This is a genomic window from Balneola sp. (assembly GCA_002694685.1).
Taxonomy (GTDB): Bacteria; Bacteroidota; Rhodothermia; order Balneolales; family Balneolaceae; genus Gracilimonas.
This window is the reverse complement of sequence record NZMW01000001.1, coordinates 115,344-230,686: the sequence shown is the minus strand read 5'-3', so window position 1 is coordinate 230,686 and position 115,343 is coordinate 115,344. Positions and strand designations below refer to the sequence as shown.

Here is a 115,343-nt window from a genome sequence, read left to right as displayed (position 1 = left end):
GTTAAAGGAAGTATTGCATTGACCGGAGAAATCACACTTAGGGGACTCGTTCTTCCGGTTGGTGGAATTAAAGAAAAAGTTCTTGCTGCAAAACGAGCAGGCATCAAAAAAGTACTGCTTCCTAAGAAAAACGAAAAAGATGTAGCCGAAATCGAAGAAGATGTACTCGGCGATCTTGAAGTTGAATATTTGGAGCGTATGGATCCACTGCTGGATATCATCCTTGAAAAAGAGCCGGTGCAAAATGCATCAGACTTCTTTAAAGTGAGCGATGCTCATAAGGAATCTGTATCTGGCAAGAATGGTAAAATGCCGGCCGAAGGTGTAGAAATTGTTAGTCGAGATAATGACTAACAACATCATTTTATATGCATGATTTAAGAGCGGGCTAAATGTCCGCTCTTTTTATTTTATAGCAGGTTTTAATCAATCCAGAAAAACGCTTGTTAATCCCCTATCCTTCCGTATTTTTGGATATGCAAAAAGGAAGAGTCATACAGTCTACCGGAAGCTGGTATCTAGTTGATAACGGAGAAGAAATCATTGAATCCCGTTTACCCGGCCGGTTTCGGTTAAATGGAAAAGAAGTTACCAATCCCATTGCTGTAGGTGATTGGGTTGATTTCAATCTGAATGATGATGGAACCGGTAATATTGAAAAGATACATGACCGGGAGAACTACATTACCCGTCAAGCTACGCATGGAAAAAAAGGCGAACAAATCCTTGTTTCAAATCTTGATCAGGCTTGTGTGGTACAGTCAATCAAGCAACCAATGGTTAAGGAAGGGTTTATAGATCGTTTCTTAGTTACCTGTGAAGCATATGAGGTCAAGCCAGTAATCATTCTTAATAAAATCGATTTAGCTAAAAGCGGTGGTTTAGAGTTTGCGCAAGAACTTTCCGAATTGTATTCAGATTTAGGCTATACTTTTTTAATCACAAGTATTGAAGAGGAAGAATCCCTTCAAAAGCTAAAAGACCAACTCACAGATTGTACTTCAGCTTTCATAGGACCATCAGGAGTTGGAAAAACAAGCCTGGTTAATGCCATTGATCCCTCCTACAACCTTAAGGTGAATGAAGTATCTGACTTTTCAAATAAAGGAAAACACACCACCACTTTTGCCCGGCTTATTCCCTTAAGCTTTGGTGGATATATTGCAGACACTCCGGGTATTCGAGAGTTTGGGCTTGTAAATATTGAACCTTGGGAATTATCCCTATTTTTTCCAGAGATGATAGAACCCAGACAAAATTGCCAATTCAGCAACTGTACGCACGCCCACGAACCAAAATGCGGTGTAGCAGATGCTTTTGAAAAAGGAGAAATAGCCGTCAGTCGTTATAATTCATATATAAACATGCTGGATTCGCTTTAAAGCAGCTATGATTTTACCCTAATATGGGTATTCCCTATCTCCAAAATTATTTAGATATTGATACATAACATAAAACAAACATCATGGAGTACAAATGGTTATGAATTTTAAGAAAATAATAAAAGGATTATGTGCTATTGCATTAGTCGGTCTTTCTACGGCTGGCAATGTACAAGCTCAACTCGGGGATGCGGGGGCTATCTTGAGAGGTGGTGCTGCAGATGCAAATATTTTAATGGAGAGTTTTCTCGCTCCATATACAAAGGGTTTTGGCGCAGATTTAAACACCGGATGGTTTAACACTGCCAAAGCGCACCCTACTCTTGGTTTCGATATCAGTTTAAATGTAGCTGCTGCAACCATTCCATCCAGCGAAAAGGTTTTTGATGTAACAGCCCTCAACTTAAGTCAGCTTGAGCTTACTTCTGGAAGTGCTGAAACGTCCACTATAGCCGGAGACAAAAGCACCAATACTACAATGGGTGTTTATTTGGAGAATCCCCAAACAGGACAAGATGAGCTAGTTACTGAATTTGGCCTTCCAGGTGGAACCGGTTTTGCTTATGCCCCTGCACCAATGATTCAGGCTAGTGTTGGTATTATTAAAGACACTGACATTACCGTACGATATGTACCTGAATTCACTGCTCCAGTTGTGGATGCCGGTGTTGGTATGTTTGGTGTTGGTGTGAAACATGGGATCAACCAATGGCTTCCGGGTGGCAAACTACTTCCTGTCGATATCTCCGTTCAGGTTGGCTATACCAAATTCAGTGCAAATGCTAACTTTAATGTAAATCCTGAAGTACCTCAGGGTGGAAATGCTGAAATTGAGAACACATTCCCTGCTACTACCTGGGATGACCAAAGCATTGACCTTGAAACTACAGCAACTACATTCAACGCGATTGTTGGTAAAACACTCCCGTTCATTTCTGTATATGGAGGATTAGGTTATGAGACTTCAAAAACAACCTTGGCTACACCAGGAATGTATCCAATAACCTCATTTAACCCGGATTACGCTAACGATCCTATGAATGAAAAAGAAAAACGAATTGAAGCTATCGAATCTCCTATTGACTTGGAGATTGAAGGTGATAATAAAATTCGTGCTTTTGCAGGTTTCCGATTCAGCCTGGCTATCTTTAGAATTTCTGCTAGCTATACCCAATCTACTTATTCTGCTTTTAATGTAGGTGTTGGGTTCGGCTTACGATAAACCAGTGAAGACATATTCTTTAAAACAAAAAAGGCGCTCAATGAGCGCCTTTTTTATTACTTATACTTTTAAGCTTACCTAATTAAAGTCTATTCGATGTAAGGATACGTGCTTTTATACGTTGAGTCGTCATTTCGCGGCGAATGCCCGAAATCTTATTGCTTTTACAGGAATCAATAGCTGATTCTATGGCTATATTTAGAGATTCCTGCCTTCACGGGAATGACCTTAATCGCGATTCTTTAGTCTGTTAAACTCATTTGTTGTCTCGAACTCACCTTAATTAAGCAATCTGGTAATCAGCCAAAATAGGCTTCTCAACTTTCTCATCGAGTTCGATAACCCCATCTCTTAAACGCACAATTCGGCGGGCGTGATCTGCAATTTCTTGTTCGTGAGTAACCACAATAATGGTATTTCCCTGACGATAAAGCTCTTCAAAAAGCATCATAATCTCATCTCCCGTTTTGGTATCAAGGTTACCCGTTGGCTCATCGGCAAGAAGAATAGACGGGTTATTAACTAAAGCTCTGGCAATAGCAACACGCTGACGCTGCCCACCTGATAATTCATTAGGCTTGTGATCAACCCTATCCCCTAAGCCTACTTTGGTAAGTACCTCTTTTGCCCGCTCTTTACGTTCAGCTGATTTCATACCTGCATAAATAAGTGGGAGTTCAGCATTAGCCAGGCAAGAAGTTCTTGGGAGTAGATTAAAAGTCTGGAAAACGAACCCAATTTCACGATTCCGAACTTCAGCAAGTTCAGCATCATCCATCGTGCTTACATTATTATTATTCAGAATATACTCTCCGGTTGAGGGCGTATCGAGGCAACCAATCATATTCATTAATGTTGACTTACCAGACCCCGAAGGCCCCATAATGGCTATATATTCATTCTCTAGAATGTCAAAAGTTACACCAGCCAGGGCATGTACTTCCGTACTACCCATTTGATAAACTTTTGTTAGATCTGTGATTTGAATGACTGGCTTTTTAGACATATGAATTGAATAAAATTAGATTAATTGAACGAAACAGTCTTATTGTTGACAGTAACCTTATCACCATCTTTCAAGCTATTAGAAAGAGTACGGTAACTACCAATTACAATTTCTTCCCCTGCACTAATACCTGAGAGAATTTGAATATGTGTGTTATCACTGATCCCTGTCTCAACTTCTTTACGGATTGCATTTCCATTTTCTACAACAAATACCACCTTACGAATATCCTCATCCTTGATAACTAAGTCTTCATCCTGAGAGCTTGCAAGAATCATTTCAGCTGAATCTTGTTCCGCTTTCTGAGTCTTGCTGTCTTTAGCAAAATCGCGAACCGTTACTGCCTGAATAGGAACTGATACAACATTTACCGCAGTTTGAGTTTCTATATCAACTGTAGCAGACATTCCTGGACGGAATTTTGGAACAAACATTTGTTCAGGATCTTCTGAACTCTCCGTTCTAACCAACTTATCAGGACTGCTGTCAAGGTTGTGAGGTGTAACAATTCGAACTTTTACCTGGTAATTCGTAACCTGCTCATTAGTCCCGGAACCTGTTACCCTTGCTGAGTTTGCAATTTCAGTTACAACCCCGTTGAATCTTCTTTCCGGATAAGCGTCTACTTCAATTCGGGTGGTATCCGCAAAGTCTACGTTTACAATGTCGTTCTCATTCACTTCAACTAATACTTCCATACGGTCTAAGAGAGAAACCCGCATCATTTCCGTACCTGCCATTTGCGAATTACCAAGCACTCTCTCGCCTTCCTCTACACCCAGACCAGTTACGGTACCATTCTGAGGAGCTCTTATCACGGTTTGCTCTAGTTCTTCTTGAGCCTGACGCAGTTGAGCTTCAGCACTTTGAATTTGATACTCGGATGCTTTTAAACTTGCTTTCTGAGCATCGAGCTCTGATTTCGTTTGAATGTATTCCATCTCAGAAATCAGTTCTTTGTCGTATAGTTGCTTGTCACGTTTGTATGCCGCTTCAGCTTGTATAAGAGATGCTCTGGTTTGCTCGAGGCGAGCTTTTTGAGTCAACAAAGCTGCATTTAAGTTATCAATCTGAGCTTGATAGATGTCGGGCTTGATTCGGACAAGCAAATCCCCTTCACGAACAAAATCACCCTCTTTAACGGCCAGTTCTATAATTTCACCCGAAACATCCGGACGAATAATAACTTCGATCTCAGGCTGTACCTTACCGGAAGCTGAGACTAACTGTGTTATGGTCTTAAGCTTCGCAGTAGCTGTTTCTACCTGTTTTCCCGAATCTGACTGCCCAATGACCCCGGTCATCCTTAGAGTTAAACCCAGAGCAATTACAACACCCAGAACTCCACCTATCCATATCAACAGTTTTTTTGTTGATGATTTCTTATTCGCCATTTCCCTTACCTATCCCTTTAAATTAATTATGTTTTTAGAATTCTACGCTGTCGCCACTGAGTTTACCTAAGTAGTAGTCAAGCAACTTCTCTTGAAATATCAAATTATACATTGCTTGTGTGTAGTTAGATTGTGCTTCAACATAACTTGCTTGTGCCTGGCTCAATTCGATTAATGTGCTTGAACCAACATTGTATCTTTCCTGCTGAGTCTCAAATGCACGTTCACTTGCTCGTCTTGATTTTTCAGAAGCTTGCAGCTGTTTGATGTATGAAGTGTAGTCGTTGTATGCCTGTGTAACTTCCTGAATAACCTGAAGCTTAGAATTATCAAAAGACAATTCTGCATTCTTAAGCTGAATTTTTGAAGACTGAATGTTGAACATTCGATTCCAATTTTGGAAGATTGGAATGTTAACGGACAACCCTAAAGATCGGTTAACCTGTTGGTCAAAAAACTGATCATTGAAACCTACATTCCCTTCACCTGGCAAAGAATACTGATCACTATATCTTGAAGAAACCGAAGCACTAGCTGAAACAGAAGGATATAAACTTCCTTTAGCTATATCTAGCTGATACTCTAAAACTCTGATATCGGCAATTTCACTCTTAAGGTCTGACCGATTTAGAATTGCCTGATCAATCAGCTCACTTAAACTATAATTCATGTTCTCAGCTTCGCGCACCTCAGTCTGAGTTTCAGGTACTACAAACTCGTAATTACCCAATGGATCGATTTGTAGTTGCCTTACAAGCACCAATTTGCTGAATTTGAGACTGTTTTCCTGTTGAGTTACACTCAATTCATCAGCAGCTACCTGTGCTTCCTGGTTGTATAGATCCACAGAAGGGCGAGATCCTACCTCAACCTGTGCTGTTACCTGCTCAAGTTGTTGTTGTGAATTTTCAAGATTCTCTTGAGCTATTTCTAACAGCTGTCCATCCAGTAAAACCTGTAAATAACGAGACGCAGCATTGAAAATAACCTGCTCTCTAGCTCGCTGTAAACTTTCTTCTGATGAAAGCTTGGATTGCTCACTGGCTCGAAGTGAATTTATATTATTAAAACCATCAAATATGGTAAGGTTTGCGCTTAATCGACCACTAAAAGATTGAGAAGTCACATCAACAAAAGGGTTAAGACCCGGCTCGCTCAAACGGTCAGCAATAAACTGTTGACCTGTAGATCTCGAACCACTTAGACTACTGGTTATTGAAGGAGCAAAATCCGCATACTCGCTTTTAATATTTTCGTTAGAAAGCGCAAGATTATTCTCAGCCTGCTTTAGCTGGTAGTTATTCTCAAGTGCTATATCGATAGCTTCCTGAAGTGAAATTGTTCGGACGTCCTGAGCTGAAAGCGTTGACGTTACTAAAAATAGAAGTGCAAATAGCGTAGATGAAAGAAGTCTTTTCATGATTGAAATTCGTTTTTGTTAACAGGTTGTACACGAAGAGTGACGAAAATAGTTACAGATTAGTTGCTAAATTTTCGACTTTTATATCCTTTTACAGCGTGTAGCTAAATAGTTGTAAAATTAGTCGGCTGACTCTCTATTCTTTTCTTTTAGTTCAGCCACTTTACCATCAAGAAAATCTAAAAACAGACTCAAACCTTTTTTGGCGAGCATACGTTTAATCTCTTTAGAAATTGCTGAATCGGTACCAGAAGAATATTTTCTTGGGGAAGAAATGTTGTTAGTATCTTTATTCCGACCTATCAAAAACCCAACAACAATAGAAGCACCAACAATGGGTAACGGATATTTCTTAATAAGGTTTTTAGGGTCCATATTATCAGAAACCCCCTCCTTCACACTGTCAATAGATTTATCCAATCCGTTTTGTATACTAGCTAACTCATTTTCAAGCTGCTGCTTTTTCTTTTCAAGGTTTGATAATTTTTCTTCAGACATTTTCATCAGAATCTTTAGTGTGAATTTCTCGCGTAGGAAGCTCTATTGTCTCTTTCTCTTTGACAGGCTTAGTATCTAACAACTCGGCAAGTAGTTGAGCCTGAATTCTCTTTGCTATGGATTTAGGTTTCACAGTTACAAATATAAGACCTAAGATAAAGAATGGAGCACCTACTATTGCATAGCCAGCCCATTCTGCATCAAACACATCTCCAAGGTAAATGGCCAAAGCGACCAGTCCAAATACTAAACCCAAAGCCAAAATAGTATAGCCAAAAAGCTGTTGAATGGACTGACCTATAATATAAGTGACCTTATCACTTACATTTAGGACCGTCAATTCTAAACGAGTTTCAACATATTGTTTAAGCTCGCGGGTAATTTGTTTTATTCTGCTACCTAAATCTTCCATTCGGATTTAGTCCTTTGATGTGAAAATTTTGGCTGCAATAAATCCAACAGCTAATCCTACAGCAACAGATTTAAGCGGATTTTTGCGAATGGTTGATTCCGACTTATCCTTTAGTTCTTCTAGTCGAACCTGAAGATCTTCGTCTTCCAGGATTTCTCGGCCCTTATCAATTGCTCGATCAAGGCGTTCATTTATATTTTGGATGATTTCTTCGTTCATAATGCCCTATTTTTTTCTTTAATATAAGAAATTGCATTGGATGCTTAAATCATTCCATTGCAAAAAGTTATTCGTAGCGTAAACTTTCTATAGGATCTAGCTTAGCAGCTTTAAAAGCAGGATATACTCCAAAAACCAACCCAACAATCAACATTCCGAAAAACCCACCTGCTACCGACCATAAAGGTATTACCGGTTCCGTTTCTATCCATACCGCCATCAGGTTTCCGACACCAATGCCAAAGATCATCCCTATTACACCACCTATTTGGCATATGAATATGGCCTCCATCAAAAACTGACTTACAATAGCTTTTCGTGTTGCTCCTACCGCTTTTCGAATCCCAATCTCTCTGGTCCGTTCAGAAACTGAAACTAACATGATGTTCATAACACCAATACCGGCTCCTAACAGAGTAATAAAACCTATTGCGAATCCCCCCATATACAAGGCACTTGTAAAAGCATCGAATGTCCCTGAGAGCGATTCATTTGTTTCAATTTCAAAATCATTTACATCACCCGGTGCTACTTTCCTGATAACTCGCATTATGCCGGTGAGTTCTTCTACGGTACGGTCAATGAAGGAAATCCCAGGAGCCCGAACCTGGACTGAAATATTTCTATCTCTGCCTCCATATACATTTAAGGCCGTTGTGTAAGGGATTAAAACAAAGTTATCAAAGGACTGACCGAAAACCTGTCCCTTAGCTTCAAGAATTCCAATCACCTGATACTGACGCCCATCAAAGCGGATGGTTTTACCTAACGGATATTCATTTTTGAACAAAGCATCTTGCACATCCTTGCCAATAATTGCAAAACTTCTGCCGTACTGAACATCATCGCCGGTAAAATTTCGCCCATCTTCGAGATCGTACGCGTTGTTTTCCAGGAAATTTGAATTACTTCCTCTTACCATTACGTTGGGTTCCGTTTCTTCATCCTGGAATACTATTTTAGAAGCGGAAAAAGTTTCATAAGGACTCATTCCCTCTGCTATGTTCATTTGCTCTTCAAGAGTGAGAGCTTCTTCAAATCCAATATTCTTTCGATTTCGAATGTTTTTATCCAGTTCCCCCATTTGCACTGCAGGTGTTTTCTGGATGGTGATTACGTCACTTCCCATTATACTAAGCGTATTTTTGAAGTAGTTATCTAAAACAGCAACCGCTGTAGTAGAAACAATGACAGAAAAAACACCAATTACTAAGGCTAACAGCGTAAGGAAAGAACGAAGCTTATTCGCCCTGATAGAATCTATAGCTTGTGCAGTTGTTTCTTTGATATGCATTTTTATTCGAACCTCAGTGATTCAATTGGATCTGATTTTGCGGCACGGTAAGCAGGAATAAAACCAAAAGTAACCCCAACAAACGTACATATACTAAATGCTACTATTACTACGCTTACATTCATTACAGCCACAAAAACCTGATTAATTAGAATGGTTAATCCGCCAGCCAGTGCAACCCCAATAATTCCACCTAACAAACAAATAGCGATTGCTTCCAGCAGAAATTGAGTCAGTATTTCCCATGACTTCGCACCCACAGCTTTTCTTATTCCAATTTCTTTTGTTCGCTCTCTTACAGAAACAAACATAATATTCATCACACCAATACCCCCAATCAGTAAAGATAAGCCACTTAGTATAAAGCCTACCGCATAAATACCGGCTTTCATACCTTCAAGTTGTTCCTTAAATGCTTCGGGTTTATTCAGTGCAAAATCATTATCGGCTGTAGCATCTAATTGCCGAATTCGTCTCATGATTCCTTCGAGTTCGTACTCACCTTCTTTCATGACTTCTTGAGAAGGAAACTGGACGCCAATTTGTAAGCCATACCTTAAACCATATATCTGTTTATATGCTGAAATTGGAATGATGATCCGGTTGTCAGTATCCTCTAATCCTAGAAATTTTCCCTGTTTTTCCAGAATTCCAACTACTGTGAATTTTTGCCCTCCGACCCGAATTTGTTTACCTAGTGCAGATTCCAATTCAAACAGAGATTCCATCAATGTATTTCCAATTACCGCAACTTTTGAACCGGAACGCACTTCCTGCTCCACATACATTCTTCCCTCAGCAATGTTGAGACCCTGTATTTCCAAATAATTTGCCGTGGCACCACTTAACCCCACTCCTTCAGCACTCTTATCTTTATAACGAACGGAAGTACCTCTATTTGCAGCTGCTGTTACATTATTTGCATATCTGCTGTAATCTCTTATTTGCTCAACATACTCCAGCTCAATCTCTTTCCTATTTCTATACTCCCACCACTTATATTCTCCGCCCATGCCCCATGGCCATTTTTGAACGTACACCACATTCTGCCCCATCATTGCCATGCTTTTTTCAAAAGTAACATCCATACCGGTAGTAACTGAGTCAACAATAGTTACCATGGTAATCCCGATGATTATACAAAGGGCAGTAAGTGTAGATCTGATTTTGTTGACTTTAAGCGCCTGAAGAGCGATCCGAAATCCTTCAATAAAACTGTTAGCTATTCTCATGCTAGTATTTGGGGTGAGTTGATGTACCTGCTACGAAAATTATTTTATTTCGTTACGCCAAATTTAGAAAAAAATACTTTTGTGTTATTTTTAATGAATACCTTAAATAATTCTCTTTTAGCGATAAAATTTACTTTATGAAATTAGATGTACTTGTATTTGCTTCCCATCCTGATGATGCTGAATTAAACTGTGGCGGAACCATTGCAGCCTTAACTTCACAAGGTAAAAAAGTGGGCATTATAGATCTCACAAAAGGTGAAATGGGCACACGCGGTACCCAAGAAACCAGAGCTGAAGAAGTTAAGAAAGCTTCTGAAGTTTTGGGAATTTCATTTCGAAAGAATCTAGATCTGGGTGACTCACTTATCCCAAATACCAGAGAAAATCAGTTAAAAATTATTGAGCAGGTTCGGGTGACTAAACCACATATATGTATAGTCGGGGCCCCCTTTGACCGACACCCTGATCATGCTAAAGGCACAAACCTTTGTATTGATGCCTTGTTTTATTCTGGTTTAAAGAAGATTCATACTTCAGATAATGAAGGGAAAAAACAAGAAGCTTTCCGCCCCTCCCATATTTTGCACTACATGCAAGACCGGCCATTTGAACCTGACTTTGTATTTGATATTTCAAATCATTGGGAGACAAAAAAGAAGAGTATGCTCGCCTTTAATACTCAATTTAATGTGTCAGACCCGGGTGATGAACCAGAGACCTATATTTCGTCAGAAAACTATTTTAAGCAGCTTGAAGCAAGAGCTCGATACTTTGGTCATTTGGCAGGCTTTGAATATGGGGAACCGTTTAAATATCACCTGAATCCTGCACCTCTAAAAAGCATGGATTTGTTTTTTGAAAGTTCTATAAACCGGTAAGGGTTTTAAAGCTCATAAATTTCGTCAAATAGCGTTGTATCGATGACCACATCTGAAGCAGATCGCATGCTATCTATTTTTGTGTCTAGGAAGTTTAATACGCGATACATTTTCTCAACCTCTTTACCTGGGTCATCCACAGAAATTTGAATAAACTCTTTGTCGTTTACATTTAATACCACCCATCCTTGTGTTTCAGAACTTGCTGTAACTGGTGAGCCAACAGTAGCTTTCGACACTAATCTGTAATCAGCATCTATTGGCGACAAACTTGCCTGCTCTATCGAGGTATAGTTAGGAAATGTTTGCGGAGGAGTCCCTGACAAAATATCCCGTCTGATTACTTTTGCTTCTTCCAGAGATGTAGCAGGAATTTTCCAGTAGCTGGTCTCAATATTATAACTTCGATTCCGAATTACCTGGTTGCGGAAGTTCTCCGGGATTTCTGTTTCTGAGGTGTCCTGTAATGCTATTTGAATAAGTTCCTGTTGATATAGATCGGAAAGAACTTCCATTCCTCGGTCTTTTACTTTCTTATTGACTCTATCGTCATTTTCATAACCTTCTTCTTTAGCTAAACGCATTAAGACCTCGTTACGCAACGCTCTTCCTACTGATGCTCCAGTTCGGTTCCTTGATTCGTTTAAAGGCAAATATGGGAGCCAGTTCAAATAATCTTCTATGGTGAAATCAATTCTTTCACCAAGCAATACATAGGTCCCTAGTACTGACTGCTCATCAACTTCTAATGCCAATTCATCGAGTTTACCATCATTCCATGTGGCTCCCTCCATGTCTCCATCTTCTTGCTCACGATCTATTTCTTGTATTGATGGTAAATTTCTGATTTCCTCCATCAAACTGACAAGGGGTTCGCGATTCATTTCTATATTCACCTTACTCATCAAATCACGGATGTAAGCATTAGCCTCGAGAGCTTGATTTCGTTGCTTAACTTTATTCTGAATTCCTTCTTTCCGAATCTGATATTCGCTTTCGGTTAACATAGCCTCAAACAATACTTTCTCCACATAAATAATATGATAGCCAAAGCTTGTTCTTATTGGTTCTGAATATCCCCCTTCATTTATCGAAAAAGCTGTTTCCGCAAAATTATCATCAATTCCATAATATGAAATGGGACCTAGATAGCCAGCCGTGGAGTCATACTCTGCAGTACCATAAAACTCATTGGCCAAGTCTACAAAATTCTCGCCGGCCTCAAGCCTATTGTAATACCTGTAGAGTTTGTCTTCGTCTTTAGAAAACAGATGCCTTACATATACTTTACGTTTTGACTTGGCGAAAGCTAATCGAACGTCCTCTTCTGATGGGTTTTCAATTCGCTCATTCATTTGATCCACAAAGTAGATATCAGCGAGGGATTTTCTCTTCTGATACCAAATAGCATCCTGATAAGTTTGGTTGCCTAGATAATTCTTTTGAATAGCCGCATCGGCTACAGCTAGATTATCAATTAGCTCACTTAAATATCGATAACGTTCGTTCTTAATATCATTTCGTCCTGTTTTGATCAGGTAACCAACATATTTTTGTTCAAAATCGGATACCGTAATTTCCGAATCATTAACAGTAGCAATTACTTGTTCGGATTCTTTCTCTTGAGAACAGTTTGCTAAAAACAAAGATGAGCCTATAACACAAAAAAAGAATAGCCACTTAAAATGTAGGTGGCTATTCTTTTTCAATAAACTGGGTTGAAACATTTAGAAGTATAATTTTATATCAATTAACGTCGTGTTGCCTAAATACTCAAATGGAACTTGGGCAAAATCAAAGCCAAGAGCAACGCCGCTGGCTGTTTTTAGTGTGAAGCCTGCTCCATATGTAAAGTGCGAATCAACCTGATCACCTAAAAGTAGATCTTTATAACCTGCTCTGGCATGAAACTTAATTGTATTGGTGATATAGCTGAGTTGAGAACCCGTGTCTAAATTAAGATCATTATCGTTGGTTTGTTGAGCATCAGTCAGTAGCAGTAGCTCTAAATTGTCTTGCTTAATAACCGGAAGCGCTACACCAAACCTGAATGATAACGGCAGATCCCATTCGTCCATGAAGATACGACCTGGAACGGATTCATTATTACCTTCACTTGTTTCATCAACATCAATCAGGTACTCAGCGTTAATACCCCCCATCTGCATACTTCCACCAAAGTTACTTATGGTTGCACCAAGCTTCATACCATTTAGATAGTCTGTTAAAAGAGTAAATCCAAAGTCGAATGCAAAGGTTTCAGCGCTCATATCATAGATTTTCTGCTGAATTAACTTAGCCGTTCCACCAAAGTAAAAGGATTCGGTAAGGTTTTGAGCATAAGATAATCCAATGCTTAGATCATGAGCACCAAATGAAGCACCTGTTCCCTCCTGAAGTTCTACCGTTCGTATATCCATTCTACCATAGTCAAGGTAGTTCAGGCCTATACCAAAGCTTTTGCCTTCTGAAATATTAAACACTAATCCGGAGGCATAGGCGCTGACATCAACAAAAAGTTGATTATAGGAAAGATATCCCGAGCTGTAAGTACCACCCTCATTCTTTAGAGCAATAGTTGCGGGGTTCCAAAAAAGCCCCTCCGCACCTGAAGTAATCACGGTATTCGCGTGTCCTAAGGCTGAGCCTTTAGCTCCAACTCCCAGTGTGAGAAATGGAGCGGCTGTAGTACCTACCCTGCTTTGAGCATGTAGTGACACCGAGCTAACTAAAAAGAGTAATACAATTAATGTAGAAAGAGGCTTCATAATCTGATGTGTTAGAATCTTACTTTTTATATTCTTCATGACTACTTGACGATTGCAAATTTGTCTACATATTCGCCTATCCCTTCTGCTGATACGTGATAGAAATAGACCCCGTATGCTATATCTTCATTATTAGCAGTCCTTAAATCCCAGGAAATAGCACCGTCATCAATTGCACCGTCATGGTTAAGAGTGTTAATCAATTCACCTCTAACGTTGAAAATTCTGATTGTACATTTTCGGGGTAGATTGTAGAAGTATATCTTCCTTTCTCCACGCCCAACTTGTCCTGAACTTCGCTCCCATTCAGCAGCACCTATGTATGGATTCGGGGCAACATAAATATCATCCATTTGAGACGAAGCAAGCTCGTTATCAATAGAGGCTTTAGTAACTCCAAACTGGAATGTATCTCCGTTACCAAATGAACGAGTACTTGATATACGGATCTTATCACCAGCAGAAGGAGGAGTTCCACTACCTTGTGCATTGAATTGAAGGTTATACCTATATCTATACTGGCCGTTTGGCTGTCGCTCAGTAACTACTAAGTTGTCACCTGAATTGAATTCACCATTTTCATCTTGGTCAATTACTAAAAGTACTACATCCGTATCAGTACTAATATTTCTGGCAAAGACCGGTATATCGATTCTAGTAAATTGCCCACCCAATATAAAAGGAGGCGAGTACTGCGTATCATTGGGTCCTACCCATGTGAGTTCGAAGTCAGAATCGCTTCTTACAAATCCCCCTGTTGAGATTCCTGTTGGTGTAAGAATATTTTTGGTTAGTGTAATTACCCAGTCTGTTTCCAGTCCATCCAGTTCATTTGGATTAAGACTGAATAATTCATTCTCTGATCCTGAATTAGAGATATATCCGGTTCTACTATCAATAACCTCAGTAGGTGGATTATTCTCCATTTCAAAGGTAAATCCATCAATTACACTGGTTGAAGGTGTAAACTCAGTACGTGCTATAATTGTATCTGAAGTTGTTAACTCAACCATTTCAAAGCCTGAAGTATTTCTAAAATCTCCTGAAGTTGACATCGTGTCAAAGAAGTTAACTTGGTATTGCTTTGATTCATCAATTAGATTTTCAGATACAATGTTCACATTAGCCCTTCCTGTACCATCACCAGTTGTTAAAGTGCTAAGATCAGTAGTTGACCCACCTAAAGTATACCCAAGTGGATTTGTCTTAGGAACAACTACAGCTGCGTTTACTGAAGTCCCTGTTACATTACCAGCTAAATCTACAGAAATGTTGAAGGTATTTTCCTGAGGATCAATACCTAAAGCGGTTGAGCCATCTTCAGGTTGAAAGCCTCTGTCGTAAGCTACGATAGCGTAATAGTAAGTTTTACCATTTGTGACGGTAGTATCAACATAGTTGAATTGTAGACCTGTGTTGCTTCCAAGATCAAAAATTGCATCGCCTTCCAATACCGGAACAGTGCCACTGATATCGTTATCCAAGTCAAATTGTGCAATTGGATCATAATAAGTAGGAGCACCATTTACATCCGTAATAGTTCTGGCGTCCGTAAATACATTATTTGTACTGCGGAATAACTTGAAGCCCTCAAAATCAAAATCCTGAAGAAAACGGTCATAACTCTCAACTGCTGCCTCATCCCATGATAGTACTACTCTTCTATCTCCTGCATCTGCAGTAAGTATAGGTGTAGTTGGGGGTTGAGCAAACGTATAATCAGCATTATAAATGTTTTGAACAGTTCTTCTATTTTTGAAGAAATCTTCCTCATTATCACCAAAAATCCATGCTGTAGAGAAGAAGTCTGTTGACTTGCCATTTGGAGTATTCTCGCTGGAAAGTTGTACTTCTCCTGACATAAAAAGCGCAAATGGCTCATCATCTGCAACAGATTGTACCGGCTCTTGGCCAAGTGGAAACTCACTCAAAACAATACGCTCGAATAGCCAGGTATCATCTCTAAGGTTATTACCACTTTCGTAAAATGGACGGGTGTTCAAGTCAAAACCTGTTAAGCCAATCTGATCTGATTCATCAACATCCAATTCATTAAAGTTAGGCTCTCCTTGAGTAGGCATTCCATCAGCTTCTCCTTCGTCAGGACCTACATAATCTAAGTCAAAAGGTCCAAGACCATCTCGGCCATAATCATCGTTTATTAATTCGCCTTGATCATAAACACCATTATTATTTTCATCAGAATAACCTACCCAGTCTAATTCTTCATCTTCAGGGTACCAAATACCTGCAATGTAAGCCGGGCGATCTTCTAAAGGACCATAGTAATTTTCAAACGCTGCACGGTCGTATCGTGCCTCAACCTCTGCCTCGATTGCGGCTTGTCCAACGATAGGCGTCATAATATTATTATCAAATCGAGATTCATCTGTAATACCGTCCTGATCAGCATCAACTAAATCATCGCTATCAGCCGGAGATTCAAGAAAGGCAAAACCCGTATATCCCAATTCATAGTTACCGCCTCCGGTTGTCGGCGTACCTATTCCATTACTATCCCAACCATATACAACATCAAGTAAGGGATCATAAGCGGCGTTATCATCATCTTCCTCATTACCTAATCCGTAATCTACAATCTGAACAAAATAAAGGCGCTCTTGATCGAAGTCTCCTTTGTTTGTAATTCTGTAGATCAAAAACATAGTATCCTCAGCAAGTATGTTTGCCCATTGGAAAACACGGACCTGCATTTGTAAGCCTAAACCACCCATAGTAGAATCTGACTGAGGACTTGGATAATACACTCCAAATGGACTGTATGGTTCGCCCGTTTCAGGATCTACTGCATATTCGTCATCAGAAAAGTCATCCATCACATAAAAAGACTCCTGATCAGCATTTGCTAAACGACCATCACGACCATTCCAGGTTCCTGGCCATCCAGCGTCAGATTCATTCAGCCTGTCAGGCCAAAATTCTGGCCAAGAGCTAGGATCCGTACTTAAGGCCGGAGTTGGAGTGAGAACGGATGTAACCGGATCTACTCTTTCTGGGTTATTAAATCCCGGAAGCGGAAGCCATCCCCATGCCTCTCCTGTAAAAGGGCTTTGTCGTAATCCAGCTTGTCTATAGTTGATGATGACCGGATTCAAAAGGGTATCAGCGGCTCCATTATAGAAATCAGGATAATCTGAACGATTACCGTTTACAAAACCGGCAATAATAACACCTACTCCATCAATATGGCGACCACCGATATCTCGAGGCCAAACTCCCCACGGAATGTCATTCCATCTGGAAAACTCACCATGATTTCGGAAGTTAGTTTGGATAAGGTTTCCATCCAGCACTCCCCTAGCTATCGACTCAGATTCACCACGATAAATTACTCCATTATACTCATCAGGAATTCCTTGCGCCATTAGGCTTCCTGAAAATAAGAGCATGCATATGATCAGGAATAAATTTCTACTCTTCTTCATACTTGTCTGTCTGATATTCTTTGTTTCTCTGATTTCTAATTTTTTTAACATCAAAATGTATATCTAAGTCCTGCTTTAACAGTTCTTGGAGGACCTTCCATTGACTGATTGTAGATGAATTCTTCGAAGCTATTCAAACCACCGGGAATAGAATTACCTCTTTGGATATCAGCCAGTCTTTCGGATTCGTATGAAACTCCGGTGTCATTGAATACCGACCACTGAGCTCTGGTATCGAAAACGTTATCAATTTGGAGGAAGAACTGAACGTCTTGACTTAATTTTACCGGTTTGTAGTAAAGTCTCATGTCAGTGTTAAACCAAACAGGCTTATCTTCATTATTATCTATGAAGGAAGTTCTGTCTCTTCTGAGTGTTGTATATGGTGTTCCTGTCTGTAAGCTACTTATAGCAGAGATGGTAAGCCCAATATTTGTTCGGTAAGTTAGAGTGTTGTTCAATACATTTCTTCTGTCCCAATCAAGTCTTCTAAGCTTAATTGTAGGCTCTAAACCAGCCTGGAAGCGGTTAAATGCGTCTGTTGGGTTTGAGGCTGATCCTTTAGCAAACTGGAGAGTGTAATCAATAGTCCATGAAATTGGGCCATCTCCTCTTTGGTAAAGTGATAGTGTTGTTCCCTTAATGGTACCGTAGTCAAGATTTATAAATCTTGAGATATTCTGTCCGTCGAAAGCTCGTCCAAACTCAACACCTGTAAGGTTTCTGATATCCTTAGAGAAAATGGTGAAATCGAGTCCCAACGTTTCAGTAATACCTTGTTGTAGTCCAACCTCAAATGAAAGTGTTCTCTCAGGATCTAAATTTGCATTACCAAACTGTGCTGGAGAAGCAGCTGGATTTTTCTCGTACTCAGAGTTGGTATAAAGAATAGACAACTGAGGTGTTTGAAAGAATAATCCCGCTGAAAAGCGCATTACTCCTGTTTCAGAAATTGGGAATGCGATTCCTAAGCGAGGACTCAATTGAAAAGTGTCATCAGCCTCAACCCTGTTAGAAATTGTTTCTGTCGGATTCTCTGGGTCAGAAATCGTTGCTCTTGAAGCCTGTGTCCAATCTCTTGGCACTGTAAAATTTGGATTAAAATAGTCAGCTCGAAGACCTGCATTAACAATCAGGTTTGGATACTCAATTTTTGTTTGAGCATATGCTGCAGCTTCATAAGGGCTGACGTCAAGAGCATAGGTGTCATACGGGCTGTCGTTAACTCTTGGCTCGTCATTCAACACTGTGATACCAAAAGTATTAACGTCTAGATTATGAAATCTTCCCGAAAAGCCAGTCTTAATAGACACTACACTGTTTAGCTGTGAAGTAAAACTTCCAACAACACCGGAAGTCTGAACTATATCACGTGTAGAAAATAGTTGGTTCCCTCCAACAGCAAAAGCTTCTCTACCCTGCTGAGTGTTTTGCTCTACAGGTACATAAGCACTGGAAAGGTTTAAAGAATCTTCCGGTGGAGTATGCAACCAAGAACCACCTGTATCATTTAGGTAACTAAACGAAAGGTTGGCGAAAGATTTCTGACCAAATACATACTTCATTCCCAAAATATGATTCTGAGAAAGGTTATGGTATTCGTTTACTCCATTAGGGTTGTATTTAAAAGCGTGGTTATAACCTTGACCGTCCGATTTTTGAAGAAACAAGTTGTAATCAATTTTAAAGCGGCTGTTTACTTCATAAACAAGTGACGAGTTTAGAGAATACCGATCTTGGTAGTTCATGGATACATAATCACCGGTTCCGGTAGATTCAATAAGCCAATTATTCCTCGCACTGTTACTTAGCCCAAAGGACTGATCAGAAGGTCGGAATAAGTCTTTTCCAATAAGATGACCAGGGTCTTTAAGGTATCTGAGGGATACACGAACACCCAGTTTTTCATCTATAATAGGGCCTCCAATTGAGACCTGAACATCTCTGTTCTCTAAAAAGGGAGCAGCTTCAGTATATGAAACTGTTTCACTGACAAAATCATCACTTGCGAGAAATGGTCCCGGACCTGTTTCTCGACTTATAAATTCAAGTTCTCTATTACTTACAATATTACCTGTATACGCTAGGAAATTACCTGACCAATCTTCTGGAACACCCTTAGTTACAATATCTACAACACCACTTAAGGCCTGTCCATACTCTGCATTAAAAACACCACTAATAACCTGGAGACTAGAAACCATGTTCTGCTCAACTGTAAATGCAGCAGAATTGTTATATGCATTATTAATAGGTACGCCATTTACCAAATAGGCAACTTCACCTGTCCTCCCTCCTCGGAAGTGACCATCTACAACACCGGCCTGATTATTAATAGCATCTGATAAGTTAACAACCGGTAAATCTTCTAATTGTTCTGAACTGATGTAGGCTGTAGTTGTAGTTCTATCTTTTTCTACAATTGGCCTTTCAGCTGTTACAACAACTTCTTCACCTTCTATTACTGATTCTTTAAGTGTAGCATCAATTCTTGTTGTTTGATCAACAAATACCTCTACGTTTTCAACTCTATATGTAGCGTATCCCAAGTATTGAAAAATTACTACATACGTTCCTGCATCAACATTATTAATGTTATATCTGCCATCAACGTCAGAGTTTATCCCTTTAGTAGTTCCTTCAATATAAACGGAAACACCAATTAAGGGATCGCCGGATTCATCTTTAACTTCGCCAGCAATTTTCCCGGTTTGAAATGCAGATACGGAATTTGTGGCAAGCAGGAAGACAAAAAGATAAAGTAGTCCTTTAAAAACTGTGAATACCTTCATAAGAATATTATTTGAAATAGGCATAGCCTTTAGAAGCTATGCCTATTGAATTTTAGTATGATTAAATAAATATACCTGTGACCATTACTTGATCAACATCATTTTTTTCGATTGAACAAATGATGATCCTGCACTAATTCTATAAATATATAGACCGGATGACAGGTTAGATGCATCAAAGTTTTGTGTATGACTTCCTACTGCCATAGACTCGTTTTTGATGAGAGTTGCAACTTTTTGACCCAACATATTGAATACTTCTAAAGTAACCTGTGTAGCACTTGGTAACGTGAAGCTAATGTTTGTAGTTGGGTTAAAAGGGTTAGGATAATTTTGCTCTAAACTAAAAGTAAGTGGTTGTGCAGTATTTGTTTCATCGTTAGATACCGTAGCATCTTTACCAACAAACGCAATTACTTGCCATTTAGAAGGTGTATTCCACCATCCGTCACCACCAGCTTTGTTAGACCATGACACCTGACGTTCACGAGCACCGTTAGTCTCATCACTATCATTAATAGCAATATTAAACGGATATGTTTTCACTTCAGTACCACCTGGGAAATCAAATGCTTCATCAGGTGTTGCATCAGGATTTACAGATCCAGTACCACTTAGGTTAACAGTATTAATCAAAGTAAGAGTACGGTAACCGTAGTCTGTTTCTTCAACAACAGTCTCTGAGTTAGGTATTAAAGCATTAATAAACCAACTTTCATGAATGTATCCAGTGCCATCAGCAAATGATCCGCCACGGAATTGGTAATCAGGGTTTTCACCTCTCAACATATCGTCATGAGTAGAACCTATAATGAATGATTCTGGTGAATAGTTACCTAGCCCCATTTCAAAACTGTCATAAGCCCAAGCTGCGCCTGCGCCTGTTTCAGTTGCAGGGAATTGGTATGCTTCATCTGAAATCTCATTATATATGATAAACTCTTGATTTGTAGAACCAAAGGCTAACCATGTTTTGCTTGAAAGATCTTCATTATTATCCGGAGCAGTACCGTTTTCTAAATAAAAACGATCTTGGTCGATTGTAAATGGAACATATCCGTCTGGAAAAAGACCGGCTAAAGTTGCGGCATCTGGAATAGTGCCTCCACCAATAGCTTCTAAAACAGTGGAAATTTCATCATCGCTGAACTCATAAGCATAACTGTTAAGAGTCGATACATTTCCTTCAATACTAGAACTTGTAACGTCACTTTCAGCTCCAAGACCAGACACGGCCGTTACAGCATAGTATGAAGTAATGTCACCAGCTAGACTAGCATGAGGAACCTGAATAGAATTTGTGAAAGTTAATTCACCATCAGCGGAAACGGTTCCAATTTGAGATACACCGGAAGCAGGAACATCTGTAATTGCTGATTCGCTAAAGTAGATGTTATAAGCAGCAGCTCCGGGAACAGCAGTCCAAGAAATGCTGTGTGTATTTTCAACACCCTCAACTGTAACAGATGTTGTTGCTGCTGGAGGTGTAGTTTCAAGATCGGTGCTTGAAGAGCCAATATAAAAATCATCATAGTAAATTGGGCCACCACCACCTACGGTAGCATCATCATAATCCCAATGTACACCAACATATTTAACAGACTCCCAGTCAAAATCCATGTAACCTTCAACTCCTTTACCTATAAAGTCACCGGCTGAGTTTCCACCAATACCAGGGTTAGACCAGGCACCTGGGTAATCCCAATTTGAAAAGAGCGTGTCAACTTCAACTTGTAAAGAATCACCGGTAAGCGTTACACCTGCATTTGCTGAGTCTAAAGCCGCAGTTGTACGAGGAGGTAATGGAATTGCAAATTCATGCCATTGGCCATCATGAGCCCAGGCAGGAATAGTCCATCTCATTCTAAATGGTAGATTATCTGTCTCGTAGTTGATACCGGTATCGGTGTCAAAAAACGCTACAAATACATTACCTCTACCAGCAACTCCATTTGCTGTATCTGAGAGTAGCTTGAAAAATAGAGTGTCGGTTTCACCGTAATTGTCTGCTGTAAAGTCAGACATATCCGCTCCATTTTCCGCCGGATCACCGTTTGTAAACCTAAAACCTGCTTCACGGTATGTTCCGTAATCGATTCTGTAAACGTTGTTATCACCATCCGGATTTAAAGGGTCAACTACATTAACCCCTTCGTTAGCTGGTATTTCCACATTTGCACCGTCAATAAAAAAGATAAACTCTTCTTCAAGAGTAATTTTTTGTGCATTAGTTAAACTAGAAAAACCAGAAATTAATACTACACCCACAAGAAGGGCTGCTGATCTAAAAATAGTAGCTTTAGTCATAATATTTCTGTTTTGTTGGTTATGATTTTACAGGATTTTGTACCTGAAATAGCAACTTATTATTTAAAAGCGCTACCAGATCAGGTATTAGCCCGCCCCCTATTTTATAGAATCCCTTCCAAAGATACAACTTTTTAAAAGCTATTTTTTTCTCTGAAGTGAGAATTTATTTCATATGAGTGCTAATTTATCCCAACAGGTAGAATGTAAGCGCTTTTTGATCATCTAATTAATTCTATTTAGACAAATACTATGCAAAGCGCTACCAATGTGACTGATAATTATTTATATTCTTGAGAATATTTTTCATGTTTTTGAATAATTTTCTACTATTAGCTAATAATTACAGTTTCTAGAATACCTTATGAAGACAACTTTAAAAGATATTGCAGACCAAACCGGACTCTCTATATCAACTGTTTCCAGAATTTTAAGAGGCGATTCAAAAACCAGTTCAGATAACGTAGAGCAAACTATTCGTACTGCCCAAGAATTAAATTACCCTATCAATTCCCGGCTTCTAAACCAACAGTATGATTATAAATCTACGCTTCAAGTTGCGCTCATAAGTTCTTTCTATCCTGACGAGTTTTATTCCACCTTTTTCTATGGATTAAATAACGCGGCTCAGTCCGAGAACATCTCGTTATCCTTTTACATTTTTGATTCGGATAAAAACAATCTGCCTGAATTCATAAAGAACCTGAGTAATAACTCTATAGATGCTGCTATCCTTTTCCTCCCCGCTTTACAGGAAAAAGACTACAAAGAAGTTATTAAGAAAGTACCGAAGAGTTTTTCTTTGATTTCTATGGCTCCTCTCTTTAATCCAATTTTAGATACCATCACTTTTGACTCGTACCGGGGTGGTTATTTAGTAGCCAAACATTTTTACGAAAGAGACTATAAGGATGTAGGAATCATTACCGGACCTCACAACAAGAATGAGGCCTTACTTAGAAAAAATGGTTTTACTGACTTTATAGGGCAAAAAGACGATATCAATCTAACCTGGCAATTTGAAGGAGATTACACTTTTGAATCTGGCAGGGATGCTTTTGAAACTTATTCAAAACTAGAGAATAAGCCCCGGGCAATTTTTGCCAGTAATGACTACATGTGCCTTGGCTTCCTCGAACATGCCACTAAAAATGGTTTAGACATCCCCAATGATATAGCAATAGCAGGATACGATGATCTTCCAATTTGTGAATACGTTCACCCTTCTATTACCTCTGTCCATACCGATTACAATATTTTGGGGAACAAGACATTCAATCTACTTAAAGAAAAAATTAATGCGCCTTACGATCATAGCGGAATACTAAGCATCATTCCTGTTTCACTTTCAGTTCGACATTCATCCTAAACAATCACACATCATGAATAAAAGAATAATCCCGTTACTTACACTATTACTGACGCTGGTTGCCAATTATACGTTGGCTCAAGATGCCTCAATTGATCAAAAGATAGACCAACTTATTGATCAGATGACCGTTGAGGAAAAAGCTGGTCAAATGACCCAACTTAACATCACCACTATTGTAAATGGTGAGCAAAATGATGTAAACCTTGTTAGGGAAAAAGCGATTAACCTGATTAAGAATCACCACATTGGTTCTTTTTTAAATGGTGAAGCCGTTCCTGCTGACCAATGGTTCACTTACATGTCGGAGCTCATGGAAATTTCTATGGATAACTCCAGATTAGAGATTCCCATTATTTATGGTATTGATCACATGCACGGAGCTAGTTACATAGCTAACAGTACCATCTTCCCTCATAACTTAAACATTGGCGCCACGTTTGAGCCAGAACATGCCAGACAAAATGCTCGTGTTACAGGTATTGAATCAGCAGATTTAGGTCACCACTGGATATTTGCTCCTGTTTTAGATTTGGGTAAAAATCCGCTTTGGCCACGTATTTATGAGACCTACGGTGAAGATCCGTATGTAGCTGAAGTAATGGGAGCTGAATATGTAAAATCACTTCAGAATAATCCTGAGACAGCACCTTACAAACAAGCTGCTACGGCGAAACACTTTATTGGATATTCTGATCCAATTGAAGGCTGGGACCGAACGCCTGCTCTTATCCCCGATCAGCACCTTCACGAATTCTTTGTTCCTGCATTTAAATCTGCAATAGAGGCTGGTATTAGTACAGTCATGATTAATAGTGCAGAGATTAATGGAGTTCCTGTTCATGCATCAAAAGAACTACTTACCGGACTTCTGCGCGACCACCTTGGTTTTGAAGGCGTAGCTGTAACTGACTGGGCTGATATTGATCAACTGGTTACCAAGCACCGCGTTGCTCCAAACCTCAAAGAAGCTACTTTCCTTGCTGTTGAGGCCGGTATTGATATGAGTATGACGCCTTACGACCTTTCATTCACAAATGCACTGATTGAGTTGGTTCAGGAAGGCCGTATTACTGAAGAACGATTAGACCTTTCTGTTCGACGAATTCTAAAGCTCAAGTTTGAACTTGGTCTATTTGAAAACCCATATCCAAGTGATGATAGATTAGACTTGATTGGAAAAGACGAACATAAAGAATTGGCTTACAAAGCAGCTGTTGAATCTATTGTTTTGCTTAAGAATGAGAATAATGTACTTCCGCTTTCAAGTGATGTCCAAAATATTCTAGTGGTTGGGCCATCGGCTAATTCTAAGAGAAATCTAAACGGTGGCTGGACATTAGCGTGGCAAGGTGGCGATGAAGAACGATATCCTGATGATGTAGAAACAATCTTCACCGCAACACAAAAAGCATTCCCTAATGCTTCTGTAGAATATATTGATGACATCAGCAGCCAGAATATGGAAACTATTATGGCAAAAGCTAATTCTGCAGATGCTGTGTTTTATGCAATGGGTGAAACTCCGTACACAGAAGGTGTTGGTAACATTAACACCCTCCTCCTTCCCAACGAACAACAAAACCTGATTGATGCTACATCCGGTGTGGATGCTGCCAAAATCTTCGTTTATGTGGGTGGCCGACCTAGAATCATAACCGATATGGTTGATAATGTAGATGCAGTACTTTTTGCTGGCTTACCAGGCAATGAAGGCGGAAAAGCTATTGCCAATATTATTTCGGGAATGGAAGTTCCAAGTGCAAAACTACCAATCACCTACCCTAAATTCCCGGGTGTATTCTATCCGTATAATCATAAAGTCGCCGTTTTCACTCCAAGTACTCAAGCTAATGAAGAGTTTGTAGGTACTACTTTGTATGAATTTGGTGCTGGATTGAGCTATACCTCTTTTGAGTATTCTGACCTTAAACTATCCTCAACTGAAGTATCTAAGGATGGAACTATTGAGGCAACCGTTACGGTAAAAAATACTGGTGATATCACTGGTAAAGAAGCAGTACTCTGGTTTTTAAGCGATGCATATGCGTCCATTACCCGACCGGTTAAAGAGCTTCAGCATTTCGAAAAGATTGAGTTGGAAGCCGGTGAAGAAAAAACCCTGAGCTTTACCATTAATCCAATGGAGAACCTTTCCTTCCCTGATAAAAATGGAAATTTATTATTGGAAGCTGGTGCTTTCACACTTACTGTTGGCGATCATTCTCAAGAATTTACCCTTACAGATTAAGACTGTTATACCTTACATTTTCCGGAACTGCCTACTGGGCGTTCCGGATATTTATATACTTCTCAAATGCACTCCTCGCATTTGTTGTATCTCCTCTTAAGGCATAAAGCCTGGCATAGTTATACCACAGTAACTGCGACTGTTCATCTAATGCTTTTGACTCTTCTAGCCATTCCTCTGCCCTATCCAAATCTTTATGTATTAGATATAGAGCAGCTAATGAATTTGAAAAGTAAGGGTCATCCCGTTCTATACTTAATATGATGTGAAGCAATTGTGCCGAATAGGTATCAAATTTTCGACTATTAATAGCGTAAGCGACACCTTTCTTAAGGAGATTCTCATTATAGATCTGCCAGTAAGCAAGTTGTTGATAATGCTTAACCACTGAAAGTGAATCCCGTTGGTTTGAGCTATAATTGATAACGTCAGTCAGAGCTAGTGAAACCGGGCGCTGCATCCTCCATGAAGTTGCTGCTATAGAATCCACGTACGATCTGGCCTGATGGGCATCATACAATCGTTGGAAGCCAGCATATTCCGCTTCTTCACTTAACCCTTTTTGAAATGGATAACCTGATGTCAACCGATCAACGGGAACCGTTGAATATATTTTTTCAAATTGTGTAGTTGATGTCCTTTCAAACAATATGTTGGGTGAATAAGCCGCTTTGATATTTTCCAGCTTGTTAACCATCACTTCAAAGAAAAGATCTGCAATAGCTTGATGTCCTTCCCAATCTGGATGAAGATGATCAACAAAGAAACTCGAATCAGGAATTGTACTTCGAGACTTATTTTCTGCCAAAGAGTTAACATCGACAACTTCAGCTCCATACTCATAAGCTTCGGTACTAATAACCTCATTTATTTTTTCAGGAGCTCTGAAGCGAATTGCATCTAATTCTTTGGCTTGAAAGAAAGCATCGCTTGCCGAATTTACTTCCCCTTCTTCAAATAGCCTCACTCCTTTCGTAAAACTGGAAATTGCTTCATCGTTATCTCCTAATGGAGCCTGATCTTTCAGATTAGAGGCTACGGTCCCTATAAATACAGGCACTGATTGATTCTCAAACCGATCCAGAACGTCAGATATGTTTTCCTGAAATTGACTTATTCCTGCTTCAAATAGCTCACTTTCAATACCTATTTCAGCATCTTTTACTACTTTCGCCATCATAGTCCGATTGTCAGAATCAGCAGTATCTTCAGGTCGCATAATGTCTTCTATGAACTGGTACAATCTCCAATTCTTTAGGTTCAACATAAGACGCTTAAGGCCTACTCCCTCACCAAAACCAAACTGTGTACTGCCAACCCCAAAAGAACCATAGTACTCATTATGGCCAGCATAGATAATGACAGCATCGGGCTTATACTCCACCAGCCGGCTACTTAAATCCCAAATCACAAAGCTGTTTACGGCAGTCATCCCAAGGTTAACTAACTCAATATTGAGTCCCTTTGTTTCCATAAGCAGTCTTTGTTCTAACTGTGTAGAAAAGCTGCTATAGAAATTATAAGGAAAGCCCTGTGTAGAAGAACCGCCCATCACAAAAACACGAAAAGTATCTTCTTCTTTCTCTTTTAGGAAGGGAGATATTGCAACCTGAGGCCTGAAGGACGGAAAATACCTGGATACAAAAGCTGGATTTGTAGCTACATATTCAGGTTGAGTAGGAACTTCAACAAAAAGACTTTGGGCATCCTCATTGTAGCCACTTATTCTAAGTAAAATTTCAACCAGACCTAATAGCAGAAATGGGAAAAGCAGCGTTATAACCCAGTAAAGTGTTTTCTTCATATCAAAGATGTAAGTGTGCGGAACTCCTGAAGTTCATTCAGTAAATTTGTTTGCAATATTAGCGGCTCAGGGGATTGGAGTTTATATATTATTATTCAGTTTTGTCAACTTTAATTAGGCAAAGTAGAGTTCGGAAAAAACTGGACTAGCTAAGCATCTTACTCTGTTAAGATTACTACCTCATTCTTAGATCAAAAACTAAGAATTTAAGCTTCATACATTCTCAATCGCTGAATAGGTATAAAGGGGAAAGGTGAATTCAGTTCACCTTAATCCCAGACAACAGTCCCCACTGAACCCGAGAATAACGTGAGAGATTTCACTTCTCCGTCAACAGAGATATCAAAATCAATTCCTGAATCTGTGTCGTTTAAAACAACCAATACAATCTGTCCATCAGGGTTCTTGAAAGCAACGTTTGGCAATCCTTCGATCTCATTAGATTGAATACGTACAGACCCCGGTCTTACAAACTTCGAAGCATGAGCAATGATATAATAGGCAGGATTTCGAGTAACTTCATTTCCATCAATTGTTAAAGCCCCCAGGCATTGTGTACACCCTCCATCCGTATGTGGATCTTGGTTAGGGTCGGCCGCTAAATTCCACTCCAATACATTACGGCTCCAGTTTCTGGTGGCGCCAACAATCAACTCACGGATATGCCATGATAAGTCAGATGAAAAGTTACCGGGGGCTCCAATCCATTGCTCAGTGAAATACAGGTTCTTATCCGGGTGTGCATTATGGACAGTGCTTAAAGCTGAGATATCTCCCCCATACAAATGAAAAGCAGAACCGTCCACATACTGTTTTGCTTCGGGGTCGTTCATAATACTAATCGGATACTGTGGATTATCAGCATTGTGATCCCAAATAATAATCTTGGTATCAATTCCGGCCTCATCGAAAGCAGGTCCTAAGTGATTTTTCACGAAATCAGCCTGTTCACTTGCTTCCATGTACATACTTGGATTATTGCTGTCGTGCAAAGGTTCGTTCTGTACCGTGATTGCATCTATAGGAATACCTTCATCAGCCATTCCTTGAATATATTTAACGAAATACAACGCATATGCGTCATAATACTCCGGCATTAGCCTTCCACCTATTGTAGATTTACTGGTTTTCATCCAGGTAGGCGCCGACCAAGGTGAACCCAGAATCTTTAAGTCTGGATAGATATCTAATATTTCTTTTAGTACCGGAATCAAATACTCCCTATCTGGGTCAAGGCTGAAATTTTCCATACTTTCATCCGTCTGACCAGCGGGTAATTCGTTGTATGAAAATGGAGCTGGATCAAGATCAGAAGCTCCTATACTAACCCTTAAATAGCTAACTCCTATTTTGCCTTCTCCTTCCCCAAATAATTCGTTTAGAATGCTTTCTCTGGCCGAAGCATCCATATTATTTAAGTGAAGGGCGCTACCTCCTGTTAAAGAATATCCAAAACCATCTATAGTCTGATAGGTAGTATTCGAGTTAATATTTATTACTGGATTGCCGGAATTTGAGTCTGCTTTTCTTAATCTGTCTTCAAGTTTTTGAAACAGAGCCTGACCGTCGGCCGTTGTCAACCAAAGCTCGGGAGAATTATTCCCATCATCGTTTACGGTCTTGCATCCTTTCCAAACAAAGATTAGAAGCATAAAACCAATACTACTCAGTATGATTCTTGAGCTAATAGTTTTTAAAAAATTACGGTTCATGAGAAAATTTTTCATATCTAATAGTATTTCATGAGCTTAGGTGATCAATATATACTATTGCGAGTTTTTAGAAAATAGCTTTTCCGATTGCCTACATGTTTTTTGATGTAAGCAATCAATTTGGCTCAACACTCACAAATCGTTCTATGTTCCTGGACATTTCAATACGAGTAACGAGAGATTTGATCACCTTCTTGTAGAGATCAATACCAGAGGCTTTGTCTTCAACACCGGAGTCAATATTTGGGTTGTCATTAACCTCGATTACATACGCCTTATCACCAACCATTTTTAGATCCACACCATATAAACCATTCCCCATTAAAGCTGCTGCTTTAGTAGCTAATTTCAGTACCTGTTTAGGTACTTCTTCAATCAGTACAGTAGTTGCTGCCCCCTCCTGATTTTTCTTGGCTCCTTTCCAATTATAGATCTGCCAATGATCTTTTGCCATGAAATATTTACAAGCAAACACTGGTTCATTATCAAGCACACCGATTCGCCAATCATAGTCGGATGGAAGGAATTCTTGGGCAAGAACCAGATCGGATTTTTTAAATAATAGGTTCAGCGATTCCTTTAGCTCACTCTCATCATTCACTTTGATTACTCCAAGAGAAAAGGCACTATCCGGCTGCTTTAGGATTAACGGATAGCTCAAATTCTTAAGACTATTTTGCTTAATGGAGTTTTTAAAAAAGACCTGCGTTTCCGGTGTTCGTATGTTGTTCATTTTTAAGCGCTCATGCAGATAGATTTTGTTTGAACATCTCAAAATAGACCAGGGATCGTCGATTACAGCTAAACCCTCAGCATAAGCTTTCCTCGAAAATTGATAGGTGTACTCATTTACGTTTGTAGTTTCCCGAATAAATAGGGCATCAAATTCCGACAGTCGGTTATAGTCTTCTTTTGTGATGAATTCTGTGTAGATATCCAGCTCATCAGCTGCTTTTTCAAAATTCTTAAGCGCTTTTTTGTTTGATGGTGGATTCGCTTCTTCAGGATTAACCAGAATGGCCAAATAGTATTTATAACTCTTGAGTTTCGTCCGTTTAAATCTTCTGGACTTGAAATAAATAGCTGCAAATTCCTGAACAGAAAGCAAGTCTTCCGGTTTCACTTTATTTAAACTTAGGGGGACTATTTTCTTTACTTCCCAGAATTGCCCTTTGCTGAATTGCACCTGAAACATCGGGGCCTCAAACAGGTGATACAGCTTTTGCCCTAATACTTTAAAAGCCGGATCAATTGTATGCCCGAAGTACACATTTAAACTCAGCTTATTTTCTCCTCTTTTTTGCAAAGCCTTCTGTATAACTTCTTCAATATCATCTGCTATTGAACTGATTGCTCCTGTATCTTTAAAATCCCTGATTGTAGTTACATTAGGAATTGCTCTATGTTCTCTTGCGGATGCTAAAAGGGACACATAATAGCCTATACTTTGATACTTATAGGAATTACATAAGTTAAAAACGCGCAAAGATCGCTCTGAAAACATCCCTTTGTTGGAGGTATAGTCAGCCGAAGAAACGACTTCGACATTTTCAATGTCAAGCTTCCAATTTTTAGGATCATCTACTACAATAATGTTCGATATACGGTTTTTAAACTCCGCCTTGGGCAACTCTTTAACCATCCGCAGACCATCCCGTCCCAATTCGTAATAATCACTGAGCAATTCAGTAGAACTGAAACCCGCTTTTTTGTACCAGTTGATAAGCTTCCTGTTCTCTGCATAGACTTCGAGTGAAATACGTTCAGCACCTTTCTCCAAAGCAATGCTGTGCACTTTTTCCAAGAGTGTGCTTCCAATGCCTTTTCCTTGAAGATCAGGATCCACTACAACAGAAAAAATTCGGATCGTCTTCTTGTACATGTAGAGCACTAAGCTCCCAATAGCTTCAACGCCCGTTTCTTGTTGAGCTTCCGCAATCCATACCTGCTGAAAGTTGCTCTTTAGGCTTAGGTCGAGGGTTCTTCGGGAACTCTGTTGAAAATAAGGAAACGATTTACGTTCAAGATGAAGCAAAAGATCGAGGTCGCTTAACCGGGATCTCCTGATTGAAATATCCATGTGAAAGGCAGTTAATTATATTCCAAAATTACATCTTTATTTAGCTATGTCATATATGCAGATGAAATAATTTTAGACCTCTTTTCAATTTAAACTGCCTTTAAGAAAGCTATCCCGTGAACTTCCCTTTCATTTGAGAAGCATCAAAACACTCCTCGATTTCTTTTTGAAGGAATGCCTGGAGTGATCGATTACCGGCAATAATGCGCTGACCAAAGAGCCAGTCATCTTCGCCGGCCCAATCGGTAACAATTCCCCCGGCCTCCTGAATTATCAGCACTCCTGCAGCTACATCCCAGGGACTCAACCCATATTCATAAAACCCTTCGAACCTACCACACGCAACATTGCATAAGTCCCAGGCAGCAGAACCCGGACGCCGTACACCATGCGTTTTCTCCATCATCCTTTTAAACAGAACCAGGTAATTATCTACCAGATCCAGGTTGTTATAGGGAAAGCCGGTGCCAATCAAAGAAGATGAAGGGTCATTATTTTGGGATATTTGAATCGACTCCCCGTTTAAAAATGCACCCTGCCCCTCAACCGCTGTGAATAGTTCGTCATTGGCTACTTCTAAAACCAGTCCAACTTTGGGTTCCTTGTCTTCCCATAAAGCAATAGAGACGCAATAAACCGGGAAACCGTGAGCAAAGTTTGTGGTTCCGTCAATCGGATCAATGATCCAAACACGTCCATCCGGCAAGGAGGTTTTCTTCTGAGATTCTTCAGCCAAAATTTCATCCTCAGGAAAAGATGCCTGGATAATTTCGATGATTTTTTTCTCTGAGTTTACGTCAGCATCAGTGACTAAATCATTCTTTCCTTTAAGTTTTACATCGAAGGATGCTCGGCTGACATAATCACGAATTATTACGGATGCTTCTTCTGCGGCTTTCTTTGCTACTTCTAACTCGTTGGAGTAATTCAAATTCTACTGATTGTTTAATTAGAGTGTGTGATTTAACAAAGATAGATATTAAAAAGCGGTATTTCCTTAATTGTTGGCTTTAATATCAGGCAAAAAATGAGGATATTCTTTTTTCAATTTCTTACCCAAAATACAGATTGATGATCATCCCTATAGCAAGCGACCACGCTGGATATCCCGCTAAGGAAATTGCTAAAAAGTTACTCGAAGAAATGGGCCATACCCCTGTTGACTATGGCACTCACTCCGAAGATTCCGTCGACTATCCGGACTTTGCCATTAAAGTATCAGAGCTGATAAATGAAGGCGAACACGAACTGGGAGTTTTGGTTTGCGGAAGTGGACAAGGCGTATGTATGACTGCTAATAAATACCCAAAAGTAAGAGCAGGACTCACATACTCTACCAAAGCTGCTGAACTTACACGCCAGCATAATAATGCCAACATTATGTGTTTACCCGGTCGGGAATTGGATGAGTCACAAATCAAAGAAATTCTTGAAGTCTGGTTTACTACCAAATTTGAAGGTGGCCGCCACGAAAGACGCGTTAACAAAATTGAATCCCTAACACAAAAGTAACAGCCGCTAATGAAATCCCTGCAAGAGCAAGATTCAGAAATTTTTAGCCTGCTTGAAAAAGAAGCCGATCGTCAGAATTATAACTTAGAATTAATTGCTTCCGAGAACTTTGCTTCTAAAGCCACTATAGCGGCCATGGGAAGTACCTTAACCAACAAGTATGCTGAAGGCTATCCTGGGAAGAGATACTATGGAGGTTGTGAGTTTGTTGATGTGGTTGAGAATCACGCAATTGAACGAGCTAAAAAGCTTTTCGGAGCAGATTGGGTAAACGTTCAGCCACATTCCGGTGCTACGGCAAATGCAGCTGTTTATCTCGCCTGTATGAAACCGGGTGATACGCTTTTGGGATTTGACCTTTCACACGGCGGGCACCTTACACATGGATCTCCAGTAAACTTTTCAGGCATCAACTATAATGCTGAGTTTTATGGAGTAAACAAGGAAACCGGTCGCCTCGATATGAATGTAATCCGTGACCGGGCACTGGAAGTTAAGCCAACCATGATTTCAATCGGAGCTTCAGCTTACACCAGAGACTATGACTACGAAGCTTTCCGGAGTATCGCAGATGAAGTTGGTGCCCTGCTCTGGATGGATATGGCACATACTGCAGGACTTATAGCCACCGGCAATCTTAACGATCCCCTGCCTCATTCTCACGTAATCACTACAACTACACACAAAACATTACGCGGACCACGTGGCGGAATGATTTTAGTAGGGAAAGATGGAGAAAACACGATTGGAGTAACCGCACGCAAATCCGGGAGAACCAAGAACTGGGGTGAAATTTTTGACTCAGCAGTTTTTCCAGGAACCCAAGGCGGTCCGCTGATGCACGTTATTGCCGCTAAAGCCGTAGCCTTTGGAGAAGCACTTCAGGATGACTTTAAAGAGTACCAGACACAAACCCAGAAAAATGCCAAGGCTATGGGCGATAAGTTCATGGAAATGGGATACGATTTGGTAAGTGGCGGTACTGACAATCACCTTATACTGATTGACCTTAGGAGTAAAGGATTGAATGGTAAGATTGCTGAAGAGGCTCTGGAAAATGCAGCCATCACAGTAAATAAGAATATGGTACCATTCGATACAGAAAGCCCATTTGTAACTTCCGGTATCCGAATCGGCTCCCCTGCTATGACAACTCGCGGACTAAAAGAAGCAGAATTTGAACAAATCGCGGTGTTGATCGACAAAGTATTACAGAACCCGGAAAACGAAGAAATTCACAAATCAGTAGAGCAGGAAGTACGTGATTTGTGCGATCGTTTCCCTCTCTATGATTTTGTAACTGCATAAGCAATACAGGACCCCACTTTGGAACAACGTCAAATAATGGAAGGTGAGCCGCCTAAGGCCAAGAAACCCGCTAACCGTACCGATACCATGTCTTTCCTCGATCATCTTGAAGAACTAAGATGGCGATTGGTTAAAGGACTGGTTGGAGTTATGGTCGGTGTAGTTATAGCCTTCATTTTCTCCGATTTTATTGTTGAAAAAGTAATGCTGGGACCAACACGGTCTGATTTTTTCATGTACGACTTACTTCGGGTTGATGCCGTTAATTTTGAACTCCAAAGCCGAAGATTACCCGGACAGTTTTTCACCTTTTGGGGAACCTTGTTTGTAACCGGGTTCATTATCGGGTCTCCGATATTCATCTATCAGATCTGGGCATTTATTGAGCCGGCTCTTGAATCATCAGAAAAAAAGAAAACCTTCTTTAGCACCTTCTTTATCACCTTTTTCTTTTTGTTGGGTGTAAGTTTTGGGTATATGATTTTAGTTCCCTTTGCTTTGCAGTTTTTTGCTCAGTTCCAGATATCAGACATCATACGTAATGATTTTGACATCAATGAATACTTCAGCTCAATATCTATGTGGGTGGTAGCCTGTGGGGTTATTTTTCAGATTCCGGTGGTCAGTTATTCCCTTTCTAGAATTGGGATATTAACCCCGGAACTCCTCAAAAAATATCGCCGGCACTCCATTATATTTGCCCTAGTCGTCTCTGCGATGCTAACTCCCCCCGACCCTATTTCACAGATCCTTATAGCATTACCGTTAACTGTGCTGTATGAACTTTCCATTTGGATAAGCCGCTACGCTGGCCGTAAACGGAAGAAGGAACTTGATAAAGCAATTTCGGGCACCGACTAATAAGTTGTGGATAGAATAATCCCTAATCATCTATGGTTTTAAGCCTTTGAAGCTTTATCTTTAGTGAAATAAAAATCAATCCGAATAGTTTAGCATTTATACTTTTGAATAAGAATTTCTTTATCAGCCAAATGAAATCAATACCTACTCAACGATTTTTTCTAGCTACTTTTTTAGCCGCCTTTCTTTTTCTATCCATTTCTTGTGATACTAACGATAGATTCAGAACTGACTATTCAACTGTTCCTGCTCCATTATCTATTACAAATCCTATCAGTGTTGATACCACTGATTCAGGCTTGATCATATATGTTTTGGAAGAAGGATCTGGTGAGATTGAAGTTACTCCAAGAGATCAGGTAAATTTTTACTACACGAAAAGGTACAGGGATGATCTGAGTGATGTGATTACAAGTACATATGTTAATGGATCAACAAGCCCATCCATCGATTATGTGAAATTTATTACTTCATCTATTGGCAGAAGAAATCCATCCATCATAACAGAAGCTCAGTTCCAAGAGGGTGTTTTAGGAATGAAAGAGGGTGAAAAAAGAGTGCTTATTCTTGATCCTCCAATTATAAGCGGCCAAGGTGGTACTTATACCTATTCTGACGAAGAAATCTGGATTGAAGTAGAGGTCGAAGAGATTGTATTTTAGTCTCTGTAGACTCTTTTCACTTTAGGTGAGATTGCAGTGGTTATTTCGTAAGGAATTGTATTTAGCTCTTTGGCCCATTCCTTAGCAGAAAGCTCTCCATTTTTCAATAACGTAACTTCAGTTCCAACTTCGTGGATGTCATTTTCTAAGTAAACGGCTACGTAATCCATACTAATGGTCCCCACCTGTTGGTAGGTTTTGCCTTCTATTTCAACCCTGAATTTACCGCTCAATCCACGGAAAATCCCATCGGAGTATCCTACAGAGATAATGCCTAACCAGCCGTTTTCAGGAGCTTGCCAGCGACTTCCATAACCCACCAAATCCCCCTTCTTTATTTTCTTTATCTGAACCAGGTCTGACTTCCACTCCACAACCGGTTTCAACTCAGGAATTTCAACCGATCCCGGTGCATATCCATACAAACAAACTCCGGGACGTACAGCATCAAAAAAAACATCTTTATCATCATAATAAAAAATAGCGCCGCTGTTACAAGTATGGGTCAATAGATTTTGAGGAAATTGAGATTGGATCTCTTTAAAACTCTCAAGCTGTACTTCTACCCTGGGCTGATTTGCTTCATCAGAGTTTGCAAAGTGTGTGTAGATACCGGTGTAATTTAGGTGGCTATATGTATGCATTTTCTCAAGAGTAGACTCGGCATCTTCAGGCAATATTCCTAACCTAAACATGCCCGTATCAAAATGAAGATGGCAATCTGTTCCTGCTTCAAGCCTCTCAAAAACGGATAGGTCAGAAATGCTGGCTGTAATATTATGTTCTTTAAATAGCTTTTCTTTTCCAGGTGGGGGAATTTCAAAAACCAAAATCGGAAGCTTTATTCCGGCTTCTCTCAGCTTTACTGCTTCATCAATTCGAGCTACACAAAACCATTCAACCTTATCTTGGAGGTATTCAGCAACCGGTATCATTCCATGCCCATAAGCTTCATCTTTCACCACAGCCATGCGCTGCACTCCCGGACCAATCTTTGCATTCACTGCCTCAAGGTTATGACCAATTTTGGAAAAGTTGACGTACAGTGTTGAACTCAATGATTTACCTCAGCTAAATGAAAATAATTTCTTTCTGTTATTCTTAAGGATGACTTGAGCAGCGTTATGTCCGGCCGCCCCAAACACTCCTCCTCCCGGATGGCAGGACGCACTTGCCAAATATAAATTTTTGATCGGAGTTTCATACTGACTCATTTCAGGAATTGGACGGAACATAAACATCTGGTCGAAGCTCATTTCAACATGCATTACATTTCCTTTTAAAAGACCGTGCTTTTTCTCTATATCAGCCGGTGACTGTATGTACCAATCGATAAGTTTATCCTTCATATTTGGAGCGTATTCTGTCACTACATCGTAGATCTTCTGCGCCTCTCTTTCCCGGATGTCATCCCATTTAAGTCCGTTAGCCAGTTCGTAGGGATGCCATTGTGCCCAAGCAAACAGGGTGTGTTTTCCGTCTTTAGCTACATCAGGATCAATTTTTGAGAATGTCATAGCCAAGACCGCGGGCTTTTCAGGGGGTAATTTTTTAGTGTAGTCACCTATCGCATTATTCATGTACTGAACGGATGGAGCAAGCAACTGAATTCCGTTGTGAATATCGGGATCGCCCGGTGCCGCTGTGTAATCAGGAAGTTCTTCAACGGCACACCGAATCACCATCCCAAAACCATTTCCGACATTAATATCCTCCACTTTCTTAAACATGGAATCGTCCAAATGTTCCCGGCCAACCATTTTCATCATTGTGGTTTGAACGTGCGCATTTGAAACAATGGTATCGGCTCTGAATTCTTCTCCACTTTCGGTTTTTACTCCAATTGCTTTGTTATTTTCAATCAGAATTTTTTCTATGGGGTGATCTGCTCTTACTTCTCCACCGTGAGCTTCAATCATGTTTTTCATGGCCTGGGTGAGCATCCCGCTACCACCTCTTGGATGCTTGGCTCCACTCTCATGCAACATCGACTGCCAGCCTGCAAAATCGCCCGTAGCGGAGTGATCGGGCAGCGGGCCGGACTGTGCAGCAAACCAGAGTATTGCAGCCTTCATATGCGGACTATCGAAGGCATCATCTACAACCTTGCCATAGCTTGATAGTATTTTCTGAAGTCCGGAAGCCTGTTCTCCTTTTCGGAACATGGCTCCGTCTTTGATCTGCGCTTTAGCCATGGTCCCTATGATGTTGCCAGCCGCAGGTTTGGTCATAAAGGCCTTCAAAACACCTTTGTTTATCTTGCCCCAGAACTTGATAAACTCTTTGTAGTTCTCAACATCTTCGGGTGCTACTTTTGATATGGATTCCAGCGTACGTTCTACATCCTTCCAAAAGTGAATAACCCCCTTCCCGGTAGCAACCGGATACGACATAATGGGATCCATGTCGATATACTCGAGTCCATATTTCTCAAGTTCCAAATGCTCGATAATTCCTGTTTGGTGAATCATTATATGAACTGAAGAACCCACATCCATGCGGAAACCATTGGGGTTTTCTTTAGACTCAAACATAGTCTCTGTGCGAACGGCACCACCAATAGTGGTGTCGCGCTCAAGCACTAAAACTTCATATCCATTTTTTGCCAGATAACAAGCGGTAACCAAGCCGTTGTGTCCCGATCCGATAATAATAGCGTCGTATTTTTTCATAAGTACTAAAGATAAAATGAATTGCGCTAAAGCAAAGATTTATTAGTTTATACAAACCTGTTAAATTTTTGATTAATTCGATTTTTTATGAAAGTAGGTCGGTTTGAAATTGAGCAATTAAGCGAAGGGATTTTTGAAGCCTATAACGATGGCATCTTCCAAAAAATAGATTCAGCTGACATCACCGCTAAGCAGGTTAAACAAGGCCTTAATAAAAGCTCTTCCACAATCGGCATTAACCCTATTCTAATTCGAAATGGAAAACAGAATATCCTTCTGGATACCGGCCTCGGATGGGGTTTAGATCATAAAAGTAAATACAACGACACCTCTAACCTCCTTACCAATCTGGATATCTTCGGCTTATCTCCAGCTGATATTACGCATGTGGTCTTAAGTCACTTACACTTTGATCATGCAGCAGGATCTACTTTTGTGGATGAATCTACTTCAACTCAGGCAACTATGCCTTACGCTAACTATTTCATTCAGAAGAAAGAATGGTATTACGCACTCGAGCAGGTTGATCAAAAAAAGAATACCCTTGGAGCAGGATATGAATTAGATGAATTCTATAAGCTCGCCGCTGAAGATAAACTGGTGATGATTACCGATACTTATTTTGAATTAGTACCCGGCATCGAACTTATCCGAACGGGCGGTCATACGCCGGGACATCAAATTGTGAAAATTCAAGACTCCGGAGAAACAGCCTACTTTCTTGGAGATTTAGTTCCTTCAGAACACCACCTGAATCACTATGCTATGCGGCAAATGGATATTGATCCCATTCAATCCAAAAAGGCTAAAACACTGTTACTTCGTCAAGCCCTCAAAGAAAATTCACTCATGCTTTTCTACCATTCAGTTCATGCCAAAGCCGGTAAATTAGAGCAGGATGAGGATAAAAAATTTGTATTGAGAGACGTTGAGAAGTGATCTCTAATTCTTTCAGCTCAGCTAAAGATTGAAAACCCATCTCCAAAAATCATGCTTGACTGGAATCAGGTAAAAGGTAAATACAGAAATGTGGTAGAGAACCAACATTCCCATAACTTTCAGAAATACGTCTTTTCGATTGTTTGATTTCTAGTACCAAATATATAGTCCTCCAACAGTAATAGAAGCAAATTCTACAAGTGGGCGAAAATAGTATTAGATAGTGCGGCTAGAAAAAGGGAGAAAAGCGCAAATTTGACCCTACTCCGTTGGAATAGAAAGTTGTTCATTTTACTTAATTGCGGTCAGTTAATAAACAAGAAAATCAACGAGTCCTGGTATTTTCGTTCCCATAATCATCCCAGAAACTTGATTGCACCTAAAACGTAACACAATATTTCTATAATTAATTACCTGCAAATTATTATTTTCTTGGAAAAAAGCGGTAGCATGAAAAAGAAATCAGTCTATAAATTACTTTTAGAATTTGTACTCATCTTCTCAGCAGTTACTCTTTCATTTATAGCGGAGGATTATCGGCAGAACAGTCAACTTCGAGATCTTGAACGAGCCACTTTAAAAGGAATACTCACGGATTTGGAATATGACCAAGATCAGCTGAAAACAATCCTCTACTTTGATTCACTTAAATTAGCCACAACTGAGGAATTGAACGGAGTTTTATCATCTGATGATCCTGATAAAGAGAATGTGGAGTATGTAGTTTCTGAGTTTTTTGGTGGTACTACCTTTAATTTAACCAATAGCCATTACGAATCACTTTCTTCTTCAGGAATGCTAAAAGAGATTACGAGTGAAGATTTAAGAAATCAACTCATTAATTATTACGATTCCTTTGGATCACATTTGAAAAGCGTATCTGAACTGTATCAGTCAGAATATTTTAACTTCATGCATTCACTTGACAAGTTAGGTGTATTTCGTGGAGTAGAATTCAATGTCAGGGACCATCAGGTATTAGTAAACGACATTGAATGGAAAGGAAAACTGAGTAGGGTATATACATTTACTCAAATGTTTAATCCACAATATGAACGCATGCTTGAATTCAACAGATCTCTTTATGAAAAAATATCTAAAGAGTTAGAGTCTTAAGCTTACTTATTCATAGAAATCAAAAACTCTTCGTTATTCCTCGTACCCTTAATTTTTTCGAGCAGGAAGTCCATGGCTTCGAACGGACTCATATTCGTCAGATATCGGCGAAGCAGAACCACTTTTTCTCGTTCTGCATCAGAAACCAGCAGCTCTTCGCGGCGTGTTCCGGAACGGAAAATATCGATAGCCGGGTAAAGTCTGCGATCAGAAATTCGTCGGTCAAGATAGATTTCCATGTTACCCGTACCCTTGAATTCCTCAAAGATTACGTCATCCATTCGGGAACCGGTGTCGATCAACGCAGTTGCCAAAATAGTAAGTGAACCACCGTTTTCGATGTTACGGGCAGAACTGAATAACTGACGTGGTGCTTTCAATGCTTCTGAGTCAACACCACCGGTCATTGTACGGCCTTTATTGGATGCTGTAATGTTATAGGCACGTGCCAATCTTGTGATAGAATCCATGAGCAACAACACATCATGACCACTTTCTACCAATCGTTTTGCTTTTTCAAAAACGATTTCAGCAAGACCAACGTGATTTTCAGGCTTTTCATCAAAGGTTGAAGCAGCTACTTCTGCACCTTTAACAGAACGCTCCATCTCGGTAACCTCTTCAGGGCGCTCATCAATCAATACAATTAAAATCTTGGTCTCAGGATGATTGGCGGCTACTGCGTTTGCAATATTTCTAAGAATAGTAGTTTTACCTGTTTTGGGCTGTGCTACAATCAACCCACGCTGCCCTTTCCCTACGGGAGCGAACATATCAATGAATCGTGTAGAGTAATTATTGGACTCAAACTCTAAGCGGTAGCGGTCATCCGGGTGAATGGGGAGTAGTTCTTCAAAGTCCTGGCGGTTATCCATGTCGTGTGGAATACGGCCATTTACGCCTTCAATTCTGAGCAGTGCAAAATAGCGCTCTCCTACTTTAGGCGGACGGATTACCCCAATTACACAATCCCCCTGCTTCAGTCGAAATCTCTTTATCTGAGATGGAGATACATAAATATCGTCCGGACTGGCTTTATAATTATAATTCACAGAGCGAAGGAAGCCATACCCGTCAGGCAGAATTTCCAGAGTCCCCTCATTGAATAAATAAGGTCCTAAATCAGGCTCAAGTTCTTTGATTCGCTTTTCAAGAGAAGTAGCATCCGACTCAGGCAGTTTATTATGCTCATGTCCTTTTCGGCGCGTGTTGCTGTGAGTATGCTTCTTCTTTTTCTTGGAGTCGTCTTTCTTTTCCTCCTCCTTCTTGTACGAAACAATATGGTTCTGTCCGCCATAGCTTTTCATTTCAGAATCTTTCTCAGCTGAATCATTCGTCTGGCGATCATCTTTTTCACTGGATGATTTGTCATCAGAAGAAGATTTTTGATTCTTGGCAGCTTCCCTGATGTTTTCGATCAACTGAACTTTACGTACTCCGGTAACCCGTTTAATACCAACAGATTTCGCTATTGTTTGTAATTCGTGAAGCTTTTTCCCCTCTAAGGATTCTAACTCCCCGGCCGAGATTCCGGCGGTTTCATTATCTGACATAAAATGTGGCTGTTATATATATGATTCTTACTGAACTTTGGGGCGAATATCGTGTTGCTTTATTGTAACAACGAAACTGGATATTCAATCAGGTAAGGATAAAAAGGCGATGTGTGTTTATGATACGTTTGTAGTCCATCGCTTAACGATGGGATAAAAGTAAAAACTTCCCATAAAAATTACTAACTCTGTCTTCAATTCCTTCAAAATAATTTCTTTCCGCTCTTCAGTTAACAATCTAGCATCAATTAGTTCCTTAATATCCACCCATTTTGCAGCTCGTTCGCCCTCCTGTTCTATAAAATAGGTTTGCCTGAAGCCCTCAAAGAATTTCATTAACTCCGGACTCAACTTATCCTTCATTGCAGAAAACACCAGAACTGTTTCCGCACGGGGTTTCATAGCCTCCACAGCGCTCAGCGATGATTCCAAAGCCTGCGTATTATGAGAACCACTGAAGTACCACTCATATGTGGGGTGAATCTTTTCAAACCTACCGGGAGCTCCTTCAAAGCTTTCAATAGAAAATACTACGGACTTCTCTTCAACAGGAAAGCGTTCCTGTAGTTCGTGTACCACTTTCCAAACTATGGCTACATTCCACTTGTTTACCGCTTCCCTGAATTTTGTTTTGAATGCTATTTCTTCCTTTTTGAGCGTGATAACTGATAAGTCCCATTCAGGCTTTAACTCTTTGGAAAGTAAAACTTCGGATTTCTTCTGCTGAGCTATTTTCCGGATTTCAGATAAAGCTGTCCCTGAAACATCGCCAATAACTACCGGCTTTGTCTCTTTAATAATACCTGCTTTTTCGCGAGCTATCTCTTCCAACGTATCTCCCAGAACATTCTGATGATCTAAGCCAATACTGGTAATTACTGATATTTCGGGATTGATGATATTTGTGGAATCCAGCCTTCCGCCAAGACCGGTTTCTATAATGGCGATATCAACTTCCTGATAAGCAAAAAACCAAAAGGCCAACACCGTGCTAATTTCAAAGTAGCTTAGTTTTATTTCATTGAACAGATCTTCGGCAACTTGGAAGAATTCCAGCAATTCGGCATCAGAAATTTCTTTTTGGCCAACTCTAACACGTTCATTGTACCGGGTAAGATGCGGGGAAGTAAAAAGACCTGTTTTGAATCCGGCATCAGCATATATCTTTTCAAGGAGGTAGCAGGTTGTGCCTTTTCCATTGGTGCCGGCTACGTGAATACTTGGAAAGTTATTCTGTGGATTCCCTAATTTTTCACAAAAAGACCGAATGGCATCTAAAGAAAAGTTGGCAGCCGAAGTCCCTGATTTCTGAAACATGGGAATAGCATCAAGAAAAGCCCAAACATCATCGATTGACTTAAACCGGCTCATGCCTCTAGTTCCTGTTCCTTAAATCGGTTAAAGCCTGTTTTAATTTTTTGCACCAATGGATGGCTAACTTCAAATCTATGTTCATCCAAACTTTGCACCTCTGAAATCTCCTTCAAAGAATTAGTACAGAACACAGCCTCAGCTTCTTCGATAGCTCCTAAATCAAATACTCCTTCTTCAATCTGAATTCCTAACGACTGTATGACATTAATAACAATAGATCGGGTTACTCCCGGAAGCAGATCACATTCAACAGACGGAGTAAAAACCTTATCCCCTTTTACCCAAAAAATATTGGCTGAAGTTGTTTCACTGATCTTCCCATTCACGGTTAGCATTAGTGAATCATCTCCAGACTTCTCCTTAGCCTCCTGAGCAGCCTTAATGTAGTTCAAGCCATTACTTAGCTTATATTTACGTTCGAGGGCTACAGAGGGAATACAGCGCGTTTCTGCAAGTATCAGGTTAATCGCGTTGTGATGCTTAGATAGTGCTGAAGCCTGAATCATCCAGTTAGCTTCAGATGATGAAGGAGTATAGCCTCGCCCTCCTTTTCTCCAGCATTGAAGGCGAATCATGGCGTCCGCTTTTGAAAGACTATTCTTGCTAAGCAGACTTAAAACCTGCTCTTTTAATTCTTGGGAAGTGAATGGGGCGTCAATATTTAGATAATCTAGCCCTCCCTTTAATCTCTCGAAGCGCATATCCCAGCCGAGAAACTTTCCTGAATAGCTTCTAATAGTTTCAAAGCATCCATCTCCATACATCATTCCTCTGTTGAACGGAGATATTAGTGCCTGATTTTCTTGAACCACTTCCCCATTCAGAATAACAGCGTCCGTGTTTTTCATTGCAGATATACTTTAAGGGAATCAAAGCCTACGCCTTCTTCGTAGCCAATTTGCGTATTCAGAACTTGGCCTTCTTCATCGAATAAAATATAGCTTGGGAATCCCGGCACCTTCAGGTAGTTGAAGTAATGAGTGCCATCAACATATTTAAAACCGGGGTATTGAGGAACATTAGGAAGCGACTCGGTGGCATCTTTAACCAGTGCTGCCAAAACAACCAGAGAATCATTCTGAACCGTGTAGTTCTGAATTTCATCCATCATAGATGTTGACTTATCTGACCAGCTAGCCCAAAAAACGACTATTGTTTCACTTCCTTTCTGATCGGCAACAGACTGAGATCCATTCTCAAAAATAGAAAGAAGAGGCATTGTTAAAAGTGAGTCGGAAGTAGCTACATTTTCCTGGAATCTGGTCTGCTGCTTTCTTTGAAAATTAAAGGAAGAGTAAATAATAACCAGCATCGTAATGATTGCGATGCCTACCATGAAAGGGACAAACTGTTTCTGCTCTAAGCGCATTCTTTTTGACTAAAGATAGAGAAGATTTTAATGCAAATTTATGTCTTGTATGGGGAAATTAAATTCAATGGTTTTCCTTGTAAATCACGATAGACAAGGAAATCAGAATCCGTAGTTAGTAAAGAAGCTTCATCAGTATTGTTATACAGAGCAAGTAAGCTTATATCTGCCAGGGAAGTATTTTGATCGTGATATTTTTGCATAAGTTGGAACACTTCCTTTTTAAATAGAGAAAGGGCAGATTCAATTTCCAAGAGGTTCTCATCCATCATTCCCGAAATAGCATTAACAACCGCCGGATTGTTGTTGGTAAGAAATAGAGTTTCTTTCAGTACAGGTTCGCACGTTATGAATTTAAATTGATCTTCGCTTAGCACCGTCTTCACCCATTGGTGAAATTGATCTCTTCTCCGAAATAGAGCGACCAAAGGCCCCGTATCAATTAAGACTGTCCTTGCCAAAGTCTTCCATATATTTTGGATTGGTGGAAACGTCCGATGGGCCACCATCAATTATGCCAATGTAAGGTTGGAGTTTATCCAACATTGAACCGGGAACTGGTTCTATTTCATATTCAAGAACTTCCTCATTAACTAATGCCATAACTGCATCTTTTTGGGTAAGCCCTTTTCGTTTGGCTAGCAGTTTAATCTTCGCCTTTTCTTCAGGAGTCAATTTCATCCCAAACCAGACAATATCTTTTTTGTCTTTCTTTTTCATGACATTACTATTGTTTTTTGTTGCAACGAATTTAATTATTGGTTGCAACAAAAGCCAATCATGGATTCATGTGTATCCTCAAGTAATACTAAGCCGCTTTCTTTTCGTCTACATCATCCACAAAATACATGGTTCCAGCTGCGATAATCATCACAATTCCTCCTAAAACCAAAGCATAAACAGCTTCGCCTCCAAAATAGGTACGGGTTACAAAGCCAAGAATGGTTGCAGCAAGCAGCTGAGGCAATACTATGAAGAAATTAAATATCCCCATATATAGTCCCATCTTCTGAGCAGGCAATGAACCAGCAAGAATGGCATACGGCATCGAAAGAATGGAAGCCCAAGCTACTCCAACTCCAATCATAGAAACGATTAGCATCATAGGATCGCTGATGAAGTAAATGAAGATAAGTCCCAATCCTCCTAAGATTAGTGATAAAGCATGAACCCACTTACGGCTGAGCATTTTAGCCACCGGAGCAAGCCCAAATGCAACTAAGGCCGCTACTCCATTATACACTCCGAACATCACCCCTACCCAATCAGCACCTTCGTTATAAAGTATTGAGGTGGTGTCACTGGTTCCATATACATGAGCGGTCACACCGGAAGTCGTGTAAATCCACATTGCAAATAAGGCAAACCAGGAAAAGAATTGCACTACAGCCAGTTGCTTCATGGTTTTGGGCATGTGAATGAAGTCATGCATTACAACCACTAAGCCATTATCTGTTTTTCCGCTTTTTTGGAAAAGTCCGGCAATCAAAGCCACTAATCCTGCTACCGACAAACTACCGGTTGCTACATAAACTTCTTTCTCGAGAGAAAAAGTGAAGGTCAAATAAGTGGTAATGATTCCAATAACTGCGAATATGATTCCAAGCGTAATCTTCTTCTGTCCTTCCCCTGCTTCAATAGGAACTTCACGCAGAACCGATGGATCAACAATGTCTTCTTTTTCAGCTTCTTCGAAACGCTCCAGTTCTTCGGGACTATATTCTTTAGTTCTGAAAACAGTCCACGCTACAGCAGTGATAAAAGCGATGGCGCCAAGATAAAATGACCATCTAACGGACGGAGGTATGATCCCTTCAGGTGCGGTATTGGCAACCCCAAACCAATTCGTCAACATCCATGGTAAAGCTGAAGCTACTACCGCTCCCGTGCCGATGAAAAAACTCTGCATCGCAAAGCCTTTCGTTCTTTGTTCAGATGGAAGCATATCTCCTACGAAAGCTCTGAAGGGCTCCATAGAGACATTAATTGCCGCATCCATAATCCAGAGCATACCCGCTGCTACCCACAGTACCGGCGAGTTTGGCATAATGACCAATGCTATTGAAGCTGCAATGGCTCCAAATAAGAAATATGGGCGCCTGCGACCTAAACTTGTCCATGTACGGTCACTGAAATATCCAATAATGGGCTGAATGACTAAGCCAGTGAGCGGAGCTGCAATCCATAAAATGGGAATATCATCTACACTGGCACCCAGCGTTTCAAAAATTCGGCTTACGTTTGCATTCTGAAGAGCAAAGCCAAATTGAATCCCCAAAAAGCCAAAGCTCATATTCCATATTTCCCAAAAACTCAGGCGTGGACGGGAGGTTAAGTTTGAATCAGACATAAGCCGCAATTATTAAAATGAATGTTATGTTCGGTTAGATTACTCGTTGGCAATTAGAAGCCAGCTGTTTGGCAGCACTTCATAATAGTTTGTTGCTTCAGGTGGAAGCTGATCTGAATAGATCTGATATCCGGAAGCATCAGCTGGGATGTCATACTCATCAAGGGGTACGTTAATGGATTCATCTCCATTATTCAGATACACAAACACCCAATCGTCACCTTTATCCCGACGGTAAGCAAAGGTTTCTTCCGGTGAATTGTAGATAGATAAGTCGCCTCCGTACTGCCCATTCCAGAGCGCCTCATTTTCTTCATTCAATTGCAGAAGCATGGTATAGAATTGTGTCAGCTCATACTCTTTCCACTCGATTTCGTCTTTCTCGAAAAACTCTAACTGCTTATCCAGTACTGACTCTTGACCGTTATAAATTAGCGGCATTCCGTCGATAGTTGCAGAAAGTACCGCAAAGTTTTCAAAATTCTCACCATACATGCCCGGATCTGTACCATTCCAGGAATTTTCATCATGATTACTTGTGAAGTACATGCGATAGGCACTTTCAGGAAATTTAGTTGCTTCCACTTCCATAAGGCTGTCCAATGCCTCAAAGCCTTCGTTACCTGCAGCAATTTCACGAATTAAGTGAGCATAGGTCCACGCATAAGTCATATCAAATGCTTCATGCATTTGTGGGCCTTCATCTTCTGCCAGCATAAACACAGGTTTGATTTCATCAAGACTTGCACGGGCATCTTTCCAGAAATCAAGTGGAACCATTCCTGCCACATCACAGCGATAGCCATCGATATCGAAATCTCTCACCCAATATTCCATGGCATCAACCATGGCAGCACGCATTTCTTGGTTTTCAAAATTGAGTTGAATGACATCCGTCCAATCCGTTCCTCTGGGAGGCATGAAATTCCCTTCTTCATTGAGTTCATACCACTCAGGGTTTTCAGTCCAGGGACTATCCCAAGCGGTGTGATTAGCTACCCAGTCTATAATGACCTTCATTCCCAATGCATGAGCTTCATCAACAAGGGCTCTAAAGTCTTCTTCAGTACCGAAGTTTGGATTTACTGCTTTGTAATCCTGCACGGAATAATAGCTTCCAAGAGGCCCCTTTCGGTTTTCCTCTCCAATGGGATGAATGGGCATCAGCCATAAAATTTTTACACCCATTGCTTCCAGTCTCGGTAGATCTTCACGGAAAGCATTGAAAGTACCTTCCTCAGAATATTGGCGAATATTCACTTCATAGATATTCGCATTTTGACTCCATTCTACATGCTGAATACCCTCTACACTTTGCGCCTTTTTCTCCGGCTGATTACAGGCCGAGAAAAACAATCCGGCTGTAAGTGTTAGTATTAATAAAGATCGTGAATAGAATTTCATGGATTTATTTTAAAGTGTTAGTATTTCAAAGCTGTTGGATGGCAAGGTCACTATTAAGACTCCCTGTTCAATAGTGAAATCATGACCAAATTGTTCTGATAACTGATTATAGTCAAAGCCTTCCCGCAGAATAACTTCTACATCTTCAGGTTGATCTGATTTATTGAAAACCACGATCACTTGATTCCCGAAATAAGCTCTTGAGTAAGCCAGTGTATTTTCGGTTGTAGTGTGAAATTGAAAGTCCCCGTAGGTTAATGCCATTTCGGAATTTCTGAGCCCGGTGAGCTTGGTGTAAATACTTCGATTTTTAAGTTCGAGCGCATTCAGCTCACCTTCATCAAACTCCATCCATCTGCGGTTATCGGGATCATTGGCTCCGGGCTGCCCATATTCATCTCCCTGATAAGTCACAGGGATACCTGGAATGGTTTGATTAAAAGCATGAAACATGCTGAGGCGGTCGTAAGCAAAAGCCTGAGGGTCTTCAATTTCTCGAGTCCACCCTGCCAGTTTTCCGTCTTCACTCCAACTTACTTCCCCACTGGTTAGTGTGATAAAACGTGATTTATCGTGATTTCCCGAAATGTAGCCCATCAAATTGTGATAACCGTAATAGTTAAAACTTTCCTGAAGCTGAGTTTCAAGTCCTTCGAATGAATTTCCTTGACCAAAAGTATTCAAGCCTGAGTCGTACATATTGAAATCAAATTGCGCGTCCAACATCCCGGAGTTAATGTAACTGGCAATCAGCTCCCGGCTTCCATAGGTTTCTCCGATTTGAAAAATTTGTTTACCTGTTGGGACCGTTACCGAGTCCTTAATCTTTCGCGTTAGCGTTCTCCAAAACTCAAGCTGAATGTGCTTGGTCGCATCATGCCGAAAACCATCAAGTTCAAACTCTTTGACCCAATATAATGCAGAGTCTGTCATTGTTTCGATTACTTCAGGGCGAGAGAAATCCAGCGAAGGCATGAAGGTATCAAACCAAGTGGTGAGCCGCTGTTCATCCCAAAGCTCGGTATTCATTCTGCCATCTGGTAAATACAAGTTGGTAGCCCAATCTTTGTTTTTTTGATACACCGGATGGAGTTCATGCACATGATTGGCTACGTAATCTAAAATAACATTCATCCCGTTTTGATGAGCTACATCCAAAAGCTCTCTAAATTCATCTTCTGTACCAAAACGATAATCTACTTTCGATGAAGAAACAGGCCAATAACCGTGATAGCCTGAGAAAGTGGTGGTCACACCGCCTTTATCCCAGAGGCCATATGCACCTTCAGGATTCTGAGTGATAGGTGAAAGCCACAGAGTATTCACACCTATATCATCAAAATATCCGCTTTCGATAGTTTGAGTTATACCCGCAAAGTCTCCGCCGTAATAATTGGCTTTGGGGTGAATGTTAGGGTCGTTTACTTTCTCTGTATTTACCGGATTTCCATCTTTAAATCTGTCAATCAAAACGAAATACATATTCCAGTTGTGATTGTCTTGTCGAGTAAGCTCTTCCGTATCTGTAATCACTTTTCCATTAGCTAAAGGAATAAGCACATCGTTAGAAAGTTGCCCATCTTTAAATGTCCATGCCCTTAAATGGGAGCGATCAAAATCTTTAGCGTTTGCAGGAATTTCAAATCTCAGGACATTGTCTTTAAACTCGGTATCAAGCTGATAATTCTCCCAAAACACAATGGTGTTTTCAGTAGCGTCTGTAGTGAGGTAAACCATGGGATCTGAGTGATCCATAGTTTCAAGGAAGGGTTTATTGGCATCAACATTTCCCACCTCAAGTATAGAATTAGTGCCTCCCATCCCGTTTGAAACCGTATTTGGGTTAGCGGGATCTGGAGTTTCTTTCCCATCCAGCACCAAGATATACTGATACACTCCTTCGTTAACCAACATAGTGGTGGTCCATACTTCACCTTCTTTTGCAAGTGGTGCAGCAGCCGGATTCCAGTTGTTCATCTCTCCTTTCAGCTGAACAGAAGAATACGTTTTTCCTTCAGGATCAAAGGTAATGGTCACTTCCTGCTTATTAGATTTTTTTAGAAGTATATCATACCTAAAACCATCCATCCAAACTTCCATCACACCCAGTGGACTTGAAAGTGAGCCTGTTAAAGATATTCCCTCTTTATCTGATGAGAGCGTGGCGTCTAGTCCCACAGGTACTGAAACGGAATCAATAAGTTTTGGCGAAATAAAGTAATCTGCCGTGATGATGTTGGTTTCTCCATATTCCAGACTAACTGGAGAAGCAAGACCGATAATCTGAGATTCTTTAGGCGCTTCAATGTAAGACGAACATCCCGTTGCCCATAAGGCCAGGACTACAACAATAAACTTGAGCGTTCTGTTAACCACTTTGGTAGGGTTTAGTTTATTTGATCAGTGTCATTTTCTGTGTAAAGACATTACCACCAGCTTGTAACCGATAGATATAAAGTCCGCTGCTTAAGTTGCCCGCATCAAATCTTACCGTATATGATCCCGGTGACTTCCGTCCATTCACTAATTCGGCAACTTTACGTCCCAATACATCAAATACTTCCAGCTTAACCACACTTGCTTTAGCAATGTCATAACTGAAATTGGTAGTTGGGTTGAAGGGGTTTGGATAGTTTATCCCAAGTTTAAATGAGCTTGGCACATCAGAGTTTCCATCGTTTTCTTTTGATGTCAGCAGATCCTCTTCCGGAGTTTCAAATTCACGGGTAGTAAATATTTTAAATTCGCCGGGCGCTAAAACTATTTCACGATCAGGGTTAGAAATTGATTGTGAAGTACCTTTATAGAAATCATACCATGTTCCAGAACTAGGATAAACAACTTCAGCTGTTGCTTCAGTGACACCAAAATTACCTACAACTAATACATCGGTGTCTTCATGCTCAAGGGTGTACGATTTTATAGCTTCATCAAGGCTGTAAACAGCTTCATCCGGCTCAGTAAAAGCAGGACTGCTTCTACGCAGCTCCAATAATGAACTCCACGTCTTATAAACTTTTAGTCGCTCATTGTCATCATAATACTCCCATCTAACCGGTTTTTCGCTTACACGGCCCGGGTCACTAGCCAAGCAATCGCCATTTCCTGAACCGCCGGGTTTGAGGCATTCGTTGGTACCCCAACCATAGCCCAATTCACCAAACTGCCAAATCATTTTTGGCCCCGGAAGTGGCAAAAAGAAAGCTGCCGCTAACTTTTGCCTACCTAAGGCTGTTCCTAAATCTTTGACGTCATAGCTGCCAGAAGAATTTCCAAATTTTCTCTTTTTGAGCATCAGCCACTGTTCATCGTGACTTTCCATATAACCAACGATATGTCTTCTTTGGAAGGAATTTCTGGATTCTGACTGAACTCCAAATAAGTTGGACTTTCCATTTTCATGATAGCCCATAGAAGCCTCACTATAGGCTCCGTTCATGTTGCCCCAAAGCATGATTCCTTTTCCTTCCCCTACTCTGTAGTTCGCCCATTGAGCTTCTTCATTCTCAGAACCCAAATGCTCAAAAATGATAATAAAATCCTCATCAGCTGCCCACTGGTAATCCGCATACATTCTAAGTATATCTACACGATCCTGCTGATATTGGCTTGTGCATCCATCATAAACTGGGTTTCCACTTGCATCAAATCGAACAGGTGGACAATTCTGGGTGAATCCCTTCGTCAAATCCCATCGAAAACCGTCAATGTTATATTCTTCAATCCAGTGCTCTATCATTCGTTTGGTATAATACTGAGTACCGGCATATTGGTGATTGAAATCATTAAATACGTTGAAATCATGCCTTGGTGTAGCATTGAAGTAAGGATTATTCTCACTGTACAAACGATACAAGGGATTATCACCGGTCGCATGATTCATCACCACATCAATGATTACTGCAATGCCTCTTTTATGAGCCTCATCCACAAACTTTTTAAAAGCATCGGGGCTACCGTAAAACTTGTCCAAAGCTAAATGATGACTTGGGTTATATCCCCAGCTTAAATTACCGTCAAACTCGTTTACCGGCATTAACTCAATCGCATTTACACCCAACTTCTCGAAATAGTCAAGAGTATCGGTCAACGTCTGGAAGTTTTTTGTATCCAGAAAATCGCGAATCAATAGTTCATAGATAACCAATTCAATTTTTTCGGGGCGTTGGTAATCCGTTGCCTCCCATTGGTACTCTGCCTTTCCCGGTTCAATAACCGTCACCCAGCCGTCTGTTTTTCCTTCAGGATAAGCGAGCATATTTGGGAAGGTAGATTCGGGAATAAATTCATCATTAAACGGATCAAGAATCAGACTAGAATATGGATCTGAAATTCGAATTTCTCCATCAACAAGGTACTGAAAACCGTATTGCTCGCCAGCTGTTAGTCCATCAATTTCAATCCAATGCCAAACACTGTCTGCATTTAAAAATTCTTTTTTAAGTAAATAGTCTTCATCTACTTTCCAGTCGTTAAAATCCCCAATAACAAAAACATAGTCTTTGTTGGGTGCGAAAAGAGATAAGGTTACCGAAGTGCCATTCTCACTGTAGTTGATACCATCTTCAATGCCCGCTGGACGATCTGCCAGTTCAGGCTGAATATCCGGGAGGTAAGCAAATGAGATCGAATCTGATTTAGTGGCGCCTGATTCTGTTACGGCATCAATCCGAACAGAATTTTCTCCTACTTGTAATGATAAAACCGAAAGGTCTTTTATGGAGAGCAGCTGTCTCTCATTGTCATAATTTGCACCGAAGGAACCTGCAGGTATGCCATTCACAAATATTTCGGAAGCATTAACATCTATAGGATCAGAGTCGGCAGAAGCTACGGTTGCCCATAATGCATCATCTTCACCTACTACATCGCCGCTTGTCGGACTAAATTGGAATATTAAAGGACTTGTAACTTCTAAGAATGAGTCATTATTCATCCCAATTGCAATTGGATTCAAGGGATCCGTAAACCATTGCCATTCGCTGCCGCTTGCATTGTATTGTTCATGAAATTTGTATGCATATCCGGTAGCTCCGTTATTTGTTGCAGTTCCTCCACCCACAGTTAGGTTTACTGACTTATACCAGAATCCATTTTCTTCATCCTCGGTCATGAGAGAACCATCGCTATTAGCAATGCGGCCGTCGGTGTTATTGCCCCAGTTATTGAACTCTCCTGGAACATAAGCTCTCACAGCATTTTCTCCAGAATAGTATCTAAAGGTTACATCTACAGTATTCTGTGCCGTAGCAGTACTAACTAACAGAAATGAAAACGCGATAAGAAATACTAAATAGTTCAAATACTTCATTGAGCTTGGATGGATTAAGCGTCTATTTTTTTACCGTTCAGTTCAGTTGAGGCTCGCTTGATAAGTTCAGGAGTATAAATTGTTTGCGAGATAGCTTTGTCAGGATTATTCATCCTTTCAATGAGATTTTGAGTAGCAAAAAAGCCCATATCTCGCATAGGCTGTCGAATAGTTGAAAGGCCCATATATTCAGCCAATTCGATATCATCATATCCAATAATGGGTATGCTTTTGCCAGTGTCCTGCATAGCCTTTAATGCTCCTACTGCCTGAATATCAGATGCGCAAAAACATGCCTCAGGTTTTGGCTCCATTGTTAAAATTTTGATCATGGCTTCATAGCCGGCTCTTTCGGTAAAGCCATCGCGGTACATACTATCACCCGTGATAATCAATTTCTTATCGAAAGGAATTTCAAACTCATCTAAAGCTCTCTTATACCCTTTAATACGATCACGAATTGGTTTTGAGGATTCCAGAGCTGAAAGCATAGCTACTCTCTTATATCCGTGCTTAAATAAGCTTTTGGCAGCACGGTAAGCACCCTGGGCATTATCAACACTTACCGAGTCAAAACCTTCATAGTGCTCATCAACCAAAGTAATTGGCACATTATATTTTTGAAGTTTACTCCAGTTATTTTCATTTAAGTGAATAGAAATAAAAAGGTATCCCTCTGCCCACCTTCTCTTCAAAACGTGCTCAACCTGCTCTTGAATATCTTTATTCGGTGAGATATTAAAGATGCTCAGTTCATAATTCATTTCGCTCAGTTTATCCTGAACACCACCGAGTACCTCCATGAAGAAGTAGTTGGAAATTACAGGCACAACAATCATCACCGTATTACTTTTTCGGCTGGCTAACCCCTGTGCAAAAGCCTGAGGATGGTAGCCCATTTCATCAGCTACAGCAAGTACCTTATTGCGAGCCTTATCAGAGACGTTGGCACTGTTATTGAACACACGGGAAACCGTGGCAATGCTAACCCCTGCTTTTTTGGCGATATCATATATTGTTGCTGGCAAATCGAATCAGTTTATTTGAAAAACACAGGTACCGATCAAAGTACCTGTGAATAAAGACTTATTATTTGGATCAATTTATTTGATCAACATCATTTTCTTGTTCTGTGTAAATGTACCCGCTTCAATTCGGTATAGGTACATTCCAGATGCAAGGTTAGACGCATCGAACTGAACGGTATGTTGACCGGCAGTTAAGCGTCCATTAACTAATTGAGCTACTTGTTGCCCAAGAATATTATAAACCGTCAACGTCACCTGATTTGCCGCAGGTAATGTGAAGTTAATATTCGTTGTTGGGTTAAATGGATTCGGGTAGTTTTGGCTTAATGAGAATTCTTCAGGTGTTGTAACTGTTTCATCTTTCTCATTAGATACAACTACGTCGTTATCACCTTTACCACCACGTCGAACCACAACTGGCCCTTCTTCAGTAGCAAGAATGTATTCGTCATAGAGGTCGTCATAAACTGAGTCACCACGTACGAACGCACCGAATACAAACTCAACCTTAGTGCCCTGGATTCTAGTGTTATGGTCAGCACCAAAGCCAGCCTCATTGTCATAACCATTAATACCTAATTTAAAGGCACCTTGACGAGCCTGACCCGCTACATATGACTTCGTTAATGTCCAGAGAGAGTCTCCGGCAACTTCGTCACCATTTTCTCCACTGTCATTAAATTTGAGGTCTTCAGCTCCACCAAGAACAGGGCCCCAGTCTTCCCAGCCACCGGCCAATAATGGTCCGTTACCAGATAAGAATGTAATTGTTGAATCTTCTCCACCACCGGCTTGAACGTCCGCAGGAAGTGCTGAACTATCTGCAAGGTGGTAATAAGCAGCACGTAAGTCTACTTCAAAGATAACGTCTGTGTCTTCAGCGAATACGTCATTTGGAGTAATTCCGTCGAAGTATGGAATGTTACCATCAGGAGCATTTTGAGCCAGGTATCGGCCTTCAAATAGTCCATCTTCAGTAACAGTAATCATTTTGTTGTCACCACTTTCCCAGGTAACTGATTCGTCTGCATTAGTGATAGTGAATTTGTACGCATAAGTACTTGGTACAGCTTTTTCACTTCCAAAAGTTACAGATCCTTCATAGATACCTTCTGTTTGTGACTCAGTTAGGTTATAAGTACCTGCACTCCAATCAGCATCAAATGCACCGGTAACCGATACAGATTCAGTTTCTGGATCAAAGTTGCCATTAAGTTCCTGAATGGACATATCTACTTGGAAGAATAACTCAACTTCACCAAAAACGGCATCGCTCAAGTCAGCAAAATCTGCGTTAAAAGGAGCTGCTGCAATTGTTGAATCTTTAGAAACGGTAATAGTTTTATCATCACCAGCTTCCCAAGCAATATCACGACTTGATTCAGCGTAATACTTGTAAGTATAATCACCAGCAGATAGGCTTATCGTTTTAGAATAAATACCATCATCATTTCCATCAGTTAAAGTATCAGCATTAGTTGAGAAACCATTAAAGCTTCCTGCTGCGAATACGTAATGATCTTCAGGAACGAATTGAGCAGAGTCAATTGCTTCATTCATATTAACCTGGAAGGTAATATCATAGTACCCAACGATATCACTCTCGAAACGAGGAGAAATTTGTGAACCGTTAAAAGTACCTACAACACCAATAATGTCAAATCTCGCAGGTGGAGTAACTCCAATTGCTTCAGTTTGAGCTAATAATCGGATTGGTACTTCGCTACTATCAGAATTAAAAAACGCGTCAACGTTTGTTGATCCTGATGTTCCGTCAGCAGGCCAATCAGCTGGGGTTGTAATCAAATCATTAATTCTTACCAAAGTACCTTGAATACCAGCTGTATCTGTTTCTGGTGAAGCGGCTTCCACAAATTCTTCATAAGAAATTACTCGTGGTGCAGGCAGTTCGTTTCCTGAATTAATAAGGGTGATATCTGTAGTTACATCACTAACTACGATTTCACGTAATCCGTTAAAAGTATCAAGTTCACCTGTTACTTCGACACTATCACCAGCTGTAATTACTTTAGCCGGGGTTCCGAAATCAAAGATATTAAGTCCTACTCCTCCATCCTGAATATAAAAGGACGTTCTGGAATCAGATTCCAGAGAAGGCGTAATTGCGATACCTTTAACAGTTACTACTGTTCCATCAGTGCTATCTTTAGCAGCTTCAATGGAAATAGTCTGTGCAAACAAAGATGATGTTCCTATTAGGATCATCATCAATGCAGTACTGAATAAGGTTGTAACCTTTTTCATAGTTGCTCCTATTTTTATTGTTATTGTTTCTGCGTGTGCAGTTTCTTGTTAAAAATTAATTTGAAGGGTCCATAGAATCGGATCTTCCAAATATTCGTGAGTCATGTAGGTGGCTCCAAAATTTGCACCTACTCCATTAAAGTCATATTTCAGCCCAAAACCAGCTGTAACTCCCTGGTCTTCAATTTGGCTCGAGAATAAACTTCGATACCCGCCTCTAAAAAACACTAAATCATTGAATCCATACTCAAGGCCAAGGTCCACACTTTCTGAGTTGTCGTTTGGATGCTTAGCATCAACAGCTAATTCTATTTTATGGTTTTCTATGTCCAGCGCGTCAATTGCCAATCCTACTTTAAAGAGCAAAGGCATTGGCCAGGAATCGACACCAAGATATCCTTCTAGTCTGTCGTTATTACCGTTTATGGCTTCATCGATATCAATGGCTTGTCTTAAATCGTCACCCGCCATTTTCATCTCATTTCCAAAATTTGTCATAGACATACCAATTCTAAGATTCTTGAAATTGGTTCTGTAGAAAACTCCTAAATCCACCGCAAAGCCTGTAGCCGATTCATTCCAAATTTTTTCTTGAACAAACTTTGTGTTAGCTCCGATTGAAAAGTTATCTGTAATAAAACGGGAATAAGAAACGGCGACAGAAAGGTTTGTTGGGCTAAATACTTCTCCAGTTCCTTCTGGCAAATCAATGGTTGTTACTTCAATTTCGCCGTGATTTATAGATCGGACTGAAAGAGCAAAATTACCAAGATTACCACCGTTAATTACTACTGAAGCATCCTGAATCTGTGAATCAAGAAACCAGTTCATATTGGAAAAAGTAACCGTATTACTTTCTAGTTGTGCCATCCCTGCCGGATTCCAAAACATCGCGCTTCCATCATCTGCAACCGCAACATAGGCACCGCCCATTGCTGTTGCCTTAGCTCCTGAGGTGATACTCAAAAATGCTGCTGCTGTAGTTCCAACTTTGTCTTGCGCATGCACATTTGCTGTTAAAACCAAGCTTGTTGCTAACAACAAACAGTACTTGACTGCCTTAATGGTGTTCATTGTTTGACCTTTCATTATTTAATAAGTGCAATTTTTCCTGTTTTAGTACCTACTCCGGGAGCCTTTAAGTGGTAATAGTACACACCATAAGCCACGTCAAGATTTTCTCTTGTTCTTAAGTCCCAGTTGACATAACCGCGATCTATGGAATCGTCGTGATTTAACTCACGCACCAATTCGCCACGGACTGTAAAAATCCTAATCGTTGAGCCATCAGGTACATTTTGAAACTGAATTTTCCGTTCACCCCGGCCACTTGTAATAGTTGGAGGCAATTTCCCTTCCCAACTAGCTGCGCTTACATATGGGTTAGGAACTACTCTGACCTGATCCAGTAAATCTTTCGCAGTTTCTTCATCTACGTTTGATGATTCTGTAGTAAACGAATAGGTATCACTGCTACCAAAAGACTTATAGGTTTTGATCTGATAGATATCACCCGCTTCCGGTAGTTCTCCGGTTGGCACACGTCCTTGTCCAAGCACCGTTTCATAGACAATACGAAATTCGAATACCGGACTTAATGAATCTCCAAAACTGTCATAGATATAGATAAACTCACGGTCGCCTAATCTCCCGTCTTGCGTTCCCTGTGTCTCATCAAATGCAAAGGGTACTTCTTCTCCGGTAATGGTGTTTGTTACGTTGAAATTAACTTGAGTAGCAGGAGTGTTTCTGGCGCTCGGTCCTGTACCATTCACCGTATCAAGAGAGGTTGCGACATTCGAATCGAAGAACTCGATCTCATAATCGTAAGGAGCATCAAGAGCCGTAAATTGCCAAAAAGGACTGTTACTCAGCTGACCATCTCTGACAAGGGCGTCAATTTTAAGCGTATCACCGTCGGCCCAGCCCGATTGGTCTCTATCAATTCGGGTTTCATCGTTTTGAAATGCTAGCCTCATTCCATCAAAAATGTTTGATTCAGCGTCAGCTATTGGCACGTCAGAAAGAATGATGTCTCCATTATTGATAACCGAATAGGTAGATGATGGGAAAGTATCACCAAGAAAGCGTACTTCGTACTCCGAGTTTTCTTTAAGGAAAATAGGATCCAATACCTCTACAAAAACATCACCTGTAGCATTACCTTGTGGATGATCAACATCTCCTATCACTGAACCTGCCCGATAACCAAGCACCGGCGTGTTAGGTTCAACTTCTACTACATTAATGTCAGTTATGGTTGACCCATCATCCCGAACAGTTACAGAGAAATTATTCTCAGCAGGATAGAAATCAATGCTTCCACGGTCATAGGCAGCTAAAGCATAGTAGTATTTTTGACCGTTCACTACGTTAGTGTCAACAAAAGAGTGCCGGAGACCGGTATCATCGCCTAAGTAGAATGGCACGCCTCGCACCCTGTCAGCAAGGTCGGGATTGAATACATAGGTTGGAGTACCCTGACCTGTTGAGGTATCTTCGGCGGCCTGCCACAAACCATTGATACCATTGTCTAAGTCAAATTGTGCAATGGGTTCTAAAAGAGCATCGTTGCCGAAGGCATCTGTGATTCTATCAGGGTCAAGGAAATTAGGATCGGTACTTTTGAAAATTTTGTATCCTTCAAAATCCTGTCCCAATATAGGGTCTATACTCTCTTCTGCTATACTATTCCAGTAAAGAGTGACTTGCTCATCACCTACTGCTGCTTTTAGAGTCGGCTTTTCAGGAGGTCTTGCAAAATTATAGTTACGGTTATAAATTTCCTGAATAGTCTGAACATTATTCGTGATGTTCGCAAGATCTTCACCAAAAACCAGTGCAAGTGAGAAACGAATGGTCTCCCCTGGCTCAAGCCTGAAATATCCTGAACTAAAGATGAAGTCACCGTCTACACCACCGGCCTGTCTATCTTCATTAAGTTGATTATTCGGTGTGAAGAAACCTGGGGACATCGCATCCCAAACCTGAGAATCTTCATTTAAACGCACGGCTCCCGGAGGAGTAAAGTAGTAGAAACTTGAGAGTCCTACCTGATCCGTTTCATCAACATCCAGATTTTCAAAGTTCGGCTCACCAACGGTTGGCACTCCATCTCCTTCACCACTGTCTCCGGTTCCGGAAACTCCGTCAGCTCCCACATCATCAGTTAAAGGGTTCCAGTCAGAGTCGTTATCAATTCCGTCGTTAGCAGACTCATCAATCATTGGATTCAACAACCCGTTATTAAGAGAATCTTGTTCTGTTGGTGTTCCATTTCCAGCGTCTTCAGCAAACCCAATGTAGTTTTTGTAGTAAAGAGGCGGCAAAAGTTCGATACCACCGGTAATTCTTTCCTGACGTCGTTCAAAGTGCAGGTTTTCATCTTCATCAATCAGACCATCTAAATCTTCATCAATCAGATTTTTCTCAGTCACGATGATAGTCTCATTTCGATTCTGAACTTCTTTGGTGGTTTCCTGAATTGTCATTCCGGGTGAAAGCTGATACTCAATTCCTTGAGAAGTAACTGTAGTTGTACCACTGCCTAGAAATACATAAGACCGCTCCCCTGTTTCTTCATCAATCAGAATAATGGGATCACCTTCACTCAGAGTTCTCGGCAGGAAGTCCTGAGTTTGAAAAACATTGCCTTGCCCTGCAAGACCTGCATCTACATAAGGGAATCCATCAACATTAAGCTGATTTGGATCACCATCACCATCATTATCGATGCCATCGTCAGGATCTCCGGGACTTTCCATAAATGCATAGCCAACATAGCCTACATCATTACCATCTTGATTAGTACCGTCAGCATCCCATGAGTACACAATTCTGTTAGCCTGATCAAAGAAAGCCAAATCATCCTGAGTGTCACCACTTCCGGTATTTGCACTCTCGCCAGCAGCAGTTCCTACCACCAAACCAACAGAGACCCGTGGATAAGTGGTTGTACTGGTGTTTGTTAACTCATAAATATAAAACATCGCATCCTGAGCAAGAAACTGAGACCACTGAAGACCTCTCACGCTCATTGCAAGACCAAGTCCATCTCGGGTAGGATCTGTACTATCCGGAGCAAAAGATGAAATTTCACCCTGATTTACCAAGTCATTCATAAACTTGTCGTTGTGATCATCTGTCCAGAAATAGGTTTCAAAATCAGCATTTTGAATACCCCGTCCAAAAAAGCCGTTCCACTCAGGACTACCATCTGGAGCAATCCATGTTGGCTGATCCGGCCATCGGTTTGGCCACGTTGACTCATCCACACTGATAGCCGGTCTGTCATTTTCGCCATCATCATTAGCAAAGCCTCTCATAGGCTCAAATCCCCAAAACTGGGTTTGCCCCGGACGTACACCCTGCCCTGCTCTAGGACCAAAATTTGTAACTGAGTGCTGAACTAATGAGTCTGCCTGTCCGTCGTTATTAGTGTCCACCGGTATCTCAAGAGATATTACAGGAGATACATCCCCGATATAATTGACATCAGAACCTCGGGGCCATTGCCCACGAATTTCACCAACACCACCAAGCAAGCCGGTATTATGGAAAGTAATCCACACACGGTTACCGTCAGATTCTGCACTCTTACGTACTTCTCTACTGGATCGGTAGGCTGGGTCTTTAAGGAAATCGGGTATAGTTTGAGCTTTCGCAAAATCCTGTAGAAAGATCAGGCTCAATATAATTATTACAAAGCTGGATATTAATCTTCTCATGCTTTTTTGAGTATCAGTCTGATGCATATTAGTGTTCAATTAAAAATTATATCGTACTCCAAGCACCATTCGGCGAGGTTCATTATAAAAATCAGGTCGATTGTAATTCTCATTCAGGTATCTGATATCGCCCCTGAATGTCTTCAAGTCTTCGTTTCTGTAAAGTGAATACTCCGCAGTTCCTGTATCAGAGAAAACGCCCTGTTCATTTCCGGTATCAAGTACATTATCAATCTTAGCATATACTTGTAACCTCTGGTTTTCACCCATTTGAATATTCTTGGTGATATTGAGATCCAGATTATACTTTGGCGGTCTTCTTTGGCTGTTAAGCGGATTTACTGAAGGTGGTGTAGTCCCTGTTCTTAAAGTGTAATCCGGGGTGTAAGGAAATCCAGATCCTGCAGTAAATATGGCACCGAATCCCCAGCCACTTCGAGAAGTATAATTTGAAGTCAGGTTGACCGTGTGTAACTGATCCCAGTCTAAAGGTACAATTCTCTTCTCGAGCTCAGTTTTTGCTGCAGCTGCGTTATATGCCTGGGATGGATCAGAAGCATTACCCTTGGCAATCTGGAAGGTATAATCGGCAGTGAAGAACAGGCCATTTGAGAACCCTTGGTCAAAAGTCAGTACAACCCCTTTAATGAATCCAAAGTCTGAGTTTTTAACGATTCCATACCGTACAGAGGTACCGTCTACCACAGTTGGGTCAGTTGCTGTACCTGCTAAATTTCTGATATCTCTGAAAAATGCTGTAACCTCAACGGCCGAGCTACTGCTTAACTCCTGCTTATATCCAAGTTCACCGTTAATAGTTTTCTGAGGCTTTAGGTTCGCGTTACCTAATAAACCAATTAGCCCGGAACCACTACCCAAGCGGAAGAATGGATTTTGATAAAGGAGGCTGAAGTTTGGTATCTGAAAGAAGTGCCCATAAGAAAAGTGTAATGCACCTGTTTCTGAAATTGGAAACGCGATACCCAAACGAGGACTAAATTGCCAGGTTGGCTCTGAATCTTCAAAAACCAGATCATTATTATCAGGTCTTTGTTCCTCAAATACTACATTCGGATCTGTGGGGTCTGTAAATACTTTGAATTTTGAGTCAAAATAATCGAAGCGGACACCCGCATTTATAATCAAGTTTCCTACTTCAACTTTATCCTGAATGTAGCCTGATATCTCAATTGGGTTTACATCATACTCAGAATTAACAAAAACTGATGATACTCCTCCGTTAGGGTTATTTACGATAGAGGTTTTATCACTGAATTTAAGTGAGTGATATCTGTACTCAACTCCTGTTTTTATCTGATTTGAGCTGTTTACCTGACTGGTGATATCAAATTTACCAATGTAGGTGCTTGTCTCACGGTTTGTCCTTCCATTGTCAGTACCACCAATAATAAAGTTAGAAATTATATTATTGGCCCGGAATCCTGCATAATCGTTTGGTAAATACCTGGAGTCGAAAGGGTCTTCGAATAGATAGGACTCGTACTTTTTATAGTTATTTGAAATACTTACATCATAATAAGTATTGCTTGAAAGCGTATGAGTGCCTTTTAAATAGACACTATAATTTCTTGTGTATTCATCTCTGGAGAACTGCGGCATAAACTGCGCAGAGTGGTTGTAATTTTTAAATTCTTCTCCTCCAAAAATACCATTAGCCGAAATTTTCACTCCAGAAACCGGACGCCAGGTTAGTTTTACCTGCGCATTCAACTTCTCATAAGGGTTCATATTAACTAAAGATGAATCACCTGAACCTAGCGTGTCAATCAGCCCAAGCTGACCTAATGAGTTAATTCCTACATCATTGTAATCAAAAACTTCACGGCCATTGAACCATCCATCATTTCCAAAATATCTTCCACTTACAAAGAAAAACAGCTTATCCTTTATAATAGGTCCATCCAGACTTGCCTCTACATTTCGTACAGCAATAGGGTTAATTTGATCTATACCTCTGAAAAGATCTGTTCTGGTTGAGGCATAATCACCTAAGAAAGTATTTACTGAGCCTGTAAAGTTATTGCTTCCATCCTTAGTTACGATGTTTACAATTCCACTCATTGCTTGCCCATACTCAGCATTAAAAGCTCCGGTAACAACCTGAACTTCTTTAACGGAACTATTCTCTACACCTGCTGAAAGGCTGCCATCAAAAACATCGGTAACTGGAACTCCATCAACCCAATAACCAACTTCTCCGGTTCTTCCCCCTCTAAAGTGACCGTCAACTACACCCGCCTGTAATTCAACAACTTCTGAAAAGTTTTCAACCGGAATAGCTTCTATTTGCTCACTAGTAACAGACGATAAACTAGCTGTAACATCTTTTCTGATTAATTCTCTACCAGCTACAACAGTAATCTCCTCACCTTCCAACACATCTGAGCGTAACTCAACATTTATTTCTGTAGTGAGATCAATTGAGACGCGAACATCCTCGACCGTTGTTTTATTATACCCTATATATGAAATTTCGAGACTATAGCTACCCGGTTCAACCCCTGTAATAATATATTCCCCATCAATGTCGGTAGCATCACCTTTGGTTGTACCTTGTATAATTACACTCGCACCAATGATGGTTTCACCTGTTTGAGAATCTGTTACGATTCCACGAATCTTACCATACTGACCAAAAGCAGTTACAGTTGTCAGGCTAAAAATTAGTATAAAGAAATAGCGCATTTATCCAACATTATTCATTCCGGTTCTTAACATGAAAGTTAATGTAAGCGCTTACATAATTTCAACAAATAGTTTCACAAAAAAGCTTTTCTAATGTATATCACTTTGAACCTGAAAAAGAATAATTTTGCGCTCCTCTATATAAATTTAATCAAGGGTTTACCCATTGTTATTGCGCATAATTAGAAAAACATATTCTAATTGAAGGTTGAGCAATGTAAAAGATTTACATTGCAGACTAAATAAATCTGAGAATAAATGTAAGGGCTTACACCAAGTGTTTCAGCTACACTTGTACCTTTTAATTCTTAGCGTATCTCTCTTTTATATAATTATCTAAAATCTCACGGAATTCTTCCCCAATATGATCACCCCTTAATGTGGTAGAGTGCTCACCATCAATATAAACAGGAGCTTTAGGTTCCTCAAACGTTCCGGGGAGTGAAATCCCAATATTTGCGTTGCGTGATTCACCAGGACCATTAACAACGCAACCCATCACAGCTACGTCCATTTCTTCTACTCCGGGATATGCTTTTCTCCAGATAGGCATGGATTCTACAATATAATCCTGAATCTCTTCTGCCAGTTCTTGAAAGTATGTACTCTTTGTTCTTCCACATCCTGGACAAGAGGTTACCTGCGGGATGAAGTTTCTGATTTTAAGAGATTGAAGAATTTGTTGGGCAACCTGAACTTCCAAAGCACGGTCAGCACCGGGCTGAGGAGTAAGTGAAACCCGAATAGTATCTCCTATCCCCTGTTGCAGTATTACGGACAGCGCGGATGCACTGGCAACCATACCTTTCATTCCCATTCCGGCTTCTGTGAGTCCTACGTGAAGTGGGTAATCAACTTCTTCGGCTATTCTTTCATAAACAGTAACTACGTCCTGAACACCTGACATCTTACAGCTGATGATAATCTTGTCGGAAGCCAAACCTACATCTTCTGCTAGTTTTGAAGAGCGCTTCGCACTTTCAACCATGGTATCCAACATAACCTCTTTTGCCGTTTTAGGCTTAGTCAGTTTATTGTTAGCATCCATTCTATCAGCAAGTAGCTGCTGATCTAGCGAGCCCCAGTTTACGCCGATACGTACCGGTTTATCGTATTTAATGGCCTGCTCTACAATCGTAGTAAAATTTTCATCACGGGCTTTTGTGCCCGTGTTTCCTGGATTAATTCTGAACTTGGCCAACGAACGCGCCATTTCAGGATAGGCCGTCAATAGCTTGTGGCCGTTATAGTGGAAGTCACCGATAATTGGAACGGTCACCCCTCTTTTCAAAAGCTTTTCTTTTATATGCGGAACAGCCTTAGCAGCTGCATCATTATTTACCGTAATTCGAACCAGCTCTGATCCGGCACGTTTCAGGTGTTCTATCTGATCTGCAGTTTCGTCAATATCAGCTGTATCAGTATTAGTCATGGATTGAACTACAATAGGTGCGCCTCCACCAACGGGCACATCCCCTACCATTACCTGAATCGATTTACGTCGTTTTATAGCAGCCATAGTGACTTAATCTTCTTTACTTAGTTTAAATAGTTTTTGCTTCTCTTCGGATGTAAGTGAATCGTAGCCTTTCTTAGAAATCTTCTCTAAAATGGCATCCAGTTCTGACTGATCCACTTCTTCTACAATTTCTGCATCCTGAACAATATGCATATTTTTGTTTCGTGGCCGTTTTGAACTCGATTTACTTTCCGGTTTTACTTTGCCAAACATATACTCAAAATAACGAATAACCATACTTAGGTCTTTTCCGTTTTTATATGCTTTAATTAATAAGTAACCACCTAAAGCACCTCCAAGGTGAACAAGGCGTGCTACTCCATCTGCACTTCCTAAAAACAGAATATCGATCGCTATCCAGCCGGCAACAAAAAATCGCGCCTGAATGGGAGGAAATAGGAATAGCATGATTGGCGCGGTTGGAAATAGCATCGCGAAGGCTACTAGAATACCCGTTACCGCTCCTGAGGCTCCAATTACTAAGGCAGAACCAAATATAAGGGCTAATCCTGCATCCAGAAGTGCACCCAAAATTCCAGCACCAAAATAAATCACGGTGAAAGTTCTGGGGCCGAGCGTCTCTTCGACTGCCTTACCCATCCACCACAGCCATAACATATTAAATAGAAAGTGAAGAAATCCTCCATGCAAAAACATGTAGGTAACAAGTCTCCACGGTTGGGTCAGGAAAGTTGGAAAGGTTGGATCAAATCCAAGATTTGGCACCACCCAATTGTTAAGAGGCTGCCCGCCCAACATTTGGATTACAAATACTACCGCATTGATAGCAATAATGGTTCGAATAGCAACCGGCATCCTCATGAACCCTCGCTTAAAGGCATTCCCAAAGGAATCATAGTTGCCGCTATTCATGTTACCGCCTGAGAAAAATGAAGGACCGTTAGACATATTGCTCTGGTTTTTTAAGTCCCCAATATTTAATGAGTACAAAGCCAACTACAAGTCCACCCAAGTGAGCAAAGTGAGCAATTCCACTATTCGGCATCGCTAGCCCGTTGAATAGTTCAAACAACCCGTAGAAGGTTACAAAGTATTTAGCCTTTACCGGTATGGGCGGTATCAACAAGACAATGTATTTGTCAGGAAACATGATCCCGAAGGCTAATAGGATCCCAAATACAGCTCCGGAAGCGCCTAATGTGTAAGTAAAGTATCCTCCTAAAAACATATGAATAACTGCTGCTCCAACACCCGTCAGTAAATAATACATCAGAAACCGTTTTGAGCCCCAGAGATTTTCAATAGCCTGACCAAATATCCACAATGCAAAGAGGTTGAAAAATATGTGTCCAAGATCTGCATGCAGGAACATGTAAGTCACTAGCTGCCAAGGCATGAATCCTTCGCCAAGAGGATTCAGAACAAGATATGGTGCGAGAGTGGAACCTATGGGAGTCCAGCCGGCGCCAAAAAGCTGTTTTGTTAAAAGAAACGCCAGTCCGTTTATAATTAAGAGGTTTTTTATGACTGGCGGAAATACTGAAATCTGGGTATTGGGGGAATAATTATCCAAAAAATTCTGCTTTAATGATTCTTTTTTACTCGTGAATATACGTTGATTCCACTCAAAGTTACGCCCGGAATTCCTTGTCCGGGATAGGTTGTATCGCCAACAAGATACAAACCTTTGAACGGAGTTTCGTGTGGAGTCCAATTGAGCAAGCTTCGTGCCATACTTTGGGGTATCCCACCTACTCTGCCTTTTTTGCGGTACACCCATTTTTCCCACGTAATGGGTGTTGCGGTATGAATGACATCAATTTTTGCTTCTGCAAATCCGGGCAATTTTTTCTCCAGCGTTTTAACGATGAAATCTTCTGCCTGTTGTTTAGCGTCTTCATAAGTACCGTTCAGCGAGTACCATAATTCCGGAGATGCGTGAGTGGATACGTTAAGCGTTCTCGCTCCTTCTTTCGCTCGCTCAGTATCTCCGCGTTTTGACATGGAGATGAATATTGAATCCGAATTTGTGAAAGGAACAGTTTCGCCTTCATCCAGATGTATTTGGTTGTGTAGTGGCAGTTCCACCGGATATACATCATCCGTAGCAATTCCAAGAGTGATGGCGCCCCAAGCTTCTTTAAATTCTTTTGACTCTTCTTTGAAATAGTCACTCATTTCTCCTGAAGTTAAGCCTCCCATATTCCATACCGGAATGTTTGAAATAACAATAGGCGCCCTATAAATTTTTTTCTTTCCTTTCTTTGATTGGGTATGAACCTTGAATTCTTCCCCATCCTGCTCGACCATCTCAACACCTTCTTTGGTATGAAGCGCACCGCCTTTGGCTTGAATGAATTCACGAATACTATTGACCATTTCAAGTAAACCACCCGGCACATAGAAGTTGGAATAATTGGTGTAGGTAAGTCCCGCAGCCCCAAACAAGAAAGGTGTTTGGGCAGATTTAGCTTGTGCCGTAATCATGAGTTGCTCATCAACAAAACGGCGGAATTTTGGAGTATCCACACCATATTTTCTCATTACGTCTTCCACGGATTGAAACGCATACTTCAGCACCCAAACGTCTAGTGGATTGTTGTTGATGGCAAGTTTCCCCCACTCCGATATTTTTTGTGGGGGAAAGAATGGATTCTTTAAAGAGACTTTCCATACTAAATCTGAAACTGCTAATGCTTCTTCCCAAAAGGCCCGCTGACCCGTTTCATTTCCAAACACACGGATGCATTCCTGAATCCACTGCTCACGGTCTTTATACCGGGTGAGCTGTTCGTCATCAAGCCAAACGGACATACTTGGAGTTATTTCTTCTCGTGGAATTTGAATACCTGATTCTTTTTCAAGTTTCCATAGGGGCTGATTCTCATCAAATCCAATTAACGTGGTCGCGCCGGATTCAAACACATATCCTTTCCTGAAATAAGAGGAGGAACAACCTCCCGGAGCATGAGCTTTTTCCAGGATCAGTACTTTATAGCCATCTTTGGCTAGCATAGCTCCTGCACTCATCCCGCCCATGCCGGAGCCGGCAATAATTACATCATAGTCTGTATTGATATTCATGCCAGTCAAACAACTTCCACTCCTAAAATTGTTCCTTAAATCTTTCGCTTTCTCAAATACTTGTTAATAATTTTGGGATATTAATTTTCAGTTCTTATCTAATCTTTTCTTTCCATTAAATATCTAAAATATTGAATCTATGCTTCGACAGCTTATTACTCTTTTTCTATTACTGATTTCAATTCTTTTTGCAGGATGTGTGGACAATCAAAAAGAAGAAATTCCCCCTGAGCAGCTCATGGCATCTGCTGATTCTGTGGTTGTTGAATACGACTACATAAAGTTCATTTTTGATATAGAAAGAAAAGATACGTGGGAATGGTTTTTGGAAAAATCTGATACCGGAACATTGGAATACCAATGGATGGCAAGTTTTAATTTTGAAGATGAAGGTTATAGTGCTGGATTTAGTCTCTTTAAATATCCGGGAGCAGAACCAGCTTCGGGTTCTTTTGATGAGTTGGTTGAGGCCGGACAGGTGAGTTTATGGAGAGCTGGGGTAATGAAAACAAAATCTTCACATAGTAATATGACTGTAATGTCCGGCCGCAGGACTTTAGTTAGAAATGCTGAAATTAACGCCACCGTAGAGAATGATAAGCTAGTTATCATGCTTAAAGAGGAATATTTAGTAAACAAGTTTTCAAACTTCAGGCCAGACTCAGTTTCCTATATGACTAAAACTCAGAGGTCTAATTTCGAAAGTAAGCAGCAGGCTGTGAGTTACCCTAATAATGAGGCTAACTTTTAGTAATCCTCCTAACATCAAAAACTTAGCTCAAGTATATGACAAAGACCTATTATTCAGACGAAGTCTTTGAAGGAATAGATTATACGGACGAAGATTTTAGGGCAGCTGATTACGAATCTTGTCACTTTATTAACTGCAAACTACCGAAAGTGAACTTGGGTGAATGCGGTTTTATAGAGTGTGAATTTAAAGGCTGTGATTTATCGATGGCCAAACTGATTGGCACTTCAATCAGAGATTCAAAATTTACCGAGTGCAAGCTCATCGGACTCCAATTCGATACCTGCAACAACTTTGCTTTCTCTGCTGAATTTGAATTGTGTAACCTGAACCTCTCTTCTTTTTTTCAGGTGAAGGGTAATCATACCGTCTTTAAAGGTTGCCAGCTTAACGAAGTCGATTTTACTCAAGCCGAGCTTAAAGAAGCTGTCTTTGATAACTGCGATTTAGCCAAAGCAGTATTCTCTTCCTCCAATTTGAAAAAAGCTGATTTCCGATCATCTTTTAATTACTCTATAGATCCAGAAGCCAATCAGATTGAAGGTGCTAAATTTTCCCTTCAAAGCTTACCCGGCTTGCTGGATAAATATGGGATTGTTGTAGGGTAGTTCGTTAATTCGTTATTCGTTATTCGTTAATCGCTATTCGATCACCAAAAAGTCTTTTGAGAAATGCTTTAATCTCCATCCACTAAGTTTCACTCCGACGCAGAGCATCGGAGTGAGTTAACATCCAGCCAACAAATCAACGAATAACGAATTAACGAATTCACTCTAATGTGCTTCCAACCAATTCTCTGCCACTCCGGAATCCACATCCAATGGAACATCCAGCTCAAAGGCCGTCTCCATCAGCTCGTTGATTTTTGCAGGGACCTCATCTATTTCACTTTCATGAATTTCAAAGATCAGCTCATCATGTACCTGAAGCAGCATTCGGCTTTTCTTGTTGTTGTCCTTCAGCCAGTGGTGAATATTAATCATCGCAAGCTTGATGATATCAGCAGCGGTTCCCTGAATGGGCATATTGATGGCCGTTCGCTCTGCAAAGCCCCGTACGTTCCAATTCCCTGATTTGATATCAGGAATATATCGCCGGCGTCCTAACAGCGTTTTCACGAATCCATTTTCACGGGCAAACTCTTTTGTATCGTTGATGTAGTTCAGAATATTTGGGAAACGCTCAAAATATTGGTCGATCATCTCCTTTCCTTCGTTGTTATCAATCCCTAAACGAGAAGCCAATCCATAGGCACTCACCCCATAAGGAATTCCGAAGTTGACTTCTTTCGCTTTTCGGCGATGATCTTGAGTAACCTCATCCAGAGAGTCCAGATCAAAAATTTCCTTAGCAGTTCTGGAGTGAATGTCCTCCTTGTTTTTAAAGGCTTCCATCATTGCTTCATCTTTGGCGATATGGGCAATCACCCGAAGCTCAACCTGTGAGTAATCTGCCGACATGATTTTGTATCCATCTTCGGCAATAAAGGCTTTTCGAATTTCCCGTCCGCGGGTTGTTCGAATCGGGATGTTTTGCAGGTTGGGATTGGAAGAACTCAATCGTCCCGTGGCCGCAACGCTTTGGTTAAAATCGGTGTGAACACGACCGGTATCAGGATTGATCAAATCAGGCAGCGCATCTACATAGGTAGATTTTAGCTTGGTCAGCTGGCGATAATCCAGAATCAGACTCGGCATTTCGTACTTTGGTGCCAGTTTATTTAGCACAGACTCTGCCGTAGAGTACTGCCCCGTTTTAGTTTTCTTTCCGGAAGGCAAATCCATCTTTTCAAACAAAATAGTTCCGAGCTGTTGCGGAGAGTTAATATTAAACTCCTCTCCAGCCTTCTCATAAATCTGTTCTTCCAGCTCTTTCAAATCGGATTCCAATTCCTCAGAAAAAGCAGATAACATTTCGGTATCCAGCTTTATGCCCTTGAATTCCATATCGGCCAATACTTCCATCAGCGGGTAGTCAACCGTGTAGGCAATTTCTTCCAGCTCATCTTCCTTGAGCTTCTCATTCAGAATTTCATAGAGGCGCAGGGTGATATCTGAATCCTCGCAGGCATAGAGATAGACCTCTTCGGGCTTCAAGTCTGCCATTGAAATCTGCTTCTTCCCTTTTCCAATCAGTTCTTCAATCGGAACCGGTTTATAATTCAGGAGGCTTTTGGAAAGCTCATCCATTTTCAGACGCTGATTGGCATCAATGAGGTAAGCCGCAATCATAGTATCAAAAGGCTTGCCTTTGATTTCAATTCCGGACCGTGAAAGCATGAGGTAATCGAACTTATAATTATGCGCTACTTTGGTGGAATTTTCATTTTCAAAAAGTGGTCGTATAACTTCAATTACTTCTTTCTCATCCAAACCGCCTTCCACGTTCACCGGAATATAATAACCGGTTCCCGGTGTAGCTGTGAGAGAAATACCAACCAATTTTGCTGAAACCGGATCGGGACTATTCGTCTCCGTATCAAAACAAAAGGCCTCATGGTCTTTGAAACGCTCTACCAGGTTTTTCACCGCATCAAGCGATTGAACCAGTTCATAATTCACCTTGTCTTCGTCCAGCTCTTGCTTCGGCGCTTCTTCTTTGAAGGAACCGAATAAATCCACCTGATCTCCCTCTTTTGAAACAACAGGACCTTCCGCTCCTAAATATTTCTTCGTGAGTGTTCGAAACTCCATCCGCTTGAAGAACAGACCCAATGCTTTTTCATCAGGACCTTCCCAAGTCATATCCTGCCATTTAGCCGTGTTTGGTACATCTGTTTTGATAGTGACCATGAATTTGGCATGAAGAGCTTGTTCTCCATATTCAGTTAGACCTTCTCTCGCCCTTTTACCACTGATATTAGGAGCTGCTTCAATGGCTTTTTCAAGAGAACCATATTTCTTAATCAACTTAGGCGCTCCTTTCTTTCCAATTCCGGGTACGCCGGGGATGTTATCCGAGGTATCGCCAATCATAGCAAGTACGTCGATCACCTGCTCTGGATATACCCCAAAGTAATCCTTCACTCCTTCCCGATCGATGATATTAAACCCACCATTATTGTTATCGGGCTTCATCATTCGAACATGATCGTGCACAAGCTGCATAAAATCCTTATCGGGCGTGACCATCATCACATCTACATCATCAGCATTGGCTCCGTTGGCAATGGTTCCAATAATGTCATCTGCTTCATAGCCATCTTGCTCAATATTCTTAATTCCCCATGCTTTCACCATTTCTTTAATTAGGGGAATCCCGATAGTCAGTTCTTCAGGTTGGGGCGGTCGGTTTGCCTTATATTCTTTATCCTCTTCGTGGCGAAAGGTAGGCTCCTTAGTATCCCATGCAACGGCTATATGGGTCGGCTTTTCTTCATCCAGCATTTTCTCAAGCGTATTGGCAAAACCAAGAACAGGTCCGGTTGGAATGCCTTCTGAATTTTTTAATCGGCTATTGATAAATGCAAAGTGAGCACGGTAGGCCAGCGCCATTCCGTCCAGTAAAAAGAGAAGTTTTTTAGACATTGAATCTGTTTATTTTGGACTTGAATACTGAACTCGGAAACTAATTTTTTTTGGGTCTAATTACGAATTTTGATTACACAATCATCAACCACCGTAGGGGCAATTCATGAATTGCCCCTACGGTGGTTGAAATAGAATGCCATTTCCAAACAAATTATTTTTGATACTTAGAATATCACCCCATTAAATGAATTTTACATCCCTGCCAAAAATCGAACTGCATCTCCACCTTGATTGCTCCCTGAGCTACGAGATTGTAAAAAAGTTGAAACCTGAAATTTCCAGAGAAGAATATCAGCAGAACTTCATTGCTCCGGCCAACTGCTCCAGCCTGGATGAGTATCTGAAGTGCGCACAGGAACCCATCGCCATCATGCAAACAAAAGAGCAGTTGGAAATGGTTACGCTTGATCTCTTTCATCAGCTGCAGGAAGACAACGTGATTTATGCTGAAATTCGTTTCGCTCCGCTGCAGCATCTGGAAGAGGACTTAACTGCCGAGGAAGTTGTTTCTATCGTTAATGAAGCCACCATCAAAGGAATTAAAGAAACCGGAATTGAAGCTAGAATTATCCTTTGTACACTTCGCCATTATACCGAAGAGCAAAGCATGGAAACCATAAAGTTAGTAGAGCAGTTTAGAGGAACTAAGGTTGTGGGCTTCGATATCGCTGCCGATGAAACCCTGCCAATCGACAACCACATTAAGGCTTTTGAATATGCGAATGAGCAAAACATTCCCTGTACTGCTCATGCCGGCGAAGCCCGTGGTGCTGAAAGTGTCCGGGAAGTGCTTCAGAACTTTTATCCTTCTCGAATTGGTCATGGTGTAAGGAGTTTGGAAGATGATTCGCTGATGGATCATCTTAAAGAAAACGATATCCATCTGGAAGTCTGCCCAACAAGCAATGTGCAAACCGGGATTTATGAATTAGTTGCCCAACATCAGGTTGACGACATTTACAAGAGAGGCAATTCTATGAGCATCAATACCGATGGGCGGACCATTTCAAATGTTTCTCTGATTGAAGAGTACTTATCTCTAAACAAGCATTTTGATTGGCAAGCCGAGCATTTTCTAAAGTGTAATCATTATGCCATTGATGCAGCATTTTGTAATAAGGAGACGAAAGAAAAAATAAGGGCTAAATTGATGGAATAGATTTCTATGAATACTCGCTAACCACCTTTTAGCTTTAGCACAAAGCGCCTAAAAAACTATCACATATGAGGTGAATTATACCCTCTTTTTTGTTACACTGATCTACGAGAGAATCCCTAACATATCAGACTACCATGCGAACACTTATCCTGTTATTCGCCCTTTTGCCCTCACTTGCCATCGCTCAATATGAATATTTGGGTATAGCTAACCCAGACCGAACCTGGAACTACTACCCGGTTAATGTAAATGAAACAGTTTATGAAGTTCACCCCAAAGGTAACTTCACTGAAATCGAACTCTTTATCTCATTCTCTGCAGCTGATTCCAATAATTTTTCTCAAAACGAGCTGATAGAGTTATTCTCGTTTTTCGAACTTGATGACCAAATAACAATATCTGATTTATGGCTATGGTTCGAAGACCAATTATTAGTGGCTCATATTGTAGATCGGTGGACGGCCAACAGAGTATATGAGAGTATTGTAAATCGCCAGCAAGATCCTGCCATTCTATTCAAAGATTCACCAACTTCATATGAGTTGCGAGTCTACCCTTTTACCCGTTCGCAGGTCAGAAAACTAAAAATCAGTTTTCTAGTCCCTAATGATCACCTAAAAACTTCAACATCCATTCGCCTGCCAAATAAATTTCATTCCCTTGCAGAAGGTATTATTGAAGAGCCGGTAGTTAGATATTTTAGCGAAGAAGAAAATCCGGAATTGTCTTTTTCCAATAATGAAGATGTAACTTTTACCTCGGGCACTGACTCCTTAGACCGGACCTATTGGGAAACCGAAATTGAGCTCCAATCTCTCACTTCCTCTCTGAGTCTCAATGTTGCTAAACAAGATACTTCCTCAGTTTTATTGTCGAATTATTCAGACTCGACCGGTAAATATTATAGTTTATCATTTATCCCTAAGGAAGTACTTGATGTGACTGCTTCAAAAAAGGTAATGGTGATGTTTGATTATGCAGCCTCCAATACCACATTGAGTAAAGCAGAAGTGTTAGATGAGATTAAGTTCAATCTCAAGAAGAATTTTGATGATTCAGATTACTTTAATTTTCTCTACTCCAATGTTTCTGATCTGGTTTTCTCAGAAAATTGGATACAAACAACTGATGCCAAGATAGACAGTGTGTTTGACCAGATTGATGCCGGCGATATTCTCTCTGTCAGTAACCTGGACGATATACTTGTTGGTGGAATCGACTTCGTTAAAACTGAAGGGTCGGGCGAGCTTATCCTTATTTCGAGCTCCGATACCTATCATAACTTTCAGGATGCCAATTCATTTTCCGAATCCATTTTGAACTATGCCGAAAATGACTTCCCAAAAACAACCATTTTAGATCTTCAGAATACTGATCAAATCTATAGTTATAGAAACGGGACTGATTACCAAGGCAACGATTATCTGTATGGAATTTTGGCCCGTGAAAGCGGCGGAGAACTGTTTAATCGTTATGACTCACAGTATGTTTTAGAACGATTTGAACCTGCTTTTAATAATTTGGAAGGCTCTATTACTAATTACACAGTATACCCAACCTTTGCTAACGGTTTTACCTATTCAAATTTTAAGAGCAGTAACAATGACAAAATCGCTCTTAACTCGACCTACGTTCAAACCGGAAAATACTATGGCGATTTACCATTAACGGTACAATTTACTGGGTCAATCAGAGATACCGTTTTCAATGAGCAGCTTGTAATTAATGAAAGCACCGAAATTGATAGTAACCTCAAAAGGTTTTGGATGGGCCGAAATATTGACCGACTTGAAAAATCTTCATCTTCCAATGAAGACATCACTACCATCATTGACTATAGCATCGAGAACCGATTAATGTCTCGATATACCTCTTTTCTGGCTATCCTTCCTCAGGACACAGTCCTCTTAAATCCGGATAATGATGACGGCGGTGAAGTAACTGGTGTTGAAGATGAAAATCCCAACTCCTTCGAAATCGAATCACTCAAAGCCTATCCAAACCCATTTAATCCTGCTGTTAATATTGAGGTAACTCTTTCAAAACCCTGGGATGCCGGAAATAGCAAAATCGTGATTTATAATATGCTGGGGCAGAAAGTTGCCACCTTAAATACACAGCAATATAACGGTATGACTTCCTTTACCGTCAATTGGGACTTAAGTTTGAGTAGCGCCAATATTGCAACCGGGGTATATCTGGTGAGCGTTCAAACCCCAACTGCATCTGAAAAAATTAAGATAACCTATCTGAAATAAAGGGTGGTTAAGAGTTGTTTAATGGATAGGGTGATGTAATTAGAAAAAGCATCTATCACCCTATCATCTTGCAACTTTCATTTTTCATCACACATTAAAACGGAAAAGCAGTACATCGCCATCAGCAACTACGTATTCTTTTCCTTCCTGACGCATTTTACCGGCATCGCGTGCAGCTTTTTCGGAACCGAGTTCCTGATAATCTTTGAAAGAAATGGTTTCAGCACGGATAAAGCCTTTTTCAAAATCGGTGTGTATTACACCTGCAGCTTGGGGAGCTTTTGTTCCTTCCTTGATAGTCCATGCACGAGCTTCTTTGGGTCCGGCTGTGAAATAGGTGATCAAGCCAAGCTCTTTAAATGCACCTTTAATAAGACGATCTAAACCGGCACTTGGTACACCCAGCTCTTCAAGGAACATCTCTTTTTCGTCTTCATCCAGCTCAGCGATTTCAGCTTCAATTTTGGCACAGAACATTACGGTTTCATCGTCATACTCAGAAGCAATTTCTTTAACGGTTTCAACGTAATCGTTACCGTCTTCTAAATCTGATTCACCAACATTGCATGCATAAAGAACTTGTTTGTCAGAAAGCAGGAATAAGTCTTTGTAAGCTTCTCGTTCTTCTTTGGATGCTTCAAAAGTACGGGCAGCATTTCCTTCCCCTAAGTGATCGGCTAGCCTTTGTACAATTGCATGCTGTGTTACTTTGGCTTTGTCTCCGCCTTTTGCTTCTTTCTTCAGCTTCTCAGCTCGTTTCTCAACGGACTCAAGATCTTTAAGAATGAGCTCTTCTTCTATAATTCGGATATCTCTTTCCGGATCTACGTTTCCTTCCACATGAATGATGTCATTATCATCAAAACAACGCACTACATGCAAAATCAAATCCACTTCACGGATATGAGATAGGAAGGCATTTCCTTTTCCTTTTCCTTCTGAGGCTCCTTTTACTAGTCCAGCAATATCTACAAACTCGATGGTTGCGGGAAGTACGTTTTTAGATTCAGCCAGCTTTGCAAGTTCATGTAAGCGTTCATCAGGCACTGGTACCATTCCCACATTCGGGTCGATGGTACAGAAAGGAAAGTTAGCGGATTCAGCTCCGGCGTTACTTAATGCATTAAATAAGGTTGATTTACCTACGTTGGGCAAGCCAACAATTCCACATCTTAAGCTCATGTACAGTCAATTTTTAGTTTAAAAGTCTAAACAGTTTTGTTCAATAAATTTCATTTCGGGAAGAGCTACAGCAGTTAATACACCATAGCCCTTTTTCTTATAAACGCACCCTGTGTCGATGCCCAACATATTCTCTTCTACAATAGGTTCTTTAACCGGTGTGTGCCCAAATACCACCGTTTTACTCCATTTATTTGTGCGGGCATATACGTGATCACGTTGCCAAATAAACTGCTCCCGCTCATATTCACTATCCAAATTTTCCTGAATCGTTAAATCGGGAGAAATTCCACCGTGTACAAAAAAATAGCTTTCAGTTTCCCAGTACAATTCCGTGTTTTTAAAAAACTCATAATGATCTTTTGGGAGTTTGAAATCACCGGGACTTGAGTCATAATTTTTTAGAGTAGTATTACCACCATTACTTAACCAGAGATTCCAATCACCTTTCTCATATGCATTTAGCAGCATTTGATCGTGATTCCCTTTCAGAAAAACACATTCATGATCTTTATTAAATTTGATTAGCTGATCTACTACTTTTTTAGAGTCGGGGCCCCTATCTGTATAGTCACCCAGAAAAACATAGGTTGGTTGGTCGCTATATTCACTATCCAGTTTTTTGAGCAAAGCGTGGTTTGAAAGAGCACACCCGTGTATATCGCCAATTGCTATTATGTCTGGATAAGTTGCCATTTAATTAGTTACTGCCCAACGTTTTTTGAATGAGTCCGCGTCCTTTCTTATTAATGCGTCCTTTTTCATTCAAGTCGGTCAAAGCCGCGTCAAGAATTCCATTTATAAACCGACCTGATTTAGCCGTTGAATATCGTTTAGCTAACTCAATCGCTTCATTAATGCTAACTTTGGTAGGAATTTCTTCAAAATAGATGAGCTCACAAATGGCCATTTTCAGGATCATGCGATCAATCAGTGCAAGTCGATTGATATCCCAATTTTTGATATGATCAACGATGACCTCATCCAGTTCTTCTCGATGCTCCACCGTTTGAAAAAATAACTTTTCCGCAAAGCGACGAAGATCTTTTTCTTTTGCGAATTCAGCTTTCTTGATAATGGTATCCGTAACGTGCTGGGTTGAGTCTTTGCCCTGCTGCAGTGCGTAAATTGCTTTGAGAACCGTTTCTCGTACTTGTCTTCTGTTGATCATGCCAAATAACTATTGTAGTGAGCCTTAAAGATACGGGTTTGTATATACAATTGTGCACTATGCTTGTAGTGAATTTTTGAAGTAATTCAAGACCTTCAGTATGCATTGTCATTGAATTATCTAACATCTAATGGGATGACAGCTGTAACAAGAAGTTCTTAAATCTGATAGGAATAAATCACAAATCAATCATTCGGTCCATCGGTTAATCGCCATTCGATTTTATTTGATTTGCGAAAGACCGAACGACCGATTTGCGATGGACGATTTTAATTAGCAAAAACACCAAAACTATCTTTGTGTTACTCCCCGAAAGGTCCCTATATTTGGGGCCGTTTATTTATTGAAATACGCGACCTTAGCTCAGTTGGTTAGAGCGTTGCATTGACATTGCAGAGGTCACTGGTTCGAATCCAGTAGGTCGCACTCCCCACAACCCATGCAGATTCAAGATTTGCATGGGTTTTTTTATTTGTTAAAGATTCAGTAATTCAATTTAACACTCTCCTAACACTTCTATCCTCCTGATTTCTTATCTAAACAGCCAACCATCATTTTATTCTATTCATGGCGATTTCTAAGAAGGAGTTTTTACAGCAGGCGAGACCTTCTAGTCCTGGATTCCCCAAAGAACGTATCTGCTGTTTCCTGGGGTGAAATTGCCGAAGTACTCGATTTAAAAGTGTGTATGTGATGCTCCTCACTCACAACTAACACACTTGTTTAAGCCTGCTTTGTAGCTTTAGCAGGCTTTTTTATTTATTTAGTTTTACCTCTTCTCCTTTTGAAAACTCAAACTCAAAAATCGCCCCTCCATCAGATCTAAAATCAAATGTAGCGTTTAGTTGTTTAGCAAGGGTTTTTATAAGGGTCATGCCTAGTGAGCTCTGAATACTAGATTTTGGTTGTTCCGGTAGCCCAACGCCATCATCTTTAATCGACAAACAAATTCTTTCCTGTTTTTTTGAAAGGCTCACAATAATTCTACCTCTCTTCTTTCCCTTAAAGGCGTGCTTGTAACTGTTTGTTATGATTTCATTCAGCAAAAGTCCGCATGGTATAGCCTGAGTAATCGGGAGTTTAATAGGCGTGATATCAAGGTCAATCTGAACCTTTGTTTCCGAGCGTTTCATGGTCTTATGAATTACCACAGATAATTCCTCGAAATATTGGTTGATATCTACTTCTGAAAAATCCTCAGTCTGGTACAACTTCTCATGCACCATTGCAATGGAATTGACCCGCATCTGACTGTCTTTGAGTATCCGCTTGGCATGAGCGTTATCCGCCGAATAGGATTGTAATTCCAGTAATCCCGTTATTACAGCCAGGTTATTCTTCACTCTATGGTGAACTTCAGCAAGAAGCATCTCTTTTTCGCGCAACGATTTCCTGACACTTTCTTCGGCCTGTCTGCGATCTGTGATATCAACATAAATGCCGTAAATCCCCACCACGCTTGATCCTACAACAACAGGGACAGCATAAATAATTACATCTAAAATGGTTCCGTCTTTACGGACTCTCTTTTCAGTAACTTCCTGTACCTGTGCGCTTTCGGTTAGGCTGATTGCAAATTCATGGCGTTTTTCAGGAACAATAAGCTTATCAAGCTCAAGCCCTTTTAGCTCATTCTCCCGGTACCCGAAAAGCTGCTCAAAGCCATCATTTACCATTTCAACTTCGTGATGCTCGTTCAGCAGCGCTATTCCAATAGGTGAGGAATTAAATAGTTTACTCAGCAAACCTTCCCGCTGCTTCAAAGCCTCCTCTGATTCTCTGCGATCAGAGATATCCCGCTCTATCACAATAACCACTTCATCTCCAAAGTAATTACCGGTGTTCACCAGAAATTCAGTTGGGATGATCTCGCCATTCTTCTTGCGCCCCCAGCCTTCATACTTGCCGTTAACTCCTTTGTAAGCATTATCAATAATCTCTTCAATGCGATCGGGGTTATACTTTCCCGGTGGAGCCAATACCTTGGTGTGTTTTCCTACTACTTCACTTTTCTTATAGCCGAATGTTTTCTCAAGGCCATCATTTGCTTGAAGGATCATTCCTTCCTTATCAAGCAAATAAATAGCGTCGCTTATAGAATTGAATAAATCCTGATAGCTCATCATACTGCGCTTGGCATTATCCAGAGCTTCTTCACGGTCGGTTACATCGTGGACCAGGGTGTACATCGCAACCACTTCATTATTGCGGTTGTAGAGCAAAGAGTTATACCATTCGCAATAAATTACGCGCCCGTCTTTTGTAATATTTCTGTTGATTACAGAAACGTCTTTATTTCTCTTTTTATAAGTCTCCCGAATTTTTTCCTTTACGTATTCCAGATCATCATCATGGATGAACTTCTCCAGCAAACGGTTCTCTGAAATAGCCTCTTCTTCAGAATACCCAAACAATTCCTCAGCTTTTGAAGACCATCTGATGATATTCAGGTTTGAATCCCACTCAATTTCAGCAAGCGGGAAATTGTTTAGTGAAAGCTGACTTGAAAGTAATTTATCAGCACTTTTCTTATTACCTACGATATCTGAGAGGTTGTGAGCAATAACGAGTTTGGCAGGTCGCCCTTTATAATTGATGAGATGAGCTGAAAGTTGAACATATATTGATTTGCCATCTGAAGTTTTAAAAACCCAGATTTTGTCAATTGCCTTTTTCGTAGTCTCTTCTAGATGAATTTCCAGTTCATCTACAGATTTCTGCTCACAGAAATCCACTACTCTTTTCTTTAAAAATTTCTTTTTCTTAAATCCTAAAATTTGAGTTGCTGCTTCATTTACCTCCAAAATCTTCATGGTCGTTTGTTCGCAAACAAACATAGGTTGAGCATCAAAAAAGCTCTCATCAGAATTAAACTTCATAAGGTAATGGACATCTTAATTTCATTGCCAAACGAATATCCCATTTCTAGCAAATCAAATCCAATTTGAATAACTAAAATAATCGCCAGAATAAGCCTGTGTGTACATACTATTTTTTTTATCTTATAGCGTTAAGGAAATTCTGAGAATTAAACACTGAATGGCAGACCAAAAAATTACGCTTACATTACCCGACGGAACTCAACGCGAATACTCATCAGGAACAACCGGTTTAGAAGTAGCCCAATCTATTGCAGCCGGCTTAGCCCGTGCAGCTCTTAGTATTACAGTGAACGGCGACATCATTGATCTGGATCGTCCTATTACTAAAGATGCTGAAATTGCTATAAATACATGGGACAGTGAGGACGGTAAATATACCTTCTGGCACTCATCTGCTCACCTGCTTGCTGAAGCTATTCAGGAACTATACCCGAATGCAAAGTTTGGAATCGGCCCTCCTATTGAAAGCGGATTCTATTACGACATTGATTTCGGTGACAATCAAATAGGCCAGGAAGACCTATCCAAGATTGAAGATAAGTTCATCGAAATGGCGCGCAAGAAGTCTGAATTCAAGCGCAAAGATATTTCAAAACAAGAAGCCCTCGAATTCTACAAGGATAAGGGCAACGAGTATAAAGTTGATCTGATTGAGGATCTGGAAGACGGTACGATCACATTCTACACGCAGGGTGATTTTACCGATTTATGCCGCGGCCCTCACGTTCCTAATACCGGTGATGTAAAAGCAGTTAAACTTACCAGTCTTGCCGGAGCTTACTGGCGCGGAAATAACGATAGCAAGCAATTGACCCGTATCTATGGCATCAGCTTTCCAAAGCAGAAAATGCTGGAAGAGCATCTCCATCGTATTGAAGAAGCCAAGAAACGGGATCACCGTAAGCTGGGTAAAGAATTGGGTATTTATATGATAGACAGCATGGTAGGCAGTGGCTTACCAATGTGGTTACCCAATGGAACAGTGCTCCGCCGAACGCTTGAAGCTTTCTTGCGGGACAAACAGAAAAAACGCGGCTATAAAGAAGTTATCACTCCACATATTGCTAATATCGAGCTGTATAAAACTTCCGGACACTATCCCTACTACAAAGACTCTCAGTTCAACCCCATGGAAGTGGATAATGAAGAGTACATGCTTAAGCCGATGAATTGCCCTCATCATCATAGAATTTATTCGAACGATCTACGAAGTTACCGAGATCTTCCTCTCAGACTTGCTGAGTTTGGATCTGTTTATCGTTATGAGCAATCCGGTGAGTTAAGCGGACTTTCTCGTGTGAGAGGTTTTACCCAGGATGACGCACACATTTACTGTACTCACGATCAGCTTAAGCAAGAAATCAAGAATACCATTGAGCTGACCCAGCTGGTTTTCAGTACTTTTGGGATGCCTGTTGATATCCGCCTCTCCTACCGTGATGACAATGAGAAGAAATATGGAGGCGACACCGAATACTGGGATCGCGCTCAAAAAGAGATACGGGAAGTAGCCGATGAGATGGATCTCGATTATACAGTAGCTCCCGGCGAAGCGAGTTTCTACGGACCTAAAATTGATTTTATTATTCGGGATGCCATCGGGCGAAAATGGCAGCTTGGAACCGTTCAGGTTGATTATGTGATGCCTGAACGCTTTGACCTTACTTATGTAGGCTCCGATAATGAGAAACATCGCCCGGTAATTATTCACAGAGCACCTTTTGGCTCGATGGAAAGATTTACCAGTATTTTGATTGAACACTTTGCCGGAGACTTCCCATTATGGCTGTCTCCAGAGCAGGTTCGTATCCTTCCTATTTCGGATGAACAAAATGCATATGCAGAATATTGTTATGAGAAATTGCAGGAACTTGGAGTTCGAGTAGAGCTTGATTCCCGCAGTGAGCAGATCGGAGGAAAAATCCGAGATGCTGAAACGAGTAAGATCCCATATATGTTAATAGTGGGTAGTAAAGAAGTCGAAAACGAAACAGTTTCGGTTCGTCGCCATAAAAAAGGTGATATTGGAACTTTCAGTTTTTCTGATTTTCTTACGGACATAAACGAAGAGATTCAAACTAAAGCTTTACCTAAAGACTAACTAAACAACGAGGTTACTATCGCAAGAAGAAACTATCAGAGACGACCACAAAATGATGATCGTCCTCGAATTAATGAAGAAATAAATGCGGCAAAAGTTCGCGTTATCAAACCAGATGATGAACATGAGATCACTACATCTGAACGTGCTCTTCAAATCGCTGCATCCTATGAACTCGATCTCGTAGAAGTTGCACCTAAAGCCAAGCCCCCGGTATGTAAGGTGATTGACTACGGCAAGTTCATGTACGAAAAAAAGAAGAAAGAGAAAGAAGCGAAGAAGAAGCAGCATACCATTTCTGTAAAAGAGCTGCGCTTTCGCCCGAACACAGACGATCACGATCTTGAATTCAAAACTCGCCATGCCAGAGAATTTCTTGAAGGTGGCGACAAAGTAAAAGCAACTGTGCAATTCCGTGGAAGAGATATGCTCTACACTGAAAAAGGGGAATTACTCCTTCTGCAGCTTGCTAAAGACTTATCTGATGTTGGTAAGATTGAATCTACTCCCAACATGGAAGGTCGCAGAATGATTATGATGTTAGCTCCTTCAAAAAGTTAATTCTTCGTTGCACAGGGATACAATTCTCCCTATTTTACAAGTCTTTAATTTTCACAAAAGTTGGTGGATTTCCATGCCAAAAATGAAAAGTAACAGTGGTGCTAAAAAGCGATTTAAGGTTACCGGTTCCGGTAAAATTAAGCGTAAAAAAGCTTATAAGCGTCACATTTTGACCAAGAAAAGTAGTAAAACTAAGAGACAGTTAGGCAAAGACACATTGGTTGACAAAGCCGATGAAAAGTCTATCAAACGCCAGCTGCCTTATCAATCATAAACTCTAAACTAACGACAAAATGCCACGATCATTAAATTTGGTGGCTTCCCGTCGCCGTCGCAAGAAGATTATAAATCAAGCGAAAGGCTATTGGGGCAAGCGTAAGAACGTTTATACGATTTCTAAAAACGCGGTCGAGAAAGGTCTTTTGTACCAATATCGAGATCGCAAGAATCGTAAACGTAATTTCCGTCGATTATGGATCACCCGCATCAATGCGGCAGCAAGATTAAACGGTACTACCTATTCTAAATTCATCCACGGGATGAAGACCAAGAATATGGAGATTAACCGTAAGGTTCTTGCAGATCTTGCCGTCCACGATGCAGATACGTTTGCTGCTATTGTTAAGGAAGCCACTGCTTAATTGTATATATTAAACGGTATAAACCGGCAGATCTTTTTGAATAAGGTTTGTCGGTTTTTTTATTTTTGGGAACTAATTTTGGTTACGGTAAAGAGTAATCGGAACCAGTAAGTATTAGTCTCTCCTCGCTCCCGACGCTCTGCGTGGTAGCGGTATCATTTACCAAATCATTAATAAAGCAACCCATGCTTGATGACATAAAAGCATTACAAGAAGAAATACAGAATTTTTCTATTGCTGATGATGATCAGCTTGAGAATTTCCGGCTCGAATTCCTTTCGCGAAATGGACGAGTACAGTCCATGTTTAAAAAAATGGGAAGTGTTCCTAAAGAGGATCGCGCTGCTGTAGGAAAGGCCATGAATCAGGTTAAAGTTTTGGCTGAATCCAAGTTTGAAGACGCAAAAGCCGCGCTGGAACAAAACGAAAGCAAAGACCTCAGTGCTAAAGATGATATTACACTCACTCCTCCCTCTTGGCCATTAGGTTCACTTCATCCTTTGACACAGACTTTGGAAGAAATGAAGTCCATTTTTTATCGGCTTGGGTTTACTATTGCGGATGGACCAGAAATTGAAGACGATTTTCACAACTTTACCGCACTTAACTTTCCTCCTAATCACCCCGCTCGGGATGAACAGGATACTTTTTTTATAAAGAAAAGTAACGATCCTGATGTTCAGGACTTAGTACTGAGAACGCACACTTCTCCTGTACAGATTCGACTTATGGAAAATACCGAGCCTCCAATCCGCGCCATTATGCCCGGACGAGTTTATAGAAATGAGGCTGTGTCTCCAAAATCCTACTTCTTATTCCATCAGGTAGAAGCACTATATATTGATGAGAATGTTAGTGTTGCTGACCTCAAAGAAACACTCATCACCTTTGCGAAGCTGATGTTTGGTACCGACGTAAAGTACCGCTTACGACCCGGCTTTTTCCCATTCACTGAACCCAGTTTAGAAATGGATATTTGGTGGGGAACTGAGCAAGATGGAAAATGGCTGGAAATTTTAGGTTCCGGTATGGTAGACCCTAATGTTTTACAACACGCAGGTGTTGATCCTGAAAAATATACCGGGTTTGCCTGGGGAATGGGCGTAGAACGCATCGCCATCCTCCGTCATGGTATAGATGACATCCGCACCTTTTATGAAAACGATATTCGCTTCCTCGAACAGTTTAACTAAAGACCTCACTTACTTTAATGAAAGTATCGTACAACTGGCTTAAAGAAATTATTGATCTTCCCCTCTCTCCGGAAGATACCGCAGAAAAACTCACTCTTATTGGGCTTGAAGTTGAAGAGATTGAATCCTTTGGCAGCTCTTTGGAAGGCGTCATCGTTGGAGAAGTACTTGAAGTTCGGGCACACCCCAACGCTGACCGACTTCAGATCTGTGACGTAAATCTTGGTGAAGAACAAACTCAAATTGTGTGTGGTGCCAAGAATGTTGCTAAGGGACAAAAAGTACCTGTTGCGACTGTAGGCTCTACCCTGCCTATTAAACTGGATGATGGTAGCTTTCTAAAGATCAAAAAGGCCAAACTTCGAGGAGAAGTTTCTGAGGGGATGATTTGTGCCGAAGATGAAATCGGTCTTGGTACCGATCATGATGGGATCATGGTACTTGATGATGACCTTAAAGTCGGCATTCCTATTTCGGAAGTATTCGACCTCTATGAAGATACCATTATTGATATCGCTATTACCCCAAACCGCCCGGATGCAACCTGCCATTTAGGAGTTGCCCGTGATTTAGCGGCTGCACTGAATCTAGATTTAAGAAAGCCTGAAGTAAATTCCGGAAAGTCTGTTCAGGACTCTGATGATATCACCATAAAAATAGAAAACGCTGAAAAGTGCCACCGCTATGTCGGCAAGATGGTCAAAGGTGTTGAAATCAAAGAATCACCAAACTGGCTCCGAAATAAATTAAAGGCTATTGGTGTTCGTCCAGTAAACAACGTGGTGGATGTGACTAATTACGTGATGTATGAATTAGGCCAACCGCTTCATGCTTTTGACTATTCTACAATCCGTGGAAAAGAAATTATAGTAAAAGACTTTGACCAAGAAGTAGAATTCGAAACACTGGATCACGTTAAAAGAAAATGTACTCCCGGCACCTTGTTTATCTGTGATGGTGAAGGTCCAGTAGCTATAGCCGGCGTTATGGGTGGTGTTGATTCTGAAGTGAATGACGACACTACTGATATCTTAATTGAAAGCGCCTACTTCGACCCTGGCTCTATCCGAAGAACGGCTAAAGAACAAACATTACAGACTGATGCCTCTTACCGTTTTGAGCGAGGTATAGATCCTAATCTGCAGGCTCTGGCAGCAGAAAGAGCAGCTGACTTAATCGCGGAAGTTGCAGGTGGAAAAATCTCTGATGAGACGGTTGATATCCATCCAACAAAAACCGAAACTCACCAGCTGACTCTTAGAAAAAGCTATACTAATCGGCTTCTAGGCACATATTTTGACATCTCAACCATTGCAAATATTTTGGATGGTTTGGAGCTTAAAGAAATAAAAAGAGACGAAGAAACAATAACTCTTGAAATCCCAACATTCCGACCTGATCTGGAACGAGAGGTTGATTTGATTGAGGAAGTTGGACGACTCTTTGACTACAATAAAATTCCTGCACCTAAGCATGGTATTTATGTTTCTTCAGAACCCATTAATGAATGGGAGGAGTTAAATCAAAAGATCAGGACAACAGCTCAGCAATTGGGTCTGCGAGAAATTTACTCCAATTCACTGATCTCCGAAAAAGAAGCCTCGCATTTTGGTGAACTGGATGATATGATTGCCGCTCTCAATCCTCTAAATAAGGATATGATCACTTTGCGTCCTTCCCTCCTGCATGGTTTCTTGAAGTCTGCTTCTTACAACTTCAACCGAAAAAGATCCGGTGTTCGGTTTTTTGAGCTGGGTCATGTATTCGAAGCTGATGAAGAAGGATCGTATTACGAAGGCATTAAAGAAGAAGTACACGTTTTATTCGGATTGGCTGGACTTAAAAATCAGGATACCTGGTCTGAAGAAGCAACATCATATACCATTTTTGACCTCAAAGCTTTGGTGCATGCTTTCTTTACCAAGCTCAACCTGATTGAGCACTTATCTTCAAAAGCTCAAGATGAAAATACGCTTGGTTATTTTTGGGGAGACAAGAAAATCGGCTCTCTCTTTGTACCCGCCGAAGACTTGAAAAAAGCCTATGATTTTGAGCAGGATGCTTACGTTGCCGAACTTTCAGTTACTGCTATATCCGAAGCTTTAGCCGTTATTCCTCAGAATACATTTAAGTCTGTTCCCAAATTTCCCGCGTTTGAATTCGACTTTGCAGTCATAGTTTCTCAGTCAGTTACAGCCGGAGAGCTGATGGAAGTAATTGAAGACAAAGCCGGTGATCAGCTAGAAAGCATTGATATTTTTGACGTTTTCGAAGGTGATTCAATTGGGGAAGGAAACAAAAGTCTGGCATTTAGGTTAAACTTTCTGGACCCGAACAAGACCTTGAATATCAAAGAAGTAGAACCTATTATTCAGAGAATTGTTAAATCTTTGGAAAAAGATTTCTCAGCCAAACTGAGAGGGTAATTAATCTACGTATGAATAAACTTTCACAACAAAGCGATAAGTTCAGGCTACTGCTGGATGAAGTGGGTACCGAAGTGGAAGGTCTGAAAAAGGAAATCCGAGATCTCAAAAAGGATAACGCGAAGTTAAAGACCAAGCTTGAAGAAGAGCATGAAAAGCAGACCGATATCTTTTCTGCTATTACTGAGTCAGAGCGATTAGCTTTGCGTCAGCATGTTCAGGGACTAATATCTAAAATTGATCATCACCTTGGAGCTGATTCATGAAATCGATTAAAGTTAGTATTCTCGGAAAGCAGTATCCCCTTAAGGTTGAGGATCATGAAGAAGAATCCATGGTTAGGATTTGTAAGTTTGTGGATGAACGCTTTAAAACCTACCGGCAGCAGCTTGTTAAGCAACCTGAATCCACTGTCATGGTATTGGCAGCCTTGAGTATTGCTGAAGAATTATTTGAAGTACGCAATGCCAATAGCGAGCTCGAAAACAGTGAAGAAGTTTTGATGGAGCGCGTGAATCATAGTTTAGAACGTTTACTTACTGAAATTAAAGAATAGAAAACCGAACAAATAGCAGGAGTACACTTTGGCTGATACAATCAGCATTTTTTTTGTAGGCGATATTGTTGGCGACCCAGGTATTGAAATGACCAATACTTTCCTCCCCAGTCTTATCAAGAAATACGACGCGGACTTTGTGGTAGCTAACGCTGAAAATTCTCACGAAGGATTTGGCACGAATCGCAAGATCATCAAAAACCTGCTAAACTTAGGGGTCAATGTTGTGACCGGCGGAGATCACTCCTTCGATAAATGGAAGGTATTTGATTACATGCGAGAGCATGACCACATCCTCCGCCCTCTTAATTACCCAAAAGGTAATGCGGGACTGGGCTTCAGTATTCACGAAGTTCCTAATAAAAACGTTAAAGTTGGCGTACTGAATTTACAGGGCCGGACTTTCATGAAATCCATTGATGATCCTTTTTCAGCCGCCGAGTGGGCTTTGGAGAAAATCAGAGAGGAAACCAATATCATATTTGTCGACTTCCATGCAGAAGCTACAGCTGAAAAGGTTTCCATGGGGTGGCATATTGATGGCAAGGCTTCTGTTATGGTTGGTACACACACTCACATTCAAACCAATGACGCCCGAATTTTACCGCAAGGGCTTGGCTATCTTACCGATGCCGGTATGACCGGTTCCTTTAACAGTGTAATTGGAATGGATAAAAAAGTAGCCATCAAAAGGTTTATGACCGGGGTTCACCAGAAATATCAGTCTGCAAAAGGCGATAACCAGCTTTGTGGTGCTTTTGCAAAAGTAGATACGGAAACAGGAAAGTGTGTTCATATTGAGCCCGTTACGTATCCAGGTCTTAAAAATACCGCTGAGTAATGGAAGAAAAGAAAACGGTTCTCGAAGCTAGAGATTTGCACAAAAGCTTTGCCGGTGGCCCAGAAAGAGGTGAACTCAAAGTACTTCAGGGGATGAACCTAAGTATCGCTGAAGGAAGCATCACTTCTATTATTGGTTCGAGCGGAAGTGGTAAAAGTACGCTCTTGCATATTTTAGGCGGTCTGGATCGTGCTGACTCCGGAGATGTTTTATGGGATTCAAACAACATCTCGTCCTATAAAGCGGATGATCTTGCTGACTACCGAAATAAGTATATCGGCTTCGTATTTCAATTTCATCACTTACTGCCAGAATTTACGGCTCTCGAAAACGTAGCCATGCCCGCTCTAATTGGTGGAACTTCCTCCGATCAGGCATACAGCAGAGCTGAAGAATTATTGGGACTTTTTGGAGTGGAAGAAAGAAAAAGTCACCGCCCCACTCAGCTATCCGGTGGCGAACAACAGCGAGTTTCCATGGCCAGAGCGCTGATGAATAACCCAAGGATTATACTTGCAGACGAACCGACAGGTAATCTTGACCAAACAAATACAAATATTATACTGGACTTACTTTTTGAACTTCGGGAAGCAATGGGTGTTTCTGTGCTTTTGATTACACATGAAAAAGAAATTGCCGGTCGCTCCGACACTATTCTCGAACTGAAAAATGGAATTTTAGAAACACTTTAAAGTTTTGTGAAGTCCGAAAACAGTCCTATTTTTATACTCTTTCAAATCACAGCTATTACAACTAAATAAACATGTCAAAAAGGCTTTCAAAAGAAGAATTAGAATCCGATCCGCTAATTGAAAATTATAACCGTGCGGCGGCTTACGTAAGTGAAAACAGTTCCTTTCTTACCATTTTAGCAATCGCATTTATAGCTTTAGTCGGTGGAATTATAGGTTACAACTTTTATTCATCTGCCCAAGAAGAACAAGCTCAGCAATTATTGTCCGTCGCTGAAAATTATTACAATCAGGCTGACTACGAGAATGCTTTATACGGGAATGAATTTGAACTCACTTATGGGTTTGATCAAATTTCAGAAGAATTTCCTAGAACTAATGCAGGAAACATCGCCCACTTTTATGCAGCCGTTTCCAGTTATGAATTGGGTGACATAGAGAATGCCCTGATTTACATGGAAGATTTTGATGTTCCGGAAGGCATTTTAGGAGTGGGTCCATTAACCTTTCACGGAAAGTTGATGTTGGCAAACGAAAGCTATGAAGCAGCCGCTGATAAATTCCTTCAGGCAGCCAACTGGGATGAAAACAGTGCTACTACTCCATCTAACTTACTTGAAGCCGCACAAGCTCACTACAGTGCCGGCAACTTCGAACAAGCGAATGCAATAGCAGATCAAATTACTAATGACTATCCACAAAGTGGACAATTTGCAGAAGCTCAGCGACTAAAAGGAATGATTGCTGCAAAATAATCCTGACTAAAAATTTATTTAGCATATTTAAAGCTTCTGAAGTAATTCAGAAGCTTTTTTTTATGAAAATTTTTATCACTGTGAATCCTTTTCGTTTTTGTTTATCCTCATTTGAATAACCAAAAATAATATCCTGTACTATGTCGCAGAAAACTAATTACCGCCCGGCTTTTATTGTTGTAACTACCCTCTTTTTTATGTGGGGATTTATCACCGTTTTGGTTGATGCTCTCATCCCAAGGCTCCGAGATGTTTTTGAACTTTCCTACTTTGAAGCCGGTCTTGTTCAGTTTGCTTTCTTTACCGCTTATTTTGTGTTCTCTATTCCCGGCGGATATCTCATTTCTAAAATTGGATATAAAAAAGGTGCTGTTGTTGGGTTGATCACCATGGGTGCCGCTTGTTTGCTCTTCTACCCTGCTGCTTCGTTCAGATTATTCCCAATCTTCCTGCTGGCATTATTTGTACTTGCCGGAGGTATCACCATTCTGCAGGTAGCCGCAAATCCTTATGTAGCAGCTTTAGGACCGGATCGAACTTCTTCGAGTCGTTTGAATCTTGCTCAGGCATTTAACTCACTAGGAACTACCATTGCTCCTCTTGTGAGTGCTGCATTTATTCTGAGCAGCTCTGTGGCTTCATCTGCAGAAGTGAGTGCGATGGGTCAGGCCCAACAGTTGGCATATTACGAAGCGGAGGCTGCGGCCGTACAGGGACCATTTGTGATATTGGCTATCGTGCTTATTATCCTTGCAGGATTATTTTCAGTTTTTAAGCTTCCTAAGATTCTTGAAGGAGATGACAATAAGAGTGGAAGCTATTCAGTGGCACTGAAAACAAAGCACCTCATGCTGGGAGCACTCGGTATTTTTGTATATGTGGGTGCTGAAGTAACCATCGGCAGTTATCTTGTTAACTACTTCTTACAACTTGATATTGAGACGCTGGTGGAAGGCAGTGCAGTTATGTCGTCGATAGCAGCAGGTTTATCCACTGTTTTCTCTGATACCAGTATTCAGGATATGAATGCTTCACAACTTGCCGGTACTTATGTGTTCTTTTATTGGGGAGGTGCTATGGTTGGCCGATTTATTGGAGCCGGCCTGATGCAAAAACTTAATGCCGGAAATTTGCTGGGTATCTATGGACTTGTAAATGTCAGTTTAATACTCATAAGTATGTTTAGTGGTGGGTTAACAGCAATGTGGACAATATTAGCTGTTGGTTTATTTAATTCTATCATGTTCCCAACCATATTTACACTGGCTATCAAAAAACTTGGAAAACACACTGCTCAGGGATCCGGAATACTATGTACAGCCATTGTGGGTGGAGCTATCATACCTCCATTCTATGGATTCCTTGCTGATTCTATCGGCCTACAGATGGGGCTTTTCCTTCCAATTCTTTGCTACCTATACATTTCCTGGTATGGTAAAAAAGGTTCAAAAATTGAGTTAGAACAAGCACCAGCAGCCTGAATTTCAGAGTCTTGAAATTGCCGAATAATAGGCACCAAGGGTTATAGCCTCACTGGTGCCTAATCGGCTTAAGCCAACTGCGAGCTTTTTGTTTTCTTCAAAGCGGACTTTTTTCGTACCCGATGGTAATTCTATTTCCCTCATATCGTCTTGAAGAAACTGTTTAAGGCTCCAATCCCGCTCAAGGTCGTACATTTTCTGAACCAGTCTTGAAGTACGTTTCCCATTTAACAAATCATAAGAGCTGTTAAACTGATCGAGCATAGCCCCTGAAAAAAGCGGGTATGCACCGGCGACTCCCCCTCCAATTACTACCACCCCGTCAATAATATTGATCATCGTAGAAATGGCATCACCCAGCACTTCACCATAACGCAAAAAAGCCTCCCTTGCTGCCTGCTCAATTCCTTCTGCTTCTCCTTTAGCTATCCGGTAAATCTCAAAAGGTTCAGGAGCTTTAGCCGGATCCATAGCGATCTGCTCAGCATACATTCTTTTTAAGCCGTGGATACTCAGGGTGTCTTCTAGAAAAGAATAAGGATGCCTTTTATTCCTCATTTTCCAGGTTTCTGAGGAAGCATTGTTATCTCCTTCAAGCAGCTTTCCGTTTACTACAATACCAGTCCCGAAACCGGTGCCGACAGTAATTCCGATCAGATTATTATAGCGTTTGGGATTTCCTTGTTCTTCCAATTTGTGGTTAACCCATGGCAGAAATCCGGCTTTACTTTCTCCGCAGGCAAAAAGGTTTCCATCATTATGAATAAACACCGGAATCTGAAACTCTTCTTCCAAAATAGGTCCAAGCGGAATACCGCCACTGAATGCAGGTAAATTGGGGAGGTCTCCGATTACACCGTTCCTGTAATCAGCAGGACCTGGAAATGCAAAGCTTATGGCGGCGGGCTTTTTATTAGATTCATCCATCAGATGCCTAAACCCCTTTTTCAGGGTATCCAGACATTTATCCAGGTTATCAGCATGCGCAGGTAATGAAAGTATATCTCCTACTCGACTACCATTCTGAATTGCAGAAAAATTAAAATTGGTCCCACCGGCATCAAGCGTTAAAATGATTGTAGAATTCATGCCTTATAATAGTAAGCCAGCACAATAATTACAGTGTAGATTTTTGGGAGTAGATCAGCCTTCTAAATGTAATACGTTCTGTAGTATCAGTGAAAAGGCTCCCATTAGATTGGCATCCGTTCCAAAACTTGAAACCATGATTGGGATTTCATCCTTCTGCAGCTGCAAGCTCAGTTCAGAGACTTTACTTTTGATTTTTTCGTTAAAAAACTCGCCTTCCTCTCCAAAACCACCAGACAACACAATTGCCTGTGTGTTAAAAAGCTTGATAAGTATATCTATACTTATACCTATATAATCTGCCGCTTCTTCCAATACCTGTATTGCTAACTTATCTCCGCTGCTGGCGGCATTTAAAACCGATTGGGAATCAATTACTTCATCATTTTTGAGTAAAGAATCTTCTCCCTTTTCCATTCGAGCTTTCATAATATCTGCGATCCCATACCGTGAAGCCAAGGCTTCGAGAGTTCCTTCAATTCCCTCTCTTCCTTTAATGGTACTTTGACGATTGACTACGATATGTCCAATCTCTCCGGAATACCCATTCGCCCCTTCAAATAGTTGTCGATCAATAATGATCCCGGATCCAATCCCATACTCCATGTTAATGCAGATAAAATCATCAAACTGTTCTCCTACTCCATAATAAAGTTCTCCCAGAGAGATAAGATTAGCCACATTACCAATTGAAATTTGCAAGTCAGTATACTCACTTAGAGCCTTACGGATATCTACATTTCTCCAGTCAAGCACCGGTGCGTAATCTAACAAACCTGATTTCTTATTCATGATTCCGCAGACCGACACCCCAATACCGAATACGTTATTCTTCCGCGACTTTGCTCTTTCTAACAAACGCTGGATCATTTCACCAAGCTGTTTCATCACCCCTACAAAGCCTTTCTCAACTTCGGTAGGTACTTTAATTTCGTACAGAAACTCCCCGTCAAGGTTCGAAAAAGCAGCCCGTATAAACGTCCCTCCGATATCAATACCAATCACATAATTATTCTCAGAATCAAACTTTATGATCTGTGGAGGGCGTCCACCGCTCGAGCTCCCGACTTCATCCTGTATTATCAGCTTTTTGTTAAGAAGTGCCTCAATAATACGGGTTATTGTCGGTGCACTCAGCCCGGTCTGTTCGATGATATCCGCTCTCGTAATTTCTTTCTTGTTCCGAATTAATTTCAGAACCCGAATTCTATTCTCACTTGGGGTAGTTTCTGATTTGTTTGTACTAACAAGTTTGGACATTACTTATCGATATTTAAACATTTAAAGTACTTATTGAAATGCAGGTTAGTTTTCAGAAAGCATCGTAGGTACAATATCGTAAACAAAGCTATAGCCATTGCTAGGGCTGCCTGTTATCAATCCAAACCAACCCTGATCGTCCCAAACTGATGTGGACATCCCTTCGTCTTTGGCTACTTGTACCATCGTTTGATAATATCCGCGAACAAGGTCCGTATCTCGGGACTGTTGGTCACCATCTCTTCCGACACCGAACTCCCCTAAGTTGATAGGCACGTTAAGTTCCCGGCCATGAGCTGCAACCCTTTTTATAATATTAGCTGTTGCCTCATCTCCGGGATAAGCACTGTTACTCCCATTTTGTCCGCAAAACTCCCATGGATCATAACTGTGCACCTGTATAGAGAGGTACTTATCAGAACCCTGTCCGGGTAGTGCATCTATATTTGGATATACGTCTTCAAGCTGGCTCTGATTCCCTAATCCATTGGTTGCAATCATAACCAATCTATTCCCATTATTGCCACCTGTTGCCCGAATTGCAGTAACTCCTACATTCATGATCTGCCTGGTTCTTTGAAGGGCTATTTCACTGTCTTGATTTACAGATCCCCCTCCCCCAAAAGCTCCTTCAGGCTCGTTTAATAATTCAAAAATCAAATGATGATCGTAATCTTTGAAGTACTCGGCGATATCGGTCCATAGATTCGTGAACTTGTCATTATACTCAGCGCTCCCGTCATAATGTTCTTTAAAGCCTCTTTCATGATGAGCGTTTAACACCACGTACAGGCCTCTATCTAAAGCAAAATCGATCGTTTTCTTTAGTTCCAGAAAGCGGGGATTATCAAAATCTACGTTTCCATTTTCATCGGCCAATGTATTCCCACCAAATCCTTCCAGCCAGGTTGTAGGTATCCGAACATGCTGCATTCCGGCATTATCATATTTTGCGATAATAGGAGCGGTACTTTCGAAATCCGTGGAGTTATACCCATTGTCGTAGGTATTACCCAGATTGAATCCCAGTCCCATCTCGATAACCATTTCGTGTGCTGTGGGAACTTCTTCCGCCCTATCAGCTCCCGAAGGATTCTTATCGCTGCACGACATCATCAGTAAAAAATAGGCAGCGCTAACAACCAGTAATTTCATATTCGCTTTTTTGAAAGGGTTGAATGTTTGAAGCTTCATATGAGCATTAGTTCTCGATACTATTATAGTATTCCTGAAGAGTATAAAAAGCTTTTTTGCGAACTCCTTGTTCAGAAATAAGTCCCTTTCTGTTGAAGTCAGCCTGAATTCTGCTCAGGTGACGACGATGAGAACGAAAGTCCATCAAAATCCATGGAGATGCACCGGCAAGAAAGTCCATGTTCTTCAGCATTTCGATATTGTTTTCGTACACGCTTACCTGATATTCTTCAGTCCAGCGCTCGTTCTTGTCTCCATGCATTCCCTGTAAAGCTCCGGCTCCAAATTCACTCACAATTACCGGCTTGTCATACTCTGAAGCCCATTCAATATCCTTACAAGATTCCGGAGTTCGAACATACCATCCACAGTAATTATTAATCCCAATAACATCTACATAACCAGCGGCGGGATCATCAATAAACTTAACCCCATCTTTACTGTTATGACTTTCCAGAGCAGCTGTGATAAGTCGGGTGTCATCTATTGCGCGTGCCCGGTCCGCAAGGTTTTTAAGGAAGGTGTTCCGTCCCTCACTTACAGGAGTCTCATTTGCTATGGACCATAGAACCACAGCTGCACGATTCTTATCCCTGATCATCATATCCTCAAGCTGTTGCTCAGCATTTTTGAAAGTGTCTTCATTCTCAAATAACACCGTCCAGTAAACCGGGATTTCTGACCAAACCATAAGTCCCATTTTCTCCGCCTCCCGCACCATCGCTTCATTATGCGGATAATGAGCCAGCCTAACAAAATTCACCCCAAGCTCTTTAGCCCACTGAAGCAGGATTCGCACTTCCTCTACGGCCGTAACTCTTCCTGTTTTGAAGGGAGCTTCTTCATGAATGCTAATTCCCTTGAGAAAAATCTCTTCCCCGTTCAGCAGTATGTTGGTGCCGTCTGTTTCTATAGTGCGAAAACCAATTTCATCTTCAATTACATTCTCTCCCATCTTGATATATACATCATAGAGCTTAGGATTCTTAGGAGACCATAATTCCGGCCTGGCATCCAGCATAAACTCAACCTTACCATTCCGCACCTCGAATTCTTCCGAGATATTTAACTCCGGAATTCCAAGCTGAACCATTTCTCCACTTGTGTCATCATTGAGTTCAACCCAGCCTTCCAGTTTATTGGTGGAGCCGTCTGCCAACTGCAGGTAATAATCTTTTATATAAGTTTGTGGAGTTTTGATAAGATGTACAGATCGTGTAATTCCTCCATAATTCCACCAATCTGTATTAATGGTCGGGATAGCTTCCCGAAGACGCTTATTGTCAACTTTTACAACCAAAAAATTGTCTTTTTCTTTGATGACGTCCGTCACCTCAAACTGAAATGGAGTATAGCCTCCTATATGTTCACCAAGCTTCTCCCCATTCAGATAAGCTATTGCCTCATAGTTTGCAGCTTCGAAATAGACATAAGCTCTTTCGTTTGGTTGTAGATCATAATCAAAACTCTTCTTATACCAAACGGTGCCTTCATAAAAATAGAGTTTCTCCATCTGCGTATTCCAGTCACCAGGAACCATGATTTGATAACTAGTATCAAAGTTATATTCGATCAGATCGGAAGGATTCTCCATTTTTGCATCCATGAAGTATCCATTGTCTTTAGGCTGCCATCGGTAGTTGTAATATCCATTTTCAAGCGGATCTACAATTATGCTCCATAAACCATCCAGGGTAACCTTATCACGGGCTTCAATATTCTGAATTGGTTTATCAGACAACTGACCTTGGGCAAAAATTCCTGTTGACGAAGCTAAAAAAGTTAGGAGGAGGACTACCTTTATTTTACTCATTTGGAAAAGTTTATTTTTTTGGAATTTATTTTGAAAACCAATTCGAATATCATAAAAATAATAGCATTGATGAGTTTAAACGGTTTTTCAATTTTTTATTTAACTTTTATAAAGTAATGAAATTAAGATGAATTACCAGCTCAAATTTCTATTTTATTGATTATCCCCGGTAGAAGTCTCCTATCTATTATCCGCACAATTTACCAGCAATGAACCTTATATTGATGAATGCCGTAGGTTTCCCAATGCTAAACAGATACTATCACTTTAGATGAATGGGCTAATGAAATCTCTCTTGCTACTTCTTTTTCTTTTTACCGCCTCAATAATCCCTGCTTTCGCTCAATATGAATATGAACCTTCAGAAGCTCATCCTTATGGTCAGCTTAATCCGGATGCTCCTGAACAAGTTGGCGATTTTGCACCACTCATTGGCAAAAGCGAATGCAGTTCAGAAAGCCGTGCCCAGGATGGTTCCTGGAATGAACCGGTTGATATGTACTGGATCTTCAAATACATCATGAATGGTAAAGCCGTTCAAGATGAAACCCTGAAAGCCGATGGTGCACATTCAGGAAGTATCCGACAATTCAATGCTGACAGCCTTAAATGGTATGTCCACTATTATGCATCAGGATCCATCCCCAGCAGACTACCGGCTTGGGAAGGTACAAAGACTGAAAAGGAAAGCATCTCATTCTACAGGGATCAAGCTTCACCAAATGGAAATGAAGGGTATTTCAGACTCACTTTTTCAGAAATAACGGATAACCAATTCAACTGGGTTGGTGAGTGGACTGATAAGGCAGAGACGTTTTCCTATCCAACCTGGAAAATTTCTTGTACCAAAATCGAATAGTTCTTCTATTTTGGAATTCAACCCTTACCACTAATAAAGAATGGCAACAGATAAAGACTTCGTAGATTTCGTTGTTGAACAAATTCAAAATACTGGCAGTATCCATGCTAAGAGCATGTTCGGGGAGTATGGAATATTTTCCGATGGGAAAATTTTTGGGTTGATTTGTGACAACAAGCTTTTTGTAAAGCCCACTCAAGCCGGTCGAGATTATATTGGCAACGTAATAGAAGCCCCACCCTACAAAGGTGCAAAGAATAGCTTTTTGATTGAAGATAAGCTTGAGGATTCAGAATGGCTGAGTGAGTTAATCCGGGTTACATTGAAAGAACTGCCGGAGCCAAAAAAGAAAAAGAAGAAAGGTTAATCTTTTTGAAGGGCTTATTCGGCAACAAGTTCATCTATAATTGCATTAAATCGTCTGTCAAAGTCCTCATAGTACTCACCGGTTGCGGGACCCGTAAAATAGCTGTGAACGTGGCGGGCATATCCTTCTTTATCAATAATGACCAGTGTCGGGAAAGCCTCAATTTGATCCATAAAAGGGAAAGGATGAGCCGCTTCAGATTTGCTAATCCGACCTCCTAAAATCATATCGTATTCTATACCCAGCCGCTCTTTATAGGTTTCTATTCGGCTTAATCCATATTCAGGGCTATAATTCGCCTCATAATTCACAGCCAGTATCTCGACATTCCGGTCTTTGTTTTTCGCATACCAATTGGTGAGGTAGCGTGTTTGATCCTGACTGTTTGCACACCAAGTTCCCATCAACTGAATGACGAGCACCTTACCTTTATAAGTTTCTGGGTCAATTTTTTGATTTGACAAGGCGGATAACTTATCGAAATCAGGCTTAATATCTTTTTCACTCAGATCTACCATTTCAAAGGGATTAGGAAGCTCCGCGGATTCATCCTTCTCTGCCCCCCACTTCTGAGCGTAACCATTATCTAAAATTAACTCCCCACTCCAACTATCTAAGGTTTCATCATAAACTCCCTTCAACACAAAAGAATGCACTCCATCGAAGGTGGACATAACCAACGCATTGCCCTCAACCTTACCTTCAAAAAACCGATAGTCACTTACTTTGGTCATGATGGTTCCAGTTACTCTATTTCCATTCTGCTCAAAAAGTCCAACAGCCGGATACTCACTGCTTTGTCCGGCATTTACTTTCATCGCCCAGCGGGATCCAACTTCAACTGGGTTCGTTTCCTCAGTAATTTCATATCGGGGCAATCCATATACAGCTTCAAAAGCATAGCTCTGATTTCGGTAATGCTTTATTAGCTCTCCCGTCATTCGCTCTTCGCCCATCGCCATTTTCAACGTGATGTCAAATCCGAACATGGGAATAATGAGACTGTCGTTTCTTACTTCTGCTTTCAGTGAAGCCCGATCTTCACCATTTATAAATATTAGGGTTGGATCACTTTCTTCAGAGTTTGCATACTCAAAGTTGAAAGGAACTTCGACGCTTTCATAAATGATTGCTCCTTTCCATACCCCTTCTTTTGGAGATTGGGAGAAAACTAAGGGTGAACAGAATAAAAGGACTGCAAACAGGCTAAGGAGTTTCTTCATATAAAAATGAATGTTAAGAGAAGGGTTTAGATGAATACTTAATTGTTCTGATACATTGTAATGACTTCGGTATAGCTCATTTCATCCAACATATCACGGCGACCCAGCTCCCTGATAAAATCTTCAGTTACACCATTCGCATACATCCCAATAATGCCTGAATAGGATACTTCATCCAGATAATCGAATTGATTTAGAGTCTGCATGTAACTAAGCGGGACACCACTTGAGTATAATCCGATAATACCTGAATAACTGGTTTCATCGAGGTAATCCAGTCGGTTTAGCCCTGTTAAATAATCTTCGGATACTCCGCTGGAATACAACCCTATGATGCCCGAATAGTTTACCTCATCCAAATAATCTATACGCCCTAGATTCTGTATATACTCAATGGGAACTCCATTCGCATACAGCCCAATTACGCCTGTATAACTTAGTTCTTCCAAATAATTCAAGCGCTCCAGTTCCTGCATATATTCCAAAGGAACCCCGTTTTGATAGAGGGCATTTACCTGATTTTGAGAAGGCTCACGTGAAAATTCAAGTTCGTTGACAGCACTCAAATAATCCAGAAAAGCAAAACCTGCACCAGCATCACTTTGTTGAATAACCTCTGTGACTTGCCCCGAATCACCTCTCATCCCTAGTGCTTCCAACGGCTTTCCATCAAAATACCAGAAGAACGTTATTATTATGAAAATCCCAATCACAATAGAGTCTCGCTTAAACGTGCTTTTCTTATCAACATGATAGGATGTAGCTTCAAAATCGGGATTGGTTTCGGCATCGCTTTCACCCTGCTCTTGGTCTAACTCAAACTCCGGCTCTTCATCAGGATCATTATTCCGAAGGTCGTTTCCAATTACTCTTTTTCTATCTTTTTGTGGAGCCATAATATCAGAATGTATGGATTGTGCCACTAAAATAGAATAGAGAAGTGCACCTGATGATTTTTCAAATCACTGTACTATATTAAACCGAACTACTAAACGTAATCTGCACATGGCTAACACAAACTTTACTTCACGCAAGAATATACTAACCGTCACCCGCACCTTTGAAGCTCCGGTTTCCCTGGTTTGGAAGACCTGGACTGAATCGAAACTTCTGGACCAATGGTGGGCTCCTAAACCCTGGAAGTCTAAAACTACCCACATGGAGTTTAAGGAAGACGGACACCGCATTTATGCCATGATTGGACCAAACGGTGAAGAACATTGGGGCCGCACCAACTACAATTCCATTGAGGAGCCTCACAATTTTACCGGCGATGATGTTTTTTGTGATGAAGATGGAAAGGTAAATACTGACCTGCCCGTTGCGCATTTCGCTGCGAACTTCAACGAAGTCTCCGGACACACCGAGATGATGATGATCACAGAATATGAATCAGAAGAACAGCTGAACCAAATCTTGGAGATGGGTATGAAAGACGGCTTATCTAAGGCTTTTGATCAGCTGGATAAGGTTTTGTCAGAGTTCGAGTGATTCGTTAATCGTTGATTGGTTAATCGTTCCTGCCAAATCTATCGATTTCCGAATAACGATTAACCAATCAACGAAATTACATGTTCCGTCGATACTGCCCACCTACCTCATACAAGGCATGAGAGATCTGACCCAATGAAGCGACTTTTACGGTCTCCATGAGTTCTTCAAATAAGTTGCCGTTATTACGGGCTACTTCTTTGAGTCGTTCGATGGCTTCTTCAGCATCTTTCTCATTTCGTTTCCAGAACTTCTCGAGGTTTTCAATCTGCTGACGCTTCTCCTCTTCGGTAGAGCGGATTAAATCGATTTCTTTGTCCTCTTCTTCTCCACCCTCTTCTTTCTGGAATGTATTCACACCAATAATCGGAAGCTCGCCGGAGTGTTTCTTAGATTCATAATAAAGTGACTCATCCTGAATCTTGCCGCGCTGATACATGTTTTCCATCGCGCCCAATACGCCACCACGTTCGGTGATGCGATCAAATTCTGTCAAAATAGCTTCTTCAACTAAATCAGTAAGCTCTTCAATGAAGTAGGAACCCTGATTGATATTCTCATTCTTCGCTGTCCCCATCTCCTTGTTGATGATCATCTGGATAGCTAATGCACGGCGTACTGACTCCTCTGTCGGAGTCGTTATTGCTTCATCGTAAGCGTTGGTGTGCAGGGAGTTACAGTTATCATAAATAGCCAATAGCGCCTGCAGTGTTGTACGGATATCATTGAACTGAATTTCCTGTGCATGAAGCGAACGGCCACTGGTTTGAATATGATACTTCAGTTTTTGGGAACGATCGTTGGCTTCGTATTTATCCTTCATAGCTACCGCCCAAATACGACGTGCTACACGGCCGATCACCGCATATTCAGGATCTAGGCCATTGCTAAAGAAGAACGACAGGTTGTGAGCAAAATCATCCACATCCAGTCCGCGTGCCAGGTAATATTCCACAAAGGTAAAACCGTTAGCCAGCGTAAAAGCAGCCTGTGTAATAGGATTTGCGCCGGCTTCTGCAATATGATATCCGGAAATAGACACTGAGTAGTAATTCCGAACTTTATGTTCTGTGAAATAAGTCTGAATATCCCCCATCATCTTAAGGGCAAATTCAGTGGAGAAAATACAGGTGTTTTGGGCCTGATCTTCTTTAAGGATATCAGCCTGAACGGTTCCGCGGACCACGCTTAGCGTTTGTTCTTTGATCTCTTCATAAGTGTCTTCCGGTAGCAAATGATCTCCAGAAATACCCAATGTAGCTAAACCAAACTCGTCGCTACCTTCGGGAATTTCCATTCCATAGTGAGGCTGCTCTACATCACGTTCTTTGAAGTAGGCTTTGATTTTCTTCTTGGCCTCTTCCCATTTTCCATTCTCTTTCAGGTAGCGTTCCACTTCCTGATCAATAGCTGTGTTCATAAACATGGCCAAAATCATCGGCGCCGGACCGTTGATAGTCATCGAAACGGATGTTTTTGGAGAGGTGAGTTCAAAGCCGGAATACAGCTTCTTCATATCATCCAGGGTACAAATACTAACTCCGGAGTTTCCAATCTTGCCGTAAATATCCGGGCGGTAGCCGGGGTCTTCACCATAGAGCGTCACTGAGTCAAAAGCAGTGGAAAGTCGGGCCGCCGGCATCCCTTCACTTACATAATGAAAACGTTTATTGGTTCGCTCCGGTGTTCCTTCACCCGCAAACATTCTCGTTGGATCTTCTCCCTCCCGTTTAAATGGAAATACGCCTGCCGTATATGGGAAATATCCGGGTAGATTTTCTTTAAGGGCAAATTTCAGCTGCTCTCCTTTATGTTTGGTCTTTGGAAGTGCAACTCGTGGAATTTGCAGTCCACTTAGCGATTCACGGTATAATTTATTCTTGAAAGTCTTATCGCGAATCTGAACTTCAAAAAATTCTTGCTGATATTTCTCAAACAATTCACCCCAGCCTTCCAGAATTTTCTTTGGAAGGACATCCAGTTTTGAAAGCCAGTGTTCCCTCATCGTAGAGAGATTGTCTTTCATAATCGCTTTTTCATCAGGGTTCCAGTTTTCTAACTGATCTATTGTTCCTGAAACCTGATCCAGTTTCGACGCCACATCAACCTGATCTTCCACCCAAGTATGATAATCACGAACAGTTTCTGAAATCTCAGATAAATACCTCACCCGTTTTCCGGGGATAATAGCCTGTGCCTGAATGTTCTCAGCAGGAGCCGGATTGTTGTATATCTTGGTTTCCCAACCAATACTGTAATGGCCATTAATCTTATCGACCAAAGCCTTGAATAAGCGGTTCACGCCTTCATCATTAAACTGCGCGGCTATAGTTGGGTAAACCGGCATATCTTCCTGCTTGGCATGCCACTGACCCATATTTCGAATCATTTGCTTGCGAACATCCCGCAGTGCATCCAGAGAACCTTTCTTCTCAAATTTATTAAGCACAACCAGTTCAGCCAGATCGAGCATGTTGATTTTTTCTAGCTGGGTAGCAGCTCCATACTCACTGGTCATCACATACATCGGAATATCAGTGATATCTACAATCTCGGTTCCACTCTGTCCAATTCCTGAGGTTTCAACAACGATAAGATCAAATCCTGCCGCTTTATAAAGCTCAATAGCTCCCAATAATCCCTTACTGGTAGATCGATTAGAAGCACGGGTTGCCATACTTCGCATAAACACTCTGTCGGTATCAATGCTGTTCATTCGGATGCGGTCTCCCAAAAGCGCACCGCCTGTTTTCACCTTGGATGGATCTACTGAAATAATACCAATGGTGAGGTCTTCAAATTCTGTAAGGAAACGGCGTACGAGTTCATCGGTAAGCGAGCTTTTTCCTGCTCCGCCTGTTCCGGTGATTCCAACTAAAGGAATGATCTTTTCAGACAGTTCAATTTCTTTGCCTTTTGCATCCGTCAGCTTGCCTTCTTTCAGGCTAAGCACATCATCGGCTTCATTCTCAATAGCGGTTAAAGCTCTGGAGAGTGCAATGGTATCTCTTTGCTTTAGCTTTTTGATTTCCGGCTTAGCTACAGAAAGAGGGTTGAAGTCACATTCTTTCAGCATGAAGTTGATCATGCCCTGCAATCCCATTGAGCTTCCATCATCTACTGAAAAGATTCGGGTTACTCCGGCATTATGAAGTTCTTCAATTTCAGACTCAACAATCACACCACCGCCACCGCCAAATACTTTGATGTGACCTGCTCCGTGCTCTTCGAGCAGTTCAATCATATATTTAAAATACTCAACGTGTCCGCCTTGGTAAGAACTTATTGCTATACCCTGGGCATCTTCCTGAATAGCGCAGTTTACAATCTCGTGTACCGAGCGATTATGGCCTAAGTGAATAACCTCAGCTCCACTACTTTGCAAAATACGACGCATTATGTTGATACTGGCATCGTGGCCATCAAATAAACTGGCGGCTGTTACAAAGCGAATTTTGTTTTTGGCTGAATACGGCTCCTGCACATGCTGAGCATTTGAAGGTTGAGCTGAAGCTTTCTTAGTTGGTGATGTTTTAGTGTTTACCGACATATTCTTATTAATTGATATTGGAAGCGGTTCCAGAAGATACGGATTACAGCAGGGATTTTTAAGTTTCTTGATCGAATATTACAATTTTCAAAAATCCATGCTTTAAATGGGTTTAAATGCTTTCAGGTGGATTAACGCAGGTATACATCATAGAATTTCAATGTCAGCAACAAAAAATTGTGCTTTTTAATCGAAATTGATGTTCACTCCTGAAGTGAACCCCTCTTGCACGCGGAGTCCTTCCTGGACATAATATCGCTCAGGTGATTTGTAAGGAACAACAGAACCTCGATTCCACTTTCCGTCGCCGTTTTTATCCTTAAATAGGATCAGTGTGTATGAAAGAGGTGGTAATGCTGAAACCGTCGTGGTTTGATTGAATTTCGTAAATGACTGCTCTTCACCATCCGGACTTAGTACTCTGAGGTAATGTATATCCGTAGAATCTACATTCTCAAGGACCACTTCAATTTCACCATACTCAGTTGAATCCCATACTTGCGGCTCATACAACTTTCGGCGCTGAGTAACCGGATTCCAAACCAAAAACTGGTACTCCACTCCCGCTATCCACTCACCCTGTGGTCTAATCAAAAGCTTATTTCGGTTGGTTTCCATTTCCGGCCAGTCATCAAAATCTACCTGTCCTTCTATCACTACGGTAGAGTCTATGATGTCGGTGTCAGTTATAGGGGCAGCGAAAGTAACTTCAAACACTTCATCCTGAAGAATACCGTTTGCTCCGTTTGCCGAAATATGGCGCTGCATGGTGGTGTCTTCCTGAGCCGAACCTGTGAAAGCATAGCCTGATGTATCAACCGAATTACCCGATGCATCTGTTATCCCTGATAATCTTAAAGTATAGTCTTTGTTCTCCAGTAGCGGTTCTTCACTTTGTGCAAAAGCCACAAATTGCTCCTTGGGTGAAATATAGAGCGGATAAGCAGTTGAATATTGGCTTCCCAGCGAGTCTAAAATGGTCAGTTCGGTATTTTCTGTTATCCTAACATTTTCACTAAACCTGAGCCTCATTCTGTTTGTAGAAAATAGCCCTACCCCTTGAAGGTTTGGTGCTATAGAATCAATTTGTGAAGTGTAGATTACATCCAGCGTATCCTTACCTTCTTTCTCTAGTGTGATGAATTCTTTGAAAAAAGGGTAAGCCGACTCAGAACCCTGATCCCAAATTTTGTTTCTGTTGCGATCATCCACATAGAGAGCTTTATATCTTCCATCCGCTAAATAAGAAAACTCAAAAACTCCTCCTGTATCGGTTTGAGCTTCATAGCTGGCTTTTTGGGTGAAGTCGAACGGTGACCTATATAGCAATACTTTCTGATCTCCGGCTCCTCTCCCATTGGATGCGAGTCGAATCCGTCCTGAGACTTCTCCCTGATCAATTTCATCCCCGGTAGAAATAGCCAACCTGATTGGGCTGCCCAGTTTATTCCCTTTGGTGTCAGAAAGATCTGTTCCCAGCGTTAAGATGATGGTTGTTGAATCAGGAAAGGAATCTTCAAACTCGATGGTGAGTTGCGTTCTACGCCAGTCTAACTTGTATTCAATTCCTAAGTCAGGCTCCACGGTGATCGCGCTTGCAACCGTAGAACGATTTACAAATTCATTAAACTGAAAGGTGAAAGAACGCCCATCAAAATTGGTTGTTCCGGTTTCAGGTATAGTGTATTCCACTTTAGGACCGGCTTTATCTGAAGGCCCACCTGTTGGTGCCCGGGGTGTGGCACACGAAATAGCGCCTGCGATAATCAATCCAAATAAAAGAAAGCGATGCTTTTTAGGGGACTTCAAATAGTAATAATTCTTTTAAAATTTACGTCGTCCAATATAGGCAATTTGATCGGATAGGCGTATGCAAATCTTTAGACTAATATTTACTAACAACACCCTCTCTTATCAGTTATTAATCGGAGGATTCCATAAAAAATTCTTCTGTCTCCATTTCGTTTGTCCGTGATTTTATATCGTACTTTTTGATCATAAGCTCTGAACTAAACGGGGAATAATAATATCCGTTGGCATCCCGAATAGACAAGTTACCAAGTCCTTCCACAAATTCACTATTGTCAAAAGTATAGAGAAGTTCATGGTTGGGGCTATAAAGATCTAGAAACTCAACATATTCCGGACTGTCGGTTTCTCCTGTTGAAGCACGGCGGGCATAAGCATTAGGGTCTTTAATATTTGTAGGATATCGTACTTCGATAAGATATTTACCATCATCAAGCATCGTTCTGCTTCCCACACGCCCCAAACTGTACATACTTACACTTCCCTCAACGGCATAGATACCGGGACCTAACACACCTTCAAATTCTCGATCAACCTGAGTTAACAGTTCGCCACTATAACTGTATGTGTGGAATTTGTAATCGATACTGAATGAATAGACAAACATATCTTCCCCCATCGACACACTTCCTCGGGTCGTAGCCCGCTCATACTCCTCAGCATCTGTTTCTATTATGCTGAAATTATCAACCACTTGTAGAGAATCACCAATTCGGACGGTATAAATCTCTGTACCAACCGTTCCGAACTTAGCCCCGCTTAAAAGAATCAACCCATCTTCTCGAATACCAACCAAGCTTGGAAATTGAACTGATTTAGGAACATCTAAGCTCCTGATAAATGAGCCATTCATGTCAAATTCATCCAGTCTGGAGCCCTGAACATTCATGACATAGATTTTATCATTATAGATATCCATCCCAAATGGATTCTCAAAATCTCCCGGACCTTTACCTTCCTGACCAACAGCCCACCGGAGGTTCCCCTCCGAATCCACTGATATAAGCTTAGATATATTTCGATCATAGAAATAGAAATTTCCCTCATCATCGAGCCTCAAATACCCCAAGCTGCTTATTACCGGCTCTTCAATCGTTGAAAGATCAATAGTCTGTACAAGGTCAAATTGAAGGGGCTCGTAATCACTCCCCTGCCATTTTCCTGTTGAGGGATTCATAATAACACCATCAACGGTTTTAACTTGAGACGTTTCTTCTTTGGCTCCAGAACAGGCCGTAAACGCTACTAAGAAAAGGACTAATGTGAAATATAGAGGCGAATTCGATTTTGACATAGTGTGAAATTCCGAAGGTTTTTGGTTTTTGCGAATAATTTGAACCTTAGACGAAGGATTACAATAAAAAGTTCTTTAAGATTCTGAATTGCTCTAACTTAGTGTAATCCTACACATTGGTTGTTCTCGTTATTTGAGTGAATCTAATAAATTATTTCTACGTAGCTATGTCGGCGATTGACAAATAGTTATTAGGGATATGTTGTGATTGGGAAAGAACAAAAAAATCCATATTTATGTGTGTGCTCTTTACGGTTTTACTGTTTAGGTAAAGCCCATAGTTAGTTAAGAAAATTTAGAACCATGAAACGGTTAACGGGGTTAGTTGCTTTACTGTTTTTGCTTGGTGGATGCGCTGCATACCAGCTTGATTCTGCTCAGAATGATCTGCGTACTTCCTATGCTTCCGGGGATTTTAATTCCACCGCTGAACTCATTAAAAAATTAGATCAGAAAGACGTCTACCAAAGTAAGGATCAAGTTCTTCTCTACCTTGAGCGCGGAATGGTAAATCACTTTGCCAGTAACTATCAGGAAAGTAGTCAGTATTTCACCGAAGCGGAACAAGAAATGGACGCTTTGTTTACCAAGAGTGTAAGCCGGGCCGTTAAGTCTTTTGTAGTAAACGACAACACCCTGGCTTATGATGGAGAAGATTACGAAGATATCTATCTGAATATCTTCAAAAGCCTGAATTACATTCATATGAATGATTTTGAAGGGGCTCTGGTAGAAGTACGCAGAGTTAACTATAAGCTTGATCGCCTTGAGCAAAAGTACAGTGGTCTTGTAGAGTCTTTATCCAAAGCTGATACCACCACTACGGGCGAAGATAAATGGAAGGCCGGAGAAACAAACGTTCAGAACAGTGCTTTAGGCCGTTACCTTTCAACCATTCTTTATGCTAAAACAGACAAACCTGATGATGCACGTATTGAGTACGAAAATTTATTGAAAGCTTACCGAGATCAACCCTCAGTATATTCAGCCGCTAGGCCTGATGAGAGTGAACTCAGAAAACTAACCGATGCAAATTCATATAATGTTCTCATTCAGGCATTCTCAGGCCGCGCACCCATAAAGAAACAGAACGACGTTCGGTTCTATTTAGAAGAGTCCGACACGTACATCAAATTTTCGCTTCCTTCGCTAAAGGTCTACACTTCCAAAGTTCGAGCTATTAATGTCACGGTTAACGATGAACTTCCTGTTCAACTCAGTCTCATCGAAGAAATGGATATGGTTGCTAAGGAAGTCTATAAAGTCAAAGAACCCATCATCTACGCCCGTGCGGTAGTGCGTTCGTTCTTGAAAGCCGTTGCTGCCAATAAGCTAAAGAAAGAAGCCAAAAAGGAAAGTGATGCCCTTGGCAGCTTTGTGAATATAATGGGTAAAATTGCTCAGGAAGCAACAGAAAAGGCTGATTTAAGAAGTTGGCAAACTATGCCCGGTAAAGCCTATGCAGGCGTGTTGAATCTGCCTCCGGGAGAACACACGATTCAAATTGAATATTTAGGTTCGTTCAATGAAGTTGTATCTACTGAAACTAAAACAATTACGGTAAGCGAGAACGAAACTCTTGAACTGGTAGAGTCCATATACTGGAACTAACGAATAATGGAAACATGACGATCATGAAAAAAACTTTAATGCTTTTAATCTCAATCACATTTGTTGTGGGGATGGGATGTGGTTCTTCGGGGAATACATCCGGTAATTCAAATAGCAACGGTATCCCGGGTTGGGTTGAAAACCCTGGCTCTGAATATAGTGAGGCCAAATATCTGATGGCTGTTGGTAGTGGTTCAACACTTAATGAAGCCCGGGGTGATGCCTTTTCACAGTTATCACAAATTTTCCAAATGGATATTGATGCTACCCAGCAGTTAACTACCGAAGTCATCGACAGAAGTACCAATAACAACTTCTATTCAGAAAGCACTTCACAGTTACTCAACAATATTAAAATTGGGACTAACCAAGAGCTAATGAATACCTCCATCCTAACTTCTGAGGTGGATAAATTTGGAACTTATCATGCGCTGGCCGGAATGGATCGGGCTGAGACTTCTCGCATTTACAGTCAGGAAATTTCAAACAACCAGATCAAAATCAGCGAATTTGAAAATAATGCATCCAATGAAAGCAATATCCTTCAGAAGCTGGTACTTCTAACTAAAGCACGTGCAGTAGCAAGCGCAAATGAAGTTTTAACACGGCAGCTTAATGTTATACAAGGCGGCGCAGGCACCGGTGGCGATGCAACTACAACACTTACCAGAATTCAGGAGAAATTCCGCGCTATTCAACAACAAGCCAACGTGAGTATTCAATCTGACAATGCGACCTATACCGTTAAATCAGCAGTGGCAGGTGCTTTTCAGAAAGAAGGATTTAGCATAATTGAGAATACTGAAAATGCAATTTTGGGCGTTACTATTAATTATCAAACCCAAGAGGCAAACTTGAACCGAGATGATGCCGAGTTTGTAAAATGGGAACTTGTTATTGAAATTGAGGATAAACAAAGTGACCGTTCATTCAGAACATTTATGGTTGAAGGACGAGATGGCGCCCCTTCTTATTCTGATGCCCTTAAGCGCGCTGATTTTACTGCCCGAAATAAAATCGAAAAAGATTTTGCGCAATTTTTAAATAACGAATTACTACAAATCAATTAACCACTGCCTATTATGAAATATCTTCTTCTCCCCCTTTTATTTTGTTCATTATTAGTGTCGGGTTGTGCGCCTTCTCAATCCGTAAGTCGCGTTGCAGCCGATACTCAAACCGATCTATCGGGACGCTGGAATGATACCGATGCTCGCCTGGTAGCTGAAGAAATGATCAGTGATGCCTTATCACAACCTTGGCTGAGCAATTATAAACAAGATAATAGCAATCAGCCGGTAACAATCGTTGGCCGTGTCCGCAACGAAACCATGGAACACATCGATACTGAAGTCATAACCAAAGAAATGGAACGTGCTTTTATCAATAGCGGACAGGTTCATGTGGTTGCCAGCCAACAAGAGCGATCCCAGCTCCGTGAAGAACGTCAGGATCAGCAGAGCTACTCTTCTTATGAAACTACGTCTGCAATGGCACAGGAAGTAGGTGCCGACTTCATGTTGATTGGTAACATAAATTCAATTGTTGATGAGTCATTAAGCGGAAAAGATGCAGCTATTTTCTATAAAGTAAATCTTGAGCTTATTGATGTTGAAACCAATCGTAAAGTCTGGATTGGAAACAAAGAGATTAAAAAACTCATTGAGCGAAGAAAACTCAGGGGCTAAAACTCAAGTCATAATAAATTTAATAGGCTTTCTGTTTTCAGGAAGCCTTTTTTTATTTTATAAGTATGATATTAAAAAAACCTGCTCTTTATACTGACCTCTATGAACTCACCATGGCTCAGGGGTATTTCTTGTCCGAACGCCATCAACAACACGCTAACTTTGATTATTTCTTCCGCAGCCTGCCCTTCAATGGAGGATATGTAGTTTTTGCAGGGCTTTCTGATTTACTTGAAATCATTGAGAACTTTCAATTTCACAATGATGAACTTGCCTATCTAAAAGAACAGGGCTTCAAAGACTCCTTTTTGAATTACTTGAAAGACTTCAGCTTCAAGGGATCAATATTCTCAGTGAAGGAAGGCGAAGTTGTATTCCCTAATGAACCAACACTGCGAGTGGAAGGAAATATCCTTGAAACTCAGATTGTGGAATCGGTATTACTGAATACCCTGAATTTTGCATCACTTATTGCTACGAAAGCTGCTCGCATTAAACAGGTTGCCGGTGATAAGCCCGTGCTCGATTTTGGGCTCAGACGGTCGCAAGGGCTTGGTGGCTTACAAGCATCCAAGTCTGCCATGATTGGAGGCGTTGAAGGCTCCTCAAACGTATTGGCGGGACAGCTATATGATATTCCGGTCAGTGGCACCATGGCACATTCCTGGGTACAGTCTTTTGAAGATGAACTCTCGGCTTTTCGTACTTATGCTGAACATTATCCGGATTCTACTATTCTGTTGGTCGACACCTACAACACGATCAAAAGCGGCATTCCCAATGCGATAAAAGTGGCTAAGGAACTTGAGGAGAAAGGCCATAAACTGAAAGCCATCCGATTAGACAGCGGTGATCTTGCCTACTTGGCCCGAAAGAGTCGGCACATGCTTGATAACGCAGGTTTAGATTATGTTCAGATTGCTGCTTCCAATCAGTTAGATGAATATGTCATTAAAAGTATTCTCGATCAAAATGCCCCCATCGATCTATTTGGAGTGGGTACTAAGTTAGTAACGGCTTATGATGAACCCGCACTGGACGGCGTGTATAAACTTAGCTCAATTAATGATAAGCCTACGCTTAAGATTTCTGAGAACGTTGAAAAGATTACTCTCCCTGATGTCAAACAGCTGACCCGATTTTTTAATAGTGATGGGAGTTTTAATTGTGATGGAATTTATCTGCATGGTGAAGACACTCCGAAAACCGTTTACCATCCTTTTATTACACATAAGTCAACGGATGTATCTGAGCTTCAATCCGAACAACTGTTGCACAAAATGGTAGAAAATGGAAAAATAACGATAGACCCTCCCTCCATTAAAGAAAGTGCTGACTATGCTAAAAAGCGACTTTCGAAACTAAATGACGAGCATAAACGCTTTGATAATCCGCATGTATATAAAGTGGGAGTCAGTAAAAAACTGCGCGAATTAAAAGACCAACTCGTTCAAAATAATTAGTGTGATGAGAGCATTAGTGATTGTTGATATACAAAATGATTTTTGTCCCGGTGGAGCGCTTGCCGTTCCGAATGGTGATGACGTTATCACTCCTACAAATAGCCTTCTTCCTAAATTTGATTGCATCATACAAACACAGGATTGGCATCCTCAGGATCATTCTTCTTTTGCTTCAAACCATAAAGAAAAAGAACCCTATGGTACCATTGAGATGGAATACGGCGAACAGGTGCTTTGGCCTGATCACTGTGTACAGGGAACGGATGGTGCTGAATTTCATTCCAAGCTAAAGACAAAAACATCTCAGGTCATCATCCGAAAAGGATTTAGAAAACACATCGACTCCTATTCGGCGTTCTTCGAAAATGATCATAATACCGTAACCGGTTTGCATGGCCTCCTTCAGGAGCGTGGAGTTGATGAACTTTTTGTAGTTGGCCTTGCTACTGACTTTTGTGTGAAATGGACGGCCTTAGATGCACGAAAATTAGGCTATAAAGTAAATATAGTAGAAGATGCAGTCAGAGGAATCGACATTGATGGATCAGTTAAAAAGGCTGTAGAAGAAATGAAGGAAAACGGCGTAGAATTTATAAACTCAAAAGAGATCTCCTAATAAGTTGAACAACTCTAACCACTTTGATTTTTGTGTATTAGGTGCTGGCCTTGCAGGTCTCGCCGTCAGTAAAAGTTTAATTGAAAGCGGTGCAACGGTCTGCCTTATTGATGTGGGTGACATTGCCTCAGGCGCTTCAGGAACCCCACTTGGGCTCGTGAATCCCGCCACAGGACGGTATGGAAAAAAGTCGTGGCGTGCTGAAGATTGCTACACCGAGATTTACGAGGACTTAAAAGAAGTACAGTCGGGCACCGATATTCGGTTGTTTGATAAAACGGGCGTCCTTCGACCTGCACAGGATGATAAAATGGCTACTCGTATGCATGAGAATGTTCAAAAGAGTAAGTGGTCGGAAGGCTGGTGTAGCTGGCTGGATAAAATCGAAGTGAACGAGCTTAATCCTGAAATTCATTGCGTTGAAGGCGCTATGTGGCTCCCACACGGGCTCACTGTTGTTGTTGAGGCTTACCTTAAAGCAAAAGCCCAGAGATTATCTGAGGAGGGATTAAAAATCTTTACCAATCTTGATTATTCCATTTCCGAAAAACGTGAAGAGTATGAAATCAGATTAACAGATTCGGAAAACCTTCAGGCAAAAAACATCATTTGTGCTTCAGGTTCAG

Annotated in this window: 89 protein-coding genes and 1 tRNA gene (2 of these 90 cut by a window edge); 38 read left to right on the top strand and 52 right to left on the bottom strand. The window is 40.9% G+C overall.

What is annotated here, in order from left to right; all coding sequences use genetic code 11:
- From lon to CL667_00890, 3 genes are all read left to right on the top strand, one after another.
- Nucleotides 1-354 carry the 3' portion of an endopeptidase La gene (lon, locus tag CL667_00900; GenBank protein ID MAL16240.1) on the top strand. The gene continues 2,190 nt to the left of window position 1, outside the view, so only the last 354 of its 2,544 coding nucleotides appear in the window; its start codon lies off the left edge, out of view; its stop codon occupies nucleotides 352-354.
- Nucleotides 355-476: 122 nt separating this feature from the next.
- Nucleotides 477-1,382 (top strand): ribosome small subunit-dependent GTPase A, encoded by a 906-nt coding sequence (gene rsgA, locus CL667_00895; protein ID MAL16239.1) that lies wholly within the window; start codon nucleotides 477-479, stop codon nucleotides 1,380-1,382.
- A gap of 94 nt (nucleotides 1,383-1,476) precedes the next feature.
- Nucleotides 1,477-2,604, top strand: a complete 1,128-nt coding sequence (locus CL667_00890; GenBank protein ID MAL16238.1) for a hypothetical protein — start codon at nucleotides 1,477-1,479, stop codon at nucleotides 2,602-2,604.
- Between the two features lie 283 nt (nucleotides 2,605-2,887).
- Here CL667_00890 and CL667_00885 read toward each other — a convergent pair whose 3' ends face one another.
- The 8 genes from CL667_00885 to CL667_00850 form a co-directional block, all read right to left on the bottom strand.
- Nucleotides 2,888-3,610, bottom strand: a complete 723-nt coding sequence (locus CL667_00885; protein MAL16237.1) for a macrolide ABC transporter ATP-binding protein — start codon at nucleotides 3,608-3,610, stop codon at nucleotides 2,888-2,890.
- A 20-nt stretch (nucleotides 3,611-3,630) separates the two neighbouring features.
- On the bottom strand, nucleotides 3,631-5,004 hold the full coding sequence (locus tag CL667_00880) for an efflux transporter periplasmic adaptor subunit (GenBank protein MAL16236.1): 1,374 nt from the start codon (nucleotides 5,002-5,004) through the stop codon (nucleotides 3,631-3,633).
- Between the two features lie 34 nt (nucleotides 5,005-5,038).
- On the bottom strand, nucleotides 5,039-6,424 hold the full coding sequence (locus CL667_00875; protein ID MAL16235.1) for a hypothetical protein: 1,386 nt from the start codon (nucleotides 6,422-6,424) through the stop codon (nucleotides 5,039-5,041).
- Nucleotides 6,425-6,544: 120 nt separating this feature from the next.
- A complete protein-coding gene (locus CL667_00870; GenBank protein MAL16234.1) occupies nucleotides 6,545-6,922 on the bottom strand; it encodes a hypothetical protein in 378 nt (125 codons plus the stop codon).
- Nucleotides 6,915-7,334 carry a hypothetical protein gene (locus tag CL667_00865; protein ID MAL16233.1) on the bottom strand — a complete coding sequence of 140 codons (420 nt, stop codon included), beginning with the start codon at nucleotides 7,332-7,334 and terminating at the stop codon, nucleotides 6,915-6,917. The genes CL667_00870 and CL667_00865 overlap by 8 nt, the downstream gene beginning before the upstream one ends.
- 6 nt (nucleotides 7,335-7,340) lie before the next feature.
- The gene (locus CL667_00860) at nucleotides 7,341-7,553 is read right to left on the bottom strand and encodes a hypothetical protein (GenBank protein ID MAL16232.1); all 213 of its coding nucleotides are present in this window, start codon (nucleotides 7,551-7,553) and stop codon (nucleotides 7,341-7,343) included.
- A 67-nt stretch (nucleotides 7,554-7,620) separates the two neighbouring features.
- Nucleotides 7,621-8,847, bottom strand: coding sequence for a hypothetical protein (locus CL667_00855; protein ID MAL16231.1), 1,227 nt, complete (start codon nucleotides 8,845-8,847; stop codon nucleotides 7,621-7,623).
- 2 nt (nucleotides 8,848-8,849) lie between these two features.
- Nucleotides 8,850-10,079, bottom strand: a complete 1,230-nt coding sequence (locus tag CL667_00850; GenBank protein ID MAL16230.1) for a hypothetical protein — start codon at nucleotides 10,077-10,079, stop codon at nucleotides 8,850-8,852.
- Between the two features lie 137 nt (nucleotides 10,080-10,216).
- On the opposite strand from CL667_00850, the gene bshB1 reads away from it, so the two are divergent.
- On the top strand, nucleotides 10,217-10,960 hold the full coding sequence (bshB1, locus tag CL667_00845; protein MAL16229.1) for a bacillithiol biosynthesis deacetylase BshB1: 744 nt from the start codon (nucleotides 10,217-10,219) through the stop codon (nucleotides 10,958-10,960).
- A 5-nt stretch (nucleotides 10,961-10,965) separates the two neighbouring features.
- On the opposite strand, the gene CL667_00840 is transcribed toward bshB1, so the two are convergent.
- Genes CL667_00840 through CL667_00820 form a run of 5 tightly spaced genes read right to left on the bottom strand, consistent with a single transcriptional unit; the run spans nucleotide 10,966 to nucleotide 20,755 of the window.
- A complete protein-coding gene (locus CL667_00840; GenBank protein MAL16228.1) occupies nucleotides 10,966-12,687 on the bottom strand; it encodes a hypothetical protein in 1,722 nt (573 codons plus the stop codon).
- Nucleotides 12,688-13,728, bottom strand: a complete 1,041-nt coding sequence (locus tag CL667_00835) for a hypothetical protein (GenBank protein MAL16227.1) — start codon at nucleotides 13,726-13,728, stop codon at nucleotides 12,688-12,690.
- A gap of 41 nt (nucleotides 13,729-13,769) precedes the next feature.
- Entirely contained in the window at nucleotides 13,770-17,225 is a 3,456-nt protein-coding gene (locus tag CL667_00830) for a hypothetical protein (protein ID MAL16226.1), read from the bottom strand.
- A complete protein-coding gene (locus CL667_00825) occupies nucleotides 17,225-19,990 on the bottom strand; it encodes a hypothetical protein (GenBank protein MAL16225.1) in 2,766 nt (921 codons plus the stop codon). The genes CL667_00830 and CL667_00825 overlap by 1 nt, the downstream gene beginning before the upstream one ends.
- Before the next feature lie 60 nt (nucleotides 19,991-20,050).
- Complete coding sequence (locus CL667_00820; GenBank protein MAL16224.1) at nucleotides 20,051-20,755, bottom strand: hypothetical protein; 705 nt, start codon at nucleotides 20,753-20,755, stop codon at nucleotides 20,051-20,053.
- Nucleotides 20,756-22,637: 1,882 nt separating this feature from the next.
- Here CL667_00820 and CL667_00815 point away from each other — a divergent pair.
- Together CL667_00815 and CL667_00810 are read left to right on the top strand one after the other, a co-directional pair.
- Nucleotides 22,638-23,642, top strand: coding sequence for a hypothetical protein (locus CL667_00815; protein MAL16223.1), 1,005 nt, complete (start codon nucleotides 22,638-22,640; stop codon nucleotides 23,640-23,642).
- Between the two features lie 13 nt (nucleotides 23,643-23,655).
- Nucleotides 23,656-25,893, top strand: a complete 2,238-nt coding sequence (locus CL667_00810) for a beta-glucosidase (GenBank protein MAL16222.1) — start codon at nucleotides 23,656-23,658, stop codon at nucleotides 25,891-25,893.
- A gap of 31 nt (nucleotides 25,894-25,924) precedes the next feature.
- Here the strand turns inward: CL667_00810 and CL667_00805 are convergent, their stop codons facing one another.
- The 4 genes from CL667_00805 to CL667_00790 form a co-directional block, all read right to left on the bottom strand.
- On the bottom strand, nucleotides 25,925-27,697 hold the full coding sequence (locus tag CL667_00805; GenBank protein ID MAL16221.1) for a hypothetical protein: 1,773 nt from the start codon (nucleotides 27,695-27,697) through the stop codon (nucleotides 25,925-25,927).
- 269 nt (nucleotides 27,698-27,966) lie between these two features.
- Nucleotides 27,967-29,349, bottom strand: a complete 1,383-nt coding sequence (locus CL667_00800) for a glucosylceramidase (protein MAL16220.1) — start codon at nucleotides 29,347-29,349, stop codon at nucleotides 27,967-27,969.
- A gap of 175 nt (nucleotides 29,350-29,524) precedes the next feature.
- Entirely contained in the window at nucleotides 29,525-31,489 is a 1,965-nt protein-coding gene (locus CL667_00795; protein MAL16219.1) for a RimK family alpha-L-glutamate ligase, read from the bottom strand.
- Nucleotides 31,490-31,598: 109 nt separating this feature from the next.
- Nucleotides 31,599-32,420, bottom strand: coding sequence for an inositol monophosphatase (locus CL667_00790; protein MAL16218.1), 822 nt, complete (start codon nucleotides 32,418-32,420; stop codon nucleotides 31,599-31,601).
- Between the two features lie 140 nt (nucleotides 32,421-32,560).
- On the opposite strand from CL667_00790, the gene rpiB reads away from it, so the two are divergent.
- The 4 genes from rpiB to CL667_00770 all read left to right on the top strand — a co-directional run bounded on the left by rpiB (nucleotide 32,561) and on the right by CL667_00770 (nucleotide 35,832).
- The gene (gene rpiB, locus CL667_00785; GenBank protein MAL16217.1) at nucleotides 32,561-33,001 is read left to right on the top strand and encodes a ribose 5-phosphate isomerase B; all 441 of its coding nucleotides are present in this window, start codon (nucleotides 32,561-32,563) and stop codon (nucleotides 32,999-33,001) included.
- Nucleotides 33,002-33,010: 9 nt separating this feature from the next.
- Nucleotides 33,011-34,309 carry a serine hydroxymethyltransferase gene (gene glyA, locus CL667_00780; GenBank protein ID MAL16216.1) on the top strand — a complete coding sequence of 433 codons (1,299 nt, stop codon included), beginning with the start codon at nucleotides 33,011-33,013 and terminating at the stop codon, nucleotides 34,307-34,309.
- Between the two features lie 36 nt (nucleotides 34,310-34,345).
- Nucleotides 34,346-35,170 carry a twin-arginine translocase subunit TatC gene (tatC, locus tag CL667_00775; GenBank protein ID MAL16215.1) on the top strand — a complete coding sequence of 275 codons (825 nt, stop codon included), beginning with the start codon at nucleotides 34,346-34,348 and terminating at the stop codon, nucleotides 35,168-35,170.
- Between the two features lie 104 nt (nucleotides 35,171-35,274).
- Complete coding sequence (locus CL667_00770; protein MAL16214.1) at nucleotides 35,275-35,832, top strand: hypothetical protein; 558 nt, start codon at nucleotides 35,275-35,277, stop codon at nucleotides 35,830-35,832.
- On the opposite strand, the gene alr is transcribed toward CL667_00770, so the two are convergent.
- Nucleotides 35,829-36,890 (bottom strand): alanine racemase, encoded by a 1,062-nt coding sequence (alr, locus tag CL667_00765; protein ID MAL16213.1) that lies wholly within the window; start codon nucleotides 36,888-36,890, stop codon nucleotides 35,829-35,831. The two genes, CL667_00770 and alr, sit on opposite strands and share 4 nt — an antisense overlap.
- A 9-nt stretch (nucleotides 36,891-36,899) precedes the next feature.
- The gene (locus CL667_00760) at nucleotides 36,900-38,504 is read right to left on the bottom strand and encodes an FAD-dependent oxidoreductase (GenBank protein MAL16212.1); all 1,605 of its coding nucleotides are present in this window, start codon (nucleotides 38,502-38,504) and stop codon (nucleotides 36,900-36,902) included.
- A gap of 87 nt (nucleotides 38,505-38,591) precedes the next feature.
- Here CL667_00760 and CL667_00755 point away from each other — a divergent pair, with 87 nt between their 5' ends.
- Both CL667_00755 and CL667_00750 read left to right on the top strand, forming a co-directional pair.
- On the top strand, nucleotides 38,592-39,443 hold the full coding sequence (locus tag CL667_00755) for a hypothetical protein (protein ID MAL16211.1): 852 nt from the start codon (nucleotides 38,592-38,594) through the stop codon (nucleotides 39,441-39,443).
- 450 nt (nucleotides 39,444-39,893) lie between these two features.
- Nucleotides 39,894-40,559: a hypothetical protein gene (locus CL667_00750; protein ID MAL16210.1), complete on the top strand. Its 666-nt coding sequence runs from the start codon at nucleotides 39,894-39,896 to the stop codon at nucleotides 40,557-40,559.
- A 2-nt stretch (nucleotides 40,560-40,561) separates the two neighbouring features.
- Here the strand turns inward: CL667_00750 and CL667_00745 are convergent, their stop codons facing one another.
- From CL667_00745 to CL667_00655, 19 genes are all read right to left on the bottom strand, one after another.
- Entirely contained in the window at nucleotides 40,562-42,112 is a 1,551-nt protein-coding gene (locus tag CL667_00745; GenBank protein ID MAL16209.1) for a transcription termination factor Rho, read from the bottom strand.
- A 117-nt stretch (nucleotides 42,113-42,229) separates the two neighbouring features.
- Nucleotides 42,230-43,483 (bottom strand): hypothetical protein, encoded by a 1,254-nt coding sequence (locus tag CL667_00740; protein MAL16208.1) that lies wholly within the window; start codon nucleotides 43,481-43,483, stop codon nucleotides 42,230-42,232.
- The gene (locus CL667_00735) at nucleotides 43,480-44,334 is read right to left on the bottom strand and encodes a hypothetical protein (protein MAL16207.1); all 855 of its coding nucleotides are present in this window, start codon (nucleotides 44,332-44,334) and stop codon (nucleotides 43,480-43,482) included. Before CL667_00735 ends, CL667_00740 begins: the two co-directional genes overlap by 4 nt.
- On the bottom strand, nucleotides 44,331-44,855 hold the full coding sequence (locus tag CL667_00730; protein ID MAL16206.1) for a hypothetical protein: 525 nt from the start codon (nucleotides 44,853-44,855) through the stop codon (nucleotides 44,331-44,333). The genes CL667_00735 and CL667_00730 overlap by 4 nt, the downstream gene beginning before the upstream one ends.
- 38 nt (nucleotides 44,856-44,893) lie before the next feature.
- Nucleotides 44,894-45,232, bottom strand: coding sequence for a hypothetical protein (locus CL667_00725; GenBank protein ID MAL16205.1), 339 nt, complete (start codon nucleotides 45,230-45,232; stop codon nucleotides 44,894-44,896).
- A gap of 61 nt (nucleotides 45,233-45,293) precedes the next feature.
- Nucleotides 45,294-45,575, bottom strand: a complete 282-nt coding sequence (locus CL667_00720; protein ID MAL16204.1) for a hypothetical protein — start codon at nucleotides 45,573-45,575, stop codon at nucleotides 45,294-45,296.
- Between the two features lie 88 nt (nucleotides 45,576-45,663).
- On the bottom strand, nucleotides 45,664-47,205 hold the full coding sequence (locus CL667_00715) for an MFS transporter (protein ID MAL16203.1): 1,542 nt from the start codon (nucleotides 47,203-47,205) through the stop codon (nucleotides 45,664-45,666).
- A 39-nt stretch (nucleotides 47,206-47,244) separates the two neighbouring features.
- Nucleotides 47,245-48,609 carry an alpha-amylase gene (locus tag CL667_00710; protein ID MAL16202.1) on the bottom strand — a complete coding sequence of 455 codons (1,365 nt, stop codon included), beginning with the start codon at nucleotides 48,607-48,609 and terminating at the stop codon, nucleotides 47,245-47,247.
- A gap of 9 nt (nucleotides 48,610-48,618) precedes the next feature.
- Complete coding sequence (locus CL667_00705) at nucleotides 48,619-50,985, bottom strand: alpha-amlyase (GenBank protein ID MAL16201.1); 2,367 nt, start codon at nucleotides 50,983-50,985, stop codon at nucleotides 48,619-48,621.
- Between the two features lie 16 nt (nucleotides 50,986-51,001).
- Nucleotides 51,002-53,920, bottom strand: coding sequence for a hypothetical protein (locus CL667_00700; protein ID MAL16200.1), 2,919 nt, complete (start codon nucleotides 53,918-53,920; stop codon nucleotides 51,002-51,004).
- 14 nt (nucleotides 53,921-53,934) lie between these two features.
- Nucleotides 53,935-54,948, bottom strand: coding sequence for a LacI family transcriptional regulator (locus CL667_00695; GenBank protein ID MAL16199.1), 1,014 nt, complete (start codon nucleotides 54,946-54,948; stop codon nucleotides 53,935-53,937).
- A gap of 75 nt (nucleotides 54,949-55,023) precedes the next feature.
- Entirely contained in the window at nucleotides 55,024-56,508 is a 1,485-nt protein-coding gene (locus CL667_00690) for a hypothetical protein (GenBank protein MAL16198.1), read from the bottom strand.
- A 753-nt stretch (nucleotides 56,509-57,261) separates the two neighbouring features.
- Nucleotides 57,262-58,302, bottom strand: coding sequence for a hypothetical protein (locus CL667_00685; GenBank protein ID MAL16197.1), 1,041 nt, complete (start codon nucleotides 58,300-58,302; stop codon nucleotides 57,262-57,264).
- Nucleotides 58,302-61,967 (bottom strand): hypothetical protein, encoded by a 3,666-nt coding sequence (locus CL667_00680; protein MAL16196.1) that lies wholly within the window; start codon nucleotides 61,965-61,967, stop codon nucleotides 58,302-58,304. The genes CL667_00685 and CL667_00680 overlap by 1 nt, the downstream gene beginning before the upstream one ends.
- 12 nt (nucleotides 61,968-61,979) lie before the next feature.
- Nucleotides 61,980-64,646 carry a hypothetical protein gene (locus CL667_00675; GenBank protein ID MAL16195.1) on the bottom strand — a complete coding sequence of 889 codons (2,667 nt, stop codon included), beginning with the start codon at nucleotides 64,644-64,646 and terminating at the stop codon, nucleotides 61,980-61,982.
- Nucleotides 64,647-64,947: 301 nt separating this feature from the next.
- A complete protein-coding gene (locus CL667_00670) occupies nucleotides 64,948-66,165 on the bottom strand; it encodes a 4-hydroxy-3-methylbut-2-en-1-yl diphosphate synthase (protein MAL16194.1) in 1,218 nt (405 codons plus the stop codon).
- Between the two features lie 6 nt (nucleotides 66,166-66,171).
- Complete coding sequence (locus CL667_00665; GenBank protein MAL16193.1) at nucleotides 66,172-67,074, bottom strand: rhomboid family intramembrane serine protease; 903 nt, start codon at nucleotides 67,072-67,074, stop codon at nucleotides 66,172-66,174.
- A complete protein-coding gene (locus tag CL667_00660; GenBank protein ID MAL16192.1) occupies nucleotides 67,067-67,699 on the bottom strand; it encodes a rhomboid family intramembrane serine protease in 633 nt (210 codons plus the stop codon). The genes CL667_00665 and CL667_00660 overlap by 8 nt, the downstream gene beginning before the upstream one ends.
- Nucleotides 67,700-67,710: 11 nt before the next feature.
- A complete protein-coding gene (locus CL667_00655) occupies nucleotides 67,711-69,210 on the bottom strand; it encodes a hypothetical protein (GenBank protein ID MAL16191.1) in 1,500 nt (499 codons plus the stop codon).
- A 139-nt stretch (nucleotides 69,211-69,349) separates the two neighbouring features.
- Here CL667_00655 and CL667_00650 point away from each other — a divergent pair, with 139 nt between their 5' ends.
- Nucleotides 69,350-69,961, top strand: coding sequence for a hypothetical protein (locus tag CL667_00650; protein ID MAL16190.1), 612 nt, complete (start codon nucleotides 69,350-69,352; stop codon nucleotides 69,959-69,961).
- Nucleotides 69,962-69,996: 35 nt separating this feature from the next.
- Nucleotides 69,997-70,569, top strand: a complete 573-nt coding sequence (locus CL667_00645) for a hypothetical protein (protein ID MAL16189.1) — start codon at nucleotides 69,997-69,999, stop codon at nucleotides 70,567-70,569.
- 165 nt (nucleotides 70,570-70,734) lie between these two features.
- On the opposite strand, the gene CL667_00640 is transcribed toward CL667_00645, so the two are convergent.
- The gene (locus CL667_00640) at nucleotides 70,735-73,488 is read right to left on the bottom strand and encodes a DNA polymerase I (protein MAL16188.1); all 2,754 of its coding nucleotides are present in this window, start codon (nucleotides 73,486-73,488) and stop codon (nucleotides 70,735-70,737) included.
- 187 nt (nucleotides 73,489-73,675) lie between these two features.
- On the opposite strand from CL667_00640, the gene add reads away from it, so the two are divergent.
- Both add and CL667_00630 read left to right on the top strand, forming a co-directional pair.
- Nucleotides 73,676-74,650, top strand: coding sequence for an adenosine deaminase (gene add / locus CL667_00635; GenBank protein ID MAL16187.1), 975 nt, complete (start codon nucleotides 73,676-73,678; stop codon nucleotides 74,648-74,650).
- Between the two features lie 134 nt (nucleotides 74,651-74,784).
- The gene (locus tag CL667_00630) at nucleotides 74,785-76,908 is read left to right on the top strand and encodes a hypothetical protein (protein MAL16186.1); all 2,124 of its coding nucleotides are present in this window, start codon (nucleotides 74,785-74,787) and stop codon (nucleotides 76,906-76,908) included.
- Between the two features lie 87 nt (nucleotides 76,909-76,995).
- Here CL667_00630 and CL667_00625 read toward each other — a convergent pair whose 3' ends face one another.
- The 3 genes from CL667_00625 to nusB are packed head-to-tail and all read right to left on the bottom strand — an operon-like array spanning nucleotide 76,996 to nucleotide 79,261.
- Entirely contained in the window at nucleotides 76,996-78,090 is a 1,095-nt protein-coding gene (locus CL667_00625; protein MAL16185.1) for a redox-regulated ATPase YchF, read from the bottom strand.
- Between the two features lie 18 nt (nucleotides 78,091-78,108).
- Nucleotides 78,109-78,786, bottom strand: a complete 678-nt coding sequence (locus CL667_00620) for a metallophosphoesterase (GenBank protein ID MAL16184.1) — start codon at nucleotides 78,784-78,786, stop codon at nucleotides 78,109-78,111.
- Nucleotides 78,787-78,790: 4 nt separating this feature from the next.
- On the bottom strand, nucleotides 78,791-79,261 hold the full coding sequence (nusB, locus tag CL667_00615) for a transcription antitermination factor NusB (GenBank protein ID MAL16183.1): 471 nt from the start codon (nucleotides 79,259-79,261) through the stop codon (nucleotides 78,791-78,793).
- A 352-nt stretch (nucleotides 79,262-79,613) separates the two neighbouring features.
- Here nusB and CL667_00610 point away from each other — a divergent pair.
- Nucleotides 79,614-79,687, top strand: a tRNA-Val gene (locus CL667_00610).
- 329 nt (nucleotides 79,688-80,016) lie between these two features.
- On the opposite strand, the gene CL667_00605 is transcribed toward CL667_00610, so the two are convergent.
- The gene (locus CL667_00605) at nucleotides 80,017-82,140 is read right to left on the bottom strand and encodes a PAS domain S-box protein (protein ID MAL16182.1); all 2,124 of its coding nucleotides are present in this window, start codon (nucleotides 82,138-82,140) and stop codon (nucleotides 80,017-80,019) included.
- A gap of 160 nt (nucleotides 82,141-82,300) precedes the next feature.
- On the opposite strand from CL667_00605, the gene CL667_00600 reads away from it, so the two are divergent.
- From CL667_00600 to CL667_00545, 12 genes are all read left to right on the top strand, one after another.
- Nucleotides 82,301-84,244: a threonine--tRNA ligase gene (locus CL667_00600; protein ID MAL16181.1), complete on the top strand. Its 1,944-nt coding sequence runs from the start codon at nucleotides 82,301-82,303 to the stop codon at nucleotides 84,242-84,244.
- A gap of 18 nt (nucleotides 84,245-84,262) precedes the next feature.
- On the top strand, nucleotides 84,263-84,805 hold the full coding sequence (locus tag CL667_00595; GenBank protein ID MAL16180.1) for a translation initiation factor IF-3: 543 nt from the start codon (nucleotides 84,263-84,265) through the stop codon (nucleotides 84,803-84,805).
- A 73-nt stretch (nucleotides 84,806-84,878) separates the two neighbouring features.
- Nucleotides 84,879-85,079: a 50S ribosomal protein L35 gene (locus CL667_00590; GenBank protein ID MAL16179.1), complete on the top strand. Its 201-nt coding sequence runs from the start codon at nucleotides 84,879-84,881 to the stop codon at nucleotides 85,077-85,079.
- A 19-nt stretch (nucleotides 85,080-85,098) separates the two neighbouring features.
- Nucleotides 85,099-85,446 (top strand): 50S ribosomal protein L20, encoded by a 348-nt coding sequence (locus CL667_00585; GenBank protein ID MAL16178.1) that lies wholly within the window; start codon nucleotides 85,099-85,101, stop codon nucleotides 85,444-85,446.
- A gap of 185 nt (nucleotides 85,447-85,631) precedes the next feature.
- Complete coding sequence (locus tag CL667_00580; protein MAL16177.1) at nucleotides 85,632-86,639, top strand: phenylalanine--tRNA ligase subunit alpha; 1,008 nt, start codon at nucleotides 85,632-85,634, stop codon at nucleotides 86,637-86,639.
- Between the two features lie 17 nt (nucleotides 86,640-86,656).
- The gene (locus CL667_00575) at nucleotides 86,657-89,065 is read left to right on the top strand and encodes a phenylalanine--tRNA ligase subunit beta (GenBank protein MAL16176.1); all 2,409 of its coding nucleotides are present in this window, start codon (nucleotides 86,657-86,659) and stop codon (nucleotides 89,063-89,065) included.
- Between the two features lie 11 nt (nucleotides 89,066-89,076).
- Nucleotides 89,077-89,331 carry a hypothetical protein gene (locus CL667_00570; GenBank protein MAL16175.1) on the top strand — a complete coding sequence of 85 codons (255 nt, stop codon included), beginning with the start codon at nucleotides 89,077-89,079 and terminating at the stop codon, nucleotides 89,329-89,331.
- Nucleotides 89,328-89,621: a cell division protein ZapA gene (locus tag CL667_00565; protein MAL16174.1), complete on the top strand. Its 294-nt coding sequence runs from the start codon at nucleotides 89,328-89,330 to the stop codon at nucleotides 89,619-89,621. Before CL667_00570 ends, CL667_00565 begins: the two co-directional genes overlap by 4 nt.
- Before the next feature lie 28 nt (nucleotides 89,622-89,649).
- Nucleotides 89,650-90,462: a TIGR00282 family metallophosphoesterase gene (locus CL667_00560; protein MAL16173.1), complete on the top strand. Its 813-nt coding sequence runs from the start codon at nucleotides 89,650-89,652 to the stop codon at nucleotides 90,460-90,462.
- On the top strand, nucleotides 90,462-91,154 hold the full coding sequence (locus CL667_00555; protein ID MAL16172.1) for a lipoprotein-releasing system ATP-binding protein LolD: 693 nt from the start codon (nucleotides 90,462-90,464) through the stop codon (nucleotides 91,152-91,154). Before CL667_00560 ends, CL667_00555 begins: the two co-directional genes overlap by 1 nt.
- A 71-nt stretch (nucleotides 91,155-91,225) precedes the next feature.
- On the top strand, nucleotides 91,226-91,909 hold the full coding sequence (locus CL667_00550) for a hypothetical protein (GenBank protein ID MAL16171.1): 684 nt from the start codon (nucleotides 91,226-91,228) through the stop codon (nucleotides 91,907-91,909).
- A 140-nt stretch (nucleotides 91,910-92,049) separates the two neighbouring features.
- On the top strand, nucleotides 92,050-93,390 hold the full coding sequence (locus CL667_00545) for a glucose/galactose MFS transporter (GenBank protein ID MAL16170.1): 1,341 nt from the start codon (nucleotides 92,050-92,052) through the stop codon (nucleotides 93,388-93,390).
- 3 nt (nucleotides 93,391-93,393) lie between these two features.
- Here CL667_00545 and CL667_00540 read toward each other — a convergent pair whose 3' ends face one another.
- Genes CL667_00540 through CL667_00525 form a run of 4 tightly spaced genes read right to left on the bottom strand, consistent with a single transcriptional unit; the run spans nucleotide 93,394 to nucleotide 98,746 of the window.
- Nucleotides 93,394-94,479: a hypothetical protein gene (locus CL667_00540; GenBank protein ID MAL16169.1), complete on the bottom strand. Its 1,086-nt coding sequence runs from the start codon at nucleotides 94,477-94,479 to the stop codon at nucleotides 93,394-93,396.
- Nucleotides 94,480-94,533: 54 nt separating this feature from the next.
- A complete protein-coding gene (locus CL667_00535) occupies nucleotides 94,534-95,739 on the bottom strand; it encodes a hypothetical protein (GenBank protein MAL16168.1) in 1,206 nt (401 codons plus the stop codon).
- 45 nt (nucleotides 95,740-95,784) lie between these two features.
- Entirely contained in the window at nucleotides 95,785-96,933 is a 1,149-nt protein-coding gene (locus tag CL667_00530; GenBank protein ID MAL16167.1) for a glycoside hydrolase, read from the bottom strand.
- A 7-nt stretch (nucleotides 96,934-96,940) separates the two neighbouring features.
- A complete protein-coding gene (locus tag CL667_00525) occupies nucleotides 96,941-98,746 on the bottom strand; it encodes a beta-glucuronidase (GenBank protein ID MAL16166.1) in 1,806 nt (601 codons plus the stop codon).
- A gap of 283 nt (nucleotides 98,747-99,029) precedes the next feature.
- On the opposite strand from CL667_00525, the gene CL667_00520 reads away from it, so the two are divergent.
- Together CL667_00520 and CL667_00515 are read left to right on the top strand one after the other, a co-directional pair.
- Entirely contained in the window at nucleotides 99,030-99,605 is a 576-nt protein-coding gene (locus CL667_00520; protein MAL16165.1) for a hypothetical protein, read from the top strand.
- A gap of 40 nt (nucleotides 99,606-99,645) precedes the next feature.
- On the top strand, nucleotides 99,646-99,972 hold the full coding sequence (locus tag CL667_00515; GenBank protein ID MAL16164.1) for a competence protein TfoX: 327 nt from the start codon (nucleotides 99,646-99,648) through the stop codon (nucleotides 99,970-99,972).
- 14 nt (nucleotides 99,973-99,986) lie between these two features.
- Here CL667_00515 and CL667_00510 read toward each other — a convergent pair whose 3' ends face one another.
- Entirely contained in the window at nucleotides 99,987-101,195 is a 1,209-nt protein-coding gene (locus CL667_00510) for a hypothetical protein (protein ID MAL16163.1), read from the bottom strand.
- A 38-nt stretch (nucleotides 101,196-101,233) separates the two neighbouring features.
- Nucleotides 101,234-102,091 carry a hypothetical protein gene (locus CL667_00505; protein ID MAL16162.1) on the bottom strand — a complete coding sequence of 286 codons (858 nt, stop codon included), beginning with the start codon at nucleotides 102,089-102,091 and terminating at the stop codon, nucleotides 101,234-101,236.
- A 109-nt stretch (nucleotides 102,092-102,200) separates the two neighbouring features.
- On the opposite strand from CL667_00505, the gene CL667_00500 reads away from it, so the two are divergent.
- The gene (locus tag CL667_00500; GenBank protein ID MAL16161.1) at nucleotides 102,201-102,686 is read left to right on the top strand and encodes an ATPase; all 486 of its coding nucleotides are present in this window, start codon (nucleotides 102,201-102,203) and stop codon (nucleotides 102,684-102,686) included.
- 76 nt (nucleotides 102,687-102,762) lie between these two features.
- Here the strand turns inward: CL667_00500 and CL667_00495 are convergent, their stop codons facing one another.
- From CL667_00495 to CL667_00485, 3 genes are all read right to left on the bottom strand, one after another.
- Nucleotides 102,763-106,170 (bottom strand): methylmalonyl-CoA mutase, encoded by a 3,408-nt coding sequence (locus CL667_00495; GenBank protein ID MAL16160.1) that lies wholly within the window; start codon nucleotides 106,168-106,170, stop codon nucleotides 102,763-102,765.
- 252 nt (nucleotides 106,171-106,422) lie between these two features.
- The gene (locus CL667_00490; GenBank protein MAL16159.1) at nucleotides 106,423-108,045 is read right to left on the bottom strand and encodes a hypothetical protein; all 1,623 of its coding nucleotides are present in this window, start codon (nucleotides 108,043-108,045) and stop codon (nucleotides 106,423-106,425) included.
- A 112-nt stretch (nucleotides 108,046-108,157) separates the two neighbouring features.
- The gene (locus CL667_00485) at nucleotides 108,158-109,339 is read right to left on the bottom strand and encodes a hypothetical protein (protein MAL16158.1); all 1,182 of its coding nucleotides are present in this window, start codon (nucleotides 109,337-109,339) and stop codon (nucleotides 108,158-108,160) included.
- 303 nt (nucleotides 109,340-109,642) lie between these two features.
- On the opposite strand from CL667_00485, the gene CL667_00480 reads away from it, so the two are divergent.
- The 6 genes from CL667_00480 to CL667_00455 form a co-directional block, all read left to right on the top strand.
- On the top strand, nucleotides 109,643-110,950 hold the full coding sequence (locus CL667_00480) for a hypothetical protein (GenBank protein ID MAL16157.1): 1,308 nt from the start codon (nucleotides 109,643-109,645) through the stop codon (nucleotides 110,948-110,950).
- A 14-nt stretch (nucleotides 110,951-110,964) separates the two neighbouring features.
- Nucleotides 110,965-112,020 (top strand): hypothetical protein, encoded by a 1,056-nt coding sequence (locus CL667_00475; protein ID MAL16156.1) that lies wholly within the window; start codon nucleotides 110,965-110,967, stop codon nucleotides 112,018-112,020.
- Between the two features lie 12 nt (nucleotides 112,021-112,032).
- Nucleotides 112,033-112,638: a penicillin-binding protein activator LpoB gene (locus tag CL667_00470; GenBank protein ID MAL16155.1), complete on the top strand. Its 606-nt coding sequence runs from the start codon at nucleotides 112,033-112,035 to the stop codon at nucleotides 112,636-112,638.
- A gap of 68 nt (nucleotides 112,639-112,706) precedes the next feature.
- Complete coding sequence (locus CL667_00465; GenBank protein ID MAL16154.1) at nucleotides 112,707-114,101, top strand: nicotinate phosphoribosyltransferase; 1,395 nt, start codon at nucleotides 112,707-112,709, stop codon at nucleotides 114,099-114,101.
- A 4-nt stretch (nucleotides 114,102-114,105) separates the two neighbouring features.
- The gene (locus CL667_00460; protein MAL16153.1) at nucleotides 114,106-114,717 is read left to right on the top strand and encodes a nicotinamidase/pyrazinamidase; all 612 of its coding nucleotides are present in this window, start codon (nucleotides 114,106-114,108) and stop codon (nucleotides 114,715-114,717) included.
- A 4-nt stretch (nucleotides 114,718-114,721) separates the two neighbouring features.
- Nucleotides 114,722-115,343, top strand: partial view of a hypothetical protein gene (locus CL667_00455; protein MAL16152.1) — the 5' portion only. Its footprint extends 470 nt past the window's final position; the window shows 622 of its 1,092 coding nt (coding positions 1-622); its start codon is at nucleotides 114,722-114,724; its stop codon lies off the right edge, out of view.

Bases quoted from the DNA above. Each gene is read 5' to 3' on its own strand.
- rsgA (MAL16239.1), top strand. From the start codon at position 477: ATGCAAAAAGGAAGAGTCATACAGTCTACCGGAAGCTGGTATCTAGTT.
- CL667_00890 (MAL16238.1), top strand. From the start codon at position 1,477: ATGGTTATGAATTTTAAGAAAATAATAAAAGGATTATGTGCTATTGCA.
- CL667_00885 (MAL16237.1), bottom strand. From the start codon at position 3,610: ATGTCTAAAAAGCCAGTCATTCAAATCACAGATCTAACAAAAGTTTAT.
- CL667_00880 (MAL16236.1), bottom strand. From the start codon at position 5,004: ATGGCGAATAAGAAATCATCAACAAAAAAACTGTTGATATGGATAGGT.
- CL667_00875 (MAL16235.1), bottom strand. From the start codon at position 6,424: ATGAAAAGACTTCTTTCATCTACGCTATTTGCACTTCTATTTTTAGTA.
- CL667_00870 (MAL16234.1), bottom strand. From the start codon at position 6,922: ATGTCTGAAGAAAAATTATCAAACCTTGAAAAGAAAAAGCAGCAGCTT.
- CL667_00865 (MAL16233.1), bottom strand. From the start codon at position 7,334: ATGGAAGATTTAGGTAGCAGAATAAAACAAATTACCCGCGAGCTTAAA.
- CL667_00860 (MAL16232.1), bottom strand. From the start codon at position 7,553: ATGAACGAAGAAATCATCCAAAATATAAATGAACGCCTTGATCGAGCA.
- CL667_00855 (MAL16231.1), bottom strand. From the start codon at position 8,847: ATGCATATCAAAGAAACAACTGCACAAGCTATAGATTCTATCAGGGCG.
- CL667_00850 (MAL16230.1), bottom strand. From the start codon at position 10,079: ATGAGAATAGCTAACAGTTTTATTGAAGGATTTCGGATCGCTCTTCAG.
- bshB1 (MAL16229.1), top strand. From the start codon at position 10,217: ATGAAATTAGATGTACTTGTATTTGCTTCCCATCCTGATGATGCTGAA.
- CL667_00840 (MAL16228.1), bottom strand. From the start codon at position 12,687: ATGTTTCAACCCAGTTTATTGAAAAAGAATAGCCACCTACATTTTAAG.
- CL667_00835 (MAL16227.1), bottom strand. From the start codon at position 13,728: ATGAAGCCTCTTTCTACATTAATTGTATTACTCTTTTTAGTTAGCTCG.
- CL667_00830 (MAL16226.1), bottom strand. From the start codon at position 17,225: ATGTTAAAAAAATTAGAAATCAGAGAAACAAAGAATATCAGACAGACA.
- CL667_00825 (MAL16225.1), bottom strand. From the start codon at position 19,990: ATGCCTATTTCAAATAATATTCTTATGAAGGTATTCACAGTTTTTAAA.
- CL667_00820 (MAL16224.1), bottom strand. From the start codon at position 20,755: ATGTTGAGAGGTGAAAACCCTGATTACCAATTCCGTGGCGGATCATTT.
- CL667_00815 (MAL16223.1), top strand. From the start codon at position 22,638: ATGAAGACAACTTTAAAAGATATTGCAGACCAAACCGGACTCTCTATA.
- CL667_00810 (MAL16222.1), top strand. From the start codon at position 23,656: ATGAATAAAAGAATAATCCCGTTACTTACACTATTACTGACGCTGGTT.
- CL667_00805 (MAL16221.1), bottom strand. From the start codon at position 27,697: ATGAAGAAAACACTTTACTGGGTTATAACGCTGCTTTTCCCATTTCTG.
- CL667_00800 (MAL16220.1), bottom strand. From the start codon at position 29,349: ATGCTTCTAATCTTTGTTTGGAAAGGATGCAAGACCGTAAACGATGAT.
- CL667_00795 (MAL16219.1), bottom strand. From the start codon at position 31,489: ATGGATATTTCAATCAGGAGATCCCGGTTAAGCGACCTCGATCTTTTG.
- rpiB (MAL16217.1), top strand. From the start codon at position 32,561: ATGATCATCCCTATAGCAAGCGACCACGCTGGATATCCCGCTAAGGAA.
- glyA (MAL16216.1), top strand. From the start codon at position 33,011: ATGAAATCCCTGCAAGAGCAAGATTCAGAAATTTTTAGCCTGCTTGAA.
- tatC (MAL16215.1), top strand. From the start codon at position 34,346: ATGGAAGGTGAGCCGCCTAAGGCCAAGAAACCCGCTAACCGTACCGAT.
- CL667_00760 (MAL16212.1), bottom strand. From the start codon at position 38,504: ATGAAAAAATACGACGCTATTATTATCGGATCGGGACACAACGGCTTG.
- CL667_00755 (MAL16211.1), top strand. From the start codon at position 38,592: ATGAAAGTAGGTCGGTTTGAAATTGAGCAATTAAGCGAAGGGATTTTT.
- CL667_00750 (MAL16210.1), top strand. From the start codon at position 39,894: ATGAAAAAGAAATCAGTCTATAAATTACTTTTAGAATTTGTACTCATC.
- CL667_00745 (MAL16209.1), bottom strand. From the start codon at position 42,112: ATGTCAGATAATGAAACCGCCGGAATCTCGGCCGGGGAGTTAGAATCC.
- CL667_00740 (MAL16208.1), bottom strand. From the start codon at position 43,483: ATGAGCCGGTTTAAGTCAATCGATGATGTTTGGGCTTTTCTTGATGCT.
- CL667_00735 (MAL16207.1), bottom strand. From the start codon at position 44,334: ATGAAAAACACGGACGCTGTTATTCTGAATGGGGAAGTGGTTCAAGAA.
- CL667_00730 (MAL16206.1), bottom strand. From the start codon at position 44,855: ATGCGCTTAGAGCAGAAACAGTTTGTCCCTTTCATGGTAGGCATCGCA.
- CL667_00720 (MAL16204.1), bottom strand. From the start codon at position 45,575: ATGAAAAAGAAAGACAAAAAAGATATTGTCTGGTTTGGGATGAAATTG.
- CL667_00715 (MAL16203.1), bottom strand. From the start codon at position 47,205: ATGTCTGATTCAAACTTAACCTCCCGTCCACGCCTGAGTTTTTGGGAA.
- CL667_00710 (MAL16202.1), bottom strand. From the start codon at position 48,609: ATGAAATTCTATTCACGATCTTTATTAATACTAACACTTACAGCCGGA.
- CL667_00700 (MAL16200.1), bottom strand. From the start codon at position 53,920: ATGAAGTATTTGAACTATTTAGTATTTCTTATCGCGTTTTCATTTCTG.
- CL667_00690 (MAL16198.1), bottom strand. From the start codon at position 56,508: ATGAATGAAGCAATTGACTCTGCTCAATTCGTTCCTGAAGATCATTAC.
- CL667_00685 (MAL16197.1), bottom strand. From the start codon at position 58,302: ATGAAAGGTCAAACAATGAACACCATTAAGGCAGTCAAGTACTGTTTG.
- CL667_00680 (MAL16196.1), bottom strand. From the start codon at position 61,967: ATGCATCAGACTGATACTCAAAAAAGCATGAGAAGATTAATATCCAGC.
- CL667_00675 (MAL16195.1), bottom strand. From the start codon at position 64,646: ATGCGCTATTTCTTTATACTAATTTTTAGCCTGACAACTGTAACTGCT.
- CL667_00670 (MAL16194.1), bottom strand. From the start codon at position 66,165: ATGGCTGCTATAAAACGACGTAAATCGATTCAGGTAATGGTAGGGGAT.
- CL667_00665 (MAL16193.1), bottom strand. From the start codon at position 67,074: ATGTCTAACGGTCCTTCATTTTTCTCAGGCGGTAACATGAATAGCGGC.
- CL667_00655 (MAL16191.1), bottom strand. From the start codon at position 69,210: ATGAATATCAATACAGACTATGATGTAATTATTGCCGGCTCCGGCATG.
- CL667_00650 (MAL16190.1), top strand. From the start codon at position 69,350: ATGCTTCGACAGCTTATTACTCTTTTTCTATTACTGATTTCAATTCTT.
- CL667_00645 (MAL16189.1), top strand. From the start codon at position 69,997: ATGACAAAGACCTATTATTCAGACGAAGTCTTTGAAGGAATAGATTAT.
- CL667_00640 (MAL16188.1), bottom strand. From the start codon at position 73,488: ATGTCTAAAAAACTTCTCTTTTTACTGGACGGAATGGCGCTGGCCTAC.
- add (MAL16187.1), top strand. From the start codon at position 73,676: ATGAATTTTACATCCCTGCCAAAAATCGAACTGCATCTCCACCTTGAT.
- CL667_00630 (MAL16186.1), top strand. From the start codon at position 74,785: ATGCGAACACTTATCCTGTTATTCGCCCTTTTGCCCTCACTTGCCATC.
- CL667_00625 (MAL16185.1), bottom strand. From the start codon at position 78,090: ATGAGCTTAAGATGTGGAATTGTTGGCTTGCCCAACGTAGGTAAATCA.
- CL667_00620 (MAL16184.1), bottom strand. From the start codon at position 78,786: ATGGCAACTTATCCAGACATAATAGCAATTGGCGATATACACGGGTGT.
- nusB (MAL16183.1), bottom strand. From the start codon at position 79,261: ATGATCAACAGAAGACAAGTACGAGAAACGGTTCTCAAAGCAATTTAC.
- CL667_00605 (MAL16182.1), bottom strand. From the start codon at position 82,140: ATGAAGTTTAATTCTGATGAGAGCTTTTTTGATGCTCAACCTATGTTT.
- CL667_00600 (MAL16181.1), top strand. From the start codon at position 82,301: ATGGCAGACCAAAAAATTACGCTTACATTACCCGACGGAACTCAACGC.
- CL667_00590 (MAL16179.1), top strand. From the start codon at position 84,879: ATGCCAAAAATGAAAAGTAACAGTGGTGCTAAAAAGCGATTTAAGGTT.
- CL667_00585 (MAL16178.1), top strand. From the start codon at position 85,099: ATGCCACGATCATTAAATTTGGTGGCTTCCCGTCGCCGTCGCAAGAAG.
- CL667_00580 (MAL16177.1), top strand. From the start codon at position 85,632: ATGCTTGATGACATAAAAGCATTACAAGAAGAAATACAGAATTTTTCT.
- CL667_00575 (MAL16176.1), top strand. From the start codon at position 86,657: ATGAAAGTATCGTACAACTGGCTTAAAGAAATTATTGATCTTCCCCTC.
- CL667_00570 (MAL16175.1), top strand. From the start codon at position 89,077: ATGAATAAACTTTCACAACAAAGCGATAAGTTCAGGCTACTGCTGGAT.
- CL667_00565 (MAL16174.1), top strand. From the start codon at position 89,328: ATGAAATCGATTAAAGTTAGTATTCTCGGAAAGCAGTATCCCCTTAAG.
- CL667_00555 (MAL16172.1), top strand. From the start codon at position 90,462: ATGGAAGAAAAGAAAACGGTTCTCGAAGCTAGAGATTTGCACAAAAGC.
- CL667_00550 (MAL16171.1), top strand. From the start codon at position 91,226: ATGTCAAAAAGGCTTTCAAAAGAAGAATTAGAATCCGATCCGCTAATT.
- CL667_00545 (MAL16170.1), top strand. From the start codon at position 92,050: ATGTCGCAGAAAACTAATTACCGCCCGGCTTTTATTGTTGTAACTACC.
- CL667_00540 (MAL16169.1), bottom strand. From the start codon at position 94,479: ATGAATTCTACAATCATTTTAACGCTTGATGCCGGTGGGACCAATTTT.
- CL667_00535 (MAL16168.1), bottom strand. From the start codon at position 95,739: ATGTCCAAACTTGTTAGTACAAACAAATCAGAAACTACCCCAAGTGAG.
- CL667_00530 (MAL16167.1), bottom strand. From the start codon at position 96,933: ATGAAGCTTCAAACATTCAACCCTTTCAAAAAAGCGAATATGAAATTA.
- CL667_00525 (MAL16166.1), bottom strand. From the start codon at position 98,746: ATGAGTAAAATAAAGGTAGTCCTCCTCCTAACTTTTTTAGCTTCGTCA.
- CL667_00520 (MAL16165.1), top strand. From the start codon at position 99,030: ATGAAATCTCTCTTGCTACTTCTTTTTCTTTTTACCGCCTCAATAATC.
- CL667_00515 (MAL16164.1), top strand. From the start codon at position 99,646: ATGGCAACAGATAAAGACTTCGTAGATTTCGTTGTTGAACAAATTCAA.
- CL667_00510 (MAL16163.1), bottom strand. From the start codon at position 101,195: ATGAAGAAACTCCTTAGCCTGTTTGCAGTCCTTTTATTCTGTTCACCC.
- CL667_00505 (MAL16162.1), bottom strand. From the start codon at position 102,091: ATGGCTCCACAAAAAGATAGAAAAAGAGTAATTGGAAACGACCTTCGG.
- CL667_00500 (MAL16161.1), top strand. From the start codon at position 102,201: ATGGCTAACACAAACTTTACTTCACGCAAGAATATACTAACCGTCACC.
- CL667_00485 (MAL16158.1), bottom strand. From the start codon at position 109,339: ATGTCAAAATCGAATTCGCCTCTATATTTCACATTAGTCCTTTTCTTA.
- CL667_00480 (MAL16157.1), top strand. From the start codon at position 109,643: ATGAAACGGTTAACGGGGTTAGTTGCTTTACTGTTTTTGCTTGGTGGA.
- CL667_00475 (MAL16156.1), top strand. From the start codon at position 110,965: ATGACGATCATGAAAAAAACTTTAATGCTTTTAATCTCAATCACATTT.
- CL667_00470 (MAL16155.1), top strand. From the start codon at position 112,033: ATGAAATATCTTCTTCTCCCCCTTTTATTTTGTTCATTATTAGTGTCG.
- CL667_00460 (MAL16153.1), top strand. From the start codon at position 114,106: ATGAGAGCATTAGTGATTGTTGATATACAAAATGATTTTTGTCCCGGT.